Source organism: Paraflavitalea pollutisoli (assembly GCF_029360705.1).
Taxonomy (GTDB): Bacteria; Bacteroidota; Bacteroidia; order Chitinophagales; family Chitinophagaceae; genus Paraflavitalea; species Paraflavitalea pollutisoli.
In genome coordinates this window covers 288,357-403,699 of record NZ_JARKMX010000004.1, presented here as the reverse complement: position 1 = coordinate 403,699, position 115,343 = coordinate 288,357, and the positions used below count along the sequence as shown (strand labels likewise).

Genomic DNA, 115,343 nt, shown 5'->3' with positions numbered 1-115,343 from the left:
GTGAAGACGGATACGGTGGCGCGGATCTGGCGCAACCGGGTGCCTGCGGTTATTCGTCCGGAAGACTCGACACTCACGGAGACTTACGCGCAGGAAGCGATCAAATACATCAATAGTCAGTCGAAACAACAACCCTTCTTTTTGTACCTGGCGGAGAACATGCCGCATTTGCCGTTGGCGGTGCCCGCGAAATGGAGGGGCCGATCGGCCGGTGGCTTGTATGGCGATGTGGTAGAGCAGCTGGATGAGAGTCTGCGCCGCGTGTGGGCTGCCGTGGAGGCGAAGGGAATGGCCAACAATACCATCTTTATCTTCACGAGTGACAATGGTCCGTGGATCGGTTTTCCCGATCGCATGCTGGGCGATGGTTATACCAAACCCTGGGATGTGGGCACCACGGGCATCTTCAAGGGGCAGAAAGCAAACACCTATGAAGGTGGTCACCGCGTACCGTTTATCTTTTACTGGCAGGGTCAGGTAACGGGTGGACGTACGATTACGTCACCTGTATCGTCACTGGATGTATTCCCCAGTATTGCCGAATGGATGAAGTTGCCGCTGCGGACGGACCGTGAGTATGATGGTCAGTCGGTGGTGGACTTGTTGACGGGCAAGAAAGCGGCGATCGAACACCGGCCGATCTATTATGTGCACAACCAGGCACAGGCGGTACGGGTGGGCAAATGGAAATTGCGGGTGACGGGTGCGGGCAACAACAGTGTGACGGAGTTGTTTGATATGGAGAATGACCCGGGCGAGCACCACAACCTGGCGTTGACGCAGCCCGATGAGCTGGAACGATTGCAAAAGATACTGGATGCTTTTCCCGGTATGAAGCCGGGGATCCAATCGACGGAGCAGCCGGGTAAGGGAAGACTACAATAATGATACCCTCCCTCTACGAATACGGTACGGGTCGGGTACGGCGGGTATAGTAACGACCCATTGGCAGACACCGGACAATCCTATAACCATCCATCAGCGGACGGCTCTATATGTGCTCTATATGTCTTCTGTATCTGCTCTATATGTGCTCTATATGTTTTTTACGGCCCTAGCTGTATAGTAAAAACGGGAAGCATGATGAATCGTGCTTCCCGTTTTTGTTTCTGATTTAAAAATGCTGCGGGCATTCCAGTCGGCCATCGTCTTCTTATAGCCTCGATGCCTGGTTGCCTCGTTGCTTTTTCTACATGATAAACTCTTCCCGGATCACCTTGCCGTCCTGCACGGTGTACACGCACAGTTCTTTCATGGGCATGCGACCACGGCCTTTCATGGTAGCATCCATATCGAGTACACAGGCAAAGGAGTTGCCGGCAACAATGGGATCAGACACCTTGATACTGTGCATGGTGTCTACCATGTCGTCAAATTTCTTTCCTTTTGCCAGGATGGCGGGTAACCCATTGGTTTCTTTTTCGAAGGCGGGACTGGCTTCTGGCTCTACGCTGACGGCATTGTCGGCGTACAATTCCTTTTGGGCATTTTCCCAATCGCCTTTGCGGCAATAAGCGACGAGCTTGTCTGCAATCTGTTGAGTTGTCATGGCAATAATTTGTGCACTTTGCCGCAAAAAGCGCGCCTGCCTCCGGGCGTTTTGTTGGTGGGTGCCCATAACTATTGATCACCAGTCTATTTATAGATCGATGATGTATTCGACGGTTCGGGTTTGTGTGTGAAGTTGCCCATTATGGCACGATCGCATATTCGATCATTTTTGTCAGACTATCCCTGACACCATCCGGCCTTTCGAAACTGATAACGACTGGCAGGATATACTTTCCAGGTTTGCCAGTGGCGACAAATGAATACTGCGCTACGCCCTCTTGATCAGCATTGCGCGCCACGCCGTTTATTGCGATGACCGGTTTACGTGACAAGCCAAACTCCCCGATGCCTGCTGTTATTTCGAGGGACTGGCCCGCTTTTACCGCGCTGCTGCTTGCATGAGCGAGAACACTAACCTGAGAAAAATTATTACACCCAATCGCAGTTTGTGCGATGCAATATTCTGTGATATCATAAGCTGTGCGATTTACTGCTGCCTCCAATATTACAAATACCTCTGCGGGTTTAGTAACCTCCTCAAAAGACAATAAGTAATGCGACATAGATATTGGCACAGTATCTCCAGGCAGCAATTTGAACCGTTGCGCAAATTGGCGGCTACGACTTGCCCCGTCTTTCTTTACTTGCCGGCAAAACCCTGAATAGCCTGAAAGGCTACTGGTATCAAAAGTATTCAACACTGTATCACGAAACTGTACCAATTGTTGGTAAATGCTATCACTAACCTTTTCCAACCATTGCGCTTTCGTATCTTCTACGTTTTGCGCCTGGCGTTCCAACTTACGCAACCATACTGATAACCGGTCAGCCTCCTTCTGCACGGCGAGCGCCTTAGGCAGCCATATGTCAAATTTGGCACTAACATAGTACCTGTTGGCCTCGACCTTCATATTCAGGCAAGCATTTTCATTGGCCATAGCCAGCAATTGCGATGACTCCCGCAGGCCTTCGATCAGTGGATTGGTGGAAGCATGGCGCTGACGGCAGCCCACCAGCATTAGCAACAACGCACAGCCTATCCATTTGGCTAGCCTTAGCCACCATCTTTTAACGAGCAACGGCATATTGTATGTTTTTTGTCCAGGTAAGTAAGGTGCTATCGGGGCGCAGCCAGGTGATCGAAACCGGTACGGTATAACGTCCCGGCTTGCTCTTGGCTCTTATTGACAGGATAACCTCGCCTTCGTGGTTGCTGGCCGCCACCGTTGTATCGATCTGTACCCTGACCGATCTCGCTGTCACCGTTTCACCAACCCCTGCCATCACCCTGGCGGAGTCTCCCACCCCCACGTGTTGACATAGGAATAACACCATCGGAATATCCCTGCCGAACCCACACAACCCGTGCGAGGCAGACACCTCTCCAAAGGCTTCATAGATCCTGCTTTCTATCATTTGAATATCCAACAACAACAGATCGAGCAGTCGCTGTATGGCCGCAATATTTTTACTCCCCGCTAACACATCTATCCGGTTTAGCGTACGTTTCCATTGACCGGCCTCAGCAGGCTCACTCCACCAGGTCCTCATCAACGTATCGATGTCAGCCACTTGCCTTACATAAGCCTCCCGATACCTCCAATAAGGTGCCTGGGCGGTATCCAGCAACAAGCCGATGGTCACCTCCCTGTAGTGACTGAATTGGCGCGCCAGGTCCTCTGTATACTGTGTTACAAAAGGCGCCGGCTTCATTCCCCCGACCTGCTCACGCATCCACTGCACGGTAGTGACGAGACTATCCGTTACTAGCTGATACCGCCTGATTTTAGGTCCCCAATACAACTCCCGGCTATTAAAACGTGCCTCATTGTATTGTTTACGCTGATATACCTGCACCTGGTTATTGATGTTTTGTATCACCTGTCTGCTTTCTTCCAATGATCGTGCGGTATGTACGATTGCGTCCTCTACCTCGTCATTGCCGCAGCCGACCTGCGAAGCCAGTAAGGCGACGACAAGCATCTTCATACCCACAGGCAAAAATTTAGCGCTCCACATAGTAGGTCAGCTTTTTATAAAGTTTATTGGTATCCCCACCAGGATTGACATATTTTACATCTACAGTTACCTCCCGTTTGCCGGGTGACGCTGCCAGGAAGGCGTGTGAGTAAACCCCCTCACTATCTTTCTCCAACAGGGTATCTCCCACTTTCAGTATCATATTTTTCAATGTCCGATAGCCATTAACACCAACTGTTACCCGGATGCGCTCCCCTGGTTGCACACGACTGCGGTCCATTATAATTAGTGGGGCGTAGTGAACCTCAGGCTTTTCAGGTGGCGACACTACGGCCCACCAGTCATTCAACAGCGCATATTCTGCCTGCAGTAAGTCATTTTTCAATGTTTTTAGTTGGAGGGCTGCTATCGGGGTCGACACACCATCGACGTACCTGCCGGCCCATTGAGCTTTGCTGATCAATTCGAGGGCACTGCTGTCTTCCAGCAATCCCATAGTCGTTAGCAGTTTTGTCCGGAATGTGTTGCCGACAACTCGCAAAGGTCCGTGGAATATTCCCAGTTGTCCTGTATCGGGAACCTGTAAGATCGAAACCACCCGGTCGGCATAAGCCAGAATACTGTCGTATAAAGACGCTCCTTCGCTTCCATATAATCGATCGCGCCGGGCCAGGTCCTCCAGCAAGTCGATTTGCTGCAACGGGGTTTTCGACAAGGCGTCGACCTGATTTACCCGAGGGGCCAATGCGGTAAAAGCTGCTACTGAATGTGGATCATTGGCAGTCGCCTGAAGTGAGGCAAGGACATACTTATTTTGTTCACTGAAGTAGTCAATCGTTTCGCTGAGCCGGTGATCGGCCAGCCCTAGTTGAGGTGACACCCCTCCCTCCCGGCATCCAGCCAGCAACACATGAAGAATAATTACGGCAGGACAAAGCAGACGATTGGTTAACGCCATGGAACCATAACGGCCTATACCGGCGTTTAGTACAGGCCATGCCGTTGGAAGTAGCTATAAAAATGTTAAATGACCTTTTCAGCCTGCTTGCGCCGGGCCATACCCTGTGCAATAATACTCACGGCAATTAATTGTAATGCGTGGTACAGCATGATTGGCAACAGTAATATACCCGTCAGGGGGCTATTCATGAAGATGACCTTGGCCATGACGGTACCATGAATGATCGATTTTTTGGAGCCGCAGAAGGTGGCCGTAATCCGGTCCTCCCGGTTGAAGCCCAGCAAATGGGCCATGTACCCGATCAGGTAATAGACGACCAGGAACAAGGCCAGCATACAAACGCCCAGCAGCAACAATTCCAACATCCCCAGGTTGCTGAACATATCCTTCTCGAACGACTCGCTGAAGGCCGTATAGACAATGGCCAGGATCGTGAGCTGATCGAAATACTTGAGTTGCTTGTTGTATTTGCCCGCGACCTGGCCCAGCTTGGTAGGGTTGAGCAGCAGTCCCAATACGACCGGCAACAAGATCTGCAACAACAGCTTGACGATGATATCGCTCATATCCACACTGTTCTGTTGCCCTTCCGTAGCAATGCTCATCCACACCGGGGTAATGAAGATGCCCATCAGGCTCGATATACTGGCATTGAAGATGGCCGCCGGAATATTGCCTTCCGCAATCGACACCATCACTACCGAGGATGAGACTGTAGAAGGCAGGGCTGCCAGAAAAAAAGTACCCAGCCACAATATATGCAGATCACCCTGATCGAGCCAGGGACGGAGTGCCAGGATCAACAAAGGAAACAGGATGAACGTTCCTGCCTGTACCAGGATATGCAGCTTCCAGTTGCTGAGGCCAGCCACCAGTTTGCTGCGGTTCAACTTCAATCCATAAAAGAAGAAGATAAAGGAGATGCCGATATTGGCGATCGACGAAATGGAGAAAGGGCCGTCGGCCACACCGGGTCCCGGCCATTGTGAAGCCAGTACAATCATGCCGATCAACGACAAAATAAACCAGTCTAACCCTGCCTTACCCATAAACTGCCTGATCTTCTGTACCATCATGGCTGCAAGATAGTACGCCCTGGCCAAATCCGCCCCGCAACAGCCCGGTCTGGCTTTCCACTACCACATCGACCGCCCGCCCGGGCCCGTGGCGTCCCTACTTTTCCGGCGCTATTAGAAACGTATTAGAAATCCATCACAAGCATCGATTCAACCAGCCACAATGCTGGAGCCTGTTGAGCAGCCTTGCCCGGAAACCATATACCTTCAGCGAATACCGCTAGGGCCTAAAAACCTCAGGAAACCCTACCCGTAACATTGGATGTACATAGTCGACTCAATACAAACGCCGCAGCGTGTTGCGCTGCGGCGTTGCCGTTTAGCTTTCCTTAAAAATGCACCTTTTACAGATCGATGTTGAATGTTTGCTGTATCCATCCTGTTGCAAAACCCGCCACCACGAGGGCAATCAGCAGTAATAATACGATGAAACCGGCGCCTACCCCTCTTCGGCGTGGAGGCGCTGCTGTATACGTGGGTACGGTCTGCAGCTCGCTGGTATTGGGCTTGCGCGCTTTTATCAGTAAACCCGAATGTCGGGCAGTAAATACATCTGCTTCGGCCTGGTTATAAACAACCTGCTCGGCCACAAAGAGATCGTCGCTACCTGATGGCTGGTACGCCTGTACCACCACGGGGAACTCACCTGGCTGGATTGTCATAGTTAACGTTTACCCATCACCACGCAAATCGACTGCCATCCTTATTTCTGTTGAATTGTTTGCACACAAGGGCTGTCATCGCGTAAAACTAATTGGGATAGCGTGTACTATGTATTCGTGGAAGCCTGTCTACAGGCCCCATCAGCGGGGGAAAACGCCACTACCCTATGCCCCCACTGAATGATACAAGTGTATTGTTGAAATGATGTCGCTTGATGTCGGAGAAATTCCTGCCGGCTGTTTTTTTGAAGTACCGGCTAAAATGGGCATTGTCGTGAAATCCTAGGCTATACGCTACTTCTTTCAAACTAGCCCCCTTGAGTTTGGCCTGGCGAACTGCCTCCAAGACGATGCGTTGGCGTATATGCAATCCCACCGACTGACCGGTGGCCTGCTTGATCGTACCGTTGAGGTAGTTGGCCGTTACCGATAGCAAGGCTGCATATTCCGACACCTTTCTTTTAGTCATGAACTTCTCTTCCAGCAATGCATTGAATTTCCTGACCAGCATATGCTGGCTGACATTGCCCGACACCGGCACAAAGCAATCGGTTGCCCGCATCAGGTGCAACACAAATATATTGAGGAACCCGCCCAGTATATGTAAACTGAATCCCGGATGGTAACAATATTCTGCATACATCATATCGCACAACTTCTCCCCTTCCCGTAAGAAAGAAGCACCTGGCTGTATGGCTTCTCCCCGGAAAACCAATGCCTGAAATGCCGAGAAATGGGAACAGTAGCTTTCCTGTTCGCCGCTATACAGCATACTCTTACTAAAGCGGATAACATACCCTTTGACATCGGGATGCAGACTGACCTCGCCCTGCTTGTGCCGTAACCGGCTGTACAAATGGTTGGCATCCAGCGACACGTCTGATCCGCCGCCATGCACCATTATCTTCCCCTTCAATACCAGGTAGATCTCGATAACACCAGGCGGCGTTGCACCAGGTTCTGCGTAGTATAATTCGTTCAACGGTTGTATACTGAAAAAGGTCTGTTTTTCGAAAATAAATGCAGTCATAAAAATATAGTTTGAGGTGACATCAACCGATTATCCGGCCCAGGTTCTGGTGAGCAATTGCTCCAATTGTCGGATCTCTTTTGCATGGATGGTTTTCTTTCGTTTGCCGAAATGCAAGGTATTCTCGACATGCGGATCACCTTCCCATACCAGCTTGACGGTTCCCTGCGCCACTTCTTTGCGGCAGAGAAAATCGGGCATTACCGCAAACCCTTTTCCATTGCGCAGGCAACGTAAAATGGAGCAGCAATAAGGCACTACATAATTGGGCTTCACATCGGGCAGGCTATCGAAATTCGACAGCCAAAAACTTCTCAGGTGTTCCATATCTGCGGTGGTGGTATACCACACCTGTTCTTTCAGCCATTGCCGGATGGCGGTGCGGTCGTTACCAAGTACATGCTGTTCAAAAGTGCCGGTATCTGTTTCACTGCCGCAGACCAACACCAGTCGTTCGGTGGTGAAGGCCGTGTATTCAAGATTGGGTTGCCAACCTTTTTGCGGCGTCAATATAAGGTCCAGCTTGCCACTGTCCAGGTCGTGCACCATCTGCGGGTATTCACCGAAACGGAGGATCAGGTTGAAAGGTAATTGAGCCAGGTGTTCTTCCAGCGTAAACTCGAAGGTTTCAAATCCCATCCCGACCCTGATGGTTGGCTTCTCCACGATTGAATTGCGGTGAAAGGTCTGCTCGGCCTCCATCAGCCTGTTGACCGGTTCGATGATCCAGTTGTACAGTATGGTACCCCGCTCGGTAGGCACCATCTTTCTGGTTTCGCGGTCAAACAGGCGGTATCCTGTATAGGTCTCGAGTGAGCTTAAATGTAAGCTCACGCCAGGCTGGGAGATAAACAGCACCTGCGCTGCAGCCGACAGGTTGCCGGTCTCATAGATCGCTTTGAAGGTTCTAAACCATTCCAGATTCAGCATATAAGTATCAGTTTTTTCAAAAACAAAAAGCTTCCATGCAGGCGGCTTCCGCCGCCTGTCAGCATCGTTGAACAGTAAATCAAGGTTTATTACAACCAGTAACGGGTTGTAGCAGTATTGGACCTATGCATTTCATTGGTGGATCGTAAAGCAGACAGCAGTATCCCTATTCTTCTTTAAAAATGATAACGGTTCCGCTGCTTACGCTGAAATCAAGTCCCTGTCCCTGCAAACAGATCTTCAGTACTTCTTCGACCGGCATTTGATGTACCTCCAGTGTAACCGGCCGGGCGGTTTCGAGTAATGCACTTGGGTAGAAGAATTCGATGCCCGTTTGTTTCCGGATCTCCGCCAATACTGTTTCCAACGGCATGTTCTCACCAGCGATACTGACACGCTGGGAAATGATCGACGAACATACCTGCACCAAGGCAACTGTCAATAAAAAAAGTACCCCTTTCATCAACAAGCTTATGTTGCGCAGTATTGGGCGCGCAGGCCTGCTGGCTCCTGGATCATTGGACATATTTCGCACCGGTTTCGGTTAACAATGTAAAGGCCTCGTTGTGGGCATAGCCATACACCGAACCCGCTACCAGCATGATCTGCTCCTCCAGCTGGATAAAGTTTTTGAACCCATATATATAATAAACGTCGCCCGGGAAGGATCGACCCCCTCCGGTTGTCACTTTCTTTGAAGAAATAAAAAATGACTCATTACCGGGCCGGGTAGCCGGGATTTTGAACCAGGAATGGATTGAGCTGCAACTCGCGTTGTGGCACGGGATACCATAGACTGGCGGGTTGCCAATCAGGCTTCAGTACACCGAGTATTTCGTCTGCCCTGGTGCGGGAAGGATTTACAAGGCCGGGCCACCGCCTGAGATCGAACCAACGATGCCCCCACTCGGTACATAACTCTACCCGTCGTTCCTGCTCCACCGCCAGCATACATTGTTGCTGATCCAGGGAAGCGGATAATGCCAGCAGGCCCGCACGTTCGCGGATGATATTGAGGTCTGCAATGGCTAAGGCCGTGTTGCCCAGTCGGCTATTGGCTTCGGCACGTATGAGGTACTGTTCGGCCAGCCTCAATACGATGTAATATTCGTTCGATACCGGATCGTTGTTGTCAGCAAGATTTTTGTATTTACACGCTGTGGTAAATGATTGCCCCAGCAGGGGCTGGTCTGTCACCCAGGCCTTACGCCGCAAATCACCCGGCTCAAAGGCGGCGGCCAGTTCACGCGTTAACATCGTAGGTGTACCCAGGTATATCAGGGCGTCGCCCACAGGCTCCATCAGCTTGTCTTTTCCTGGCATCAGTTGCCAGATGGTTTCTTTGCCAGTCCGCAGGAATAAAGCGGCTGGCTTGGGCAAGGGCGTATACAAATTGCTGTTGATGACTGTACTGCTTAGCGTGACTGCTTCCCCGAACCGGCCCTGGTACAGGTATACCCGTGCCAGCAATGCGTGGACGGCCATGAGGTTGGGGCGAACCCTGTCCGTGCCCGCGTAGACCACTGTCAGTAATGACTGAGCCTGTACCAGGTCGGCGATCATTTGGTCGTATACCTGTTGGCGGGGAACGCTTTTGGCCACCTGGTTTGCTTGTGCATCGGGGGTTGTGATGAGGGGGATAGCATCTCCCCAGGTATTGACGAGGTTAAAATAGGTGAATGCCCGGCAAAACATCGCCTCGCCCAACAACCTGCTTTGCTGAGGTTGAGAAAGTTTGGTGGCTGCCTGCAGTCCTGCGATACAGGTATTGATGGTAAACAGGCTACTATATCCCTGGCTCCACATGGTTCTGACATCGTTATCCGTATACGTCAGGGTATTCGCTGCAAAGTAATCCGGAAAAAATGATTTCCATATTGCTTCGTCTGCCGAACGGGCAGTATTATAGGAAAGACCACTCCATTCAAAGTGTCCCTGCCTGTTCATATTGTTGTAGATCCCTGCTACGGCAGCCTCCGCCAATGCGCTGTCACCAAACATGTCATCGATGGTTGTTTCGTCGGACGGGGACACATCCAGTAGTTTATTACACGCCGTCAGGCCTGACGTCAGCAGCAGCCATATTGTTGTCACATACACCAGTTTGCTCGTACGCATAACAAGGGGTTATAAGTTGATGGTTAAGCCACTCACCAATAACATCCGGAGCGGAAGTTGTGTGGTAAGGCCAGGCTGCTCAGGGTTAATACCCCGGTACCCGGATAGTGGAATAAAGGCCAGGTTTTCTGCCCGTGCATATATACTAAATGCCTGAATACCTGTTTTGCGTAGCCAGGCCGATGGCATGCCCACCGTCAGCGTTGCATTTTTTATGGCGACATACGAGGCATCGTTCCAGTAGATATCCAATGACTGAAAGTAGCTCACACCTGCCGCATGAAAGGCGCCTCCTATCGTTGAGTCCGCCACGCTATGCCAGCGCGGGTCATTGATCACGGCCACGGGTTGGTTACTCAACGATCCTGCCGGCAGCAGGCCCGGATAGGCGGTGCCCTGCATATTGGTGAATCCCTTTTGTTTGGCAACAGCCAACGATGCCGACAAGGAAATATTCTTCCAGGAAATGCCTGTTTGCACACCGCCGGTAAATGCCGGATAATCGCTCACTTTTACCGGCACCGCCCGCGCATTGCGGTCGTTGGGATCGACCACCGAATAAACACCTGTCTCTTTTTGCAGAAAGGCGGGATACAGGGATTGATAAACCAACGGTTGCCCAATGTCGTAGAAGCTTTGGAGCGGTGAATTTTCAAGCCCAGGATAAGACAGCAGTTGATTGCGGTTGGCGGCTCCATTCACCTGCACATACCACTGCCAGCCTGCCCGATTGGGCTTTGACGCATAATCAATGATGGCTTCTATGCCCTGGTTCCTTACCTTAACAGGCGCATTCGCGTAATAGGTCTCAGCGCCGGTCACCGTACTGACCGGTTTGGAAATGATTTGATTGCCGGTTGTTTTTTGATACCATTGCAGGGATACTTTCAATCGCTGGTCTTTGAACAGGTACAGATCGATGCCCAGGTCAAGGCCAACAGACTGTACCCAACCCAGGTAGGGATTGGTGACACGGGTCACCGAATAGGTATTGATGCCCTGGTAATTGCCATAGGTGGTATAATAAGCATAAGGCGGAAGGGTTCCCCAATAAAAATCGTTGGCCGGCCTGTAGGTAGACAGGTATGCATTGGGAATGGCACTTTGTGTACCGGTAATCCCGTAACTGCCCCGGATCTTTCCAAAGCTGATGGCCGGTAGCTGCCTGATCCAGGACGCTTTCGTGAATATCCACCCCAATCCCACGGAGCCGAAATTACCAAACCGGCGGCCGGGGCCAAAGCTACTCGAACCATCGCGCCGCCCCGAAAGGTCCACCAGTATTTCATCGGCATAGCGATAAGACAACCGCCCCAACGCTGCAATGGATTTACGTTCTACGGCCTCGCCTGTTTTTATAACAAGGGCAGCACCAGCTGTTGAGTTCATCTGGTCATCTGCCGTATACCCGCTGGCATCTTCAATGGTGCCTTCCTGGTCATCCGATTGAAATCCGCCGCCTGCCAGTAACTCCAGGTGGTGCCGCCCCCACCGCACTTTATAGCGCAACTCTGGCTCTATGCTGAGACCGGTATGCTTGTTGTGTCCAAAACTCGCCTGCCGTATCAATGCATAACGCGGGTCATTGGCCGACGAAGGCTTCGTGATGGTTTGTGTACCCTTGCTATCGGCGTAACCAGCATTTACCGCAAAGACCAATGACCGGATCAGTTCGTAAGATACTTTCGTACGTACAAACAAGGTGGTTCGCTGGTCCTGAAAATGCTCCGCCAGCATGTTAAACGGATTGTTGTCACCTACGACCTCTCCCGCGCGCGCTTGCCACCAGCCCTTGTAGTTGACATCGCCTGCTGAGTCGAATATAGACGGCGCATCAGGTGCCAGGAATATATAGGGATCGGGACTGCGGGAAGGTTGCCGGGAGGCAATGGTTGAAAAGGTTGCTGATGTCGTCAGCTTCAGCCGGTTGTTGGCAGAGCGGGTCGACACACTGCCTGAAAAAGTAGCCCTGCTGTCCCGGAAGGCCGGTGTAGCACGGGCATGCGGATAGGAGGATGTAAAATGGTTGTAGTTGGCAGACAGCCGGTACACAGTAGTCTTGCGACCGCCCGACAACGACATGCCTGCATTGTAAACCGGGGCGCTGCTTAGCAATTCGTGTTGCCAATCCGTAGTGCGTGTGGTATCCCATACCAGCATATCATAGGCATTGAGTGCATCCGGCTTATTGCTTCCGTTCACGGGCAGCCCTGCGGCTATTGAATTGTTCCAGCCCTCCCGGCGCATGGCCAGGTATTGTGGGGTACTCAATAGGTTGAGCCGGCGCGCGGGCGCATTGATGCCTGTATTAACGGTCACCTGGAAGGATGTTTTACCGGGCTTCCCTTTTTTAGTGGTGATCATGATCACCCCATTGGAGGCACGGGACCCATAGAGGGCTGTGGCTTCCGCATCTTTCAGTACGGTGATGCTTTCTACGTCGGAAGGATTGAGCCAATACAAGGGGTCGCGGTCGCCTCCTGCTCCTATGAGTCCGGAGAGTGGATTGGTCAGCAGGTTTTTGTCAATATCGGTTACCAGGTCGGGCGCGGTGGGCAGACCATCGACAACGACCAATGGTTTGCTAAGCGTATGTACCACATCGGTACCTGCAGACAGAATGGCGCCAAAAGTGGGAAGTACATTGACGCCCCGCAAATTCATCTTATAGCTGCTTCCCGGGTTACTGCCGTTTTGCCGGACATACAAACCAGGCACCCTGGCCGCCAGCGCCTCCACGACATTCAGCGAGGGCGTTTTCTCTATTTCCGCCGCCCGGATGGTGGTAATATCACCGGTACGAAACCGCTCGGAAGTAGCACCATAGGCCATCACGACGGATTCGTCGAGTGCATGGTCGGCTGGTTGCAATGTCAACTGACCGACATTCGTTTTACCGGCCAGTGCCACCTGCAGTTCTTTCAGTCCTACAAAACTGATGGTCAATACATCGGTCAGTTGGGGCGCTTTCATTTTCAGGATAAAGGATCCGGAGGGATCTGTCAATGTTCCCGTCCGGGTGCGTCCCAATACCACCGAAGCCATCTCCACCGGTGCTCCATGACTGTCTACTATCCGCCCCCTGATCTCCACGAATGGATCCTCTTCTACCGGCTGCTTTTCGGCCGGTACATTGTTTTGTGTTCTATAAATAATGATCGTGCCATTGCTGATGCTGAAACCCAGTCCCTGCCCTTGCAGGCACAAGGTCAGGATGCCTTCTACCTGCATTGGTTGATCGGGTAGCGATACCGGGTGTGCCTGCTTGAGCAAGACGCTTGGATAGAAGAATTCAAGCCCGGTCTGTTTGCTGATCTCCGCAAATACCTGTTCGAGACGAAGGTCTTTACCGGCAATACGTACCTGCTGGGAAAATGCCGGTACCGATGACATCAATACGAGGCCCAGCAACAACAGGTGAATACGCCTGGTGCCGGAAAGTTTGCAACGCATAAAAGGAACAGGAAGGGTCATTGCCGCGCGATTTACAGGTATCATCTGGTTGGGTAAAATAGGTTTATTGAGGTCCGGGTATCACTACGATGGTCTTGTTGTCTTTGATCTCGAAATGAACCTCGCGGGTGGCAGACAGGATCATCAGCAGGTCGGCCAATTGTTTCTGCCTCGATATCTGCCCGCTGAATCCTATATCGGATGCCTTACCGCGGAATTCGACCTGCACATCGTACCACCGGGCTACCTGGCGCATGATCGCCGCCATATTGGTATCTTCAAACCAGAACTTACCGGTACGCCAGGCTACCGCTTCGTCGATACCCGATCGGGTGGTTTGCAAATTGTCAGACTGGCGTGACAGTACCGCTTGCTCACCGGGCTGGAGGGTCAGCTCCTGCCTGCCATTGGAAGCTTTTACGACACCCGACACCAGTGTTGTCCGGATGGCCGCTTCATCGGGATAAGCCATTATGTTGAACTCGGTGCCCACAACCTGTACCTGCATAGCGCCGGTTTTTACAAAAAATGGTTTGGAGGGATCTTTGGCAACACTGAAAAATGCTTCACCGGTTACTGTCACTTCCCGTTTATTACCCCCAAAGGTGGTTGGGTAGGTAATGGATGAAGCTGCATTCAACCATACCTGCGTACCATCTGCCAGGGAGACCTGGTACTGACCACCCCGTGGTGTAATGACGGAGTTGTAGACTACAGGTCCAGCACCCGTTGTGGTATACACCAGCCGGCCATGATCCTGTAGCAGGCGGGCGGTTCCCTGCATGCCCAAGGAAAGGTTTTGCAGACTGTCCAGTGCCAGCTCCCGGCCATCGACGAGTTTTACCACTGCTTTTGTATAGCCGGGTACAATGCCGGCTGTCGTGGCATCACCGGGCTGCGGTCCGCGCTGTCGCTCATACAACCACCAGCCGGCGCCGGCCAGCAATAGCAAAGAGGCCGCCGCAGCGAGGGGTTTTATCCAGCGCTTCCAGGATTTGACGACCGGGGCAGGCGGTGAGTCGATCGCGGTAAAAATGGCGGCCACGGCTTTGTCGGCGTCAAACTTTGTCATCGACTTCAAAGCTGCTAGGACCTGTGTGCGATCAACCAGTTCTGCCAGCAATTGCTCGCGGCCGGGATCGGCGTTCAGCCAGGCAGTCAATTGTTGCTGCTCTTCGTCCGTCAATGGTTCCTGCTCGCGCACCTTGTGTACCAGTATACCCAGCTGGATCGCCTGGATATAGGGTAATTCGCTTTCGTTGGATTCCGTCATAACTGCATGATGGTATTTATATAACGCCGCACGCCCCGGTTCGACCCCGGGGTGGTAGTAATTTTTTTAAGCGTGCCGTTCCCCCAGCAGGGCAAGGGCCTGCAATAAAAGCAATAGTGGTTTTTCTTGTTTGGCAAAACGGCTACGCAACGCCACCAGGGCCTTGTACTTTTGCTTTTTGACGGCTTTCAGGTTCATCCCCAGGTGGGCAGCAATCTGGCTTACAGACATTCCTTCCTCATAGCTCAGGAAGAATACCTGCTGCATCTTTTCCGGCATATCGTTGACCACCTGGTAGATCGCAGCCAGCGACTCGGCCCGGATGATGGCAGACAGCACCGACTCCATCACTGGCTCCTGACTGGCCGTTGATTGCTGGTGCCTGTTGTGTAAACGGTTTCTGCTTCTGATCAGGTCGAGGCAACCATTGCGGGTGATGGTATATAAATAGGCTTTAAGCGCTTCGGTCGATGTGAAGGACTTGTCTGACTTCCATAACTTAATAAAGGTTTCCTGTACTACATCTTCAGCCAGGGAAGCATCGGGTAGAAAGTTTTCCGCAAAACGGCACAGGACAGCGTAATAAGATCGGATCAATATGTCCAATGCGGCAGGATCGCCTACAGAAAGAGAAGGTATGAAGTCGTCTGGGAGGGTGGTCAAGTCGGCCACAGTAGCATGGTTGTTACCGCAAACTTATACCATTTACAGCAAAAATGATAAAAGAAAATCATGTAACATTTATTGCGCTACCATGGCCGGACTTCATCACCAAAACACTGGCAAATTGAAATTTGCGATGGCTTATTGCTTTTTGGCAGCCTCCAGTATCACTTCAACTATTTTATCGGGCTTGGCCAACATGGCGACATGACTGGCGGGTACGTGGTAAGTAGTGGCGCCTATGTGCTTGGCCATATTGCTTTCCAGCTGCGGGGGAATCATATGGTCATTATCTGCTACCACATAAAAGCTTGGCTTCGCCTTCCATGCCGGATTGGATACTTTTGCCCCGATCGTGCTTACATGAAAACGTCCCTGGCCGGCGGCAATGTTCTTCCTGTCCTGCAAAGGCAGGTCCTGAGCGAAGTGCTGGATGATCGCGTCTTCCTTCAACCGGATAAAGCCATCCGTCACCACGGGATCTGCCAGGCCGGGTACTTCAGGGATCTTTTGGGCAGCTGCTTCTTTATGCAGGCTTTCGATGCTTTGCCCCTCATCCGGTGCATAAGCCGCGACATATACCAATGCGCCTACCTTCTCCTGGTTGCCTGCCTGGGTAATAACGACACCACCCCAGGAGTGTCCTACCAATATTACTTTACCCGGCGCCTCGGCAATGGCGCGCTCTACAAATGCTACATCCTCTCCCAGCGATGTCAGCGGGTTTTGAACGGCGATGGTTTGGTAACCTTGCTTTTGCAGCAGCGGGATGACCTTATTCCAGGACGATCCATCGGCAAAGGCGCCATGTACCAATACGATGGTTGGTTTATCGGCTGGTTGTCCGTTCGCAGCGGAACGCGTGGCTGAGGTGCTGACGACAAACGACAGGCTTAACATGGCCAGTCCTGCGCCCACAAAAAACAATCTCTTTTTCATGCTCAAAAAATTAAAATGGTGAATAGTTAAATCCGTTACAACAACACTTCTCCTTTCGGTGTAATCGGGGCAGGCACCCCCGTATCGCCCATCATTTGCAACAGGTCGATCTCGATTGACCGGCAGATAGAAAGCATGGGCACATCGTTACGCAACCCTTCAAAGGGATTTTCAGAATAGTCGCCAACCATTTCCATCGCTGCATAGATGTAACCGATGACGATGCCAATGGGTATACTGAGCCAGGTGCCAGCCGCGCCCAATGCACTGAAAGCGCCGATCACCCCAAAGGGAAGTAAGAAGAGAAAAATACAAACGAAGGCAAAGCTGAAGCTGGCATACTTCCGGGGAAAAGGCGTTTGCTTGATCCGCTCCGCCTCGCCCTGTGCATCATAAAAACGTCCGATGGCGCCCTGCAACTCTGCCTGCTGCAGCATATTGATCGCCTTGCGCCGATACAACTCCTGGACCGTTTTAGATTGCTGATCCAGCAATTGAGCGGCCTTGTTGGCGTACCCTTCCAAGGCGGCACACTCCGCGGCCGACAAATAAGGGCGTCCGTCGACCTCTGCCAACTCCTGCCGGAAAAGCGCGTTCAGTTGTTCATGCCTGCGCCGGTTATTGTACCGCATCCCCCAGGCATGTCCCAGGCTGACGTGCTCCCAGGGAGCAGGCTCCAGCAACTGCGCGCGCAATTGATAGAGATAGGCAATGTGCCGGTAGATCAGTTCCTTTCGCAGGGTAAGGCTGTCGTCCGCAGCAGGATCGTCGGACCGGTAATGCTTGATCATCGTGCTCATCTTGCGACTATTGTTCTCGATACCCGTCCAAATGCGGGTGGCGCCCCACAGCCTGTCATAGGCATGGCTGTTTTTGAAGCCTACATAAAAAGCCACCGCAACGCCCACCAGGGAGAGTGGCAACCAGGGTATTGCCATAAATGGCCAACCGGTATAGTGATAGACTACTGCGACCAGTGTTACCCATCCGGCAAGCCACCACAGTACCCGTCCGGTAAAGGCATACATCGAAGACAAGGAAAGAAATTTATGAATGATCATAGTGGGTGCTTGTGTGACACAAAATTGTATTGCTGACAACCAACTGGCAAATCACCTGACTAATACTGCTACGCATTTTTCTGATAGCAACGGATACAAAGCGCAATGCGCGACTGATAGCCGGCTATTATTTTTTTAACAGCCGCTATGATTCCAGTGATTTTACGATACCGGCTACCGGGCGCACCTTTGACGCTCTTTCATCAATGCACATGAAATACACTATTCAACTGTTGGTTTTGGCCGCCCTGATCGGTTGCGGCCGTCGCCAGGAACAATACGCCACTTCAAACGTCCACGCTACAGACAGCATACTGACGGGCGGCAATCGATTAATCACCGTAGACGGTAAATACAAAGTGTGGACCCAACGGATCGGAAAGGGCAACATCAAAGTATTGTTGCTGCATGGTGGCCCGGGCTTTTCGCATGACTATATGGAATGCTTCCAGGACTTCCTCCCGCCGGCAGGTATGGAGATCTATTATTACGACCAGCTGGGAAGCGGCTATTCAGATGTACCCACCGACACGTCGCTTTGGAATATCGCACGGTACGTGGAAGAGGTGGAACAGGTCAGGAAAGGGCTGGGCCTCGATCAATATTATCTCGTAGGGCACTCGTGGGGAGCGTTGCTGGCGATGGAGTACCTGACCAAATATCCTTCGGCCGTGAAAGGCGCGGTATTCTCGAATATGACAGCCGGCATGAATGACTTTACCAGTTACCTCGACACACTTAAGCACAACCTCTTTTCCGAAAGAGACAGAATGGTATTCGATTCCCTGGACAGGCTCGGGCAGTATACCTCGCCCCTGTATTCGGAACTGCTGATGAACAAACTGTATGCACAGGTGGTTTGCCGCCTGCCGCTGGACCAATGGCCGGAGCCGCTGCTGCGGGCATTCAAAAAAGTAAATCCCACCATCTACACGCAGATGCAGGGCGTAGATGAATTTCATGTTACCGGTAATTTCAGAAACTGGGAATTCTGGGATAGACTACCTCTTATCAAGACGCCCGTGCTGGTGTTGGGCGGTGAAAAAGATGAAATGAACCCGGAAAGTATGCGCCGGGAAGGCCGGTTGCTTCCGAACTCCAGGACTTACCTGTGTCCTGCAGGAAGTCATATGGCGATGTACGACGACCAGTCACGTTATTTCCAGGCACTCACCACCTTCTTACTGGATGTGGATGCGGGCAGGTTTAAGGCCGATGCCAGGTAGTACCTTTTTTGACACACTAAAAACGGATTCAATATGAAACAACAGGTTTTGTACAAAACGATCGACATCGATGGCGTTTCCCTCTTTTACCGCCAGGCAGGCTTACCCGGGCAACCCACCCTGCTGTTGTTGCATGGCTTTCCTTCCTCCTCGCATATGTACCGCGATTTGATAGCAGCACTCGCGGAGAAATATTATGTTGTTGCTCCTGACTATCCGGGCTTTGGTCAAAGCAGCTCGCCCGACATATCAACTTTCGCTTATACCTTCGATAACCTGTCGACCGTCATTGAACGGTTCATCGATCAGCTGCAATTGGAAGCGATCCACTTATACATGCAGGACTATGGTGGTCCGATCGGTATGCGGATCGCCACCCGCCGTCCCGGGCTGATCCGCTCGCTCATTATACAAAATGCCAATGCCTACCTGGAAGGGCTGGGTGATTTGCTGGAACCATTGACAGCCTATATTCAGGATGCGGGACCAGCCAACGAAGCAAGGGCCCGCTACTTCCTGAGCATCGACGCTACCCGGTTTCAATACCTGCATGGGGCTGGTGATGCCAGTAAGGTAAGTCCGGATAGTTACAGCCTCGACCAGTACTACCTCAACCGGCCTGGCAACGATCTTATACAGTTGGCTTTATTCCGGGACTATGGCAGCAATATTGCGCTGTATGAAACATGGCACCAATATTTCCGGCAACACCAGCCGCGGGCATTGGTGATCTGGGGTATCTACGATGCCATGTTCATTGCCCCCGGCGCCAACGCCTATACGAAAGACTTGCCCGGTGCGGAAGTCATACTGGTTGAAGGCGGCCATTTCCTGCTTGAAGAACACCACCACTTCGTTGCAGAACAGATCGACCGGTTTGTCGCCGCAGGCGTATAACCGTCAACGGACGCGGTCAACAACCGTCAAAAAGACATTCAATTTTTGGCATCAGCTATGAATTGCCTAACTTGGGAAGCACGCCGTGAATGGATAACCCATTTCACGGCACTTCCAATTGCAGTACCTTAATAACAACTGCCTATTGGTACCAGTACCCGCTACAAACTCCTATTAACCAGACTGCCCAAAAAGGGAAAACATGCACAAAGCGATTCTCCTGAGCGCGCTATCCTTTTTATTATCACTATCCCTCCGATCACAACCGGCGGCCACCTACACGTTTTATCCGCCCTCCAACGATAAACCTTCCTGGCAACGATTGAACCTGTGGCTTAGCTCCACCTATCTTTTTGTTGGCAAAGAAGCCCTGGCCGACCAGGATAGCTGTTTGATACTGGCGGCCCGTTCATTGGGCCTGAGCCGGTTTTCGGTTTTGGCAGAAGGGTTCGGCGATGAACAGCTCGCCAGGCAGGCAGGCTGGATCGACCGGGCCGATGCCGCCACCGGCGTTCGTTTGCTTTCCGGCACTACCGGCCACCAACGTCTGCAACAGTTGCTGTTGCTGGGTGCCTATTATGCTTTTCAGCCGGCCAGCTATGACCGTTACAAAGACAGCACGGCGCATTACCTGCACCAGGCAATAGCCACCAGCCGCACACAAAAAGAAGACAAGCTACGGCGCATCGCCTTGTGCCTGCTGGCCAAAGTCTATTTGCAGGGGAATGACAAGCGGGGCGATTCGATCTGTACAGTGCTGCTCAAAGAGTGCGGGCAGTCGGGAGATCAGGAAACAGCAGCAAGGGTCATCGCCTTCCGTGGTATGTATACGGTGCCTACCCCTACCAGCTTTGAAAGAAAGATCAACGACCTGCAGGACGCAGCCACACGGTACCTGCAATTGGGCAATACGGAAGGCGCGATCAATATGCTGACAGACCGGGGCTACCTGCTTATTGTAATGGGTGCCCTGGAAGAAGCGTACGATATTTTCCGGAAAGCGCTTTCGCTCTGCGAAGCCATCCATTATCCCTATATCCATTACAACTCGGAAACGATGGTCATGGTCACCTTCTTTCAGGGAAAATTTGGGGAGCCGCTGCGCTATCTACGGCAAACAATCCGGGTGGCAGAAGCCTGTCGCGACAGCCTGGCCTGGGGTTATTTTTATGGTCGTATGTCGCTGCTGATGACGGCAGAAGGCCGGTCGTCGGCCAGTACGACCATGGCGCGCAAAGCCATTGACCGCTTTATAATCGACCGTAATCCATCCGCCTACCTGATGTTGAATAACCTGGTCCTCGAGCTGGGTGAAAGCGGCCGTGTGCAGGAAGCCCTGGCGCTGGTTAAAACGGTTACCGAGCGGGTAGGCCTACCGACCGCCGTTGCGGACCAGTTCTTTTACAAGCTGATCCTCGCCAATTGTGAGCTATACCTGCATCGGCCGGATGCTGCCGAGCGGTATCTACCGGCGTTGGATTCACTGGAAACCGTCATGGAAGCCGTGAGGGGGCCCTTCCGGAGAAATTCGATCCATGAGTTGCAGGCACAGATCTATTTTGCACGCGGTCAATACCAGAAAGCCCGGGAATATGCGGCCTTACATTTTACGGCACCCACTACGGCCGACCGGGGCCTCATGAATGATGTAGCCAACTATCGATTTATGATCCAGATCGATTCTGCCCTGGACGACAAACCGGCGATGGTAGCCCACTACCGGCAATATGCCAGGTTGCTGGATTCCAATTTCCAGGTAACCAAGATCCGGCAGGCGGAAGAACTGCAGGTGGTATACGAGACGCAGGAAAAAGAGAACCAGATCACCGCACTCAACAAGCAGGCGAAACAATCCAGGTTGATCAGGAACCTAACCCTGGCCGGCATTGCGGCGGTGCTGATCATTGCTGTACTGTTGTATCGCCAGAGCCGGTTGAGAAAAAAGAGCAACCAGCTCATCACCGACAAGAACGGCCAGTTGCAGGATTTGCTGGCCGACAAGGACTGGCTGCTGAAAGAGATCCATCACCGCGTGAAGAACAACCTGGAGATCATCATGAGCCTGCTCAATTCACAATCCAAATACATCGATAACGATGCGGCACTCAACGCCATCAATGACAGCCAGCGCCGGGTGCATGCCATTTCCCTCATTCATCAAAAGCTCTATCAAACGGCCAATTCTGCTTCTATCGACATGCGCCAGTACATCGACGAACTGATCAGTTACCTGCAGGAAAGCTTCGATACCGGTTCGCGCGCTGTGATCGAACAGGACATCGACCCGGTGTGGCTGGATGTTGCCCAGGCAATCCCCCTGAGCCTGATCCTCAACGAAGGCATTGTCAATGCCGTGAAATATGCTTTTCCCGGAACCCGGCAAGGTATTATCCGTGTGAGCCTGAAGCAAACCGATGACCACCATCTATTGCTGGAGATTGCCGATAATGGCACCGGCTTGCCGGAGGCAATCAATATCAACAAAAGCGATTCATTGGGTTTTAGCCTGATGCATGGCCTTACCCGCCAGTTGGAAGGATCGCTGCGGATGGAAAACCGCCAGGGATTACATATAACGATCCGGTTCAACCCACAAACCAATCACGGCAATGAACAGGAGTAAGCAAATACTGATCGTAGAAGATGAGTTCATTGTCGCCAACAACCTGCGGCTGATCCTGGAAGGCGCCGGGTATGCCATACAGGGGATCGCTGCATCAGCACGCGAAGCCAAAGAATCGATGCAACTAGTCCGCCCCGATCTTGTATTACTCGACATCCGGCTAAAAGGTAAATTATCCGGCATCGATATCGCCCGGGAACTGAAAGCAGATCATATCCCATTTATCTACCTATCGGCGAATGCCAACCAATCCATCCTGGAAGAGGCCAAGAAAACAGAGCCTTATGGATTCCTGGTGAAGCCGATCAGGGAGCAAGACCTGCTGGTAGCGCTGGAAATTGCCTGGTACCTGCACCAGCATAGCCTGGAATCGAAATTGAGGCGGGAAGAAAAACTGCAGCAACAGCTTACGCAGATCGCCGGCACCACCTGGGATAGCCGGCAATCGCTGCTGAAAATGGCTACAATCCTGCAATCCCATATTCCTTTTGATTGCATCAGTGGCGGCATCAGGCCGCTTGACACCACTCAGCTTACGGATACCACCTATGTTCGTACGGGCTTTGATGAATACCAACTGATCGAAGAAAAGGAATGGATAAACATGACCGGGTCCGATAAGGAAGGCCTTTCCGCCCTCCTCCGTAAAACCGACAGCGAAAACATTGCGCGGATCTATCAACTGGATGACGCAGTTGCGCACCAGCATTGGTTGCAAAGCAAATGGATGGATATGCTGCACCTGGAATCGTACCTGGTTTTTCCGGTCGCGCTGGGCTATGGCTTGTCTGTGCATTATTTCTTTTACAGCCGTCAACCCGATACCTACCTCACGGATCATATTGTGCTGCTGAACCGGTTAAAGCCCGTGTTGGAAGCCATCGCCAACAATACCGTGTATACCGAAACTGCTGCGGTTATGGTCAATCGCCGCGCTGGTCAAGGGAAAGACAACCCGGAAGAAGACAGCAGCAAAAATCCTTTCAAGGACATCATCGGCAATCACCATTCCCTGCTGTCTGCCCTGGATCTCGCGGCGCAGGTGGCGCCTTACAATACTTCCGTACTGCTTTTGGGAGAAAGCGGCACCGGCAAAGAGCGGGTCGCTCAATCCATTCACGTGTTATCGCCCCGGAAGAAAGGCCCATTCATTAAAGTGAATTGCGCAGCCATCCCGGCTACCCTGATAGAATCGGAACTGTTTGGTCATGAAAAAGGGGCATTTACCGGTGCGATCGACAAACGCAAAGGGAAATTTGAACTGGCTGAAGGTGGCACCATCTTTTTGGATGAGATCGGAGAATTGCCCTTGAGCATGCAGGTGAAATTGTTGCGGGTATTGCAGGAGCGGGAGATCGAGTATGTGGGCGGCAATGCGCCCATCAAAGTAAACGTGCGCATCGTGGCGGCCACTAACCGTAACCTCGAGCAGGAAGTAGCAGCCCGCAATTTCCGGCTCGATCTGTACTACCGGCTCAATGTATTTCCGCTTACCCTGCCCCCGCTGCGCGAGCGAAAAAACGACATCGAGGCTTTAGCCACCTTTTTCGCCCACAAATTCTGCCAAGCCCTCCACAAACCCTTTCATGGTATCGCCGATATCATGCTGGAAAAGATGTATGGCTATCACTGGCCCGGCAATATCCGTGAACTGGAGAACATCATCGAGCAATCGGTCGTTCTCAACGATGGCCGGTCAAAGCTACAATTGATGCGGCAAATTACCCCGACAGACACTGAGCCTGCCGGTAAAACCACCGTCAATACCTTCGAAGAAGTAAAACATATTCAGCAACAAACCGAAAGGGAATACCTTTCTGCCATCCTCCAAAAAACCAAAGGACGTATCCGTGGTGTTGGCGGCGCCGCTGCCCTGCTGAATATCAAACCCAGTACCCTCGAATCGAAAATGGCCAGGCTGAACATCAAACGGCAAGACTTCATCGATTACCCCGACGATAAATAAGGGCACCCGATAATTTCGGGGCTGCAGTACATTCCCCCGTCTATTTCGGGGATCACTGGGTTTGCCATTGCTGTACACAACACGGCAATGCAACTCATTATCAACCCCTTATACCTCCACCTGACTTTTCCCGGGTGAATGGCATGCATATGGACAGTTGGTGTAAAACCAATCATATGACGCATTCCACCAACTGGGACAACGACACGCCCATCAATCCCGCGAAAGGGTTTCGCATCCACCTGATCGTGTTCGTACTGACAACACCCGCCATCTGGCTCGTGTGGTACCTGACCGACAGCAGTTATCCCTGGCCTTTATGGTCGACCCCAGCCTGGGCAGTTGGCCTGCTGTTTCATTACCTCGGTGTATTTGTATTCAAGAAATCCAGTAACCAATAAATCCCTTTAACATGCCACAGACATCCAACACCTTCAGGCGGATCGTGACCGGTCACGATGAAACCGGCAAAGCCATGGTAGTTTCCGACGCCCCTCCTGTACATACGCAATTGATTGGTGGCCCCGGGGGTCCCACCTTCTTCGAAATATGGCGTACACAGCATACGCCCGCTATCATCCATGCACAACCTGGCGCACTGGATGAAGAAGGCCTGGTATTACCGCCACCCAAACAGGGAACCCGGCTGCGCGTGATCGAGTTTCCCCCGGAAGGTGAAGAGATCCGCAAACTATCCGGTGCCGATGCGGCCGATAAGTTCAGGTCGATGGGTGACGAAAAAGCCTCCACTTCTGCAGCGGGCGCACCACACCCCCTGATGCACCGCACGCAAACCATCGATTACGGTATCGTGCTCGAAGGGGAGATCACCCTGGTACTCGACCACGATGAAGTATCCCTGCAAGCGGGCGACATCGTGGTACAGCGGGGCACCAACCATGCCTGGGCCAATCGCTCGGCTCATATTTGCCGCATGGCGTTCATCCTGATCGATGGACAGTTTGCCGACGGTCTTTCTTAATCTTTAATCAACCTACATGCGTATCAAACCCATACCTCCGGGAGACTTACCTCCCGAAACCCGTTATGTGCATGACGAGATCGCACACCTGATAGGCCATAGCCAGGGGCAGGTACTCATGATGAATGCAGCCGGAGCACTGTTGGGGCCTTTTCCTCCCATGCTGCAGTACCCACAGTTTGGCATACCCGCGCTGAGTTTTATTCGTACACTCGACCAATACGCCACCCTGCCCAAATCGGTTCGTGAAGTAGCGATCCTCACCGTAGGGAGCGCCTTGGGTGCGCGGTTCGAATTGTATGCACACGAGATCATGGCGGCTGCTTTCGGCCTTTCGCCCCGCCATATTGCGGCCCTTTCAGCCGGAAGTCATCCTTATGGCCTGACGGCAGCTGAAGACATCGCCCATATCATTGCCGCCACGCTGGCCAGGGGGCGTGGGGTACCGGAGGCCACGTACCGGCACGCTGTAACGGTGCTGGGGAAGGACCCGGTGGCGGAGCTTTTTTTTCTGATTGGTGGCTATAGCCTGATTGCAATGATCCTGAATGGATTTGATATGCCGGCACCCGAACAGACCGATTGACCCGGGCATTCCAGAGAGCCCCTTGAAAAACAGCCAGTTTGTGATAATTTGGCAGGGAAGAAAAAGCGCGCACATGGAACCAGGTATACATACACTGCTGCAATCGGTACGGGTCGTTTGCCCCGACCTAACCCAGGAGGAAGTGGACTTGTTTGCTGCCAGGCTCACCAGCCAGGAACTGAAAAAGAAAGACTATTTCATTCAGGCAGACAAAGTGCAGAAAGCCATCGGCTATATTGCCCATGGACTGGTACGTTCCTTTTTCATTGACCAGGAAGGTCATGAGATCACTGTTGGATTTTATGCCGAAGGCGACTATGCCACGCATTATCCGGCCTTCGTGACACAACAGCCCAGTCGGTATGCCATTCAGTGCCTGGAACCTACTACGATGATCTGTCTTAGCTGGCAGAACCTGCAATGGATCTATCAGCATGTTCCGGCATTTGAACGTTACGGCAGGCTGATCTCCGAAGAGATCCTGAACCGGCAGCAGGCGCGCATTGAAAGTTTCATCTTTCAAACAGTGGAAGAACGTTACCTGGATTTCATCGACAAACAACCAACGCTATTCAACCGCATCTCTATATCACAACTCTGCAGTTTTCTCGGTACCGAGCGGCAAACATTGACCCGCATCCGGCAGAAACTGGCCCATCAATAGTTTTTGACACATTTGTGTCAGGTGCCCCCTTCATATCCTTAGGAGCTTTGCAGTATCAAACAAACACGAACTGCAATGGCAAAGAAAATCTTACTCATACTCGGGCATCCTTCAGAAGCCTCCTTTTGTAATGCTTTGCTCGATGCTTACCGGCAAGGCGCCCTGGCAGCAGGCGCCACCTGTAAAACCCTGTATATATCCCGGCTCGACTTCGATGTCAACCTGGCCGACGGTTATAAAAAGGGCGATACCATGACTATGGAACAAGACCTGGTGGACGCCCAGGAACTGATCCGTTGGGCCGACCATGTGGTGATCGCGTATCCCAACTGGTGGGGCTTTATGCCCGCGCTGTTGAAGGGGTTTATCGATCGGATCTTGTTGCCTGGTTTCGCCTTCAAACACCAGTCGGGCAAGCTGTTTCCGGACAAGCTGCTCAAAGGTAAAAGCCTCCGGCTGCTGGTCACGATGGATACGCCCAAATGGTGGTTCTACCTGATCTACCGGGCATCGCAATACCAGATCCTCAAAGACATCGTCTTCGGGTATGTGGGTTTCGATCCCATTCGCTTCAGCACGTTTGGATTCATCCGTAAATCGACCCCTCCCCTGCGGGCCCAGTGGCTACAAAAAGTAACCCGGCTGGGACAGCAACTGAAATAGTATACCATCACATCATTTATAAATTAACAGCAATGAAACAGTTATTTTCTTCCCTGCTATTAGCGGCATCGGCCATTTCATCTTCTCCGTCCCAGACCAGTATCTATGTACTGGTACATGGCTCCTGGCAGGCTCCCTACGTATGGGATGCCGTCAAGGCGGACCTCGTCAGCAAAGGCCACCAGGTACTGGTGGTAGAACTACCCGGACATGGCAGCGACAACACGCCAACACACACTTTAAGTATCGGCAGTTATCGTGACAAAGTCATCGAAACGATGGCGAATGCAACTGGTAAAGTAATCCTGGTGGGCCACAGCATGGCCGGCATGGTCATCAGCCAGGTGGCCGAGCAAGTGCCCGAAAAGATCAGCCGGCTCGTGTATATCGGCGCCTTTTTGCCGGCCTCCGGACAGGCCCTGACCGACCTGGCCTTTTCGGATCCCGGTTCCCAGCTGGGGCCCGTGCTGGTACCTTCTGCCGATAAACTGACCCTGGACGTGCGGCGCGACAGCCTGCTCCAGCTCTTTATTCCCGATGGCCCGAAGGCTGTTCAGGAGCTCGTAGAGCGTCATTACCGTGCAGAACCAGCTATTCCCTTCACCAGCCAGGCAATGCTGACAGCCGAGCATTTTGGGGCCGTAGAGAAGGTATACATCAAAACCCTGCAGGACATCGTCATCTCCCCTGCCCTGCAGGACCGCATGATCGCTGCCGCAGCTATCAAAACGGTGTACACCGTCAACACCAGCCACTCACCCTTTCTGTCGCAACCGCAGGAGGTCGCCAGATTGCTGCTGAAGATCGGCCAATAACCATGCTTACACACTTAAACATCAAACCATGAAACATTCCAGGTTAATGAAAAGATGGAGAAGCGTACTGGCCACGCGCACCATGGCCATGACGAGTCTGCTGCTGACCGGCAGCTGGGCAATGGCTCAACCACCCGCTGCCCGGCTGATCCGGTACGAAGTAAAACCAGCCTCACTGGTCTCCTTCAGACAGGCAGTCCGTCACTACATCGGTGAATCGACCAAGGCACCGGGCAATATCTTATCAGAGGCTTTTCAGGAAGAAGCCGACAGTACGAAACTGTGGATCATTGAACGATGGACCAATCAATCAGCACTCGATAAAGCCAGTCATGGCAACGCGTACAAAACCATCACCGCGTTATCACAACAATCCCTGCAGCAACCGGCCAGGCTCATCCTGGTCAAAGACCTGGAGCCCCTATCGCCCCAACAATGGCGCCGGGCGGCGGCTCCGGAAGACCGGCCTTTGACGATCATGTTGTTTGTAGATGCCAAACCTGGCACCGCCAGTCATTTCAAAGCCGTCTATCACCAAGCCATGCCACAGTTCCGCAGTGAACCGGGTGTGATCAACTACCAGCTATCGCAGCTGGAAAATGACAGCACCCAGTTTGTCACCTATGAAAAATTCAGGAATGAAGCGGCCTTCCAGTATCACCTGACCTTTCCGCCCATACAACCGGTGATCGATTACCTGCATACCAGTATCAAACAGCAGCCTTTCGAAAAGGGCCTGCACAGGCTCATTGGGATCGCACCCTGATCTTCTCATTAAACAGTATTTAATCAACACAAAAAATAAGCAAATGAAACAAATGAATCGGATGATGCTGACGGGTTTGCTCAGCACATCAGCGGCCATTACCGCCCAGGCACAGTCGACGTCACACGAACTGGAAGTGATCAACCAATTGGGCACCTCGGCGGCCGTCGTCAACATGCCGGTCACCCAACTATTGAACGCCCCTGGCAACGAAGCCCTGAAAGCTTTTTTCTTTACCCCCGTCACCAAAAAGACCTTGCAGGGTAAGAAAATTGCCGTGATCGCGGCAGATGGTTTTGAAGAAATTGAACTGACGGGACCAGTCTGGTATTTTAAACAACTGGGAGCCACCGTCGACATTGTAGCGCCCAAATTCAACCCGGCACCCGCCCGGTATGGGCTGAGCTATCCGGAAATGTCGAAGACACATATCATGGCCATTCAGTACCTGCAGCCGGTGGGCTGGATCAAGTTTGACCGAACCGCCGACCAGATCAAGGTCACTGATTACGATGCGGTATTTATTCCCGGTGGTGCCTGGAACCCGGATAATCTCCGGTACGATAAGGACGTGATCAAATTCGTACAGGACTTCAACAAGTCGGGCAAGCTGATCGCGGCGATCTGTCATGCACCGGTAGTGCTGGCCTCTGCGGATATTCTGAAGGGTAAAAAACTGACCGGCTACTGGAATATCCAGGTAGACCTGAAGAATGCAGGCGGCACCGTGTTGGAGCAACCGGTAGTCACCGATGGCAACCTCGTGACTAGCCGGCATCCAATCGATGTGGCCGATTTTTCACGGGCTGTAGAAAGTTGGTTGCTTAAAAAATAAGCTAGCTTTGAGCAGGACCAGGATTACCTGGTCCTGTGTTTTATCACTACAAACACGCATCATCGTATGAAAGCACTGATCATCGGCGCCACCGGGGCTACCGGAAAAGACCTTGTCAACTTACTGCTGCAGGATCCGGCCTATACCAGCGTGGTGGCGTTCGTACGCCGTGCTCGAAACATCCATCACCCCAAACTGGTAGAGATCGTTACAGACTTTGACCACCTGGAGACCGTCGCTCATCATATCCAGGGCGATGTATGGTTTTCCTGCCTGGGCACCACGCTCAAGACCGCCGGCTCGCAAGCCAACCAATGGCATATCGACTATGAGATCCCTGTTCAATTTGCCACCATTGCAAAAGCCAACCAGGTTCCTTCGATGGTCTTGCTGTCGGCCTACGGCGCTTCATCCGCCAGCAGGGTATTTTACTCCCGCATGAAAGGTAAGCTCGAAGAGGCGATGGCTGCCCTTCATTTTGATCAATACATTGTTTTCAGACCCGGCTTGTTGTTACGAAAAGACACGGACCGCCTGGGAGAACGTATCTCAGCCGGCCTCCTCCGATTCCTCAATGGTATCGGATTGGTCAGGAAGTTTCGTCCGCTGCCTACGGCCTTGCTGGCCGAAAAAATGGCGAAGGCACCTACGCAACTTTCGACCGGCAAACACCTCATCGAGCTGGACCAGGTATTTCGTTTTTAACCAGCCTGCCCAATACCTTTAATTTTTGCCGCACTTCCGGCGTGATAACCAGGCCCAGCGACAGCCGCATACAGTGATTAAACTGATCTTGCAAGGTGAAGATGCGGCCTGGCGAGATACTGATCTTTTGTTTCAGCGCCGCGTCAAACAGCCCGCCCGTATCTACCTGGCGATTGAACTCGACCCACATCGCCAAACCACCTTGGGGCCTGCTCACTTTGGTATCGGCTGGAAAGTAGTCACCGATCGCCTGTACATACTGCAGATAGTTTTGCTGCAGCGTGGTGCGCATCTTGCGCAAGTGCAGGTCGTACCGGCCGGATTGTAAAAAGCTGGCTACCGCTGCCTGCGTGATGGTAGAGGATGAGATCGCGTGCGCATATTTCAAGGTCAGCAACCGGTCTTTATACCTGCCTGGCGCTACCCAGCCGACCCTGTAACCCGGCGCGAGTGTTTTTGAAAAGGAACTGCACAACAATACATTATCGGCCGCATCATAGGTCTTGCAGCACTTCGGTCGCTGTGCGCCAAAATACAAGTCGCCATAAATATCATCTTCGATGAGTGGTATATCCTGTTGCGCCAGCAGGTTGACCACTTCCTGCTTATGCGCATCCGGCATGCAGCTGCCCAATGGCGTATTGAAATTGGGTACCAACAGGCAGCAATCGATCTTCCGGATTACCTTTTTCAACGCCTCTATCTCTACGCCGGTGGAAGGATGCGTAGGCAACTCCAGCACTTTCAATCCCAGGCTGATAGCCAGCTGCAAACTGCCGGGGTAACAGGGGCTCTCTATCGCTAGGGTATCGCCCGGCTTTGTTACCGCCATCAGGCTAAACGCCAGGGCATTCATGCCGCCCGCTGTCGTGATCACATCGCTTTCCCGCAGCTTGCCGCCCCAGTTGATTGCCCGCAAAGCGATCATGCGGCGCAATGATTCGTTGCCCTGGGTGGGCTCATATTCCGTTCCGCCGCCTGGCAAGTCGCGGGTAGCCTGCACGATAGCCTTATTCAGCATCGCCAGGGGTAAAAGTGATGATGATGGTACACCCATGGAAAATAATGTGAGGTTTTTGCGCCCACGAGTGGCATACACCCTACTGAACAGTTCTACTGGTGCTGCCAGGCTGCCGACGGCAGACGGACTGCTGGTTGCCGGCAAGGGTAAGCGCTGGTAAGGCAACTGGCTGACAAAATACCCCGCCTGTGGTTTGGACTCGATGAGTGACTGCGCTTCCAGCTCCAGGAACACGCGCTTGGCCGTATTCATACCAATACCGTGCTCCTGGCACAGCATCCGTACGGAAGGCAAACGGTCGCCGGGCTGCAATACCTTATCCCGGATCAGCGCTGCCAGCTTATTCGAGATATCGATGTAGAGAAAATCACGCTTCATGGCACAAAGCTAACTGTGTCCATCAAATAACACAAAACTGGGACTGTGTTTATCCTTGCCCCGCTGATAACTTTGCCGTATAAATGAACGCACATGCAATCAATCACCATCAGAACGGGAAAGGACAATATGGATATTAAAACCGTACATGCCTTCCTGAGTGAGCATTCCTATTGGGCGAAGGGCATCTCCTATGCTTTCGTGGAGCGGTCCATGACACATTCGTATTGTGTGGGGGCTTTTCTGGATGACAAGCAGGTGGGATTTGGCCGCGTTGTCACCGATTACTACACCTTTGCCTGGTTTGCCGATTTTATGGTACTACCCGAGCACCAGGGTCAGGGCGTAGCGAAGCAAATACTAGCACATATACTGAAACAGGACTGGGCAAAACGTTTGCGCAGGATCATGCTCAATACCCGTGATGCCCATAGCCTGTACCGCCAGTTTGACTTTAAAGACCTGGCCAATCCAGCTTTCGCCCTGGAAATATCCCGGCCTGGTATTCATCTGCAATACGCAGACGACTTACCCGAAAGCTATACGCACTAGCGCGGCAATTCCCAATCTGTATCCAATGGGCCATTGACCTTGTAGGAAGTATATTGTATGGTAACGTTGTTCTTGCCATCGCTGGCTTTTGCTTTGAAAGGGATGAGCAAACCATCGATGTTCCGAAAGTCGCTGTAGCGGGCGGTATGTTTGGCGGAGCCAATGGTGATGATATCGCCCACCACCTGGTTTTTGCTGTCGATCTGGTATACGATGGGATGGCCATCGACGGCAAAGGCCACTTCGTAGCCACCACCATCCGCCTTGACCGTTCCGGCAGCAAAGGCGGCGTTTCTGCTTTTGTTCAGGCCTGTGATACCAGTATACAAGCTATAGGCTGACTCCTGCAGTCGTTGTTTGGTCAGGGCCGTCGTCTTTCCTCTGACCCATTGCCAACTGCTATCGGGGGTGATCTGCTCTACGACCAGCAATTGGCCTTTTTGGTAAGATTCATGCCGGACCCGTTTGCGGGTGAGGTCGATAAACGATTTTACAGTAATACCACTGAATCCCGCTTCTGCGCCGATCGTTTGGACGCCATCGATCTTATCACCACCGTGCTGGTTGCGTACCGCCGTCAGCAACTCAGCAGCAACCGGCAGTTTGTTATCGGTACTGGCTCCTTTTTTCTTGTTAGCGTCCGCCTCGTCTTTCATGAAATAAAACCGGCCATCTACTACAGCCATCGGCCCATCTTTGCCACCACCGGGGCTCGAGAAGAAACTATGCTTCGTAACCTTGCCATCATCATGCGTAAGTGTCAGTAACCCGTCTTTCAGGGTGTAGGCTCCCTTGCCTTCCTTACTGCTACCGGAGCCACCGCTGATGTTATCACCAATCACGGAGGTATAAGTCGTAGATTCATTGGAGAATCGCCCTTTTCCATCGAAATGCAGGTAGGCATTGGAGCTCGACCCCACATAGGCTGTAGGGGTACCGATACCGCCCGTTCCCCGCATATGGGAAAAACGGTAACCGCCGGGCTGTATCTTGTTGGCCTCTTCCATCTCAAACAGTACGTAGGTGCCTCTCGACAACGTGCCGCTCTTGTTGATCGTATAATCTACGACCCGGGTCTCCCCGTTCCGCTTTTTTTTGTGGTAGGTCAGCAACAGTTCATTGCCCTTTTTGACAAAGATTCCTTTTACGGCCGTTTGCCAGTCGGCTTCTTCCAACTCATCGGTGAAGGTGCCATCATTGCGAAAGAGAATGACATGATCTGTGCGGTTCATGCCCCCCATCATGGTACTCAGGCTCAATTCTACGCCGGCATAGACCCCTTGGACCGGTGCCTGCTGGCAGGCGCTGGTGAGACCCAATAAACAACAACCGAGTATCATCGCGACAAAAGGAGGGCAGGTTTTGTGTAACATGTGTGGGTGGTTGGTACAGCAATAGGTTTGCTGCACAACTACCAAAATGATGCCATAGGGAGGAGCGTCGATACAGGTGGTCAATGGTTTCGACACCAGACGGATGGATGGAGGTAGGCAACCTCTGTAACACTGCCAGCAAAAACACTGTACAGCCTGGTCCCCGTCCGAGGACATGACCTGGCTGTACAGTTGAAATCTACGCGCGCATCGCAGCCCGCTCGATGCTGGCCGCAAACAACGGCGTTTCCATCTGGTTGTGATAGGTGGAAGCTGGCTGCCGTTGCGCCTTGAACACCGAATAGGGAATGCCCGACTTTTCCAGGCTCACGATCATGTCTTCGGTTGCATGTGTAGTGACCCGGTTTGTAAATTCGGTTTGCGTATCACTGATCTTTTTCACACTGAGTTCCCAACGCACATGGATCACGATACGGCCCGTGGGCGAAAACACATCTGAAAAAGAGGTCAGCACCAAATGATGCGGTTCCGACACTTCCTCCTGGTAATGCTGCACCATCGGACTGCCACCGATCACTTCCACATTGATAGACATACGGCGTCCATCGGCACCAACGGTTGTAGCAGCCGACACATGCGCCGGTGAACAGGCCTGGTATTCTTTTTCCGGCAAACTGAATACCCAATCAGGTATATTGATCTTTTCGATCGGTGCATTGATGACTGCGCTGTAACTGGAATCTACCAGTTGATCTGCTAATTGCATAAACGTCTGTTTTATTGTTATAAACTATGCTCGTCTTTCCCGATATGATTCAGGTAGGCGCCCATATTCAATTCGAAATCGCTGTATTGCTGAATCCCCCAGTCCTGCATGCGTTGCGCCACCCGCTTACGCTCGGGCCGCAGATTGGCCTGGATAAAGGCAGTGCGCGAAAACACCATATCATCCAGCGACGGCTTGGGCGACCGTTTGTTGATCATGGTTTTTGCCTGTCCGGTGATGACCGGGTCAAACTGACTGATCCGCATGGCCAGGTTGTATACAAATTCATTCAACTGCGCATCGGGCACCAGCCGGTTAATCAGACCATATTTCTCGGCCGTGGCTGCATCGATATCCTCCGACCCGACGATGAGCTCCAAGGCCCGTGCCCGGCCGATCAGCAAGGGCAGGAACTCCATACTGCCGCCTCCTGGAATGGTGCTAAGTCCCACTTCGATCTGGCCAAAGACTGCCAGCTCGCTCGCAAACCGCAGATCACAGGCTGCCGAAAACTCGACACCCACACCGCGCGTTCGCCCGCGGATACAGGCAATGCTGATCACGGGCGATTCGTGCAGCAGCATCGCGATATTCAACCAGGGCGGTACGCCGGAGGCCGTTTTGCGTTGCAGCACCTCGCCGCCCCGGTTGACGTCGAAGTGTGCGATAAAAAATTCTTCCACTGCGCTGTCAAATACGATCACCCGCAACTCCGGTGTACGTTGCATTTGATTGGCCAGTTGTTCCAGTCCGTCGAGCATATCCGGGCCAAATAGGTTGAGGGGCGGTGCATCGATGGTTACCTGCCAGAAACCCGGATTGTGTTTACGTAGCCGTAACGGGCTGCCCGGGATCATTTCTTCTGTATAGCTCATAATATTGGATTTAGGCTTGTTGTACAACTGTATTACCGAGCAGGATGGACACTAATTCGTCGGTCTCCAACAAGGCATGGGCAAACGTGGGGCCGTTCAGTTCATGCGCCGCATGCATATGCTCCCACGAATAAGTGGCAGTGGCATTGCGTACCAGGGTAACGTGGTAACCCAGTTCCATGGCCATGCGGCCTGTGGCTTCAATACAGGTATTCGCGAGCATGCCGATCAGGATCACGCGGTCTATATTGTGTTGCTTCAACTGCTGATCGAGGTCGGTGTTCGCAAAACCATTCTGCGCCCAATGCTCTTTGATGATCACGTCGTTGGTCTGCGGCTGAAAGTCTTCGTGAAAAGTGCCACCCCAGGAATCTTTCGCAAAAACCTGTCGCTCTTTGGTCGACAACTGACCACTGGTGGGGTATTTCCAGTTGTTGAAATCATTGGGTTCGGAGCGGTGATGCGGCACATAAAATACCTGGATGCCGAGGTCGCGGGCGGTCCGGATCACCTTGCGCATATTGTCGAGCAGGTGCACCCCCTCGATCACTTCCCGCGACTTGAAATAAGACTTCCCATTGGGGTGCAGAAAGTCATTGTAGGGGTCCACCAGCAGGATACCCGTACGTTTGGATTCATAGGTGCCATAGCGGCCAAATCCATTCTCTGTATGCTTGTCCATTTGAATTCGTTTGCATGAAGTTACCAATGGTTCAGGGTGCGGGTCAAGTACCACGCCGGTGAGGCGGCCCATTCCATTCATGAGGCAGCCCATATCGGAGGTAAAAAAAAGCGCCCTGTAATTCTCCGGGAATCAGTAACTTGACGCCTCGTAAGGGATTGCTGCTCAAACAACTGCCGACATGAGGGAGAAAATTTTAATCGTAGAAGATCAGTTCATCGAAGCTGACTATCTGCGTATCCTGCTGAAGCGAGCGGGATACGACGTTACGGGTATTGCCCACTCCGTTGCGGAAGCCAAAGAGCTGATCGCACAAGAGCGGCCTGATATCGTTTTGCTCGATATATTCGTAAAAGGCAAACAAACAGGTATCGACCTGGCCAGGGAACTCAACAATGAACACATTGCTTTTGTGTATCTCTCCGCCAATTCCAATGAAGAGGTACTCAATGCAGCCAAAGCCACCCAACCCTACGGCTTTCTCATCAAACCCTATCGCGAAAGGGACCTGCTCGTGATGCTCGACATTGCGCGCTACCGCCACGAATACAGCCGCGAAGCCACTTTACGCAAACTGGAGAAAGTACAACAACAACTGAAGAACATCGGCAACAGCAACGATAGCTGGCCTGTTAAACTGCAGGCTATTGCGCGTGCCTTGCAGACCTGTATACCTTTCGACTATCTCACGGCCGGCTTCAATCGCATTGCCGATGACCCACAGTACAGCTACAGCTGTTTGCGTATCGGATTTGATGAATACCAACAGATCGGGCTGTCCGAATTGCTGACCATCGCCGGATTGACCATGCAGGAATTACTTCCTTTGGTCAATACGACCTCTCTCTACGATATGCTGAATGATACTTTCAGCCTGCGGTCCTGCACGTCACTCTACCTCGACATCGCCCCAGACTTCCGCTTCCACCTTTCGGTCTATTCCCGTCAACAGGGCACCTATACCGACGAAGTCGTCAACCTGTACAAACAACTGCAGTCCACACTCACTGCCGTCGTGGCAAATTCCATGACTAAGCCACCGGCCAGCGTGCAGCTCAACCAGCCGCTCAGGCCCAAAACAGACGTCCTGACTACCAGTAATCAATTTGAAGGCATCGTTGGCCAGAGCCCGCTGATCCTGAATGTATTTGACCTGATCACCCGCGTGGCCAGTTCCGATACGTCGGTGCTGATACTTGGCGAAAGTGGTACGGGTAAGGAAAGGATCGCCGACTGCATTCACAACGGGTCGCCCCGCAAAGGCAAACCATTCATCAAAGTGAATTGCGCGGCCCTGCCACCAACCCTCATCGAGTCTGAACTGTTTGGCCATGAAAAAGGCGCCTTTACAGGCGCCACCGATAAACGTATTGGTAAATTTGAAAAAGCCGATCAGGGCACCATCTTCCTCGACGAGATCGGCGAAATGCCCCTGGAGCTACAAGTCAAACTGCTGCGCGTACTGCAGGAAAAATACATAGAGCGTATTGGCGCGAAAGAACCCACCAAAGTGAATGTGCGTGTCATCGCCGCCACCAACCGCAACCTGGAAAAAGAAGTCGCGGAAGGTCGCTTCCGGCTCGACTTATATTATCGGCTGAATGTATTCCCAATTGAACTGCCACCATTGCGGCAACGGGTGGAAGACATCCCCTTGCTGACCCGCCATTTCATCAAGCTGTTTGGCGAAAAGACAGGACGCTCGATCGTTGGAGTGTCGGACCGCGTGGCCAACTCCATGGCTGCCTATCACTGGCCTGGCAATATCCGCGAGTTGGAAAACTTCATCGAGCGGGGCGTGCTGATGGCCCGTAACAATATGATCGAAGACAGTACCCTACCCGATGCCCCTGCCCGTAAATTACAGCCAGAACAGGAAGATCTTCGGCTCAAGACTATTCACGAAAATGAGCGCGATCACATCATCCACATCCTCCAGAAATGCAAAGGAAGGGTGTGGGGCGTCGGTGGAGCTGCGGAAATACTCAACCTGCCACCTACTACCCTGGCCTCCCGCATGAAAAAATTAGGCATCAGGAAGTCTGATATCCAGTAATCACAACACAGCGGCCTGGTACCGTTGCAGTACATCGGCATCGTCGATAGAGCCATGGTGGTGTACCTGCACCCATTGGTGTGGATGGTGATCACGGTAGGTAAACAAGCGGGTCGTTCTGATCTTTAAGGGGATGGTAATACCCTCACGTGTAAATGCACCGTGTTCCGTACCGGCAAAGACCACCATCTCCTCCGACGCATAGTAAAAGATATCCGACAGCTCCACCCATACCCGGGCATGGCCATAAAAGATCCTCGTATATAAAGCCATCACTTCCTCGCGGCCCCTGATAATACCGCCCACCGGGTTGTTGAGTTGAATCTGATCGACTTCGTCCCACACATCATGCATGGCATCGATATCCCGGTTATTGAAGGCATAATAGAATGTTTCCAAAGCCGCAACGGCGCCCGCGAATCCGCGATGCGCCGCCTCGGCCTTTCTGGACCTTGCACCCTGTCCGAATGCCTGCTCCAGTTTTTTTGTGTCCAGCATACTTTTCGTTTTAAGCCACATAACCAGCCACTTCGATCACGGCGGCTGCAAAAGCGGCCGGTGACTCCTGTGGTGGATTATGACCTGTGTTTTTGAAAACCTTATGGCTATACTTTCCCGTAAACTTCGCAGCGTAGGCAGTGGCATCCGGATGTGGTGCACCATTGTTGTCACCTTCGATCGTGATCGTCGGTATCGTGATCGCAGGTGCGGCAGCCAGCTGTTGTTCCAGGTCATTGTACTTGGTGTCTCCGTCTGCTATGCCCATCCGCCACCGGTAATTGTGCACCACGATATCGACATGTGCCGGGTTGTTCAGTGCGGCCGCTGTGATACCAAAGGTGGCATCATCAAACTTCCAGGTAGGCGATGCCTGCTGCCAGATCAGTTTGGCGAAGGCCGCGGTGTTCTTCGTATACCCCACCTTGCCACGTTCCGTGGCAAAGTAGAACTGATACCACCACTGCAATTCGGCGGCAGGTGGCAAGGGCTGCTTGCCGACAATCTGATTACCTACCAGGTAACCGCTCACGGACACCAGCGCTTTGAAACGTTTGGGCCACAAGGCTGCCAGGATGCAGGCAGTTCGGGCACCCCAGTCGAAACCTGCGACAATCGCCTGATCGATCTGCAAGGCGTCCAGCAATGCTATGGCATCTACTGCAAAGACAGACTGCTGTCCATTGTGGAAAGTTTGCTCGGACAGAAACTCCGTAGTTCCATATCCACGCAGGTAAGGCACAACGGTGCGATAACCTTTCTTGTTAAGGATGGGCACTACTTCAGCAAAACTATTGATGTCGTAAGGCCAGCCATGCAACAACAATACCGTCTGCCCATCACGTGGCCCTTCGTCGACATACCCTACATTCAATTCTCCTGCTTTGATCTGTTTGATCTTACCGGCAAAAGCATTACCGGAAGTCGCAGGAGCGCTTGCAGCGGGCGTAACAATGGAGGATACCAGGTGGGGCGTCGCTGCTGCCAGCGGACCTAATGCGATCACTTTGGCAGCTGATTGAATAAAGGAACGACGATTGTGCATACTAATGAATTTCATACAATGCGTTTATTGGTAATAGATGATTAACGTACAGTTTTGAAAGCGGCGCGGAGTTCTTCGGCAAACAACTGAGGCTGCTCCCAGGCGGCAAAATGACCGCCTTTATCCACCTGGTGGTAATACGACAGCTTGGGATATGCCTTCTCCGCCCAACTTTTGGGTGCCTGGTAGATCTCACCGGGAAATACCGTGATGGCTACCGGTACTTTGATCTCCTGCGTCTTCTGTTGCACGACGTTGAAATTGTTATTGTTGTTCTCCCAATACAGGTTGGCGGAACTGCCACCGGTATTGGTCATCCAATAAAGCGTGATATCGTCCAGCATATCATCTTTCGACAACACTTTTTCGGCATCACCGCCGCTGAAGGTCCAGTCGTCGAACTTGTCGTAGTAGAAAGCAGCCTGGCCCGAAGGGGAATCAGCCAGGCTATAGGCCAAAGTCTGTGGCCTGGTGACCATGATACCGGCATAACCACCACCCCGGGTATACAACTCATTCATCGATTCGTACGCTTTCCTTTCTTCTGGACTGAGACCTGCCGGTGCCGGTTCACCACATTGCAAAGCTTTAGCTATATCTGCCGGAACCGTCGCAGGCATGTTGACGTGAATACCGGCAAGCCCTTCGGGCGCCAGTCTGCCCATCGCATCAGCCACTACAGCCCCCCAGTCGCCACCTTGCGACACGTACTTACTATACCCTAGCCTTTTCATCAGTACATCCCAGGCTTTGGCGATCCGCTCGGGTCCCCAGCCGGGCGTGGTGGGTTTGCCCGAATAGCCATACCCCGGCATAGAAGGGATCACCACATCAAAAGCATCCTGTGCCTGACCGCCAAAAGCAGTTGGATCGGTCAGGGGTGCAATGATCTTGATCTGCTCAAAAACAGAGCCAGGCCAGCCATGCGTAACGATAACAGGCAACGCATTGGCGTGTTTCGACTTCACATGAATAAAGTGGATATCAAGTCCATCGATATTGGTAATGAACTGCGGGAAGGCGTTCAGCTTCGCTTCTGCCTTACGCCAGTCATAACTGTCACCCCAGTACCCCATCAGTGCTTTGAATTTCTCCAGGCGTACCCCTTGCGACCGGTCCGACACAGTTTCTTTGTCAGGAAAACGCGTGTCTTTGATACGACGCTTCAGGTCCGTGATCGCTTCATCAGCGACTTTGGCAGTAAAAGGACGGATAGCGGTAGCTTCTCCGCCAATCGGCGCTTGTGAGCGCTCTTTACAGCTGCCGGCTACGAGTAGTATGCCGAGCATTGCTACCAGCAGGTTTCTTGAAAAAAATGTATTGTTGTTCATGGCTATACTTTTTAGAAGGATGAATAATCAAAAATAAGGTTGGCAATGCCTGGTGTACAAGCACCAGTCCCGCCAGGTGGACAAGATGAGGGTTGAGTCAGACAACAGCAGGCGGCAAATGATTACCGGTTATCGAGCCAATGCAGAAAGGTGGCGGCTTTACGCTTGGAGACGAGTAGCTTTTCTTTGGTGGGTACGGTCAGGTTGACCAGCAGTTTGCGGGCAAAATAATGCTCCACTTCCCGGATGGAAGAGAAATGCACCAGGTATTGCCGGTTCAGGCGGAAGAACTGGTCTTTTTGCAGCAACTGCTCGATTTCTTCCAGCGAATGATCGACAAAATATTCCTGCTTGCCAAAGGTGACGATGATCGTGGTATCGTATTTCACATAGAAATAGGCGATGCTCTCTGTCGTTACATTGATGTACTTGTTGTTCTTGTGCACCAGGAAATTGGTCTTGCCGGTGGGCTGGCCTATCCTGCTCAGCAGATCCGCCAGCTCGCGCAGGTAGGGTGATTGGACCAGTTCCTGCAAAGCAGGCGCCTGTATCGTTTCCTGGAATGTTTCATGGAGCGATAGATCCGGCAAAGCAGTATCATCATCCGCTGCCGGATATGCAAGGGTTGGCCGTAACATGATTGGTGGATTGAAAGTTGAAGAAAAGAAATCTGCCTATTTACCGTGTGCGGCCTCTGACACCGCACGCCAGGCATTCCAATCGGCCCAGCGTTGATCATATACCCCTTTCACCCAGGCGTATGCCTTTTTGCCCAGCAAAAAATGCAGGGGCGGCTGTGAAGCATCGACCAGCTGCAGCACTGCCGTGGGGGTGGCAGCAGGATCACCGAAGAAATCTTCCGTCAGCGCTGCCCGGAAACTCGCCTTTACGGCATCGTATTGCGGCATCGCCGTGGTATGGATCGCCGAAGCGCCGCTCCAGTCGGTGGCGTAGGCATTGGGCTCTACTAACGTTACATTGATCCCAAAAGCTTTCACTTCTTTGGCCAACGCTTCCGAAATGCCTTCAACGGCATATTTGGAAGCATTGTAGAGTCCAAGGGTAGGCACGCCCACCAGTCCCAGCACGCTCGATACGTTGATGATATGCCCGCTGCCTTGAGCACGCATCACCGGCAAGATGGCCTGTATCATCCATACCAGACCCAATACATTTACTTCGAGTTGCTCGCGCACTTCCTGTTCGGTAGCTTCTTCGATGGGGCCAAACAAACCATAGCCCGCATTATTGATCAGCACATCGATGCGACCAAAATGTTGCTGTGCTACCTGAATAGCAGCGATGCCCGCATCCCGAATCGTGACATCCAGCTGCAACGGCAATACGCGATCGCCGTATAACTGTACCAACTCATCGAGCTGCGCCAGATTCCGGGCGGTGGCTACCACCCGGTCGCCCCGCCGCAAAAATGCCTCGGCCCACAACTTCCCGAAGCCTCGGGAAGCGCCGGTTATAAAAATGACTTTTGACATGATCGTTTGTATTAACCTTTGAAAGAATAGATCAGGGAATCATGACCGGGTATCGGTCAGCATCTTGTTCACGATCTTCCAGTGTCCGTCCAGCTCGTGGAAGGACAGAAACTCGTGGTAATCGAAGTCATACATCTTCACGGTCACTTCGGCCACGGCGATCGAGTTGATCACCGATACCGAAAGGATTTCCCCCTGGAAAGGGGAACCTGTTTCGCGCGGGCTTTTGCGGTTACCTACCCCATCGAGGTATTGCTCCAGGGTTTTAAAATAGGGAACCCCTTTTACGTCTCCCACGACCAGGGAGCCTGGTACATACACCTGCTCCAGCAGGTGCAGATCGCCTTCGAAGATGCCTTTGAAGTACAGGTTTTCCAGCGCCAGCCGGATTGCTGCTTCAGCTGTTAGGTTGCTCATAACATTACGCTTTTTTGATGTCAGAAGAAATACCTTGTTCGCGCATCACGGATACCTGCTCGTTGTTGTAGCCCCAGTTGTCGGTATCGATCTCCTGAATGACGACGTGTGTCAGCAGGGGATCTTTGTTCAGCACCTCCATGATCAGGTTGGTGACGCCTTTGATGAGTTGTTGTTTCTTTTCGCGGGTCACGTCTTCGCGTGTGAGCTCAATTTTAATGTATGGCATAACGTTTTTTTTATGGCCGCCAGGCTGCTTAAGCAGCCTGCGCGGTCAGGTTAATGGTGAGTGAAAAATCATTGTAGATCAGGTTGTCTCCCAGGTTCTGGAAGAAATTGCCCGAACGGAATTTGATGCCGTATTTGGTGCGGTCGATCACGATGGTACCGGTAGCCTTCAGCGTATCGCCAGCCACGTTCAGGTCAGCCGCGAACTCTACCGAATGGGTGATGCCTTTGATCGTCAGATCGCCTTTGATGAAATTGCCGCTTACCGCCGTGATCAACAGCACTGCTTCTGGATACTGCGCAGTAGAAAAGAAATCATCGGAAGCCAGGTGACCGGCAAACTGCGCATTGAGTGCCGGATCGGTCACATCATCGATCTTGATGGAGGCAGTATCTACCACTACTTCGCCACCTACCAGTTTTTCTGCTTCTGCATACAGGATGCCCGATTTGATCGCGATGGTGCCAAAGTGTGTACCGGTTACTTTTCTGCCTACCCAATCGATCTTGCTTTGTGCGGGAACGATGTTGAATGTTTGATTGCTCATTGTTGTAAGATTTATTTGAATACAAATTTGCGACGAATTCATAGCGTGATTGCGTGACATGGATCACATTCAGTCAAATGTGATCTACATCACATCCGAGGCTCTAGCGATTATCCAGCCATTCCAGGAAGGCACTCACCTTTTCGCGGGGAACCACCAAAGGCTGTGGCACCGGGATGACCGGGTTCACCAGCAGTTTCCTGCCGAAATAGGTATCAACATCTTTCACCAGCTTGAAATTGATCAGGCATTGCCGGTTGATCCGGAAAAACTGCCGGGCGGGCAAACGGTGCTGCACTATATCAAGCGATTGCTGTAGTGAAAACACGGCGGCATTGAAACATTGGAGTGACGGCGCACTTTCAGTGATAAAGAACAACGCAATATCTTGCGTCGGAACACTACGGTACTTATTGTCTTTCATTACCAGAAAACTCTTTTTGCTGTCACCAGCCAGTAGATGAGACATCAATTGATGACAGGCCGGGAATTTCATCAGCTGGAGCAACTGTTGCAGGTTGCTGGCAGAAAAGGCCTGCAGGATCGAGGCCGTTGTTGTTGCGTTGGCCAGGATAGGCATAGGCTGATTGGCCCCCGGCTGACTGGAGATGGTACACGGTTTCATGTAACTATTTTTATAATGAATGGTTAATCGGACAGGACGACGGATGCTGTAAGACTCATCGCTGCCATAAGAGAACGAAGACTGTGCCAGATCAGCAATGCACTGCTTTTCAACCAGATAGCATAAAACACACGCTCAACCACAACGAAATATCGTGGTGTAGCCATGGTAGTCACTGAGATTTCGTTGTGGGCGAAAATTGTGTACACGCCATCCTATCTTCAAGGCTTCAAAAATATCTCACATGACTATGCGATTTATGGTTGTATTGATGACCGCCACCTTATTAACATCTTCTGTACAGGCACAGATTGATGCCATCTCCCGCCATGAAGCAGACTCGATGCTCGCCCTCCTGCCCAACACAAAAGCTGCCACTCAAATAGAAACGCTATTAAACCTGGCACAATTCCACATCTTTAAGGCAGGCGAGAACAAGATCGACCTCGATAGTGGCCAGACCTACATCGACCAGGCCATTGCACTTAATAAAAAAAACAAATCAGCCGACGCTGCTGCCTATATCCTGGTCAACCAATCGTACTTAGAGCGCGAAAGAGGCGCTCGTGAAACCGGTTTTAATAAAGCAGGAGAAGCTGTGAGACTACTCCGAAACAGCCAACTGAAAGGGCTGCTGGGGCGTGCCTTGTATGAGTTATCCATGTATTACTCATATCAGGATTCAATACAGCGGGCAGTAAAGATGAACCTGGTTAGTCAAGCCGTCGAAGCATTTCAATTGGCTGGCGATACACTCAGGATGGCACGTTCACTGGAAATGCTGGGGGATCTGACATTCGTAAACCGTAACCGTCATCAAAGCCTCCAATTGCTGCTGCAGTCGCTCGCTCTATATGATTCGATAGGTTACCCCAAAGTGCAGGATGTTGGGTTATTGATTGGGGAATTGTATTTTCAGTTAGACGAATACGTACTCTCCATACACTATTACTTCAGGTCACTCAGAGCTGCAACCTTGACCGGTGATAGCTCTATTCAAATGTATAAGATCCACCACGGCTTAGCCATGATCTACCATAAAATAGGCCGCAACGAATTGGCAGCCAGCTATTATAAACAAGCACTGACATACGCAAAAAAGGTTGATGAAAGTTTTTCGATAGCTTTAACGGTCTGTAATGCAGCCTACATTTATTGCGAAAACCAACCGGTGATGGCCTTGCAGATACTTCGGGACTACCCCCTGCACCTACTAAAGGAAAAAGATAGTTATACAATTAAATACGCGTATTACAGGATTGTACTCGTCAGTAACTTGCGCCTGCAACAGCGCGAAAAGGCCCAGCAGGCTTGCAACCAGTTGTTGGCACTGGATAAAGAGGCAGCATTTCCAGCCATCAACCGAGGCTCTCTAAACCGCTATATTGCGACCTTCTACTTGTACACCGGTCAAAACGCGAAAGCCCAACACTACCTCGACATAAGTGACGAATGGGAACGGCGTGTTTGCACGAAATGTGAGATGTCGCGTAATCTTCAGTTGCATTACAAATTAGATTCGGCACGCCGCGATTACCAGGCGGCCTTCCATAGCCTGTCCCGCTATAAGGAGGTAACAGATTCCATATTTTCTGAAAACAATTTGCGGCAACTACAAGTGGCAGGTATCGAGTACGAAGTCGCGCAAAAAGAAGACTCGATCAAACTCAAAGACAAGAATATCATCAATCTTCAGCTTGCCAACGACCTGCAGAAAGCTGATCTTCGTCAGGCTAACCTGCTCACTTATCTTACCATTGCAGGCATCCTGGCAGCCTTGCTGATCATCGCGCTGCTTTACCGGCAATACCGCAACAAACAGCGCAGCAATGCCATCATCTCGCAAAAGAATGAGCAACTGGAGGGGCTGGTGATCGAAAAAGAATGGCTGCTCAAGGAGATCCACCATCGTGTCAAGAACAACTTTCAAACGGTCATGAGCCTGCTCGGTACCCAATCGGCCTACCTGAAGAACGATGTCGCGATCAGCGCCATCAACGATAGTCAGCAGCGCATCCAAGCGATGCTCCTCATTCACCAACGGTTGTACAAATCCAACAACCTCTCGTCCGTCAGGATACAGGATTATTTGCATGAGCTGGTCGAATCGCTGAGCGAAAGCTATGCCGACAGCGATGTGCGTTTTCAATTACAGATCGCGCCCGTAGAGTTCGACCTGGCACATTGTATTCCCCTCGGACTTATTCTCAACGAGGCCATCACCAATGCCTATAAATATGCCTTTCCGGACAAACGGGCAGGATTGATCTCGATCACACTGGCAAATACCACGGGCAACCACTACCAACTCACCATCCAGGACAATGGTATTGGCCTGCCACCCGGCTTCGATATCCAGCGATTGGAATCCATGGGTATTAACCTCATGCGTGGCCTGGTACGGGAGATCAGTGGTAGTTTTACCCTGTCTGGCAGCAACGGTACAACAATCACCATCAGCTTTCCTTACGAGCCGGTACCTACCATGGCCGACCACGCGGCCTATGCCTAAACAAAACAAAAAACCGGGACTGGTTGTACCAACCAGCCCGGTTTAACAGCTAAAACCAACTCAAAATGCAAACCGTCTATACCAGATTGTACTCAACTACAATATTGCCTTTCACCGCTTTCGAATAGGGACAAATGCTTTCCGCCGCTTCAACGATCTCCTTTGCCAGGTCCCGGCTCAGTTCGGGGATGGTGATGTTCATGCGTGCTTCCAGGGAGAATTGTCCGTTATCGAAACGCAGGTCAACCTCAGCGTCGATGGAAGCAGTGTCCGGCAGCGTCACTTTTCGCTGCTGCGCCGCCAACTGCATAGCGCCTTCAAAACAGGCCGACCAACCGGCAGCAAACAATTGTTCCGGATTCGTGCCCTGGTTGGTGCTGGCCGGCGAAGCGAGGTGCACTTCGAGGCGACCGTCTGAACTCTTCGACAACCCGTGTTCGCGGCCACCTGTGGTATGCGTCTTCGCGGTATACAGCACCCTGGCAGGTCTTGTTATCGTTCCCATGATTGAATGATTGAACATGTTAGGTAATGAATGATCCAATTTATTACACAGTAACCAGTAACCTTATCGCAACGACCTGAACGCCGCCCGTAATTCATTGGTGAACGCTGCCGGCTGTTCCCAGGCCGCAAAGTGTCCACCCTTATTCAACTTGTTATAATAGATGAGCTTGGGATAGGCTGCCTTTGCCCAGTTTTCCGGCGCCGTATAGATCTCATCCGGAAAAGCACTCACGGCGACCGGTATCTGCACCTGACGCGGATCGAAGAAACCACCCTTGGCTACCTGGAAGGCCTCCCAGTACAACCGCGCTGAAGACACCGCCGTATTCGTCAACCAGTACAAGGTAATATTCTCCAGGATATCTTCCCGCGACAAACCTTCTTCCACCCCATCAAATACCCGCGTGATGAGCTCATAACTTTTCGCGTCGTGGTCCAGCATCCACGCTGCCAATCCGATGGGTGAATCTTCGAGACCATACAAGGTCTGTGGCCGCAGCCCCATCTCCTGGGCATAGCCCAAGCCTTTTTTGTTGAAGAAGTCCAACTGCTGGTAGGCTTTCTTTTCATCGGCGCTCAGTCCGTCCGGTTCCTTACCAGCTGCCAGCGCCGCCGAAATCGATGCCGGCACGGTGGCGGCCATATTGGTATGAATACCCAGCAATTCGGGCGGCGCAATCAGCGCCATGGTTTCCGATACGGCATTGCCCCAGTCGCCACCTTGTGCTACAAATTGCTTGTATCCCAACCTGCGCATCAGCGTGATCCAGGCGTTGGCAATCTTTTCAGGGTTCCAACCCAGCACGGCAGGCTGCGCAGAAAAACCATGGCCAGGCAAAGAAGGGATCACGACATCGAATGCATCCTCCGCAGTACCGCCATGGGCAGTAGGGTCTGTCAGCGGCCCGATCACCTTCATCTGCTCGATGATCGATCCTGGCCAGCCATGCGTAATGATCACCGGCAACGCATTCTTATGCTTCGACCGCACATGAATGAAGTTGATATCGAGGCCATCGATATTGGTAACGAACTGGGGTAACGCATTTAATCGCTTCTCCACCTTACGCCAATCATAGTGCTTAGCCCAATAGTCGGCCAGCTTTTCCATCGTTCCCTGTTGTACACCCTGAGTGGCATCCCCAACCAGCTCTTTCTTTGGCCATTTGGTGGCGAGGATACGTTTCTTCAGATTGGCCAGTTCCGCATCGGACACCTGTACTTTGAAGGGGCGAATGCTTTCATCGGGCTTGGCCGCCTGCGCATGAGCCACCGTACCTTGCAGTGCCATCGCACCACTCAGCATTGTAGAGGCTATGATTTGCTTTGCTTTTTTCATCGCTATACTTTTTGCTGTTAAATAATTACCCGTAAAAATAGCGGTGAAAAGCCTCCGGGGTCAAGCACCCAACCCGCCAACGGGACAAAGACCCGGGTGAACCGGACATTCCTTTATGCGGACTAACACCACCACCTTGATCGCATAGATAACTATTGTCAATCTGAACGAAAATGCCAATTCCTTTGACCGAAAATGCAATCAATCACAATCCGCGACGAATGAGTTTTGCATTTTATTCACCAATAGCATTATTATGAAACATGTATTCAGATCTACCCTATTGCTCGGTTTATTGACGACAGCATTTATGAACAGTGAGGCACAGGACAAACAATCTCCCTCTTCCAGGATCAGGTTCAGTGTTGGTCCCGATGCGGCGCTTCCGGTGGGCAACTTTTCCGATGGCTACAACTGGGGCATCGGTGGCTCCATACAGGCTGAATTTCCGGTTGTACCCCAGGTGCTGCACCTGGTAGCGAATGCCGGCTTCCTGAACTTCTTCAATGATGACGACAAGAATAAACAGGGAGAGAACCTCAGCTTTTTGCCGGTAAAAGTGGGCGTTAAGTATTATCCCATTAAACTGCTGTATGTGCAGGCAGATGCGGGTGCCGCTTTTATTACCAACAAAACAAAAGTAAAAGCTGACAAAACTGCTGCTTTTGTGTACGCTCCGCAGGTAGGTGTTACTGTACCCCTCGGTGGCAGCAGCAGCATCGATGCAGGTTTCCGTTATGAGCGTGTGTCCAGGATCGTGGACGGGCAACACAATCCCTCTTATTTTGGTCTGCGGGTGGCCTATGGCTTTTCGCTGTAAGCGTCATCACTACCATCGCAAAGGGGCTGCACCGGTGTACGGGCGGCCCCTTTGCGGTGTATTCCGTAATTCTGTATCCGTATTGTGCTGTTTTGTATCAGTGCCAGGGCGGGGGGATGTCTAGCTTTGTGTTATTAAAATAGACAAACATGGCAAAGACAATATTTATTACAGGAGCTTCCCGCGGATTGGGGAAAATATGGGCCGAGGCATTCCTGCAACGGGGTGATAACGTCGTGGTTACTTCCCGCAAACTATCGGGTACCCAAGATCTGGTCGACAAATATGGCAGCGCAGTACTGGCCCTCGAACTGGATGTCACCAACCGGGCTGCTTCCTTCCAGGCCATCGAAAAGGCCAAAGCTCATTTTGGCACCATCGATGTCGTGATCAACAATGCCGGTTCCGGTGTGGTGGGAGCTGTGGAAGAACTCAGTGAGCAGGATGCCAAAAACCTGATGGACACTAATTTCTTCGGGACACTCTGGATGACACAAGCTGCCCTACCCATCCTGCGGGCACAGGGGCATGGCCATATCCTGCAACTGTCCAGCGCGCTGGGTATCTACACCTTCCCCACCCTCGGCATCTATAGCGCCAGCAAGTTTGCCGTAGAAGGACTCAGTGAGGCATTGGCGCTGGAAGTAAAAGATCTTGGTATACACGTGACCATCGTTCAGCCCAATGGCTTTGCCACCAGTTTCGGCAGTACCACGATCAATAGTCAACCTAACACCGCTTATGATGCGGTGCGGGCTAAACTTTATGCCGATCCGAATGTCGCCGGGCCCGACGCCTATGGCGACCCGCAGGCGACCGCAGCGGCCATCCTGCAACTGGTAGATAGCCCAACGCCTCCCCTGCGGTTCATCCTCGGCAAAAATGCCCTGCCACTGGCAAAGCTGGCTTATGCAGAACGACTGGCCGAGTGGGAAACCTGGCAAGATGTATCGAGCAAAGCCCATGGCCTGCAGGCCCTGGAGAATGCGTAACTTTATACCGTGGCCAGTCTGTGACAACATAGGCTGGCCACCCTAATACATCGCCTTATGCATTTCAAAAGACTGAGTGATGTACACCGCTGCAATCATTACCCGGACCCGGAGCATCCGCTGCTGACGCTATTCCGGTGCAATCCCCTCCGCAATGTGGCCAGCTATGAAGTCACGGCCGATTTCTACATCATCTCGTTGAAAAAAATACAGACCGGGGAGATCCGCTATGGCAAAACAAAGTATGACCACGAAAGCGGCTCTATGTATTTCATGAAACCTCAACAGGTGATTCAAATGAAAGACATTGCCCTGGAAGGTGATGGCTTCGAGATCTGGTTCCACGAAGATTACCTGCATGGGCATCCCCTGCATACACAGATCAAAAAATACAGTTTCTTTAATTACGAATTAAATGAAGCGCTGCATACTTCGCCCAGGGAAGAACAGACCATGTGGGAACTGTTTGACAAGATCGACCTGGAATACAAGAACAACCAGGACGAGTTTACCCGTGAGATCATCATCGGCCATATCGAATCGATCCTGAAATACGCGCAACGTTACTACAAGCGGCAGTTCATGAACCGCAGCATGCTATCGGGCGGTACTGTCACAAAATTCCAGGATGCTTTGTCGGCTTATTTCGAACAGGGACTACTACAAGAAAAAGGCCTGCCTACCGTAGCGATGTTTGCCAGTGAATTGCATGTATCACCCCGTTACCTCAGCGACCTGCTCAAGCAGGAAACCGGCAAAACCGCCATGGACCTGATACAGCATTTCCTGGTATCGGAAGCCAAGAACCTGCTCAATAGTGGCCGCTACACTATTGCAGAAGTGGCTTACCGGTTGGGCTTTGAAAATCCGCCTTACTTCTCGCGCCTGTTCCGTAAAGAAACCGGCTTTACACCTACCCAATTCCTGAAGCAGCAGGAGAATTGATGCTTTTCGCCCGGCAACCGGCAGCAGCCCGACTCTTTGAAAGTCGTTTTCCGCCCTATCCTTGTCGCTTACACACCACCTTGGTTTCCCCCGGTGCAACGACATTTGTATTCTAACAAAACGTATAGTACATGAAAGCGACCTTACCATGGCTGCTGATAATGGCAGTTATCGCCTCCTGCCAAACGAGTCCAACAACAACACCCACCACCACACCCGCAGTGAAAGACACTGCTTTAAAAGCCACCGATAGTGGCTATGCAGACGTTAACGGCCTTAAGATGTATTATGAGGTGTATGGTTCCGGTAAACCACTGGTCCTGCTGCATGGCTCCTTCATGAACATTAACACAAACTGGGCTTCCATCATCCCTCAATTCGCCGAAGGCCGCCAGGTGATCGTCGCAGAAATGCAAGCGCATGGACGCACCAAAGACATTCCCCGCGCCTTCCGTTACGAAAACATGGCTGATGATGTATCGGGACTATTAACACACCTGAAGATCGACAGCGCCGATGTACTGGGTTATAGTATGGGTGGTGGTATAGCCTATCAGTTTGCCATCCGGCATCCGCAACAACTGCGCAGACTCGTGATATTGTCCAGCACTTATGCACACGACGGCTGGTGGCCAGAAGTGGAAGCCAGTTTCGCCACCTTTACCCCGGACATGTTCAAAGGCACTCCCATCGAAGACCAATTTAAGTTGTACAATAATAATGACACCACCCATTTCGGCGACTTTATCAAAAAGGTTATGAGTGCCGACATAGGCACCTATGACTGGACAGCTGCCGCTAAGCAAATCAAAGCACCCATATTCCAGCTTATCGGTGATGCGGATGGTGTTCGGTACGAACATGCGATCGAACTGTTCAAAGCCAAGGGCGGCGGTAAAATGGGTGATATGGGTGGCCTGCCCGAGTCACGCCTGGCCATCCTGCCCGGCACTACCCATATCGGTATGATGGTAAATACAAAAGTATGGATGCCGATGGTCATCGACTTCCTGGATGGAGATCTGAAAGCACCCCCACCATCATTTTAAGCGATACCTAAAAAGGAACAGCCGGTCTCCACCTGTGAGCCGGCTGTTTTTCTTATGAATACACAAAGTGATCTACGCTACGGTCGCCACAGGTTGTTGATACGGCTGCCAATCGAGATACCCTTCCATCGTGAGTCCATAATGCAAAGCAGGATTCGATTTGGTCAATGGCCAGTTGTGCTGCAACCTGTCGACCAGGTCGGGATTACCAATAAAGGGCTCACCGAATGCCGCCAGGTCAATGGTTCCTGCATTGATCAATTCTTCCGCCTTCGCTCGGGTCATGCCGCCGGCCAGGAGGAGCGTGCCGCTGTACCAACTCCTGAATTGTTGTAAGAACACAGCAGGTATAGCATAACTTCCCCGGGATTGTTGATCCATCAAATGGATATAAGCGATACCGCGTTTACCCAGTTCAGTAGCGAGGTATTGGTAAGTAGCATCGATCTCCGCATAATGGGGCATTTCATGCAGTCCACCATAAGGCGTCAGACGAATGGCTGTTTTATCAGCGCCAATAGCAGCCACCACCGCGTCGATCGCCTCCAACAGGAAACGGCTTCTGTTCTCTATATTTCCGCCATAATCATCAGTCCGGTTGTTGACAGCCGGGTTCAGGAACTGTTCGATCAGGTAGCCATTGGCGCCGTGCAACTCTACACCGTCAAAACCAGCAGCGATGGCGTTGATCGCAGCGTTCTTAAAATCCTTTACGACTCCTTTGATCTCCTCGACAGGCAATGCCCGGGGCACGGAACAGGGTACAAATCCCTCTTTACCATCTTCATCATATCCCCAGGCAAAAGAGTTCGTGGCGCCGATGGCAGACGGGCCTACCGGTGCCCCCCCATTGGGTTGAATGGAGGTATGCGATACACGGCCCACATGCCATAACTGCGTAAAGATCTTACCGCCCTTGGCGTGTACGGCCTCCGTCACGGCCTTCCAGCCAGCTACCTGCTCCTGGGTGTACAACCCAGGAATGTGTAGTACCCCTTTAGCGGTGGGCGATATCGCCGTTCCCTCCGTGACGATCAAGCCGGCACCGGCACGCTGTTCATAATAATTGACATTGTATGCCTTGGGTACGCCATCTTTGTTGCGCGCACGCGTCAGCGGCGCCATGGCGATACGGTTCTGAACGTTCAATTGGCCGACCGCGGCCGGCTTAAAAATGTTGATAGCCATACTTCATAATATTTACGAAGGCAAAGTTCACGGCTATTTACCTATAAATAAAATAACATGACTAATAGTCTTCTATCAGAAATATTATAGAGCTTCAGGTCAGATCCATCCGGCCGATGACCCGCTTATGCGCTTCAACAGGAGGACTATTTATATACCCTGAATGATGGCAGCGTAGTTGACCGTACAATCCTTTTCGGCTGTGCCTTCTACCCGGTAGGTATATACATCCGTAATGCCCAGGTAGGTGCTGAATACGGCTTTAATATAGGATTCAATAAATTCGTACCCATCGGGCATATAGGCTGCTCTTCCGCCCGATGCGATAGCCAGGTACACTGTTTTATCGGCCAGCAAACCCGTTCTGGTTCCGTCTGCATTGAACCGGTAAGTAAGCCCCACACGCACCAGCTGATCGATCCAGGCTTTCAGCAATGCAGAAACACCCAGGTTGTACATGGGGGTGCTCAATACAATAATATCAGCCTGTTTCAGTTCTCCCAACGCCGCATTGGCATAAGTCAGCACTTGATCATCGGCCTGTATATCAGTAACATATTTATAAAACTCCCCGATCAACGACTCATCTAAATAGGGCGGAGGGGTTTTAACAAGATCCCGTTCTACCACGGTATCGATATCCTGCCGCTCCATTAATTTCTGCACAATGGCCTGACTCAGTCTTCTGCTGTACGACTGAGCGCCCCTGGCGCTCGAGGTAACATGCAATAGCTTTTTCATGATGCTGGTATTATTTCCAGTACGACGAATGACGAAAGGCCGGGAGGACAAATCATTATTATTTATTTGGCGTGGCGCATTACGCGTCACCCGCTCGTTGATTCCTGCAATCCACTCAACAAACACAAAAACCTACAGCCCTTCCGGGCCATAGGTTTGCGACTCGAATACTCCTATTGGTCCCCACTGCATAAGGGCCAACAGCATGACTTTATTGTTTTACAATGAAGATCGTCTCTTTCAATTGGTTGATGGTGACCTTGTAATTGCCCGGAGCCGTGATTTTCCATTTGTTATCGGGATTGCCGCCCGGAATAAATACTACCTCCGTTTTACTGATGTCCGGAAAATTGGTGGGTGGCATATAGTAATCGCCTCCCCAGTTGCCCAGCCCCACCGGGATCTTGAACTCGCCCGCTTTCAACTCACCCGTATAAGAAAACTCATAAGGATTACCCGGCGTTTGCACCATAGGGGTTGGATTATTGATATTCCATCCCGCTGGCGTTGCATCCCCCACGATCCACAATTTGGCATAAGGTGTAAATGGCTTGATGGTGATATAAGCAGGATCGCTGACATCCATCGTAATTTTATAAGCGCCGGGCGTGCTGATCAACCAACGGTTGGTATTCGCTGGTGTGCTGCCGCCGGAAACGTACACGGATTTACCATCCACTATATCCGGATGATGGGTCAATGGTCGGTAGAAATCACCATCGGGCTTGCCCTTCGCCACGGGTATCTCAAACTCTCCCGCCTGCAGCACTTCATAATACAGGAACTGGTTGGGATTTTTCGCATTCAGCGTCATCGCCACCGGGTTGTCGTAGTTCCATCCACCAGCTATGGCATCACCCGTAATAAACAGGGCCGTTACCGGCGGTATAAAAGGTACCACTTTCAAATACACCACATTGCTCGAATCCAGCTTCACCGGTTTGGCATGGATCGTGTCTACGATCCGCACCTGGATCTCGCTGAGGGTATTCACGGTCAGGTGAAGACTGTCGAGCAACAGCGCATTCAGTTGCAACACACTGAAAGATTTGGAATAACTCTGCCCCATCGGCACACTGACCGCATTGGCAAAGTCACTCCCCCGCTTACCGATCTTCAGCGTATACGTGATGGAGGCACTCGTGCCATAATTGGACCCATTCGTCCAGGTAAAGGTCGCCGCATTGTTGGCACTATTGCCTTTGAGCAAGGTGATAGAGTCGGTAGAAGCCGTCAGCACGGGCGACTTCATAATGATATCATACTCGAAAGAAGGTTTTTGACAGGCAAAGACAGCCATACAGGCTATCATGGCCAGAAATATATTTTTCACTGTATCGTGTTTAGAAGTGAACGCATGTTATTACCAGCCGAAGTTTTGCACGAGGTTCTTGTCTTTGTCGATCTCCGTGGGGGGAATGGGCATCAGGTAATGTTTGCTTTGGAAACTCCGGGATTGGATGACCACCTGTTTGTAAAACACAGCCACACCGGCGGCTTCGCTGTTCACGTCCAAACCAGTGGCCGCCAGTTCGGCCGTTGTAGGCCTCGCGTTCATGCCGTGTACATCCGTATTGTCGACCTGCGTGCCGATCAGCCAGCGACGCACATCCCAGAACCGGTGGCCTTCAAAAGCCAACTCAACCCTACGCTCGTTGCGGATACGCTGGCGCATACCTTCTTTGGTATTGTCAGACGGGATGATGGGCAATGCTGGCATGCCAACCCGCGCCCGCACAGCATTCACTGCCGCATACACGTTGGCATCCGGTGCCGATAAATATTCATTCATCGCCTCGGCATAGTTGAGGTAGATCTCCGCCAGGCGGAAGATGGGCGCATTGCGCTGCCCCTGTCCCTGGCCATTCACGCGGTCTACATTGGGCGAACTATACTTCCGCAGGTTATAACCGCTCACGCAATTGGTACCGGTCTTTGGCCAGCCATCGCCATCGCTTTTGTTATTACCCCACCAGGCCAGCTTCACCGGGCGGCCCACCGATTGCAGGCGCCAGGCTGAATACTGGAAGAATACGGTAGCATAAAAGCGCGGATCACGGTCTTTGTACATATTGGAGATGTTCGACACATTGCTCTGGCGCAGACCATCCCACATCTGACCGCTCCAGAAACCCTGGGTGGTATAGCCGGAACCTGGTTCGTTGATAGGGAACCCATTTTTCATTTCGTAGGCATCCACAAACTCCTGCAGCAGGCTCAGTTTGCCATTGCCTTTAAAGGCTGCGCCATTGGGCAGAAAGGTCTGTTCCAGATCGGTGGTATTGGGCATAGAATACGCCAGGATATTCTCATTGTACTCGCGCGTATAGAACAACTGCGCGTAGGTATTGACCGGGTTGGTGGGCGTTGGATTATACAATGTATACAAGTTCATATCCAGCACCGCTTTGGCGGCATCGGCCGCCCGCTTCCATTTGTCGGCACTGTACGTCGTATTGAAGAGTGCTTTGCCGTCACGGTTCTTGATCTCCGTATACAGGCTGTTGCCGTTGAACAGTGGACTGGCGGCGTACAACAAAGTCCTTGATTTCAGTGCCAGTGCAGCACCACGCGTTATACGACCCACATCGGCCGTTGAATAATCCGTCGGCAGCAAAGGCGCAATGGCATCCAGCTCTGTTACAATAAAGTGCACGATCGAATCCGACGGTGTCCTGGCCAACTCTGCATTCTTAGGGTCGTTGAGGTCCAGCGCTTCCGTGATCAGCGGCATGGCGCCATATCGTTTGAACAACTCAAAATAGTAAAAGGCACGCAGGAAGCGGGCTTCCGACTTCAACCGCGGAATGATAGGCCCGTAAAACTGGACCTGGTTGGCGGTCAACGGCACTTTTTCCACATGCTCGATATAAAAATTAGCAGCCCGGATATTACCAAACCGGCTACGCCATTCATCCAGCGGGTTATTGCCCGGCCCCCAGGCACCGTAATTGAACAAGAGCTCGGCAGGCGATTCCCAATGGTTCATCGACTCATCGCTGCTGGCCCATAGCATCGTACCGTAAAATCCGTTATTGGGCATGGCATTGTACAGGGCAGCCAGCGCTTTGTCGGCATTTTCAATATTGGACCATACATCTTTCGAGGTAGTGATCTCCGTAGGCACTACATCGAGAAACTTTTTACACGAGACCGTGAGCAGCGTACTGCACAGGAAAAGAGCAGCTATATAGGTAGACTTCATGATTGTTCGGGTTTAAAAGCTGAAGGTTAATCCGGCATTGATCACTTTCTGTTGGGGATAGTTGCCCGTACCATCGGGTATTTCCGGGTCAAAAGCTTTGATCTCCGACCAGGTCAGCAGATTGATACCATTGATGAATACCCGGGCAGACTCGATGCCAATTCGTTTTAGCGCCAGCCGCGGAATGGTGTAGCCCAGTTCTACGTTCTTCAACCGCACATAGTCCGACGACCGGATCCAGAAACTGGAAGCGCGGAAATTGTTCACGTTCTGGTTCGAACTCATACGCGGATACAAGAAGGACTGCCCTTCTTTACCGGCTACCCAATGATTGTCTTTGATCTCAGACAACACCGTACCGCTGCGGTTGCCAAAAGCCCATACCGCGTCACCGGTGAAGTATACGTTGCCCCCCCAGGCGCCCTGAAATAATACGCTCAGGTCAAACCCTTTATAATTGATGCCAAACGAAGCGCCGCCAAATGCTTCCGGCACACTCGATTTATTAAGGAAACCTTCATCGAGCTGATCGATCACGCCATCACTGTTGAGGTCTGCATACTTTACATCACCAGGCTGCACAGCACCAAATGTTTGCCGCGCGCTGTTGGCGATGTCTTCCCAATCCTTAAAGAGGCCCAGCGAGGTAAGGCCTCCCATTTCACCAATGCGGCGGGTAACGGCCTGCTTCCATTGACGGTTCACCAGTACCGGTTCTCGCTGATCCAATATTTTATTGCGGGCAAAGGAGAAATTACCCTTGACAAAATACCCGAAATTCTTTGTTTGCTGTTTGTATTCGGCCACGAGCTCGAAACCACGGTTGCGTACCAGGCCGGCATTGATATAAGGCAGGCTGCTGATGCCCAGGTATTCGGGGGCAAACAGTGGCTGTTGCAGGATATCGCTGCGCTGGTTGAAGAACACATCGGCTGTCAGGGTGAAAGCATTGTTGAACAGGCCCAGATCGAGACCAATGTTCAGCTTCTTCGCTTTTTCCCAGGTAACGAACTCGTTGCCCGTCGCCTGTTCGCCGGCTCCGCTATAGCCGTTGCCATCGCGGTTCACCCCAAACTGGTATCCGGTGGTACTGGTAGACCAGGTACTTTGGTACAGGAAGCGACCACCACCTACATTGTCGTTACCCACGATGCCATAAGAAGCGCGGAATTTCAAGAGATTGATGGTTGCGCTGATGGGATCGAAGAAATCTTCCTGCGAGATCACATAGCTGCCCGATACGGCGGGAAAAAATCCGAAACGATTGCCAGCGGGGAAATTTTCCGAACCATTATAGCCAAAGTTAAACTCTGCAAACAACTTGTTCTGGTAGCCATATTCCACACGGCCAACCCAACCCTGGTATTTAAAGGGCAGTGACCCCATCACATTGCCGCTACTGACGTCTGCCGAGTAAGATTGTTGGTTATAGAGGAACAAACCTTTCACCGTATGGTCGCCGAAAGTCCGGTCGTAGTTCAGGTACAATTCACCCAGGGTACGCCGGTTGCCATTGGCGGTTACGTTATAGTCCAATACACTGTTGCCGGTAGTGATGCGGTAATAAGTACCCTTGGTAAGGTCCGCTACCGTATCACTGATGGAATACACGTAGCTGTCGTAGGCCCTTCTGCGTGCCACATTGCGGTAGTTGTTGACATCGAAGGAAAGGCGGGCACGGCCACTGAGCCCCTTGGTGATGAAGTGCATATTCAGGTTAAACCCGGCTGTGGCAGTCAGGTTATTGCTGAACAATTTCTGGTAACCGCTTTGTGTCAGCTGACCGTATGGATTATCGATCAACCGGCTTTGCAGCGCCGAGATCGAGCCATTGGGATTGGTGACGGGATACCAATGTGGGCCGATCTGCTTCATGCCGCTGAAGATCGTACTGGCATTGGCACCGGGGTAGTTGCGGTCGGTGATGATATCGCCGAGGTTTAGTTGCAGCACCAGGTCTTTGGTGATATTGAGGTCGATATTGGACCGGAAATTGTATTTGCGGGTTCTTGCCTGCGTACTGTACAGATTCACATCATCGAAGCGATACAGCCCATCCTGTTGCAGGTACGAGAGCGATACAAAATAACGCGCTTTGTCGGTACCGCCGGATACATTGAGGTTGGCCTGGCTCATCATGGATTGGTCCTTCAGCAAGGTTTCGAGCCAGTTCACATCGGGGTACAGGTATTGGTAGGCCGGATAGTTGCGGTCACGATATTTGGCCAGGTATTCATCGGTGTATACGGAAGCGTTGAGCCCATCGTTGAGCAGGCCTTCGCGGTAAAGCGTTAGTGTTTCAAAGCTGTTGAGGTATTCGGGCAACCGGGTAGGTTGCTGGATACCGGTTTGGGCGGTGACACTTACACGTGGTTTGGAGTTGGTACCGCGGCGGGTAGTAACCAGTACTACGCCATTAGCGCCCCGCACACCATATACGGCAGTAGACGAGGCATCTTTCAGGATGGTGATATTATCGACCTCATTGGCATCGATGCCATCGAAAGAACGTTCTACGCCATCCACGAGGATTAACGGCCCCTGCGAACCGGAATAGGTTTCGAGACCACGTATATAAATGGCGCTGGCGTCGGCACCCGGCTCACCGCTTCTTTGCAGTGAGATGAGGCCTGGCAGGCGGCCGGCCAGTGCATTGGACAGGTTGGCCACCGGGCTTTGCTTCAGTTCGGTAGAGTTGACGGTAGCAATGGCGCCCGATACACTGATACGCTTTTGCGTGCCATACCCGATTACCACGATCTCTTCCATGTCTTTGGGCGTGGGCGACAACCGCACGGTGATCGATGGATTGTTGGCCACTACTTCCCGGCTGGTATAGCCGGTAAAAGAAATGACAAGCACGGTATTGGGCTCGAGGCCGTTCAGTACCGCATAACCGATCGAATTGGTAGTTTTGCCCTGCTGCGTGCCTTTCACACGCACGGAGGCACCTTCGAGGGGCAGGCCGGAACTGTCCTGTACCAATACGGTAACGTCCATAGCAAGGGGTACCACCAGGTCAGCTTTTGGTTTGTTAGTCGCCGGTGTTCGGGGAGTGAGGTAGATCGTGGTACCCTGGATATTGTACGACACCGACTGATCGCGAAACACCTCATCGAGGGCGGTTAGCAGGGGCGTTTGTTTCCAGGATACGCTCACGGGTTTCAGTTGTTCTACCTCATTGACCTTGTAGAAGAACACATAACCGGTTTGTTTACGGATCTCTTTCAAAACTTGTTTTACGGACTGTTGCTGTGCCCGTAGGGTCACCTGTTGGGCGATCCCGTTGGCACTCGCGGTGAGCAGACCGGCAAGGAGAAATACAGCAGTTAATTTCATAGCCAGCCAGATTTGGTGGGGGCTTTGGTGAAATTGAACAGGTGGATGCACAGCGCGTGTGCAAGACCTGCAATCGTTAATTTTCATACTTTTGCAGCGCTTGGGTTAATGACAATAATTAAATCCTTAGTCAGATTGGTCATTGCGTAACTCCGGCATTATATATCGCTCCGGCTCCACCCGGGGCGATATTTTTCTACGGCATTACAACAATGCGTTTATGTTCGATACGAAACTTGATCTTCATGGACTCCAGGCCTTTCAGTACCTGGGATAGGGTTTGGTTCATCGCGATCTCACCGGCAAACAGCATTTTACCCGGCTGTCCTTCATACACGACGTCCACATCATACCAGCGGGCGAGTTGACGCATCACTCCTTGCAGCGTTTCCCCGTTGAAGGAGAATATGCCCTTGGACCAGGCCATGGCCTGGTCTATATCCGCATCATTGACCACCTTCACCACCTGAGCATCTATCTGCGCCTGCTGACCGGCTTTTACCGTATTGTCTGTTTTCGCAGCGGCAGTGCGTACCGCTACACTGCCTTCCGATACACTGGTCAAGATGAGCTGCTCATCGTTATAGGCGTTGATGTTGAATTCGGTGCCCAGGTCTTCCACCATACCGGCTTCAGTGCCGGCTTTATGGATATATACGCGGAAGGGCATGCTTGCCTCATGTTTTACCTGGAAGATCGCTTCGCCGGTCAGTGTTACCGCTCTTTCTTTGCCGGTAAACTGCAGGGGGTACCGGAGGGAAGACATAGCATTGAGGCGTACCGTCGATCCATCGGGTAATACAGCGGCATACTGGCGGCCCTTGTCGGTCACCATTTCATTATAGATCACGGCATCATTGGCCCCTTTGTACAGGATATTGCCGTTCTCTTTATATATGGCTACCTGTCCATCCATGGCGATGAGACCGTCTTTAACGGAATCGACGAGTATGATGCGGTTGTCTGAAAGCTTGAGGCGAGCGCCCTCGTGACCAGGATCGATGTCCTGCACAGCCATATCACCAGGGGCAGCGGAATCCCGTTTGCCGGGCAGTAATAACCAAAACGTGCCGGCAGCCACTAAAAGTAAGATAGCGGCGGCAGCCCAGCGCCAACGGCGCAGTATAGACAGGTGATGCACAGGGGCCTTGGTCGGGGTTGGCGCACCGGCCATTGCAGCGGCGAGGTTGTCGAGAATACGTTGGCGGGTAAGCGGCAGGTCTACCTCCTGGTCGTAGGTTTTATCGGCCAGTTGCTGGTCGATGAGGGCGTCGAGCTGGTTGGCGTTGGACTGCTCGTCAAGCAGGCTCAACAGTTCGGCGGCCTGTATTTTATCGAGGCGGCCGAGGATATATTCCTCCAGCAGGTAGTTAAGGCGTTGATGGTCCATATGGCAGGGGCAATAGGGTGGCCCGGAAACAAAGACGCAGAAAATGTGACGCGGATAAGTAGCGTAACCAGAAAATGTTACAATAAAGTTAGTGAAACAAATAGCTGCCCAGGAAAAGCAGGCAAAACAGGAGACTTACTTCCTGTTCCTGGAGATAGGACTTGAGGAAGGCAAGCGATTTGGCGAGGTATTGGGATACCGTGACGGGATGTATATTGAGTTGCGCTGCGATTTCCTGGTTGGATTTGCCTTCCAGCCGGCTCAGCTTGAACACTTCCCGGCGTTTCTCGGGCATGAGCTCGATACCCTTCAGCAATATCTGGTACGATTCGCGGTATTCGGCCTGGAGGTCGGGAACGAGTTGGGGCTCGATGGAAGTGGCTTCCCCTACACTATCGAGGCCGGCAATCGCTTGCAGTTTGCCGCGAAGGGCAGAAATGATCTTGTTGCGGGCGACAACCTTGAACCAGCTTTCGAAGTCAGCCACCTCCTGCAGTTTGGCCCGGTGCTTCCAGACCTGGAGGAAGATGTCCTGCGTGATCTCTTCGGCGCGTTGGGGACTGTGGGTGTAGGTCAGGGCATGGAAGTAGCAGTTGCGCCACAAGCGGTTTACAAGCAACGTAAATGCCATTTCATCGCCGGCTGCCACCAGCCTCACCAGTTCCCCCAAAGAATAAGTAGAATAAGATTCCATCGCTGGCGACGAAAATAAGGAAACCCCGGAAATCCGGGGGCGCAAATTGAAACGGGCGGGGATTGGCAAAAAATAAGTCATTACCCACTGTAAACGGCAGAATCCCGATTACATTATTAGCTAATTGTATATTTAGAATGGGAGGGCGCGCCATGATCTATTACACCATTGAAAAACTATCCGCATTGCCGTGTCAGTCGGACCTATCTGAACTTAAAAAAATGATTAAGTGGGCACTATCTGTAGTTACCACCGATCTAAGAGGATTTAGCCCTCAACAGCGGCGGGTCGTTGACACAACTGCACAACTGCAAGAAATACTACGAACTATGCCCGTAGGTGGGAGTACCGACTTGTTTTTGCATTTCAGGGGGCGTGCCATTGATGCACTGGAACTGTTCTTTTACCAAAAGTGCCGCCAATCATTTACCACACCGGGGATGCGAAAATACCCCCTCGATTCTTTCAAGATAAAAAAGGACGAGCTATTGGATAAGATGGAATTGATGTTACTGGAGATTGAACAGGATCACAAAGATTTTTTCAGCCAAAAGCCCTCTTATTTTAATAAACAGATACCAGACAGGATCTTTAACCACGTGTGGCTTCTGGAAACAAAAAAAAGGCTTGATTTGCGTATTCATGCCAACAGCACATTACCTCAGGCCATCCGTAACCAGATCATCAACGCATTTACAGCCCTCCAACACCAGGTGACAGACTAGAAAGCCAAACTTTACAATTCTATTGCCTTATAATCATACCATAGCAAAAAGCTTATCAAGTTATCGATAAATTCCGACTGTAACATTACAGTATGCCAATACGTTTCAAAGGAAACTACGTTGATGGGCATCACGCACAACAGAACCTTATGGCTGGATTATCTCCGCACTACCTTAACAGTGTTGGTCGTAGCTCACCACGCTTCATTGGCCTATACCACCTTCGCAGCATTTCGTCCGGAAGCGTATATTTTAAGCACAGCACCCGTAGTAGACACACACCGCTGGATCGGACTCGACATCTTCGAGAATTTCAATGATGTTTTCTTCATGTCGCTTATGTTTTTTATAAGTGGCATATTCGTGCTTCCCTCATTGCAAAAGAAAGGTGTATGGCTATTCATTCGTGACAGGTTTTACCGCCTTTTGATACCTTTTGCCATCGCTGTATCGTTGTTGATGCTCATTGCTTATTACCCAGCCTACCTGCAGGCCTATCACCGGCATGACCTTCGCCACTATATCATCGATTTTTTCACGACGGAACAATGGCCTGTAGGACCGCCCTGGTTTATCTGGCTCCTGTTTACCTTCAACCTGGTCATGGCACTATTATATCCGTTGGTCATGGTACCCTTACACAAGTTTGGTGGCTGGGTGGCCAGGCTACAAAACCGACCAATCGGCCTGTGGCTGCTGTGGTTCGCACTAACCTGGATACTACTGGTCCCCCTGGCGCTCTGGCTGGGCCCCTACCGATGGACTGGCTGGGGCCCCTTCGATTTTCAATTGAGCCGTATACTCCTGTATTTCGGTTACTTTACGCTGGGTGTGGCCAGTAATAGTGCGCAGGAAGCCAGCGGACTATTGGCCAATAACACAAGCGTTAATCGACGGTGGCCCTATATGGTGGGCCTCTGCCTGCTTTCATATGCAATACTCACTATTATTCCACCACAATTAGAGCATTGGGTAAAGCAGGAAGTTATGGCTTCCACAACGGGTTGGATGATCTATTATGTACTGTATGTTGCTTCCTGCACAGCCAGTTGCCTTGCCTTCCTATTTGCCTACAAAGCGCTGGTGCGTACGCCACGTCCGTTCTTACAATCGCTCTCTGCCAATGCATACGGCATTTACCTGGTCCATTATGTATTCATCACCTGGACACAATATCTGTTGCTACCCCTGGACCTGCCAGCGATTATAAAATGCCTCGTATCTTTCGTCCTGTCTTTGGCACTGAGTTGGGGCCTGGTAGCTTTGATGCGTAAAATTCAATGGATACAGCGATACTTGTAACCGGCAGCGGAAGGGTCAGGGAATCGACGTACAGGCAATTACGGCCACTACAAAGGCGGTTCATGCCTGTCCCTTCCATCGCATGACATCACCCCGCCTGTCCGCTCCGTATCATTCTCGCCAGGGAGCAGCTGGTACAGGACAGTCTCCAGCCCATTTTGCCTATATTTATAGGGATTGTAAAACCATATTCCCCAACGGCCTGGCATCGATAGCATGGATGACCGGCGCTACTGCAAAAAAGACCAGATGAGACCACTGATAACGACTGCTTTGTTCGCTGTCACTACCCTATTTTCAATAGGAAGCTCCGCACAAACCAACTACCCCTTTCAAAATACAGGGCTCACTTTTGAGCAACGGGTTGACGATCTCGTGAGCCGAATGTCACTCGAGGAAAAGGTGGGCCAAATGCTCAATGCAGCGCCTGCCATACCACGACTTGGCATTCCGGCTTATGATTGGTGGAATGAAGTATTACACGGCGTGGCGCGAACGCCCTTCCGGGTGACGGTGTATCCACAGGCCATTGCGATGGCAGCTACATTTGATAGCAGTTCCCTGAAACAGATGGCCAGTTATTCAGCAGATGAAGGCAGGGCCGTGTTCAACCTGGCCAATGAAAAAGGACAAACCGGGCAACGGTATGTGGGCCTCACCTACTGGACGCCCAATATCAATATCTTCCGCGATCCACGTTGGGGCCGCGGCCAGGAAACCTATGGCGAAGACCCTTTCCTGACGGCCATGATGGGCACCGCCTTTGTACACGGACTGCAGGGCAATGACCCAAAGTACCTAAAAGCAGCGGCCTGCGCCAAGCACTATGCGGTTCATAGCGGACCGGAGCCGTCCCGCCATGTCGATAATTTCTCTCCCAACGACTATGATCTTTGGAATACCTATCTGCCGGCCTTCAAGCAATTGATCACGAAGACCGGCGTGGCCGGCGTAATGTGTGCGTACAATGCCTTCAAGTCGCAACCCTGTTGCGGCAGCGATCAGTTGATGATCGACATCTTGCGCAACCAATGGAAGTTTACCGGGTATGTGACATCTGATTGCTGGGCAATCGATGATTTCTTCAAGAACCACAAGACGCATAAAAACGCCGTGGATGCTTCCGCAGACGCGGTTTTCCACGGTACCGATGTGGAGTGCGGTACGGATGTATACAAATCGCTGGTACTGGCGGTGAAGGAAGGTAAGCTCGGGGAAGAGCAGATAAATCAGTCGGTCAAAAGACTGTTTATGATCCGTTTTCGGCTGGGCATGTTTGACCCGGCTTCGATGGTTAAATACGCGCAGACACCTTCTTCGGTGCTGGAGAGCACGCCGCACAAGGCGCATGCGCTGAAGATGGCACAGCAATCCATTGTTCTTTTGAAGAACGAGCGCAACCTGCTACCGCTTTCCAAAAAGTTGAAGAAGATCGCTGTGGTAGGCCCGAATGCAGACAATGCCATAGCCATTCTGGGCAATTATAACGGTATCCCCTCCGAATCGGTCACCTTGCTGCAGGGTATCCGGAATAAGCTGGGCAGTGGAACGGAAGTCGTATATGAGAAAGCCATCAATTTTACGAATGACACCTTATTGCAGTATCGGAATATGGATGGCCAGTATAAGTACCAGGGACAAAACGGCTTTTATGCAGAATACTATAACAATAAGGAGCTGAAGGGAACACCGCTTGTACAGCGTATGGAATCCCGCCTGGACAACAGTTGGCAGGAAGGGCAGATCGTCGTAGACACCTTGAAGGCGTACAATTTTTCGGCCCGGTATTCCACTGAGTTTACGGCCACGGAAAATGGCGATATTACTTTTGAATTGTCGGCCGATGATGGTTACCGTTTCCTGATCGATGGAAAGCCGGTGATCGATGCGTGGACCCGCAATCGGTGGGGCGCGCGCACCTATAAGCTGTTTACCAAAGCCAACACCACGTATAAGTTGGTTGTCGAATACGTACAGGCAGAAGGCAAAGCGAATGTGCAATTGAGGGCAGGTCGATTGGCAAAGACCGATTTCGATGCACTGGCTGCGCGGCTCGGAGATATCGACGTCATCATATTTGCGGGCGGCATTTCCCCGCAGTTGGAAGGCGAAGAGATGCGGGTGGACTATCCGGGTTTTAATGGGGGTGACCGTACAACGATTCAATTGCCGGCAGTGCAAACGGCGTTATTGAAAACACTGAAATCAACGGGCAAACCGGTTGTGTTTGCGATGATGACGGGCAGTGCGATCGCGACGCCCTGGGAGGCAGCCAATATTCCAGCGATACTCAACACCTGGTATGGTGGACAGTCTGCCGGTACGGCGATCGCGGATGTATTGTTTGGCGACTACAATCCGGCGGGGCGCTTACCGGTTACCTTCTATGCCAGCGATAGTGACCTGCCGGCCTTCGGCGATTACGACATGAAGAATCGCACCTACCGGTATTTCAAAGGAAAGCCCTTGTATGAATTTGGCTATGGCTTAAGCTATACAACGTTCCGTTACCAGAATATCAAGATCAGTGGTCAGTCTAAGATCAACGTGACGGCTACGGTGACCAATACGGGCTCTCGCGATGGCGAAGAAGTGGTGCAGCTCTATGTATCCACGACCGGCCAGAATGCCCCTATCCGGTCCCTCAAAGGCTTTCAGCGTATCTTCCTGAAGAAAGGCGAAAGCAGGACCGTTCAATTCAACCTGACCCGGGAAGACCTGGCCGTCATCGATAACCAGGGCAAGCCCATCCCTGTTAAAGGGCCTGTTAACATGGCTGTTGGTGGCAGGCAGCCGGGGGCAGAGGCGGTGAAGGTGGGGGCGGTCACAGTTGCCACAATACACTAATCGATCCAGCGCTTCTTCATACAGCGTAACCATGGCCTGCACATGCTCTACACATTGCCTGAACGCTCTCTGGTAGGGCGGCAATTTCTCTAAGGGGTGTAGGCCATGTGTAGACAGTATCCAGGCAAGCAGTGGGCAGATGCCTGTCAGCAGCTGCATGATCGCGCTAAAGTTGGAAGTTGTCATGTTGGTAGCTGTTATCATATTTATCAATTTTGATAACACAAATCTGGGTTAAACGGTAAGGGAATTCTACCGAGGTTTGCCGAGTCGGGTAAAATTTAGTTGTTATTGATTCATGTTGCGGAAAGCCACTGGCGTCTGCCGCAGAGGCATTATTTTTATACTTTTGAAGATCCACGGGCATTAAATCAACAGCACCATGAAAATCGTGATCACCGGCACCACCGGCTTTGTAGGTGAAGGCGTTTTACTCGAATGTTTGCAGCATCCTGCCATCAGCCAGGTAATAAGCGTGAGCCGCAAACCAACTGGTATATCCCACGCCAAACTGGAAGAATACCTGGTGCCCGACTTCCTGGCCCTGTCACTGGACGACCCCAAACTAAAAGGCTACGATGCCTGCTTCTTCTGCGCCGGCATCAGCAGCGTGGGTATCAAAGAAGCGGAGTACAAACGTATCACGTACGATACGACCCTTCATTTTGCCAAATGCCTTTCTCCCAACCCACAACTTTCATTTATCTACGTTAGCGGCAGCGGTACGGACAGCTCTGAAAAGGGACGCCTGGCCTGGGCCCGCATCAAAGGCAAAACGGAAAACGACCTGATGCGCCTTCCCTTCAAACAAGCTTTCGGCTACCGCGTAGGTTTTATGAAGGCAACCAACGGACAAAAGCGAATGAACACCCTCTTCAAGGCAGTGACATTTCTCTACCCCGTACTCAAGACCTTATTCCCACGCATGTCCAATACCATCCACCAGGTGGCCCTATCAATGATTTACGTATCAAAACACGGTTACCCCAACAACATCATCCACGTTAAAGACATCGACGCACTGGCGGCAAAGGATACCCCAAACGCTTAGATCAACGGCAGCCTGCCATATGGTGCTTCGCCTTCTCCATTTATTGACATACATCAACGGCCAGGAGCAATGCCATGTGTAGCTTTGATGCATCAAAAATACGCTACATGAATAGCAAAGCCCAACAGCTCGAAGACAGTTTACTCGTGATCTGGAACGACCGCAACGCCGACAACCGGTTAGCAGCCATGGAAAAAATCTACGCCCCTGATATTCACTTTTATGAATCACAGGAAGGACCGGCTATCATCGGTTACCAGGCCATCAACGAAGTGATCGCCGGCCTGCAGTCGAAATGGCCACTGGAATTCACCTTCCAACTGAATAGACCCGCCAAAGCCAACCACCAGGTACAACAGATCGCCTGGCACCTCGGCATACCCGGTCAACTGCCCGCAGCCTCTGGCATGGACATAGCCCTCATCGAAGACGGAAAGATCAAATCGCTGCATTTGTTTTTGGAGGCGTAATAGGACCGGGGGGATTGGGGATGCAGAATCTGGCAAGTATATTTGGGGTAATGAACATCCCCCTACACTACCATGACCTCTCCATTGAAGTTTTCGACGATCACCTGTTTGCCGACAAGGGCGATCAGGCTTTGCAGTATGATCATGTCTACCAACCGGACCAGCACAAGAAATTCATGCCGGTTTCTCAACAAGCCGTTGTGGTTTATCGGAACGATGTAAAGATCGCCAGTACGATCCTGCTGGCTGCTGCCGGAGCCACATCGGCAACAAGGGACTCCATCGTCATCGACGAGGGCAACCTCGTCACGCGGTGCTGCAACATTGTTTTCTCGCTGGCCTTGCCGTGGCTTACCTTAAACTGGATGACGGAAGCGGACTGCGCTACCTGCTTTTCTATTCATCCTTTTCAAGATGGCTATATCACACATGGCGAACTATCCATCGCCAGGATTGACAGGAACGGTAATGTTTGCTGGAGCTTTAGCGGAGCAGATATATTCGTCCGCCTGGAAGGTGAAAATCCTTTTCAGTTATACGATGACCATATTGCCCTCACCGATTTCAATGGTCGACAATACAAGATCGACTATAACGGCGAAACCATACAATAACAGCCCCAGGCATCTTATTTGCCGGTACCCGACTAAAACCGATCCATGAACACAGACAACAAGTCAATTCTGCAGACCGCCAACGCCGCCATCACCCGGGGCGATCATGAGACCTTCCTCTCCTATTGCACCAACGACACCGAATGGACTTTCGTAGGCGAGCAAACCCTGCGGGGCAAACAAGCCGTACGGCAATACATGGCAAAGGCTTATGTAGAACCGCCACAATTCATGGTAGAGTACCTGGTGGCAGAAGGTGAACTGCTAACAGCCATTGGCAAGATCAGTATGAAGAATGGAGAAGGAAAAATGATCACGTACGACTACTGCGATGTCTGGCAGTTCCGGGATGGCAAGATGGCCAGCCTGAAAGCATTCGTAATCGAATCAACAGTTGAAAAATAAGAAAATTAAGAGATGCCCTCACCTGGGGTAAACAACTTCCAATGCCCCTTCGACACGACTTCCACAACACCATCCACGACCTGGATGGCCGTTTGATCGTCGATCGCATATGAAGGCATGGGTAACCTCTGCGCGAGTGCTGACAAATTGGCCAGGGAGTTATCCGGAAAAGCCGGGTAATCCAAATGAGGATGCAGCGCAAAGTCCAGGAAACCCAGCGACCGGGGCGTATCAGCTGGCAGATCATGGTGACCATAGGTTGTGCCGTAGCTGGTCATGATCATACTGCCTGCACTCAGGCCTACGTATACCGTCTTTTGCAACAAGGCAGGCAGCATGTCAGCCAATCCACTCTGTTGCATCCAATAGGTGAGGAACTGGCAATCGCCTCCCCCCACCAATAGCGCATCCGTTTCCTCCAATAGTGGAACCCATAGATCGTGTTTGAGGCCTGGCAAAGCAGTCAACTCCAATAGGCCCCAGGTTTTCCAGCCCAGCTGGCAAAAGGGATCGCCCAGGGTACCATTGATCACCCGTTGCACGATATTACCGCCGTTTGGAATGGCATAGATAGCAGTAGGGACAAACAAGGCACTGGCCTCGCTGACCGGTTTCCCAAGGAGATCAACCAATGCCTGGTGAATACGCTCATTGCTAATGCCTGCCGAAGTAAGCAGTAATTTCATAACCTATGCTTTTTTAGGGAGAGCGGCGATGGGTTCGCCGGATGTACACCGCCGTTTACTGTAGAATAACGCCGGGAGTTATGCACTACCCCTGCTACACAAGGTGCTCATCAATGTACCTTTTAGCCTGGTCCAGGGCATCGAGCATGCTGTCCTCATCGCCCCGGGTATAGGCGCAATCCATTGTTTGAACCAGCACGACTGTTTCGTCAATGGGCGCATTTTTATCTTTGATGCGGATATAACAAGCCTCGTTGTCATCCGATTCGATCGCCCACAAATGAAATTGCTTGTATTCGGCTATTTTCTGTGCTGCCGGCATATCACGAGGTTTTGGTTATATCACATCAAATATTATTCCATCACTATCGGGCATACATACGACGTTCAAACACCTGATAATCATTTAATAACAAGCATTTTAGAGCGTCCCCCCCAGCCGCTTCCCAGTACCTGGAAAGGGATCAGGCCCCACCCCCCGTTACCCCGTTTATCGCATAATGAAAGGATAATCATGAAACCGCTTCAATGCCAGACCTGTACCGCGCACTACGCTTTTCAGCGGATCATCGGCAATGTGCACCGGCAACTTGATTTTCTGACTCAATCGTTTGTCCAACCCACGTAGCAACGCGCCCCCCCCCGTCAGGTACAGGCCGCGGCGGTAAATATCGCTGGCCAGTTCCGGAGGTGTTTGTTCCAGCGCCTTCAAAATAGCCTCCTCGACCTTAAATACGCTTTTATCCAAAGCCTCAGCCACTTCCTGGTAGCTGACATAGATCTGCTTGGGAATACCCGTCACCAGGTCGCGACCATTGACCGGAATATCGGCCGGAGGATCGTCCAGGTCCTTGGTAGCAGCGCCGATCTGTATTTTGATCTGCTCCGCAGTACGCTCACCGATCAGCAAACTGTGGTAGCGGCGCAAAGCCTCCATAATATCGGCCGTAAATTCGTCACCCGCAATCCGGATGGATTGGTCGCACACGATGCCTGCGAGAGCTATCACCGTAATACCAGTGGTTCCGCCGCCAATATCGATGATCATATTACCAACCGGCTCTTCCACGTCGATCCCTATACCCAGGGCAGCTGCCATGGGTTCATGTACCAGGTATACCTCCTTGGCGCCGGCCTGCTCGGCACTGTCGCGCACAGCCCTTTTTTCTACCTCGGTAATGCTCGAAGGTATACAGATCATCATCCGCCACGATGGGGCAAATAAAGACCTGCCAGGGCGCACCATTTTGATAAGCCCCCGTATCATCAATTCCGCGGCATTGAAATCTGCGATCACACCGTCTCTCAGCGGCCGGATGGTCCTGATATCTTCATGCGTCTTCTCATGCATCATCAACGCCTTTTTGCCGACGGCCAGCACTTCCTTGGGGTTGTTGCGCCGCAGCGCCACGATCGAAGGCTCGTTGACAACTATCTCATCGTTGTGTATGATCAATGTATTGGCCGTTCCCAGATCCATCGCTATCTCTTGCGTAAGCCAGTTAAATAGACCCATAGTTGTTCAATCATTAATAGTTTTCGTACAAATGGCCAGCGGCGACTGCCGCCCGTAACCAGCCATTTAACCTACAAAAAGCTGAAAGGTGATCGAATGTAAGTAATAAAAACTATAATGTCTTATTTCGCTAGCCGCTGCACCGCACCGGCCTCCAGCGCCCGCGTAAACACCTGCAGCTGCCGGATCGATGCACGCGCCGCATGACGTACATCCCCGATGGTTTGTAAAGGGAAGAAAAGTGTTTGCACCCTGGCCGTTTCCTTACCGTTATTAAAAGTCCGCCTGGCACCTTCGAGTTTTTCGACCAATTGACCATTCACATACAGACTGGTACCCTTGTTATCGCCCACCATTACAATATGTGTCCACACCTCAGCAGGCGCCGAGTAATTGAAGTGCTCATGGTACCCCTCGCGTGAAAAACCCAGAAAACCACTGCCCTGCTGATTGAGGGTCACTGTAGCATCGGAACTGCCAAACAATACCGCATCCGGTGCATTGCCTGCGGCCGCCTTCAGGTAAAAACTAACCGTATAGTCATAACCAATTCCCGGAATGCCGGTTGCCAGGTGGCTATTCCCACCAGAAAGCGTCAGGGTTTCGCCAGCCGGGTCTATTAACGCCCGATGCCGTTTGCCCTGGCGGAAATCCAATGTCATCGAATCAATACCCGGCAGCCGGCCCAGCATATTCAACCCGGGCCCCTCACCCAATCCACGCGCCAATTGCCCGAAAGTTGCGTAGTCTGTGCGCGTTGCCCTGCCGCCCCACATCTTTTGCGCCAGCACCTGCATGGCCGGAAACACCCGGTGGTGCACATCTTTTTCGGTGATGCCATTGCCCACATGGTCATTCCACACGGCAAAGGAGCCACCCCGTAACGGGCCATAGGGTTCGGGAAACGAATCTTTACCGATGCGGCTGGGCGTCCACTCGTTGTACAGGCGCTTTACGTTGAGGTAATCATAGTAATAACCCGCCGCCGGCACAATGTACAGCCAGCCATCAGGGGTGCTGATGCCCTGGAAGCCCTGGGCAAACATGTCCCTGGGCTCTGCATATCCATTGTACCACAAATTCATGGTCACGCCAGCCGATTTCACCGGCGTGTTTCCCTTGGCATGGGTCAGCGCGCCCCACAGGCGCACCCGCTTGCCATAACTTTCCACCAGGCGGATATAATGATCCGTAAACCGGCGGAACGGTTCCGCTTCTTTTTTGTCGTATTCGTCCGTACCGATATGTACCTCTTTCCCCCTGAACACCGGCCGGGCGCCCGACAAGTATTCTTTAAACACGTTATCGACCACTGTATAGGTCATGGGATTGTTAAGATCAAGATGATCCTGACCATACCGCTCACTGCCAATACCTGGCACCGCGCGGCTAAAAGCCAGCGCATGCGCCGGCACATCGATCTCCGGTATGATGTTGACGCCATATTGCTGCGCCAGCTCCTGCAAGGCAATGAACTCTTTTTTGGTATAATGCCCGTCCCGGGCGGTCAGCTGCGGATAGGTTTCGCTTTCCAGGCGGAAGGCAGCATAGGTGCTGTCCCAGTTGTCGTTGAAGAAATATTTGAAGCCGTTATCATTGAGGTGAATGTGAAAATCATTCATCTTGTAATAAGACATGAACTTTACATAGTTGCGCAGGAAGTCGATGGTAAAGAATTTCCGCCCTACATCGAGCACGAAACCACGTACGGCATATTGGGGATAGTCGAGGGCCTTTCCCCGGGGGATATGCCGATGCCCGGTATCCTGCGCCAGCAGCTGCAGCAAACTTCGGGTGGCCCAGATAGCACCTGGTACATCTTTGGCCCTAACAGTAACGAGATCGCCAATCTCCAGCCGGTAGCCTTCGGCGGGCAACAGGCTATCGGATGTGAGTGGAGTAAAATAAATGTCACCAGCCCGGGGCTGGCCTACCAGTACCGTACATTTGGTAACATATCCGGCTACCCGCATGTCCTCCGCCATTAGTTTCGCTACAGGCAACAGCTCGGTTCGGGAGGAGGGGGCTACGACCAACCGGGCCTGGCCTGGCAATTGGTAGTAACCATTGCTCCCCACCCACTCCCGCAAAGCGGGTATCACGAAGGGTGCGGGGTTAACAAACCCTACCTGCCCCCTGCCGATACTTGGATAAGCGCCCAATAAGAACACGAGTCCTGACCGCCAAATGCTTCGATAGATCCTGGTCATAAAAGCTGCTTTAATCCAGTAATCTACCGCCTTTTCAGCGGGCGACAACAGGCAACCGGTTGCGCAATAGGTCCGGCGGGCCATTGTACGGTACACTATTACAAATCAACCAAACTGCTTCGTTTGTTACACTTATTCATCAACTGCACCTGCCAGCGGTAGTTGGGATAACTGGCCTCCAGACTTTCGCGCGGACCTTTGCCGGATAGGCATCCCGCGATATAAATTCCCACGACTCCTTCATTCACGGTACCGGAGATCAGGTACACCGAATACCCATTGGCAGCGATCTCAAACTGCGGCGCACCCGGGTTCATAAAATACAGCCGCACCGGATAACAAGTCTGTGCCATGTCACACCCCCCACTGCCACCCGAAGCCAGGATACCTGATCCTTTGGCAGTAAAGGCCACTTTGATCACAATTCCTTTGGGATCACAACCCAGGGTAACTCCGGTGATCACGGGGGCGTCCGGACAAGGCGGCGTAACACCCGTCGATACCGTCTGCACCTTTTTTCCCTTGTACACAAACTCCAGGCTGGTATATTGATCGGTTGGCTCATCGTGCTTGAGCGTCAGGTCAAAATCACTCCCGCCTTTCAACAGCGTATACTGTACTTTGGTGTTGCTGTTATTGAGCGTATAGTCACCGGCACTCACGGAAATATCCCGGCCATCTTCATTCACCCATTTGAAAGAACGCTTCTCGCCAGACTCCCAACTGGTGGAATTAGGTACTGCCGCCCCGGTCTTCATCACCAGTTTAGGTTTGATGTATTGGAAACTAAGGCTACGCGTCTCACTCTTGCTCCAGTTGTCCTGGGTAAAGGCATAGCGGGCCGTCAGGTTCTTATACAGCTCATGATCGGGAATGGTCGTGGGATCCACCTTGAAGGTCACGAGGCCGTTTACGGTAGACGTAAACTTTGTTTCCATATACACGGCCTCGTTGGTGCCTGGTACCATGAAGGCCATATCGATGCCAATGGGCTTTTTGGTGTAAGGCAGCCTGGTTTCCTGATCGATCAGGGTGAAGGTCAGTTTCACCTCCTCATCAGTCACCTCATCATAGTCCAGATCGGACGCCTCTGCAAAAGGCACCAGCAACACATCCGGCCGCAATTGAGCCTTCAGTTCATTGATCTCTGCAGCCAAATCGCGGAGATAACCGGCGAGGATCGACTTCTCAAATTTATATCCGGAGATCTTGCCACTGATACTTTTGAAGAGTTCATTGAGCGCGCTGTAGTTGCGCTCCATGCTTTTTACTTCCTCCTGTTTGCTTTGGTATTTAGCGGCATTCTTAACAGCTTCAATCGATTTCATAATAGCCGCCTTGATAGCCGCCAGGGCGGGATATGTATCATAAGCATGCCCACCACATTGAAAATAATCGAGGGTATTGTCGACAGACTTATTGACATCGTCCGAGGGTTGCGGTTCGGCGCAATTATATACCCGGTCGCCACCCTCTCCTGTTTCGCGAAGCGCTGTAAAACCAGCCATCTCCTTTCCATCTGTATAGTAGGATTGGTTGATCACGGTCGATTGACCCGTTGTCCAATCCAGGTCGATCGTCGACATACTCACCCGGTTGGCAGCGAGGTGGTTCATCTCTACCACGATGCTGCTCTTTTTGCCGTTCAGGATGGTGTACATCCGGCTCTTAGAGACTTCGGGAAACATTTCCGTGACCAGCACCTCGGTATTGCCTTTTTTGGCCAGTGCCGTTGCAGTCAGGTATTGCAATTTACCGGCAGCATTGATCTTACCATATCCTGCCAAGGTATCGCCATTATAGGAAATCTTAAATACGAGTTGGTGTTGGGCATTCGGAACCAGGTTCGACTCGAACAGCACATTGCCCACACCAGGAGTGATATTGCTGTTGAAGGCAGCATCCGCCAGTCGTTGTTGAGACAGTTGTTCTTCTGCACTCAGGGGCTTTTCATTTTTACCGCAGGCGGCGGGCATAAAAAGGGAAAGGAAAAGGACCAGTCGGACCGGGTACAGCATCTTCATGTTGATCAATCATTTAGGGGTTGAGGCAAGCTACTTCGGCAGTAGCAGTAATCCCTGCCAAGATGCTAAAACCTGCCGTTGCCCGCAATACTCATTAATGGGTATTTTTCTCCTATTGCGCACCCTACCATGAATTGTACGAATGATCCGATGATCGATCAATGAGAACACCATGGACCAACTACTCCGCAGCAGTAATTTTGGAGAACACAAACCGAGATGCACTGCCCGATATTCATATTGCTGGTGACCACCCTCTTGTTGGCCTCCCGGGCGAAGGCACAACCCAACCAGGCACCCATTCCCCAACGCTACATCGTTTACTTGCATGACTCGGTCGCCACAGCCTCTTCCGACAGTCTCCGCGCCTATTACTGGGCAGAGATCGCGCGATGGTATTATTTCTACCGCCACATTACACCACACTGGCACGACAGTGCTATGAAGTACAACAAACTCAGTGCAGCCCTGAGCGAAAGAAAAAAACTCTCTACTTTTCAGTACCGGGCACGGCGACTTGAGCTCAATATGTCGTTTGCACTGGGACAACACGACAAAGCTATTGCCGGCTGGGACCGGATTCGCGACACCAACACGGTGCAGATCCTCAGTTCCTGGGGACGCTTCTACGCGGGCTCCAGCTTTGACTATACCAGGAACCTCGACTCGGCCCTCTACCTGTTTCAAAAAGCCCTGGCCATCAGCGAAGCCTTACATCAAAAACAACTCATTGCCCGAGCGCAAATGAATATAGCCAATGTGTATTGCCGCAAAAAAGACACGGTGGCGGCCAAAAAGATTGCCGCCCATGTAATGACCTTTCTGGGAAAAGAGGATGACCTGATCGCCGCGATGTGGTATGAAATAGGCATCAACGCCCCTTTAATAGAACCGTTCTTTGCCTTTAAAAAAGCAGCCTACCTGCGATCGATGGAACTGGTCACGCTACGGAAAGAAAGCAATTCCCTGCCGTCGCAGTCACTGACAGGACTAAACCTGATCTCTCTTAGTGACATTTATGAATACACCGGCCAGGATTCCATGTCCATGGTGTGCATGATGAAGGCGCTGGAGCTGTTAGCCCCGATCAAACACATCAACACATTTACTGTGCAAATGCGCCTGCACGACAAATACTATTACCGGGGCAATTTCGACAAAGCACTCTCCTATGCCCTGGAGGCTTTGAAAGGCGCACATGCGGCGGGCTATCGCAACCTGCACCAGGTCTATCTCTACATCGGCAACAACTGTTTCGAATTGGGACAGGTAGCCAAGAGCATCGAATATTATGAAAAAGGCATCGCCACCGCCATGGAAACTGATAAAAAAGTAAGTGGTGTATTGATCAAACGCCTGGCGAAATCCATGGTGGCGATGGGTCGGCCGGCAGCCGCCCTGAAAATGGTGCAGGAGGCACAGCAAACCTTTTTATCATTTACCTCCGCCGATTCCATGCTGCTCGAGGAGGCCTATGGCATCAGCTACCATGGCTTGCGGAACTACGACCTGGCAGAAAAACACTACCGCCAGATGGGCAATTACATTCCCCGGGTACCCAAAATACAGGCAGCCATCTGTCCCATCGTATGGGGGAAGTTCTATTATGAACGTGGTCAGTATGACCGGGCTATTCCCTATATGAAACAATGCCTGCAAATGCCCCCCACCTTTGTACCCAGCTTTGTGATTGGCGATATCTACCTGATGTTATACCGCATCGACTCTACCCGCCAGCAATACCAATCGGCGCTCCACTATTACCTCCAATACCGAACCATCAACGATTCTATCTACAGATCAAAACAAGAACAGGCCCTTGAAACCCTCCGCAGCCGGTTTGATCTCGATGAAAAGGACCGCGAACTGCAACTCCGCGGTATCGACATCCGTTTGCTGATGAAAGAAAAGTTGTTGCAACAATCCCTGGCAGAGCAAACCCGGAAAGACGCCCTGCTCAAACAACAGAGCATCGACCTGCTCACCCAGGAAGCGTCCCTGCAGGAACTGATGGCCGACAAGCAACAGCTGGTGGTGCAACAACAGCAAAAAGACCTGCGACAGAAACAGGAGAACATCGACCTGCTGCAAAGTCGCGAACAAATGCAGGAAGCCCGTATACGGCAATCCGATTTTATCAAGCAACTGACCATCGGCGGTATCATCTTGTTGTTCATCATCGTCGTATTGCTGTACAGCCGTTACCATACCCGTAAAAAGACCAGCAAGGCGATCAGTAAAAAGAACGACGAACTGCAACAACTGGTAGAAGATAAAGAGTGGCTGCTGAAAGAGGTGCACCACCGTGTAAAAAATAACCTGCAGGTAGTACTCAGCCTGCTGCAATCACAATCGGCCTATTTGCAGGATGAAGCTCTCGAAGCTGTACACAATAGCCAGCACCGGGTACAGGCCATGTCCCTGATTCACCAGAAGCTGTACCAATCGGACAATATCGCCTCCATCAATATGGATACCTATATTCCGGAGTTGGTCAATTACCTGCAGGAGAGCTTCGCCGCTACCGCACATATCCGGTTTATACTGAATATCTCTCCTACCACCCTCGATGTAAAACAGGCCATTCCCCTTGGACTGATCATCAATGAAGCAGTCACCAATGCCTTCAAACATGCTTTTCCGCAGCAACAGAACGGCCATGTGTCCATCGCCTTGCAGCCACTGAATGAACAGGAGATGATCCTTGACATACAGGATGACGGCGTCGGCCTGGGTACCGACTCATCTGTCAAGCGAAAAGGTTCACTGGGCATGAGCCTCATGAAGGGCCTCTGCTCCGATTTCAACGCCCGCAACGAGATCTCCGGCACACAGGGAACGAAGATCCGCGTCATCTTCCCCCGGTCTACGGCCATTGCCTGACACGCTGCGACCATTTTCACTGCAACCATAAAATACCACACCCGCAACGATTTTGATAGTCATTGGCCTAAGTAGTATAGTGTCCATTATAGGCTTCTCACGCACCTTTGTAGGGTCGGTTACACCTGCGCAGTTGTATCGTCCGCCACTTCAGCACCCATGCTGATTAGTCATCAAAAACAAAATATCCGCAAATGCAAAAGATCCATTGTGGCCTGGCAGCTATTGTACTGCTATGCCTGGCAGTCACGACCTCGTGCAGGAAGACGCCCTCTCTAGACAAACTTTCCAGTGATTTCGTGGTAGAAACCAAATACGACAACACCGTCAATTTTAAGGAGTTCAAGACCTTCGCTATCCGCGACACCATTGCCCTGTCGACCGACAATCCGAAGGATTCTGTGTGGTACGACAAAGACGCGCAATCCATCATCAGTGAAGTGATAAAGCAGCTCACAGCTTACGGTTACACCCGGGTGGCGCCGGGCGCTGCGGGCAAAGCCGATCTCGGTGTTCAATTGGTTGCCATCCGCAACAAAACGATGTACAATGTAACACCTGGTTACTGGTGGGGCTACCCTGGCTATGGCGATCCCTGGTATTGGGGCGATTATTATGACTGGTACTACTACACACCGTATTACTACAGTTACAGCATCAAGACCGGTACCCTCGCTGTTGAAATAGTGGATTTGAAAGATGCGAAGACCAACCAGAAGCTCAACATTGTTTGGACAGGCATCGGCAGCGGCCAGATCGGCAACGCACAGGCCTTCCTGGTAGATCAGTGTATTAAAAGCGTAGACCAGGCATTCGCCCAGTCTCCTTATCTCAAACAGTAAAGAACATTTCAACACATTATTATGAAAAAGATCGTTTTACTCATACTAGTGCTGGCATCGGTGCTGGCAGGCTATAGCCAAAAACGGGCTGCGTCCAATTTCGTGATCAATTACAACCTGGCAGTACCCATATCCAGTGATTTTGTACAGGGTTTATCCCCCTATGGCGCCACGGTGGGCTATAACCAGGGCATTGCCAAAGGGCTTACTGTAGGCCTTGAACTGGGCTGGAATACGCGAAATAAGTACTACGACCGCATGACGGATTATACCAAGGATGGCGCCGTGACCACAGACAAATATAAGTCGCTGTTTACCCTGCCGATCACGGCCACCGTCACCAAAGACATCTTTCCAGGCCGTACCCTCATCCCTTATGGCAAACTGGGTGTTGGTACCTTGTACAGCGAGCAGCGGGTGTACTACAATATCTACGAAGAAGACAATCACAACTGGGGATTCACGGTGATACCCGAAATAGGCGTTCGCATCAAAACCCGAAAAACGAGCCCCTGGGCTTTCAATGCCGGCGTGCAGTATCGCTATGCCACGAACTCGGTAGACGACTACCACATCAACAACATTCAGTCTGTCAACTTTAATGCCGGCATCAGCTGGCTCCTGCGATAAACCTGCCAATATCCTATAAAGCGGCACTGCCCCGGTCGTCCGGGGCAGTTATTATTATGGCGGTTTAATTCAGCGGCAATGCCTTGGGTGCTTCATCACCAAACTGCACCTTGACGGTCACGTTGAAAGGCGCGTAATATTTGGCGAGGAGCTTGCGGATCTTGTCCTTACTTTGCTCGCGGTAAACGTTGTTCTGTTCTACCTGCTGGCGGGTGGCGGTGTACAGTTTCTTTTGTACACCAATATAGGTTTCATCGTCCGAAGACATGAACATGCCTTTTCGGCTGGAGGTTTCCATTTGATCGAGGCGTAGTTCGTAGCTCAGTAGTTGGGTCGCAGGCAGTGATACCAGCACTTCTTTATCGTGTACGAGTACATGGAAATTCTTATCATCTACATTCACGCCAAACTTAGCGGTATAGGGTACAGTTACCCAGATAGTGTTTTCATTGAAGATCTTGCGCAGGTTGTCGGTCCAGCTGCCATCGTTGGCCAGGTTAGTGCGCTTCAAAGAAGCGTTCCCCTGCACTTCGAGACTGGCGAGTTCTGCGATCTCGCGCACGATCAGGCTATAAGAGAGGGTTTGATCATGCACTTTCCGGGAACCCGACCATTGTCCCAGCCAGAATACCAATACGATGGTCAATACTACTACGATCCAGGTGATCAGTTTCTTCATTGCGTACGTTTTTCAGCAGTTTCCAAGCTTTTAGCTGCTTATGGCGCACAGTCTATTTGTCCGCGCACCGCAAATTTCGGCAATTTTTGATCAAATCAGGAGCTTTATACAGCTATTGACATTTCTTTATAGAACGACGTTCTCTTTACCGCCGATTACCGGAAAAAAACCTATCAGCCCTATAGCACAGCATTTTATGCATAGCCTTTTTCATCCTATAAAAAAGCATAATCGGTGTATCCCTTCACGCCACCTCCAAACATTGTCGCCCGGTCGGGCTGATTCAATGCAGCACGCAACGCAAACCGTTTGGGCAGGTCGGGATTAGCCAGAAATAAACTACCGTAAGAAATGATAGTGGCGATGCCTCTTGTCAACTCAGCCTCTCCGGAATCACCATCATAACCTCCGTTGGCTATGATCGTATGATGGGTCAGTTTGCCAAATGTCTCAAACACGTCTTGAGGGTAGAACATTAAATGGACAACACAGGCTGGTGCAGTAAAAACCCGACATGCCTTAACTTTACAGGACTATTTATATTCATCGATCAAGTATACTTACAATCTATCATCATGACGGAAAACAAAGGGTAAGATTTGTTTCAAGGCGTTGGCTGTTTAAAGCGATTGCAATCATTCGATTCGAATTGATCGGCCACCGCCCCACCCCAGGTGTTGTACAGGTCTTTTTTAAACTGGGCTTTAATATCTGTGACACCATCAGGTATTGGCCAGAAATATATTTCGAAGCCGGGCTTTTCCAAACCCATACCAGAAACTTCATACAAGTACATAGGACTCGTTATCACATCGCCCTTATCGATCGATCTCCTGAAAGCGGAAAAGGGCGATGCCTTTGTGTCCATATTCTCTTTGAACCGGATGCGTGCCACGTAGACAAACGACTTGCTCTCGCATTTTATCTCATAGGAACCGTCTCCACCAAAATCGATAATATCCACCACTTTCATAGTTACGGTGTCGAACTTCTTGTTGCAGGCCACCCTCCTCGCCTGCCATAAAATACTATCATGGCGTGGCTTGTATTTATCATACTCCGTTTGTGTAGCGCGGTAGTTGGTGTAACCCTGCTCCAGCTCCAATAACTGTAGTTGAAATGTCGACTCTTTCTTACTTTGACAGCTGGCTGCAACACATACAATCGCGGGCAGAAGGATTTTTTTCACGTAGGATATTTTTTTTTGGATATCAATATAATCGCTACAAAATAAACAGCCCTTTTTATAATTCAAAACAATTGTCCGACAAGTTATTTCGGTATTACTGCTATTAAAACTGTACCTTCTATTACTCCAACGGGCACAGGTATCCTTATACACAAATAAACAAGTAGCTAAAAAGTACGCTTATGATTTTCATACATCCGCAGTGGCAAGGCTCAGGCCTTACCGAGGACCTGAAATGGGGCGCAGGGACCTTCCTATCTTATTTCAAGGATAGCGAAACGACCGTTATCCCACTTTCAACAAAACCGTTGACAACGATTGCCAATATTCAATGCTTTGAACCAATTCTTGAGCAAACAATTCTTTTCAAAGAGATCATTGCTAACAGCAACCTTGACAAAATAGTGACCCTTGGTGGCGACTGTGGCATTGAGATCATACCCATTTCCTATCTCAACAAGCTGTACCAGGAAGATCTGGGTGTTGTTTATATAGATGCCCACGCCGATCTGAATACACCAGAAAGCTCCCCCAGCAAGGCATTTCACGGCATGCCCCTGCGAATGCTCCTGGGTGAGGGCAACGAAGCATTCATCGACCTGCTCTTTTCGAGACTGAAACCGGAACAAATATGTTATGTGGGATTACGGGACCTGGACGAACCTGAAAGTCAATATATCCGGCAGCACAATATGTCAACCGTTACTGATTGCGAGTTCGAATCAGTCAAGGATAAGATTAAGCATTTCAAAAATGTATACATTCACCTCGACCTGGACGTTTTAGATAAATCCGAATACGCATTTTCCATGTTTCCAGCCAACACTGGCACCTACGTGTCTAGCGTTGCCGATCTGATCAGAAAAATAAAAGCTACTCATCATGTCGTTGGGTTTTGTATCACCGAATCAACAGCCACAACGGTAGAACAATTGAATACGATAAAACCCATCCTGGACCAAATTGGGCTTTAATCAACCGGGCACCAGAAAAATTGTTTTCTGAGGATGGTACAGCAATTAATGTTATCCATCGGAGAGGCCTCATCCTTTGTCAATTTTACTCACTCCCAATAGCCACGTACTGCCAACTCCAGAAGTGGACAGAAAGGTAGTACCCTTTCCCGGTTTTTCCCTGGGTGTAGTACCGCAGCTCATCGCGACGGCATGCTGCAAACGTACACCAGGACTGGCTGCCATAGGTTACAGGTTAAGGTTAAAGGCTAAGCCCGTATTGACAAAATAGTTGCCCAGGGTGAAAAGATGCTGCTCCCCGCAGCTACATGCAGCTGTATATGTCTCGAAAGGGCATATAATATTCCAGCGTCTACATTATGAAGAGGATGTTCGTGTACCTGAAATTGTGCAAAGTATTCGCCAAAGACCGTAATGGATCTGGACACATCATATTTGAGATCGGCGGTCGATAAAGATGATTCTACCTGCAGGCACCGCTTATCAACCGCCCCCGCGCCGATCGACTGATCGGGCTGGTCTGTTTCGATCTTTCCATCCTGGGCATACCCCTGCAGCGATAACAAGCATTGTGCAATAACGTACAACTTATGGTTCATCATGTTTCCGTAGTTTTTTCAACTACACACCCCAAGCTTCCGGCGGCTAGCTGGTGATAGTTGACAAGCAATCCCTTTACGAAAAGCATACCAGCAGCATAATACACATACCACAACCGGCATTCCCCCTGCCAACAGCTGCGCCACAATTACACAATAATGTTCCACCACTATCGCCACAATTGGTAAAGAATGCCTTGTCAATAAGGGTAAACACGCGCTGGCATAAGCTTTGAAAATGAAACGCCGGCCAGCCCGGCGTTTCTACGTATCAACTTAGGGGGAAAAAATGACAGCCTCTTCCTGTCGCCGGTTGTCACTTTTTCATTACGCTTCGCATTGGCACGCCGCTTGATCGGCACCTGAAAAACACGATTACCGATGCACGGCTTGCTGTTTCCCTTGATCGCTTTGTGTTTTACGATCCTGTTGTTGGTGCCCCTGCTCAAAAGGTTTCATCAACCCTACCTGGTAGCCTACATCATGGCAGGCATCATCATTGGCCCTCATGTGCTTGGGGTATTTGCGGAACCGGGTCCGGTAGAAAGCGTCGGCGAGCTGGGCGTCATGCTCCTGATGTTCTTTTTAGGGATGGAGATCGATGTGCCGGACAAACGGAGCGAATTACTTACGCCCATAGCGGCACAGGTGGTGCGCACACTGCTGGGCGCCGTGGTGGCCGCGATAGCTGGCCACCTGCTCGGATGGACGCTGCCCGCGATCGTGCTCCTTATTGTATTACTTTCCTTCAACAGTACTGCGGTGGTAAGTGAGTTCCTGAAAAAGCAAGGAGAATTACAGACAGACCACGGTAAAATGGTGCTCAATATCCTGCTCCTGCAAGACATCTTGCTGGCACCTGCGCTAACTGTATTTCAATTGCTCGGGGGGCAACCTGTTGATGTCGTGAGAGTGCTTAGCGCGGCCGGTGGTTCGGTGCTCATCTTTCTCCTGCTGCGGGCTATCCGCAACCGCAACCTGCTGCAACTGCCGCTAGTTAAGGAACTGGAGCAGGACCATGACTGGCAGGTATTCGCAGCAGCCTGTATCTGCCTGGGTTTTGGAGGCTTGGCGTCGCTGATGGGCCTTACCAGTGCCATTGGCAGCTTTGCCGCTGGTATCTTCATTGGCCGTACTAAAGCTTTCCACTGGTTGGGTGAAGTGCTGCAGCCATTCAAAGTATTCTTTACAGCGCTGTTTTTCGTTTCCATAGGCATCATCCTCGACCTGCATTACCTGTTACAGCATGGCTGGTTACTGATCAGTATCACGTTGTTGATCATGCTCATCAATACCTTGCTATCGGTAGCTGTATTCAGAACTTTCAAATTACCGTGGCGAAAAAGCCTGTACGCAGGCGCCCTGCTTTCACAGACGGGTGAGTTCGGGTTGCTCGCGTGTTCGCTGGCTGGCAGCATGCAGATCATTAGCCCGGAGGTATTAAAGGCCAGCCTGGCCATCACTGGCCTTTCCCTGCTGCTCTCGACCCTTTGGATGGGTATCGTAAGACGCTACACGCATCAAACAGCGAGATGACCGCACTTACGGATCATCTTATTTTCAGATTGGCCTGGTTGAATATCTCCTTACTGATGATGCGGCAATTATTGGCCAGTTCATCGAGGGTACAGCTGAGCAGTTGCAGGTTTACCGGAAGACCGGCGATCGTCTCCATTAACTCGACCGACAAAATCGTATTTTCATGTACATCGTGGCGCCCCTTCAACTGCCGGAATATCTTTTCCGCCACAGTACGTTCATTCCCAATATCGAAGCGGCCATAACAGTGCAGCCCCTCTGCGGTCTTAACATTGAACCGGATGTAAAAAATGCTTTCCATATCAATAGTCGTTATTGGCAAAAAACTGCCGTTCAACTTCAATGCCAGACGACCGCCCTGAAAAAATGACAGCTATACCGTTGCCACAACCGGTATTGTTCCGCGCTTACATGTTCCATCCCCCTACCACCTTACCGTTCAGGTTCATGCCGCGCAAATCGGGCTTTGAATGCCTTGTGGAAATACGAAAATATGACAGCCTGAAGGAAGTGCCAGTGGTAATATTTTCATCCTCGTTAGAAAGGGAAGACATTGACCGCGCATTCGACCAGGGAGCCGACTGCTACCTCTGCAAACCCAGTAGCTTTCCTGCACTCAAAGAAGCTATCGCTAAAATCCTTTCCATCAATTGGAACGAACAGGTGGCCCCGCCGGCCAGGAAAAGCTTTGTTATAGCTGGCTGATCCTTCCTCAGTGCCGTATGGCACACTTATCCAATGGTGTACCTTTAATCGCTTGACACCAATTTACCCATCATCCGTCTGCCAGCCATCCATCAGTTAGCTGCAATGCCTGAGCAACCGTCATTTTAAGTCTCTACAACTTCGTTATATTTAAAGAACGATATTCAAGATTCACTACTGCATGCACAAAGGCTCTCTGTATCCAACATCTACCTGTGTCTGCAATAACCTTTATATTATCAAACTGACCACAATGCTACATAAACTAGTAATGATCCTTAGCGCTGTTGCTGTCTTTTCTGGTAACGTAATGGCTCAAAAAGCAGTTATCTGCCTCACCTACGACGACGGCCTGCCCTCCCATCTTGTCACCGTCATTCCGCAACTGGACAGTTTCCAGTTAAAAGGCACTTTTTTCCTGAACGCCATCCGCGGTTCGTCCGACAAAATCGGACAAGCACCGGAAGCATTGATAAGCTGGAGGCAAGCGGCAGCGCATGGACATGAACTGGGTAACCATACGATGTTCCACCCTTGCCCGGAAGCACTTGGCTGGGATAAAACAGTATCCATTGAAACCTACACGATTGAGCAAATAATTACCGAGATCACCACCATCAATGCGATGCTGGGCATGATCGACCCAAAAAGGAAACACCGATCATTCGCATTTCCTTGTAACAATACGATCGTTCAAGGCAAGGACTATTCGGCCACCATCAGAGAAAAAGGGTTGGTGCAATATGGTCGCGGTGGTGGCGATAGCAATGCGTTCGTTAAAGATATTCGGGAAATGAATTCTATGCAGGTACCCAGTTGGCTGGTGGAGAAAGGCACCACCATTAAGCAACTGATCGCCTTTGCTGAAAAAGTACGATCACAGGGAACGATGGGCGTTTACCAGTTCCATGGAGTTGGAGCAGAGTTCTTCACCATTTCTCCCGAAACCCATCGGGCTTTTCTGAAATACCTGAGCGATAACCATTCCCTGTACCAGGTGATGACTTTTTCAGAAGCCATGGAAATACGCTCGAAGAGATAACTCCTCATGTCCGATACGGTATTTACCCCAACGATCACTGGAGGGGCATTTGATGCATGCCGATTTCGTTTTGATCGGCGGTGCAGTATACGTAGGTAAAATGCAACTTCAAAACTGGCAGTAAACCTCCGTCCACTTTTACAAAACCTGAAATTATGGAATATAAAAAATACAGCAACAACTGCACGTTCATTACTGAGTTATTCCTGATCGCCCGGATCACCATACCACGGCTACCCTCCCTCGCCAATGAACGCATGGCTGAATAGGGACACAAAGTATGCACAGCAGGCAGATGGAGGGCCATTAATTAATAGGCTGTCGAACCCCTGTTTGCCTGGGTCATGCTCTTAAACTATTTCCCATACCCATCTTTCGATTTATCCCTAACTTTTCATATTATTAGTGTATTAAACCAATGCTATCACCACCCAATGTATATACTTCCCCGCCTGCTATCGATCTTATTCTTAGCCACGCTGCTAACCAATGCTGTTGCACAACCTATCCGGCGTATTGACGGTAGCAGCATCGATGCGGCCCAACTGGATGAACAGGTACAGAAAATAATGACACAGGCAAAGGTCACCGGCCTTTGTGTAACTGTGTACAATAAGAACAAAGCCGTATTTGCAAAAGCCTACGGATATGCCAAAGCGGCCACGCAACAACCCATGACGCCGTCAACCGCCTTGTACGGGCTTTCGCTCAGCAAAGCCGTTTTTGCGCACCTGGTAATGCAACTGGTGGACGAGAAAAAGATCGACCTGGATAAACCATTGGTCACCTACCTGCCACGACCACTCCTGTCATATACCTTTCCAGGCCGACTTTCCAATTACAAAGACCTGGAAGGGGATGACCGCTATAAGAAGATCACGGGCCGCATGTGCCTCGATCACACGACTGGTTTTCCCAATTTCAGGTGGTTCGAGCCCGACAAAAAGCTGCGTATAAAGTTTGAACCCGGCAGTCGGGTAAGCTATTCGGGTGAAGGCCTCTACCTGCTGCAGGTGATCATACAGGAAATTACCGGCAAGCCCCTCGAAGAGCTGGCCAGGCAGTACATTTTTGAACCCTGTGGCATGACGTTGTCCAGCTATGTGTACCAACCGGTTTATGAGCGCGATTACGCAGTTGGGCATGATGTCAATAACGACAGCACAATGTTTCCCCGCCGACCGGTTTCCAATGCAGCCGGCTCGCTCACGACTACCATGGAAGAATTCAATAAATTCTATACCATGCTGATCAATGGTAAGCGCTTGTCAAAAAAGTCATTTAATGACATGACCCATTCGCAGATTCGGATCAGGTCGATTAAGCAGTTTGGCCCCTTATCCTGGAAAGATTCTACCCTCAATGACAATATACAACTCGGATACGGCCTGGGATATGTAGTGTTGCAGTCACCCTATGGCCGTGCCTTTTTTAAAGAAGGCAACGATCAGGGTTGGGGCCATTATACCATTTGTTATCCCGATCAACAGATTGCCGTCGTGATACTGACCAATTCAGACAACGGCGAAAGCAGCTTCAAAGACTTACTCCAGTTAACGATTGGTGATGTGTACACTCCATGGTATTGGGAAAACTATATTCCCTGGAACCAGCGTTAAAACACAGATAAAGACACCTTGCCTACTGAGGGCGCAGCACTCATTCCTATCTTAGACCTATGGTTGAAATGCTTCGAAAGCATATAGATCAGGTTGTATCCTTTAGCGTGCCTACCTAGCACGCATTTTGTCCTTTATATCCACCCCGCATGCAGCTCTCCTATTTCTGACGGCAGTTACCCCCTACTATAGCTGCTTTTCACCTGTCAGTTGGCGGAAAAGGAATAGGAGAAGTGTCTTTAACCAGCAACTCATCTGAAAACATTCCCACCTAGATCGTTTTGAATTTTTCACTTATCAATTTGTTGCAAATGAATATGTTTCATTTCAAAAACTGTATACACACGCCAAAATGGATGAGCTGCTGCAGTGGTAGCCTATTCATCGTTGCATATGTATCCTGTCAACTGTTTTCCGCTTGTTCGCAGCCACAGACGGGCAAACCCGACGTAAATGACTCCACAGCAGGTTCAAAAAGCCGGTTCGAATTTCGGGGTGGCTATCCCACTGCGGCAACCGTTCAGCAGGCTTATGATGAAGCCGACCTGAATCGCGCGGTCATGGCATACCGCTTTTTTTATCCCTCGGTTTCCATCATGGCGACCTGGAAAGGAAATTTAACGGGAGGCGTTGTGCCCAACAAAGTGTTTGCCATGCTCGATGGAACGCCCCAACAATTGGTATTTACGCCTAATTCTGATACCCGTTACGCCGGATTGGCAATTGATCTCCAGGAGTCAGGTCCCATGGTCGTTGAACTGCCTCCGGGGCCCATTATGTCAGTGGCCAATGACATGAACCAGTTGTATGTGATGGATCTGGGATTGCCAGGGCCCGATAAAGGCAAAGGCGGTAAACACCTTTTATTGCCTCCCGGCTACAAGGGCAAGGTCCCTGCGGGATATTACAGCGGCATGCCCACCACCAATCGCGTGCTGGTGCTGGTGAGAGCGATCCCTCTGCAGGGCGGGGCGGAAGCAGCCACGGCCATGATCAAATCGGTCAAGGTCTATCCTTTAACAAAACCAGCCGGCTGGACCGAACCTACCTGGGTCGACCTGAACAAACCCGGTCTGGATTTTACGCCCGTAAGCTGGGAAGACAATCTTAAGTACTGGGAAGAGCTGCACGAGCTGATCGATCAAGAACCACCTTACGAAGCCTACCGGCCAATGTATGGTGAACTGGCTGAACTAGGCATTGAAAAGGGTAAAGCTTTTAACCCCGATGCAAGAATGAAAACCATTCTGGTAAAAGCCGCTCAAACCGGTAACGCCATTTTGCGCGTGCAGTCATTCGCAGATCGCAGAGCAGATCGCATAGCCTGGCCCGACCGACAATGGGAGTGGGCAGCTCTAAGATCCGACAACGGAACATTCGACACGCAGCATTATACCGACCTGTATGCACGGGAAAAATGGTTTTACCAGGCACAGATAGAGTCACCCGCCATGTTTAACCGCTCCACCCACGCAGGGTCACTATATTGGCTGGGAACAAAAGACAACCAGGGCAATTACCTCGATGGCAGCAAAACCTATAAACTGACAGTTCCCCTACCCGTTCCAGCGAAATTATTCTGGTCAGTAACGATATATGATGTGCTAACAAGAAGTGAAATATTAACCGATCAAAACAAGTCGGCCTTGCGATCGATGTTCGAATTAAAGGGCAAAACAGGATCATCTATCGATCTGTATTTCGGACCAGCTGCTCCGGCAGGCAAAGAAGCGGTATGGATAAAAACCAATCCCCATGTGGGGTGGTTTACCTATTTCAGGATTTACGGTCCAGAAGGACCTGCGTTTGACGGAACGTGGAAACCAGGAGATTTTGAAGTGGTGAAGTGAGCACTTCTTTACGCAGCACTTCTTGCCGTTGAATAGGTTGCCTTCAAGGAAATCATGCTGGTTCAAATTCCCAAACTGTAAAATGTAGTCCACAAACACTTTCATACGTTAAATGTCCAACTTATTGGGGGCAGTTCATTTACCAAATGGTAAAAAAATATGTCGGCATATTGTCTCTGCACCACCGACGCCCTGGCCGTATGGAGCTGCAAAGCCTTATTTATTATCTTTTGTCAACATAATTCACCGCCCCATCGTATAGCTTTGCAGCAAACTGATCTTTCTTATGCTTGACATCGTCATCTCTTCCCGGGAAGCGCAGATCATGCCCGGGTTTTCGGTTAAACGCATATTGCCCTTCCAACTCCGGAGAATGGTGGGTCCTTTCATTTTTATGGATCATGGCGGACCGATCAGTGTACCGGCCTCCACCCACAGTCAGTTCGACGTGCTGCCACATCCACATATTGGCCTATCGACGGTAAGTTATTTGTTTAGCGGAGAGATCACCCACCGCGACTCGCTGGGGGTAGAACAGGTCATCAAGCCCGGGGAGGTCAACTGGATGACGGCCGGAAGTGGCATTGCCCACAGTGAACGGTTCGAAGACCCGAACATCCGGGCCGGCGGCCAACTGGAAATGATACAAACCTGGGTAGCCCTCCCGGAAAAAGACGAAGAAGCCAATCCTTCTTTTGCCAATTTCAAGCCGGAGCAATTGCCTGTATTCACCGATAAAGGTGTTTGGATGCGCCTGATCGCCGGCGAAGCCTTTGGTGAAAAGAGTGCCGTCACCACCACCTCCCCCTTATTTTACGTGCATGTGGAGCTTGACAAAGATGCCCGTTTCGGCATCCCGCAAGGCTACGCAGAAAGAGGGGTGTATATCGCCAAAGGCCGCCTCCAGGTAGAAGGGACCGCTTACCAGGCAGGACAACTGTTGGTGTTTAAACAGGATACCGATCCCCTGCTGATCGCGACGGAACCCTCCACCCTGATGATGCTGGGCGGAGAGCACCTGGGTGAACGATACATCTGGTGGAATTTTGTATCCAGTCGCAAAGAACGGATCGAACAGGCCAAGGAAGACTGGAAGCAGGGACGGATCATATTACCACCGACAGATAACGAGGAATTCATCCCCCTGCCTGCCGGCAATTCGAAGCCTGCCGGAGGTCCGCCCCCTAACGCGCTGTCCTGATCAACACGCATTTTTCAACTTATTCAATCGCAGATATGGAAATAGGCATAGATAGTTTTGCATCGGCCATGTATGGCAGCCACACCCTTAGCAGCGAGGCAGCCATGGATCAGTTATTGGAAAGGATCGTGGCGGCCGACATAGCCGGACTCGACGTATACGGCATCGGTGAACACCATAAAAAAGAATTCCTGGATGCAGCACCTGCCGTGATACTGGCGGCAGCAGCTGCCCGCACCCAAAAGATCCGGCTTACCAGCGCCGTAACGGTGCTCAGCACTTCAGATCCGGTGCGCGTGTTTCAAAGTTTTGCCACCGTCGATATTATTTCGAAAGGAAGGGCAGAAATGGTGGTGGGACGTGGTTCGGCCATCGAAGCGTATCCCTTGTTTGGGTACAACCTGGATGATTATGATGCGCTGTTCAAAGAGAAACTCGAGTTGCTGTTGCGCATCCGGGAGCATGAGTTTGTAACCTGGTCGGGCAAGTTCAGGCCATCGCTCAACAACCAGCCGGTGTACCCGAGGCCCTTGCAGCAAAAAATACCTGTATGGATCGGCGTAGGCGGTACACCTGCATCCTTTGTTCGCGCCGGTCAGCTGGGCCTGCCATTGATGGTGGCGATCATTGGCGGAGAGCCTGAGCGTTTCAGGCCATTGGTGGACCTGTACCGGAAAGCGGGCCAGGAGGCAGGATTTAGCCCCGATCAGCTTTCCGTAGGTCTACACTCACCTGGCTATGTGGGCATCGACGATGAAGCCGCTATTGCCGATTACTATCCGGGCTATGCGGAGTTATGGACGAAATTGGGAAGAGAACGCGGATGGCCACCGGTGACCAGGCAGCAGTTCAACGGACTGATTGCGCCAAGAGGTGTACTCGTCGTGGGCGGACCAGAAACCGTGGCAGCTAAGATCCTGCGGCACAGCGAAGCATTGGGTGGCGTTGACCGGTTTACGTTTCAAATGGACAATGCAGGTTTGACACACGCACAGCTGATGCAATCGATAGAGCTGATCGGTACCAAAGTGATCCCGCTGATCAGGCAACAGGCGTAAGCAGCCAGGGCAGCGCCCGGCTTGTCATGGGTGCTGCCTTCTCACCCTGCTGAGGGTTTCTTTGGTGATGCCCAAAAAGGAAGCAATCTGGTGTTGCGGAAATCGCTGGGCGAAATGCGGGTAGTTGGTCATAAATTCCTGGTAACGCATTTTTGCGCTGCCCACGATCAGGGAGCCCAGGCGTTTGTGGGTGGCGATGGCATGTCGTTCATCCATCACCTGGGTCATGGTGGCCAGTGCTGGCACCTGCTTGATCAGTGCCTGGATCTGCTCGCGGGTAATGAGGAGCAGGTCGGTGTCTTCCCAGGCCTCGATGGTATAGAGTGAAGGCTTCCCCGAAGCGAAGCTCTCCCGGTCGGTGGCCCAGTGGTTTTCAATATAAAAGTGAACGATCTTTTCGTCGCCTTTGTCGTCTACACAATACTGCCGCATGGCGCCTTTGGTGATAAAGCCGGCGTACTTCGAAACGGCTCCTGCCTGTAAGAAATATGCCCGTTTTTTCAGCGACATTGGTTTGAAGTTGCTTTTGATCAGTGCTACTTCCGCTGGCGTTAACCTCGCCTGTGCATATTCCTCGATATAACGAATGAGCTGCTCATACATAGTAATCTCGTCTATCGGCGCAATCTACGATAAAAGTCTACACCTTCACTTCCCACCCCTTTTCGTAAGTCCGGCCCCATAGTTCCATGGCAGCTTTATTGTTGACGATATGCCCATTCTTAGGGTCGCACTGCAGCACACTATTGGTGCGGTAGGCGATATTGCCCAACTGTGGCAGCAGCGTCGATTTATGTCCTTCGGCAATGGGCGCGTTGAGTTTTTCCTGACCGCGTATGGCCTGTACAAAATTCTGCAGGTGCAGGGCATCCAGTAATTCGGTCGGACTAACCGGGTTGGAAGGATTATACGGTGTATTGTCTTTTATATCCTGCACGAGTTTGTTGGCAGCATCGAATAGTTGGTAACTGTTGCTGCCGGGATACACGATGGTACCTTTGTCGCCATAGAATACCACCCCTCTTCCCGACCCTTCGGAGGCGTAGCTATTGCAGCTTCTTCCTTCCCAGGTAGCGGCCGTGTTGTTGGGAAACTTATAGGTGATCGTTTGCGTATCGGGTGTTTCCCAATCGTCCTGCCAATGAAAACGTCCGCCTGCGGAGACAACCTCTACCGGATAATCGACGCCCAATCCCCAGCGAATCACATCGAGTTCGTGGGTGCCGTTGTTGAGCGCTTCGCCGGTACCCCAATGCCAGAACCAATGCCAGTTGTAATGCACCAGGTTGCTTTTAAAAGCCTGACGGGGTGCGGGGCCTTGCCACAGGTCAAAATTAAGATTGCCCGGTACCGGTATATTGGTGCCGTGGCCAATGGATTTACGGTTGTTGGTATACCATCCCCGGGCAAAATAGACCCTACCAATGACGCCTGTGTGCAATTGGTTGATCATTTTGTTGACGTTGTCAAAAGTGCGGCGCTGGCTGCCCATTTGAACCATTTTGTTGTATTTGGCGGTGGCCTGCACGAGCAGTTCGCCTTCCCGCGGGTTGTGGCTGCAGGGTTTTTCTACGTACACGTGTTTGCCTGCCTGCAGTGCCATGATAGCCGCGGGTGCATGCCAATGGTCGGGCGCTGCGATAGCCAGTCCGTCAAAGTCTTTTTGGGCCAACAGTTGGCGGATATCGGCAAAACCACGCGGCCGCTTGCCGGTTAGTTTTTCCAGGTCACCAATCGTCTTTTCCAATACGGTAGCATCCGGATCGCAGATATAGGCTATTTCTACATTGGGCAGTCCGGCAAACGTTTTTGCCAGGAAACTGCCCCGGCTATTGGTACCCATGATGCCCAGCACTACTTTATCATTGGGTGACCCCGTAAAAAAGCTGTTGGCAGAGGAGAGTGAGGAAGACAGCAGCACAGAGCTGCCGGCTAGTGACACATTACGGATAAAGTCGCGACGACTGTTGTTGTCATTCATGTTTTTAATATTAGGCATCTATCAATGGGTGTAGTTACTGGCCTTACAATTTAATTCATTTCACAAGCTCCGCAAACTATCCTTCGCGGCCTGTCCCCCCACCAGTGCCACAAAAATAGCCTGTCAGCGACCAGTCCCCCGGACAAATGGGGTGGGCTTCTGCCGAACCTGTGACGACCTTCGACAACTCGTGTGACGAACGGGCAGTTTTACCCGGAATTTCTCTTTTTTTAGGGACGGAAGGACTAAATGTTTGTGATGGTCGTACGTAGGTGGCATGATGAACGGGCGTTGATTCATGGTTCCTTCTCGATTCCTCCTCGATTCCACCTCTGTAGCACTACGGGCCTCGAGGACCCAATGAGGAGGAATAGAGGTGCAACAGTACAGACACTGAAATCAGCCAGGAATAGCAAACGCTTAACAGATGTTACGATTGCTGCAGCGCAAGATGTTTTTAAGAATTCAGCAGGAATGTCTGAAGCGTAACAGCAGTGCTACCTTGATTAATAAAGAAGGGCTACCGGCAGCGACATTTATTTCAGAGAAGTGAGTTGATGGACAGACTTTTCCCGCCGGATGCCAGCAGGTTTTACTGTCGTTTTCCCGGCTTCCTTTTTATAATTCGCGACGGCTATGGGATCGCCGAAGATGAAAAAGAGTTTTCTCCGCATGCCTTTCGCGGCTTTTACATCCTGCCACATTTCGACGTACTCATGAAAGTTGAGGTGAATGGGATTGGCCTTATGCTCAATATTGGTGCTGATGCCATATTTCGCCTGTTCTTCTTCAGGCTGATAAGTGCCAAACAGCCTGTCCCAAAAGATGAAGGTGGCACCGTAGTTCTTATTGATGTATTTTTCCTGAGACCCATGGTGTACCCGGTGGTTGGAAGGCGTGGCAAAAATATACTCGATGAATCGAGGAAGCCTGCGAATGTATTCGGTATGTACCCAAAATTGAAAGAGCACCGCCACCTGGCTGGTGATAAAGAAAATGACCGGGTGAAAGCCGAGGGCCATGACCGGCAGAAAGAATACAAGCTTCAGGTTCTGTACCCAGCTTAAACGGAAGGATACGCTCAGGTTATAATTTTCGCTGCTGTGGTGAACGACATGGGTTGCCCACCAAAAACGCTGCTGGTGCGATATACGGTGCGACCAATAGCTGGAAAGGTCAAAGATCAGGTAACAGGGGATCAGTGACCACCAGCTAAAATACATCCGCCACGGCACCAGGTTATAGATCCAGATCACCAGGTAGAAGAGGCTTACCTTCAGGAACGTATTGATGATCACATTGCCTATACCCACCAGTACCGACCCGATGGTTTCCTTTTTGTCGTACAGGTGATGGTCCTGCTTTTTGGCGATATACCATTCCAACAACACAAAGAAAAACATCACGGGTGCTGCCCAGATGATGATATCCGGGGTACGCTTCTCCAAATCACTGATATGATTGAACTCAATCTTTGGCGCCTGGAAAAAAGAGGTGAAAAAAAAGAAGTTTGCAAGCATCGGTACAAATTAAAAAAGAAATCAAAAAAGGTAACGGCCAATTCAAAAACCCTGGAACGCCAATCAATGTGTCAATAAACAAAACTTTATCAAAAGGAATTATTAATAAAGGGAGATTATGACTAAAGACCGTCAGCTATACGAAGGTGTAAAAAAGGCCAACGAGATCGGTTGGCATTGATCTGAAGGTAGGTTATTTTATTTAATAATTGACAACTTATCATCGCAGATTTATTGATACCCCCTGGACTATGGGTATCGTGCGATGATCGGCAGTACCCTACCCCTGATCGGTTCGCCACTTGTCACAACAATTCGTTAAAGTGTATGGGTAGGTTGTAGAAACGTTTCCCCGTGGCGTGGTACACGGCGTTGGCAATCGCAGCTGGCATCGCCACCAGGCCAATCTCTCCTACCCCTTTTACACCGAGCTCGTTGATTATTTCGTCGGGTTCATCGGCAAAGATCACATCGAGCTCGTGAATATCTGCATGCACCGGAATATGGTATTCGGCCAGGTTGGGATTCATGAACTTGCCCAGCTTTTCATCCAGGATGGTGGCTTCGTGTAATGCCTTGCTGATGCCCCACACCATCGACCCTTCAATCTGGCTACGGGCCGTTTTTGGGTTGATGATCTTCCCCGCGGCCACTGCGGTTACAGCACGGGTAACCGTGATCGTCTTTAGTTCCGCATCCACCTCCACCTCCACAAAGGCAGCGCTATGCGTTGCTTTGGCATATTTACGGAGCTTGAGCAAATGGGGCTTGCCCATATTGGTAGTCTTGATAGGACGGCCTTTATTGGCAGCCACGATCGCTGCCAGGGAAATGGCTACAGAGGGGTCATGCCTGAGATAAATTTGACCGCTATCGAAAGCGACGTCTGCTTCCCCGGCTTTGGCCAGGGGAGAGCCGTCCATACCCTTCGCGATCTTCCACAACTTCTTCTTCAACGCCTGGGCGGCTATCACAATGGCCGAGCCCGTAGAGGCTGTGGTAGCCGATCCACCCTGGAACATTGAAAAAGGCTTTTTACTGTCGCCGTAGTGGACATTGACCTGCTCAATAGGAAGGCCAAATTCATCTGCAGCGATCTGTGTCATGATCGTAAGCGTACCAGTCCCGATATCAGTTGTGGCGTTGCTGATCACCAGTTTCCCTTCCTGGTCGATCATCGCTTCTACCCGGGCCGGAAACTGAAACGCGTCCCAGATGCCGGTAGCCATACCATACCCTACAAGCTTATTACCACGCTTCATGCTTGCCGGTTGAGGATTGCGCTGGTGCCAGCCAAATTGTTCCGCCGCCAGCTGGTAACAAGCCCGTAAAGCTTTGCTGGTAAATGGCTTTCCCGTCGAAGGATCTTCGTCGGCATAATTGCGCAGTCGAAATTCCAGCGGGTCGATGCCGAGTTTGTAGGCCAATTCATCCATCGTACACTCGATGGCATGCAGGGCGCTGTTGCCGCCCGGGGCGCGCATGTCCACGGGCGTGTGCAGGTCCAGGGAAACCAGTTGGTAGTCGAAGGAGGTATGGGGCGCCGGGTACAGTTTGTGACTCCATTCGGAAACCGTCTCGGCATAATCTTCAAACTGAGAGGTAGCTGAAAAAGCCGTATGGCTCAGCCCTGTCAGCTGACCTTTATCATCCGCCGAAAAGTGCAGGCGTTGCACGTTCTGCGGCCGGTGGCCAAAGGAGAACATTTGTTTGCGATCGAGCACCAGGCGCACAGACCGCTTTAATTGCAGGGCAGCCATCACACAAAGAAAAAGCTGGTATTGCGGTCGCAAGCCCGATCCAAACCCACCACCCACAAAAGGCGCCAGCACGCGTACGTACTTATACTTCAAGCCAAAGACGTTGGCCACGTATAGCTGGTTGTTGATGGTGCTTTGCGTCTTGTCGTAAATGGTGAGTTGGCCGTCGCCTTCATAGACCGTGGTGGTGGCAAACAGCTCCATTGGATTGTGGTGCTCCGTGCTATGCCTGAATTCCGCAGCGACCTGCGCGGCAGACTGCTGAAACGCTTTCTTCACGTCACCGGTTGGCTTGGGCGGCGGCGATTTCATCACGGAGGCCAATCCCTTCTTCGGTTTTCTGGCTTTGTGCAGGTTATCGTTTAGACAGGTATCGAACGATGTCTCTTCGTATTCGATGGTCAACAAGCTGGCCGCATATCGGGCTGTCTCGACATCTTGGGCAATGACCAGCGCAATGGGCTGCCCGTTGTAATGTATGGTGGCATCATGGAGTGGTTTAAAGACTGTGCCGGGCGGCGCATCCATATCCGCATACTGCAGGTCGAACCACGCGAGCCGCGGCCGGTTTTCGTGGGTAAAAATGTGTACCACACCTTCTACCGCCATCGCTTGCGTGGTGTCGATCCGCGTGATGGAGCCTTTGGTGATGGTGCTGTTCACCACATACCCATGCAAGAGGTCCGGAACCTCATATTCCGCGGCATAGCGGGCAGCGCCAGTCACCTTTAAGATGCCCTCCAACCGGCTGATCGGTTTTCCTACTGTTGGTGTTGATTGCATAAAAGTGGGTGATTATGCCGATGGCTGGGCACCGGGCAATTGACTGGCCGGATCCAACGCCATCAGGCTGTTACGGATGATTGCTTTTTTAGCGAGCGGTATTTTAAACCCATTGTGTTGATATCCTTGCGCACCTTGTAGCAGGATATCGGCCGCTGCGGCAAAGTTGGCCTCAATCGCTGCTTTTCCTTGCAGAAATTGTTCGGCCAACTCATTACGCCATGGTTTGTGCGCTACGCCGCCCAGGGCGATGCGCGCCTCGCGGATGGTATCGCCGTCGAGATCCAGTGCTGTAGCGACTGATACCAGGGCAAACGCATACGAATGACGATCCCGGAGTTTGAGGTACGAATAGTTAGTGGCGAAACGGTTGGGCGGCAGATCGATGGCCGTGATGAGTTCTCCCGGCAGCAGGGTATTGTCCAGCGCTGGCTGGTCGCCAGGCAGCCGGTGAAAATCGGCAAAGGGAATGCTGCGATCACCTTGCTGTCCGGTAACCAGTACCACAGCGTTCAATGCTGCCAGGGCCACACACATATCGGAAGGAAATACGGCAATGCATTGATCGCTCGCCCCCAGGATGGCATGCATCCGGTTGTAGCCGCCGATTGCCGGGCAACCAGAGCCGGGGTTGCGCTTATTGCAGGGCACCGCCGGATCATAAAAATAATAGCAACGGGTACGTTGCAGCAGGTTACCGCCATTGGTAGCCATATTTCGGATCTGTGCCGAGGCACCCGCGAGTATGGCTTTCGACAGCAACGGATAACGTTCTTCTACGAGCGGGTGATAAGCGGTGGCGGCGTTGGTGCACAAAGCACCCAGGCGCAGTCCGCCCTCCGCAGTTTCCGTGATGCTGTTGAGTGCGGGTAATTGATTGATATCGATCAGTGCAGCAGGATGCAGCAGATCGTATTTCCAGAGATCGAGCAGATTGGTACCACCGGCGATGAACCTGTTGCTATCATTAGTGCCTGCCTGATCAACCGCCTCGCTGACGGACTGCGGCTGTAGATAGTCGAAATTATTCATAGCTTTCTTTTACCTCCATGATGGCATCGATGATTGTTTTGTTGGCGCCGCAGCGGCAAAGGTTGCCACTCATCAACTCTTTTACTTCTGTGCGGGTGCGCGCTTTACCTTCCCGGAGCATACCGATCGCGCTGCAGATCTGCCCCGGTGTGCAATAGCCACACTGGAAGGCATCGTGGTCGATGAAAGCCTGCTGTAAAGGATGCAGTGTGTCGCCGGTGGCAATTCCCTCAATGGTCGTAATGGCCGCACCTTGCTTCATGACGGCGAGGGTCATGCAGCTTAGGATGCGTTGATCATTACACAGAACGGTACAGGCGCCACATTGGCCGTGATCGCAGCCTTTCTTGGTACCGGTGAGGCGAAGCCGTTCACGTAAGGCATCCAGCAGGGTTACCCAGGGAGCCAATGACAGTGTATGCGATACACCATTTACGGAGAAGGTGACGGGTCTGGCGGCAGGGTATGACATGCGTTTTTCCATATATCATCAAATCCTGTACCCCGGTGGCAGCAAAATTGTTGCGCTTTTGATAAACACTGCATTATGGCAACAACTACCGCCAAAAAAAACACTTCGCGGGCAGCGGCCACCCCAAAGGTAAAAGCAGCTTCTGCACCTGGTAAAGCCAACCCGGCGAAAGCTACCGTTGACCCTTTTTTGTGGGCGTCGATCGGTATTACCGGTTTTTCGCTCGTACTTAAAATGCTGGGTAAAAAGGACCATGCGGCATTCGCCGGACGGCTTGCTGCGCAAACCCTCTTGTTGGGTATGTATCGGAAGATGAAGAAATAGGCCAATGCTATCGCATTGGGGGCTGAATGCCGGCGGGCTAACCAGACTTACCTACGCGAAAGATTCATTTTCAATCACAGCGCACTTGATCATGGTGATGTGCCCGCGGTTTTTGCCATTCACGAAGATTGTATCTACCTGGCCGGCAGCAAAGGGGGTTATGTGATTGACAAAAAGGTGCAGAAAAAAAGTAGCATTCATAACCTGTTCTGGTATGGATTGCATCCCACGTGGGTGGTCGTATTGGATAATCGAAATGTACTGGTAACTATCCGTGGTGGCTATGTGCGCATAGACCCGGAGGTGGGGAGTATACAATTATACAAGGCTAAGTAACAACTCTTATCTTCATTGGTCACTTGAACTAAAAAGCCATCTCAAAAAATGAAACGGCTTTTTAGCTGGTATCGTTTTACGTGAATTATTTAGCTTGAACGTCCGAAGCTTGTTGAATAACTTTGGCAACAGCTTCTGGTTGCGACATAAAGATCACGTGGCTACCCTTCACATCCGTTGTTTTTGTATTGGAGCGTTTGTACATGGTACGCTGAATCGTCGGATCGATACTCTTGTCTTCGGTGGCGATAGCGGCAAAGGAGGGTTTGTTTCTCCAGGCAGCTTCGGTAATGGGGGTCGCAAAACATTGACCATAGAATGATCCCTGTGAGGCATACATGAAGGCAGCTTCTTCTGTGGAGATATCTGCGCAGAAACCTGCATGATACCGATCCTTGTCGTAATACACAATGCCCTTTTCATCGAGGGGAAGGACACCGTTTTCAGGGGCGGGTGGCGCTGTCTGGAACCATTGCAGCGCTGTTTCGCCGTTGTCGGGTTGAAAGGCGGCTACATACACCAGTGACGCGACTTTAGGGTGATTACCCGCTTCGGTGATCACGGCACCACCCCAGGAATGACCAACCAGTACGGTGGGGCCGTCTTGTTTGTCCAGCAACAGGTGAGTGGCTTTAACATCGTCTTCCAGGGAGGTCAGCGGGTTTTGTACGATCGTTACGTTATATCCTTTCGTGCTGAGCACTTCGTAAAGGGCCTTCCAGCCTGAGCCGTCTGCAAAAGCGCCATGAACCAGTACTACGTTTTTGATGGAATTTGTCATTTTATTGATTGTTGATGGTTTTAAAAGATCAACAAGACAAAGGTGGCCCTTAAAGGTGCCTGTAAGAATGGCGATACTTCCCGAATATTTGTGATTTTTTCCCGGCCAGGTCTTGCCCCCTGCCGGATGGCATAAATTAGTCAGGTAGCTGATTTCCATTCGTGGCCAGGCACCAAGCAACGAAAAAAAGTTATACCTTATCGTACTAACAGATCAGCGAGGTATTATTACTAGCATAAAAATAAATACTTGATAGCCCCCAACGAAATAGAAGCGATCCTCATCACGCTTAAAATAGACAAAAACCAGGTGTTGTTCATATTGCTTACTTCGGATGGCACCATCAACCGAATGGGTAATGGCAGTGCAGACTGTAAAGACAATAACCTCTACATAGGTAAGACAGGCACATTGCCAATGATTTCACAACTCCGTTCCATGATCACTCCCGAGATGCAGGAATTTCTGCACAAGACCTTTGACGTGCCGGATAAAAAGGGACGTACCTGCGAACTCAAGATTCTACTCAGCAACGACAAGGTGGAAACGGGTGTGCAGTTTATCTATGGCGAGCACTCCCAGGGACCTCCCCGCGAATTTGCCAATGTGGTTCGTAAAGCAGTAGAACTCACCGAGGGTTAGCATATGGACCAGAAGCGGGCCACTCAGCAAGCTCAACAAAAGGCCGGCAAACCCTGGTGGAAATTCTGGTAGCGGGGTTCCGTTTTTAAAGTGGCTGCGCCTGGCAAATACTTATCTTAGCAGCTATGGAACCCATGCTGCGTCGGCATATAGAACACGTGGTACCCCTCAGCGATGAGGAATACGCCTTTGTAGAAAAGCACTTCATTACTAGAAAGGCCACCAAAGGCGCTATGCTGATCACCAAAGGCGAACCGGTCAGGTATGTGTACCTGGTCATTGCTGGATTACTGAAACTAACCTACGAGGATAAAAAAGAACGTGAACACATTGTTTCATTTGCGATGGAAGATTGGTGGGAGACCGACTATCCTGCCTGGTTTTCCGGCGACCCTGCGTCGCTGAGCCTAAAGTGCATCGAGGATACACAGGTGTACTGTCTTACGTTGGATGGCTACCAGACCATCTGCCAGCAGCTACAAAAAATGGAGCATTTCTTTCTGCATAAGGCCAACCGGGGACATATGGCTTCGCAGGACCGCATTCTTTCCTTCCTGACGGATACCCCGCGTGAAAGGTATGAACTCGTGTTGCGCAAACAGCCAGTGTTGTTGCAACGCGTACCGAAGGCCCTGCTGGCTGCTTACCTGGGTTTATCCCGCGAAACGCTTAGCCGGCTATACCGTAGTCATCGAAGTGCCGGCGGCGGCAAGATGTGATCCTGATCACACCAGCACATAAAAACACTGTCTAATTTTGTCATCTATCAAACAATATAAATGATGAAAAAGACAGTGATCAATCCCTGGGCCTGGCAGGACGACCGGAGTTATGTACAGGCAGTAGAAGTAACGGAAGTAACAGGCACCTTGTATGTGGCCGGACAGGCAGCGGTACTACCCGACGGGAGCTCCAGCAATGCCGATATGCGTACGCAGCTTGGAATAGCGATCCAGAACCTCGAAACGGTGATCAACCAGGCGGGTTACGACGCCGGCAACATCGTACGCCTGACCATCTACACCACTTCCTGGGAGGAATTTATCAACAACTGTTTTGACCTCTTTAAGGAATTCGTTGCCCGGCATGGCATGAAACAAGCAGTGACGCTCATGCAGGTCGTGGGCCTCTACGAAACCCTGAATGTGGAGCTGGAAGCGACGGTGGTCAAATAAGATATCTCATACCAAATAGGAGTTCGCCGATGATGGTCTCCTGGCGCCAATGAGTAAGGCTCAAAAAATAAAACTGAACAGCATACAAAAAGGGTGTATCATACTTTTTGATACACCCTTCTGCAATGCAAATAATTGCAACATTCCTTCAATCAATCCTAATTTAAAAGGATATGCTACGCATACGGTTTGCTTAAGTAGACCCAATATCACGGACAGCCAGAGGCAGTACCCCTTTGATTGGTTTGATAATCGTAGGCCGTTTGCAGGATATTTCTGGTTATGCCGGTGGCATTTTGGACATCATATATTTTGATGGCATGGAACTGGTAAGTCCTGGTAAGGCCTAGCCATCCCAAGGCACTGGCATCATCAATTGGCATACAAGGGAATAACTCGGTAAGTACAATTTTTATCCTGGTTTGATAGGATTCTGCCATGGTCTCATGTGGCCAATCAATAGGAACACCTTTTGCTTCCAGCAGACCGTGAATGGCTTCGTGATAGATTACCGTTGCAATCGCCTCTTTAGACATGCCTGGAAGAGATGTTACATTCAGGTCGATTACAATGGTACCATATTGCTTTGGATCAGAGGGAGGACCACCAAAATGGCTATCCTGAAGATTAAATTGCCCCATCACACTGGAATCGCTAAAAAAACTAACTGGTTTTCCCGGAAAACAAGGTCAAAGTCGCCTTTGATGTGGGCAACCGTATCCAAGGTCCTGGCTATCCAGCTTTTTAGCCGCTTATTTAAAGCCGTCGACAGCACCTCTTTCAAACAAGGATTGTTCAGCGAATCCTGGATGTCATAGATGGCAACATCTCCAGAGATGGCCGGCAATGTACTACCACCGCCACCACCCGCGCCTGCGTCACCATAGTCTACACCTCCACCGCCACCATAAGCATTCCAATTGACAAAAACTATACAGTAAGTAAAATATATAATTGCAACAGCTTTTCAGAAACAGGTAAGTATAAGACAATATCCACCCGTGGTTTGCTAGTAATTAGTCAGGGATGTAAAACGGTCCAAAAAAGAATGCTGTCGCCACAAAACATGTCGTTTGCACAATAAACAACTACTATAACGGCGCAAAATATCCGAATCAGGTCAATTCAAATACACATCACTTTAAGAACCAATTAAATTCAGAATAAATTGTGTGCATAAGACTTCATATCCGTAAACGAACAGTATCTTTGAACCTGCAACTCTCCATAATTTCCCATTATACTCCTTGGCTATTTTTGATCGTAGAAAGCTAATTAGCCATAGAGCTAGTTGCAGTTATTTGTGTAGGGCCGACGTGCTAACCGTGCGTCGGCCCTTTTTTACCACGTTCTTCTGAAGACTTTTTGGCTTCTACCTGTTGCACAGACTTGCTCCCTTCTTCTATCTCCACCTCGCGCGTCGTCACAGCATAGTGATTGGGCCTGATCTCCGACCCCAACTTCATCGCATAGGCCTTCGTAAACTCTGCCCCAAAGAAAAGAATGATGGAAGAATAATACACCCATAACAACAATACCACCAATGAACCCGCAGCGCCGTAAGTGCTACCTACATCACTTTTGCTGATGTAAAACGAAATCGCAAACTTACCCAGCAAAAACAACAAAGCTGTAGCGAAGGCACCCGCCATCACATCTTTCCATTTCACATTCGCATCGGGCAGCACTTTGAAGATCACTGCAAACAAGACGGTCACTACAGCGATCGTCAACACCAGGTTAATGATATAAAAGATGACGACCGTCGTATCCGGGTACCGGGCCTGTAAGCGGCTGCTGAGTGCATCTATGATACCGGAAACGCCCAGCGACACCAGCAACAGAAAGCCAAGACTGATCACTACCGAAAAAGACAGCAACCGGTTTTGTAACATCTTCAACCAACCACGCTTGGGTTTTGGCTTCAATCCCCAGATGGTATTGATGGAATCCTGTATCTCCGCAAAAACGGTGGTACAGCCAATCAGCAAGGTTACGATACCTATGACCAGGGCTAGACTCCCTTTTCCCTCGAGCGAGGCGTTTTTGATGATCTGCTGGATCTGCAGCGCGGTATCTGATCCCACAAAGCCGCTAATCTGCCCATACACCCCATTCTCGATTGCTTCCCGGCCAAAGAAAAACCCACACAAGGAAATGATCACGATCAGCAGCGGCGCCATGGAAAACACCGTATAATAAGCCAGCGACCCACTTAGTTTCATCACCTTATGATCGGAAAAGCCCGTAAAGGAATCCTTGAGTATCTGCCACAATACCTTCAAACTGAATTTCTTCATGCCCATGCTTTGGGCTACCACTGCAAAAAGGCTACCAGGGGCGAGCCCCTTCATCTCGCCAATCGTCAAAAAGAAAAAGGCAGCCATTACGCTGCCTTTGGTAGTCTTTAGAAGGCTATTCGCTACTCCAGCTCTTCGCAGTAAAACTGGTGAAGTTGCAGCAGGTCAATGATGCTCAACACAATGTTTTGGTCGCTGTCGATACGCAAGATCCTGTCGCAGTCCTGGAGATCGAAATTCCATTGTTCGCCGGAAAGTATATTATCGATGTGAGGCTTCAGACACTTCACCTCCTTCTTTGTTTTGACAGATGTCTTGAAGACGTAGATCATTTGTTGGACAATGATAGTAACAGCGCCTGCAGGTTCTGCATCGAAGCAGCATAACCCTCTTTGAAGCCCATTTCAATCATCCGCTCCAGACGAGCCATCGATTCGTTATAGATAGAGATAATTACTTTAGTTGTCTCCCCCTGGTCGGTGAATTGATAGTCCCAATCAGACCCCTCTGCTTCCGGATTACCGGCTGCATCCGCAAACGCATTAAACATCTTGAAATGAGTCTTCGGCGTGATCGCGGTATATTTCTGCAGAGCCCAGCGCTCCATCCCCTCCGGACTCACCATCGCATACAACCTGCTGCCCCCCACTTCAAAATTCATGTGTTTCGTTCTGGCGCTCCAGGGCTTGGGCGCTACCCACTGGTCCAGCAGCTCAGCCGTGGTAAAAGCATCCCATACCAGTGAAAGTTCAGCATCGAATTCCCTCGTGATGACTACGGTCTTGGCCGCTTTGTCAACCGTAAAATCAAATTGCAGATCCTTTGTCATTTTTTTTGTTTTTTAATGGTTGCTAATACATTGTCCAGTTGATTGAATTGGGTCACCCAAAGCTTTCTGAATTGGTCCAACCATTTATCAACCTCTTTCATTTTTTGAATTTGGAGTGAATAATAGATCTCCCTGCCTTGCTGCTCCTGCTTTACCAGCTCGCACTCTGTCAATATCTTAATATGCTTCGACACTGCCTGCCTGCTCGTATTGAAATGATCGGCAAGCGCATTGGGCGTCATCGCCTGCAAGGCAATCAACGCCATGATCGCCCGCCTCGTGGGGTCGGCGATCGCCTGAAAAATATCTCTTCTTGTTTCCATGATGGGCGTATTTGCAACTATGTGGTTGCAAACATACGTGCAATTATCTGGTTGCGCAATTTTATTTTCAAGGTAGGGGAAACAAGACGGGTTTCGCCGGGCACGACGCTCATTATCAGGCTGAAATCATGAATAGCCTTCTTACGTCATGGCCGCGCAGCCTATCGTACATGCCAGCAGCTTTCGCCATGGGGGGTAGTACTTTCGCTGGGATGGAATGATAAAACACCATAAGCATTACTGGGACAATCGCAGCGCTTCCTGGTATACGCCACCAGAGGCCAGGTCGCGGATACCCACACTATCGATATACCCGATGCCGGCGAAGGAAATACGTAAGCCGTACAGCCGCTGCAGTGGAAACGTGTACCCACCGGTATAAACAGATTGACTGTCGAGCCAAAGCTGCGCTTTCTTTTTTTCAATGCGCAACCTGATCACTCCACCCGTCGACAGATCGGCCCCCAGGAAACTGAGATCATCCCGGCTACCATCCATCTCCACGTCCGACAAGCGCAGGTTGCTCCAGCTGATACAGCCCGGTTTCAGGAACAACACTCGATGTTTGGACCGGTCGCCATACAGTTCCATCTTCACCTGCGAACAACGCACGCCCGGCCGGTCAACCGAAGTACGTACCCGGGCCGTCAGTTCAAAATTATCGCCATCGATATCGAATGGCTGCATGCGTGAGAAATGCACATAAAAAGTATGATTGGTATCGATGCCCGATTGCTGCAAAGCCTGGGTAGTAACCCCCAATCCTTCGGGCGAAGGCGTGTGCAGTGCCGCCACCGGATACACGCGCATCGTATCGCGCTCCATCTCTGTCACCACTTCCCAATTATTGGTAGCCAGGTACACCACCGCCGTATCCACAGGCTTGCCATCGTATTGCAGCACCGCATAGTAGCGGCCAGGTATCTCATAATAATGCAGCAACTTGCCCCCGGTAAATGGCAGCTTCCGCTTGCCATCGTCAAACACCATCGTAAACTGGTCCAGCGGTCCTTTGAATTCCCGCGGCACCTGCAAACTGAAAATAGCTGAGTGTGGCGCTTTGCCGGTGGGATTACTGCACAACAATTGTACGCCCCGCAAGTCGGGCAGCTGTTCCGCTTTTTTTGTCGGTAACAGGAACCACCCCGACACAAGTGCCACCAACGCCAGTCCCACCAACACCAACCACCTCCGTGCGCTGCGCGAACTTGCGGGTTGCGCTGTTGCTTCGGAAACGGGATGCACTTCGATTAAATTAGAAGAGGGTTCAGGCGAATGGGCCGTTCTGGGTTGCTCATCTTGGTAGCGTACAAATGCCTCCCAATCGGCAAAGCCGGTAAAACGGGCGAGCGCATCACGCGTGGCCTGCTGGGGATAATAGCGTTCGCCGGTCCTGAATTTGCCAAACACCCGCTTCAGGGTACTGGCACTGATCTGTACATTGGTTTGGCGGTAGATCACCCCGCTCAGCTTCATGTAGTCGAGGTTGGACCAACTGGCAACCGGCTTGTGATCATAGCGGCCTGCCACCAGCCAACAACAAGCTTCGAGGTAATGGAATACATCCTTATTCGTATGGGGGCCGCCTGAGGTTTTCATATAGTCCTACAACATGTCCAACAAACACCCGCTTTCGTCCCGCAGGTAGTCGATGCGCAATTTAACATTAATTACAAAACCGCAAAATCAAAGCCGCCCGCCATCAGCCTCCCCTGCTTTTCCTGACAAAAGCCAGGTGCAGACCTGTTCATATTAAAACAATTTCGCTAAGTAAGCCACTGACCACTAGCGCGCTGGCTTGCTCATAATTTTGTACCGGGCTTTGAACAGCCCACGTTTTGGAACCGCCTGCCGCCTGCCGATATTTTTATGCTTTCTCCAAACAAACACTGCTTATTGTATGCGATTGAGATTGCCATTACTAACGATTGTCCTGCTTATGCTGGCCAGTATATCCAGGGCCCAGACCCGCACGGTCAGCGGTACGGTGACCGATGCCGCCACCCATCAACCGTTGGCTGGGGTCAGCATTACCGTTGCCCAATCAAACCTGGGCACCACTACCAACGACTCCGGGAAATTTGTGCTGAACGTGCCTGCCAACACCAGGCTACTCAACCTATCCCTGGTCAACTACCTGACCTATTCCCTGGCCGTGACGGGCGAAGGGCCCTTTACCGTGTCACTCGCCCGGGCAGAGAAAAACCTCGACGATGTCGTGGTCGTTGGTTATGGTACCCAGAAAAAACGTGACCTCACCGGCGCCGTAGCCACGATCGGCGCCAAAGACGTCGGCGGCCGCCAAACCACCCAGGTATCGGAAGCCCTGCAAGGCAGCGTGGCAGGTGTCACCGTCACCCGCGGCAGCTCCACTCCCGGCGGTGGTGCTACCATCCGCATCCGGGGCATCACGTCACTCAACAGCACCGCTCCCCTCATCATCATCGATGGGGTGCCGGCCAACAGCATCGATCTCGTCAACCCCAATGATGTGGAATCACTCACGGTATTGAAAGATGCCGCCTCCGCCGCCATCTACGGCTCGCAGGGCGCTTCGGGCGTCATCGTGATTACCACCAAAAGAGGCAAAGCAGGCGTCAGCAACCTCGATTACAACTATGAATACGGGGTGCAGCAGGCCACGGCCCAGCCGGAATATGTGGGCATCCAGGATTATTTCCGCTATTTCAATGAACAACGCATCAACGATGGCGGCACCAATTTTTATTCCGATGATTTCATCAACAGTTACCTCGACAGCAACCGCGCAAACCCCGATAAGTTTCCCAATACCAACTGGCAAAAAACGATCTTCACGCACCGGAAGGCACCCCGCCAACGGCACGACCTCGTATTCACCGGTGGGTCCGAAAAACTAAAGACGAAGGCTTCGCTGGGATACAATAAGACTGGTGCTTTCTATGACAACTACCAATACGAACGCTTTCAGTTCCGGGTCAACAACGACCTGCAGATCAGCCGCCTCCTCTCCGCCAATATCGATCTCGCCTATCGCCTTACCAACAGCGATGTACCCGCTTACGGCCCCATCTATGATGCCCGCATCTTTCCGGCCTGGTACGATGACTACTATGATGATGGCCGCTACGCCCCTGGCAAAGACGGCCTCAATCCCATCGCCCAGCTGCGCGAAGGCGGAACGAGCCTGAACAAATACAACCAGCTCCTGGGTCGCATTGGGCTGCAACTGAAACCCATCGCCGGCCTCACCATTACGGCACAGGTATCGCCCACCTTCGACTGGGACAAAACCAAACACTTCGTAAAACCCATCCGCTACTACGATAAGGCAGACCCCGCCCGCGTCGTCTATGCCAACAGTACCCCACAAGCCATCCTCACGGAAACGCGCATCGAAAACCTATGGATGGATGGACAACTGCTGGCCAACTACAACAAAACGTTTGGCGACCATGCCGTGGATATAATGGTGGGGTATGAAGAGATCTACCGTAAGTCGGAATCGATGACAGGTATGCGCACCGGCTTTCCCCTGCTCGACTTTCCCTACCTGAGTGCCGGCACCCGCGAGATCATGGAAAGTTATGGAGGGGCGAGCGACCTGGGACTGCACTCCACCTTTGGCCGGCTGCAATACAATTACCAGGGCAAATATTATATACAGGGTAACCTGCGGCTTGATCAGTCTTCCCGCTTTGCCCCGCAATACCGCAATGCCTGGTTTCCGTCGGTATCTGCCGGCTGGACGGTATCGGAAGAAAAATTCCTGCAGCGCGCCCAGTGGCTCTCTTTCCTGAAGCTGCGCGGCAGCTGGGGGCAGGCCGGTAATGAACGCATCGACAACTATGCTTACCAGGCCCTACTCAATTTCAGCAGCGCCCTGTTTTACCAGAATGGTGTTGTGGTACCACAACCTGGCCTCGGCCAGCAGGTATTGAATGTCGAGAACATCACCTGGGAAACCACGACCACCAGCAATATCGGTGTCGATGCCGCCTTCCTCGATAACCGGTTAACACTGACCGGCGAGTACTACCGGAAAGCCACCACCGATATCCTGCTGCAACTGGATATCCCCCTGTACATCGGCTACGACCGGCCTTTCCAGAACGCGGGCAATATGACCGTGAAAGGCTGGGAAGCAGAACTTGGTTGGAGAGACCGGATCGGCAAGCTCAGGTATTCTGTAGCCGCCAACCTCTCTGACGCGCGCTCGGTAGTAGGCGACCTGCGTGGCACACAAACCCTCGGCGACCAACTTATTCAAAAAGGGGCCGAATATGCTGCCTGGTATGGCTACCGCTTCGAAGGCTTTTATCAGACAGCTGCCGAGATCGCTGCCGGTCCTACCCCGCTCAACGGCAACAACACCAAAGTGGGCGACAGCAAATACCGCGATATCAGTGGTCCCGATGGCAAACCCGATGGCAAGATCACGCCCGACGATCGGGAGATTCTCGGCGGCTCCCTACCCCGCTGGATATATGGTGGCAACCTGCGTGCTGAATATGGGGGCTTCGATGTGGCACTCACTTTTCAAGGGGTGGGCAAGGTACTCACCCGGCTCAACAGCGAAGCGATCATGCCATTCCTCTCTGCTTTCGGAAATGTGCCAACCGGCATCGTCGGCAAATTCTACAGCCGTAATAATTCGGAAGCGCAGAACCTCGCCGCCGTGTATCCCCGCCTGTCGACCAACCTCACCACGAACAACAACAATTATACCTTGTCGGATCACTGGCTCATCAACGGGGGGTATTTCCGGGTCAAGAACCTCACCATCGGGTATACGCTACCAGTAGCACTCACCGCCAAAGCAAAGATCCAGGCGATCCGTTTGTATGTAGCGGGCAATGACCTGTTCAGCCTGAGCAAATTCCCGAAATTCCTCGATCCCGAATCCAACAACTTCACTTACCCCATTGTAAGAACCCTGATGGCAGGCGCCAGCATCCGGTTCTGATCTCCATCAACACAAACATGACAACCATGCGCAACCTATTATACGGACTTTGTGTGGCAGCCCTGGTGCCTGCCTGCAAAAAGCTCGACCTCTCCGATCCTTCCAATCCCACCTCAGCGGGATTCTATGCCAACCAGGCCCAGCTGGAGCTGGCGGTCAATGACCTGTACCGCGGTGATTTCTGGAGCAACGACAACGAGTTCTTCGGCGACAACAATATCTACCGGCAGAACGGCAACTCCGTGATCAGTGGCAACATGAATTCGGAAGACGCTGCCGTGCGCACCTACTGGCTCAACAGCTACAAGGCCATTGCGCGCGTGAACAGTTTCCTGGTCAACAAAGACAAAGCAGCTGCCAACACGCCTGCCAGCGTTATCGCCCGGCTGGAAGCTGAAATGCGCCTCATCCGTGCGTATCAGTACTATCGGCTCGTCACGCATTTTGGTGATGTACCGTTCCTGACCGGACCTAAGCCATTGGAAGAATCGTACGAGATTGCCCGCACACCCAAGGCGGAGATCATTCCCTTTATATTTTCCGAGCTGGACTATGCCGCCGCCAACCTGCCTGCGTCTTATACTTCAGCCTCCATCCGGCGCGTCACGAAGGGCTTGGCTTTTGCCATCAAAGCGCGCACTGCCCTGTATACAGAAAACTGGGCCATGGCCAAAGCAGCCGCCGATTCGGTGATCCAGCTGGCAGGGAGCGGAGTCTATGCCCTGCACGCCAACTATCAGCAACTGTTCGTTAAAGAAGGTGAATTATCCAAAGAGATCATCTGGTCTACCCCGCGGGATGAAAAGCAAAAAGTATTCAGTGCGGCCGAAGGCTGGGTAAAAGAATTCATGAGTCGTACCGCCGGTGGATACGGAGCCTATTTCCCTTCATTCGATATCGTCAACGCCTACGAATGCATCGACGGCAAACCCATCGATGAATCGCCCCTGTACAACCGCAACAAACCCTTCCAGCAACGGGACCCGCGGATGGCGATGTCGATCGTAGAATTTGGTACGCCCTGGCTGGGCTTTTCGTATCAGCCACACCCCGACTCCACGACAGTATGGAGCTACAAGAACAGCCGGATGGTGAGCAATGTCGATACCCGCTCGGTGGCGGCTTTTGCCAGCTTTACAGGATTCCTTTGGAAGAAAGGCATCGATCAATCCTGGGCCGACCGCCTGGTAGAAGACAACGACGCCATTCTCTACCGCCTCGCGGAAATGTACCTGACTTTTGCAGAAGCCAGTATCGAGCTGGGAGAAACGAATGCGCGCGTACTGGAAGCCATCAACCGGGTACGGGCACGCGCTTACGGCGTTGCCCATACGGCTACCGCCAGCTATCCCGCTGCTACGGCAGCGATGACTGCTGCCGAACTGAAAAAACTCGTGCGCCGCGAAAGAAGGGTGGAATTTGTGTTGGAAGGGCTACGTTATATGGACCTCATTCGCTGGCAATTGGCAGAAAAGGCATTGACCCGGCCCGTCATGGGACTACCCGATCCACGGGCCGCCGCACCGCGTGTAGATGCCGCCAAATGGCCTTTTGCCGCTACACCGGAGATCGATGAAGATGGCGTGGCCGACTACACCAATTTTGGCAGCGATATCAAATTGATCCTCGAGCGTCGCTTCGACAAGACTAAACAATACCTGTGGCCCATACCCGCCAGCGAACGGCGTGTTAATACGAATATGACCCAAAATCCCAATTATTAATCCAACGAATACCGTCCGTACCCTATATCTTAACAATTGAACCTACACGCATGAGCAAAAAGACCCTGCAGCGCAGTTTATGGATAAGCATCACCCTGACCAGCCTGGCGTGGCCAGCTACCGCCCAGCAACAACCGGCCAGCACACCAGCATCCGATACTACCCGCCGCCCTTTACAGATCAGCGGCGTGTACCCACACCTCGCCCTCTTCAACGATAAGAACACCGCTGGCTGTGGCGATATCAATGGTCAGTTTAACAAAAAGAGTGATGGATTTGAAGGTGGCATCGGCGCCGTGGTGGGCTGGGCCAACCAGTTGTGGATGGTGACCTACTCGCCCCACTGCCCCATGGGCAGCTCGGACAAATTATACAGCATCACCAAAGACCTGCGGCTGACTGTGCACCCGGAGAGTATCGGCGGCACCCCCGCCAACCGGATGGTCCACCGCGAATCGAACCAGCTGATCACCAGCAGCTATTTTATCGACAGTATTGGCAACGTAAGGGTCATTCCCTTTACACAAATGCCGGGTCGTATGACGGCCACCGCCAGGCACCTGACCGATCCAGCCAACAAAGTATATTTCTACGATATGGAGGGCATGGTGTATGAAGTAGATGTGCATACCCTGCAGTCCACCAAACTCTTCAACAAACCCGTACCGGGCTGGCATGGCAAAGGGGCATATACCTCACAAGATCAGTTTGTAGTGGCCAATAACGGAGAAGTAGCGGCCCACAAAGTAATGCCCGGCGAC

108 protein-coding genes (2 of these 108 cut by a window edge) are annotated in these 115,343 nt (G+C 51.3%); 47 read left to right on the top strand and 61 right to left on the bottom strand.

Going from position 1 to position 115,343, the window contains the following annotated elements; all coding sequences use genetic code 11:
* Nucleotides 1-885: the 3' portion of a sulfatase family protein gene (locus P2W70_RS11500; RefSeq protein WP_276481605.1), read on the top strand. Its footprint begins 468 nt before the window's first position; the window shows 885 of its 1,353 coding nt (coding positions 469-1,353); its start codon lies beyond the left edge, outside the window; it ends in the stop codon at nt 883-885.
* Between the two features lie 304 nt (nt 886-1,189).
* Here P2W70_RS11500 and P2W70_RS11495 read toward each other — a convergent pair whose 3' ends face one another.
* The 15 genes from P2W70_RS11495 to P2W70_RS11425 form a co-directional block, all read right to left on the bottom strand.
* Nucleotides 1,190-1,549, bottom strand: coding sequence for a SnoaL-like domain-containing protein (locus tag P2W70_RS11495; RefSeq protein ID WP_276481604.1), 360 nt, complete (start codon nt 1,547-1,549; stop codon nt 1,190-1,192).
* Between the two features lie 142 nt (nt 1,550-1,691).
* The gene (locus tag P2W70_RS11490; protein ID WP_276481603.1) at nt 1,692-2,636 is read right to left on the bottom strand and encodes a hypothetical protein; all 945 of its coding nucleotides are present in this window, start codon (nt 2,634-2,636) and stop codon (nt 1,692-1,694) included.
* Complete coding sequence (locus P2W70_RS11485) at nt 2,620-3,540, bottom strand: hypothetical protein (RefSeq protein WP_276481602.1); 921 nt, start codon at nt 3,538-3,540, stop codon at nt 2,620-2,622. Before P2W70_RS11485 ends, P2W70_RS11490 begins: the two co-directional genes overlap by 17 nt.
* Before the next feature lie 16 nt (nt 3,541-3,556).
* A complete protein-coding gene (locus P2W70_RS11480; protein WP_276481601.1) occupies nt 3,557-4,489 on the bottom strand; it encodes a hypothetical protein in 933 nt (310 codons plus the stop codon).
* A gap of 65 nt (nt 4,490-4,554) precedes the next feature.
* Nucleotides 4,555-5,568, bottom strand: a complete 1,014-nt coding sequence (locus P2W70_RS11475) for a bile acid:sodium symporter family protein (RefSeq protein ID WP_276481600.1) — start codon at nt 5,566-5,568, stop codon at nt 4,555-4,557.
* 344 nt (nt 5,569-5,912) lie between these two features.
* Nucleotides 5,913-6,230 carry a hypothetical protein gene (locus tag P2W70_RS11470; RefSeq protein WP_276481599.1) on the bottom strand — a complete coding sequence of 106 codons (318 nt, stop codon included), beginning with the start codon at nt 6,228-6,230 and terminating at the stop codon, nt 5,913-5,915.
* A 160-nt stretch (nt 6,231-6,390) separates the two neighbouring features.
* Nucleotides 6,391-7,260 (bottom strand): helix-turn-helix domain-containing protein, encoded by an 870-nt coding sequence (locus P2W70_RS11465; protein ID WP_276481598.1) that lies wholly within the window; start codon nt 7,258-7,260, stop codon nt 6,391-6,393.
* Nucleotides 7,261-7,290: 30 nt separating this feature from the next.
* Nucleotides 7,291-8,190, bottom strand: coding sequence for a LysR family transcriptional regulator (locus P2W70_RS11460; RefSeq protein WP_276481597.1), 900 nt, complete (start codon nt 8,188-8,190; stop codon nt 7,291-7,293).
* 166 nt (nt 8,191-8,356) lie between these two features.
* On the bottom strand, nt 8,357-8,716 hold the full coding sequence (locus P2W70_RS11455; RefSeq protein WP_276481596.1) for an STN domain-containing protein: 360 nt from the start codon (nt 8,714-8,716) through the stop codon (nt 8,357-8,359).
* Nucleotides 8,717-8,907: 191 nt separating this feature from the next.
* Nucleotides 8,908-10,308: a RagB/SusD family nutrient uptake outer membrane protein gene (locus tag P2W70_RS11450; RefSeq protein WP_276481595.1), complete on the bottom strand. Its 1,401-nt coding sequence runs from the start codon at nt 10,306-10,308 to the stop codon at nt 8,908-8,910.
* 9 nt (nt 10,309-10,317) lie between these two features.
* The gene (locus tag P2W70_RS11445) at nt 10,318-13,782 is read right to left on the bottom strand and encodes a SusC/RagA family TonB-linked outer membrane protein (RefSeq protein WP_276481594.1); all 3,465 of its coding nucleotides are present in this window, start codon (nt 13,780-13,782) and stop codon (nt 10,318-10,320) included.
* 43 nt (nt 13,783-13,825) lie between these two features.
* On the bottom strand, nt 13,826-15,034 hold the full coding sequence (locus P2W70_RS11440; RefSeq protein ID WP_276481593.1) for a FecR family protein: 1,209 nt from the start codon (nt 15,032-15,034) through the stop codon (nt 13,826-13,828).
* A gap of 66 nt (nt 15,035-15,100) precedes the next feature.
* Complete coding sequence (locus P2W70_RS11435) at nt 15,101-15,706, bottom strand: RNA polymerase sigma factor (RefSeq protein ID WP_276481592.1); 606 nt, start codon at nt 15,704-15,706, stop codon at nt 15,101-15,103.
* A gap of 132 nt (nt 15,707-15,838) precedes the next feature.
* Nucleotides 15,839-16,636 carry an alpha/beta fold hydrolase gene (locus tag P2W70_RS11430; protein WP_276481591.1) on the bottom strand — a complete coding sequence of 266 codons (798 nt, stop codon included), beginning with the start codon at nt 16,634-16,636 and terminating at the stop codon, nt 15,839-15,841.
* Nucleotides 16,637-16,671: 35 nt separating this feature from the next.
* Complete coding sequence (locus tag P2W70_RS11425; protein WP_276481590.1) at nt 16,672-17,697, bottom strand: bestrophin family protein; 1,026 nt, start codon at nt 17,695-17,697, stop codon at nt 16,672-16,674.
* Nucleotides 17,698-17,909: 212 nt separating this feature from the next.
* Between P2W70_RS11425 and P2W70_RS11420 the strand changes: the two genes are divergently transcribed.
* The 13 genes from P2W70_RS11420 (at nt 17,910) to P2W70_RS11360 (ending at nt 30,425) form a co-directional block, all read left to right on the top strand.
* The gene (locus tag P2W70_RS11420) at nt 17,910-18,923 is read left to right on the top strand and encodes a proline iminopeptidase-family hydrolase (protein WP_276481589.1); all 1,014 of its coding nucleotides are present in this window, start codon (nt 17,910-17,912) and stop codon (nt 18,921-18,923) included.
* Between the two features lie 33 nt (nt 18,924-18,956).
* Nucleotides 18,957-19,820 carry an alpha/beta fold hydrolase gene (locus tag P2W70_RS11415; RefSeq protein WP_276481588.1) on the top strand — a complete coding sequence of 288 codons (864 nt, stop codon included), beginning with the start codon at nt 18,957-18,959 and terminating at the stop codon, nt 19,818-19,820.
* A gap of 202 nt (nt 19,821-20,022) precedes the next feature.
* Nucleotides 20,023-22,443, top strand: a complete 2,421-nt coding sequence (locus tag P2W70_RS11410; protein WP_276481587.1) for a sensor histidine kinase — start codon at nt 20,023-20,025, stop codon at nt 22,441-22,443.
* Entirely contained in the window at nt 22,430-24,409 is a 1,980-nt protein-coding gene (locus P2W70_RS11405) for a sigma 54-interacting transcriptional regulator (protein WP_276481586.1), read from the top strand. The genes P2W70_RS11410 and P2W70_RS11405 overlap by 14 nt, the downstream gene beginning before the upstream one ends.
* Nucleotides 24,410-24,585: 176 nt before the next feature.
* On the top strand, nt 24,586-24,810 hold the full coding sequence (locus tag P2W70_RS11400) for a 2TM domain-containing protein (RefSeq protein WP_276481585.1): 225 nt from the start codon (nt 24,586-24,588) through the stop codon (nt 24,808-24,810).
* An 11-nt stretch (nt 24,811-24,821) separates the two neighbouring features.
* The gene (locus tag P2W70_RS11395) at nt 24,822-25,391 is read left to right on the top strand and encodes a cupin domain-containing protein (RefSeq protein ID WP_276481584.1); all 570 of its coding nucleotides are present in this window, start codon (nt 24,822-24,824) and stop codon (nt 25,389-25,391) included.
* Nucleotides 25,392-25,407: 16 nt separating this feature from the next.
* On the top strand, nt 25,408-25,977 hold the full coding sequence (locus P2W70_RS11390) for a carboxymuconolactone decarboxylase family protein (RefSeq protein WP_276481583.1): 570 nt from the start codon (nt 25,408-25,410) through the stop codon (nt 25,975-25,977).
* A 73-nt stretch (nt 25,978-26,050) separates the two neighbouring features.
* The gene (locus P2W70_RS11385; RefSeq protein WP_276481582.1) at nt 26,051-26,641 is read left to right on the top strand and encodes a Crp/Fnr family transcriptional regulator; all 591 of its coding nucleotides are present in this window, start codon (nt 26,051-26,053) and stop codon (nt 26,639-26,641) included.
* Nucleotides 26,642-26,716: 75 nt separating this feature from the next.
* On the top strand, nt 26,717-27,304 hold the full coding sequence (locus P2W70_RS11380; protein WP_276481581.1) for an NAD(P)H-dependent oxidoreductase: 588 nt from the start codon (nt 26,717-26,719) through the stop codon (nt 27,302-27,304).
* Between the two features lie 32 nt (nt 27,305-27,336).
* On the top strand, nt 27,337-28,119 hold the full coding sequence (locus tag P2W70_RS11375; RefSeq protein ID WP_276481580.1) for an alpha/beta fold hydrolase: 783 nt from the start codon (nt 27,337-27,339) through the stop codon (nt 28,117-28,119).
* Between the two features lie 46 nt (nt 28,120-28,165).
* Nucleotides 28,166-28,885: an antibiotic biosynthesis monooxygenase gene (locus P2W70_RS11370; RefSeq protein ID WP_276481579.1), complete on the top strand. Its 720-nt coding sequence runs from the start codon at nt 28,166-28,168 to the stop codon at nt 28,883-28,885.
* Between the two features lie 43 nt (nt 28,886-28,928).
* The gene (locus P2W70_RS11365) at nt 28,929-29,720 is read left to right on the top strand and encodes a DJ-1/PfpI/YhbO family deglycase/protease (RefSeq protein WP_276481578.1); all 792 of its coding nucleotides are present in this window, start codon (nt 28,929-28,931) and stop codon (nt 29,718-29,720) included.
* 66 nt (nt 29,721-29,786) lie between these two features.
* Nucleotides 29,787-30,425 carry an NAD(P)H-binding protein gene (locus P2W70_RS11360; RefSeq protein WP_276481577.1) on the top strand — a complete coding sequence of 213 codons (639 nt, stop codon included), beginning with the start codon at nt 29,787-29,789 and terminating at the stop codon, nt 30,423-30,425.
* Here P2W70_RS11360 and P2W70_RS11355 read toward each other — a convergent pair.
* Nucleotides 30,394-31,824 (bottom strand): aminotransferase-like domain-containing protein, encoded by a 1,431-nt coding sequence (locus P2W70_RS11355; RefSeq protein WP_276481576.1) that lies wholly within the window; start codon nt 31,822-31,824, stop codon nt 30,394-30,396. The genes P2W70_RS11360 and P2W70_RS11355 overlap by 32 nt on opposite strands.
* Nucleotides 31,825-31,917: 93 nt before the next feature.
* Here P2W70_RS11355 and P2W70_RS11350 point away from each other — a divergent pair, with 93 nt between their 5' ends.
* Complete coding sequence (locus tag P2W70_RS11350) at nt 31,918-32,376, top strand: GNAT family N-acetyltransferase (protein WP_276481575.1); 459 nt, start codon at nt 31,918-31,920, stop codon at nt 32,374-32,376.
* Here the strand turns inward: P2W70_RS11350 and P2W70_RS11345 are convergent.
* The 4 genes from P2W70_RS11345 to P2W70_RS11330 form a co-directional block, all read right to left on the bottom strand.
* Nucleotides 32,373-33,749, bottom strand: coding sequence for a hypothetical protein (locus P2W70_RS11345; protein WP_276481574.1), 1,377 nt, complete (start codon nt 33,747-33,749; stop codon nt 32,373-32,375). The two genes, P2W70_RS11350 and P2W70_RS11345, sit on opposite strands and share 4 nt — an antisense overlap.
* A 199-nt stretch (nt 33,750-33,948) precedes the next feature.
* The gene (locus P2W70_RS11340; RefSeq protein ID WP_276481573.1) at nt 33,949-34,476 is read right to left on the bottom strand and encodes a hypothetical protein; all 528 of its coding nucleotides are present in this window, start codon (nt 34,474-34,476) and stop codon (nt 33,949-33,951) included.
* 17 nt (nt 34,477-34,493) lie between these two features.
* The gene (locus P2W70_RS11335) at nt 34,494-35,351 is read right to left on the bottom strand and encodes an enoyl-CoA hydratase/isomerase family protein (RefSeq protein WP_276481572.1); all 858 of its coding nucleotides are present in this window, start codon (nt 35,349-35,351) and stop codon (nt 34,494-34,496) included.
* A 10-nt stretch (nt 35,352-35,361) separates the two neighbouring features.
* Nucleotides 35,362-36,033, bottom strand: coding sequence for a cysteine hydrolase family protein (locus tag P2W70_RS11330; RefSeq protein WP_276481571.1), 672 nt, complete (start codon nt 36,031-36,033; stop codon nt 35,362-35,364).
* A 181-nt stretch (nt 36,034-36,214) separates the two neighbouring features.
* On the opposite strand from P2W70_RS11330, the gene P2W70_RS11325 reads away from it, so the two are divergent.
* The gene (locus P2W70_RS11325; protein WP_276481570.1) at nt 36,215-38,089 is read left to right on the top strand and encodes a sigma 54-interacting response regulator; all 1,875 of its coding nucleotides are present in this window, start codon (nt 36,215-36,217) and stop codon (nt 38,087-38,089) included.
* Here P2W70_RS11325 and P2W70_RS11320 read toward each other — a convergent pair whose 3' ends face one another.
* The 9 genes from P2W70_RS11320 to P2W70_RS11280 form a co-directional block, all read right to left on the bottom strand.
* Nucleotides 38,090-38,587 (bottom strand): YybH family protein, encoded by a 498-nt coding sequence (locus tag P2W70_RS11320; RefSeq protein ID WP_276481569.1) that lies wholly within the window; start codon nt 38,585-38,587, stop codon nt 38,090-38,092.
* A 10-nt stretch (nt 38,588-38,597) separates the two neighbouring features.
* Nucleotides 38,598-39,647 (bottom strand): alpha/beta fold hydrolase, encoded by a 1,050-nt coding sequence (locus tag P2W70_RS11315; RefSeq protein ID WP_276481568.1) that lies wholly within the window; start codon nt 39,645-39,647, stop codon nt 38,598-38,600.
* A 26-nt stretch (nt 39,648-39,673) separates the two neighbouring features.
* Nucleotides 39,674-40,963 (bottom strand): epoxide hydrolase family protein, encoded by a 1,290-nt coding sequence (locus P2W70_RS11310; protein WP_276481567.1) that lies wholly within the window; start codon nt 40,961-40,963, stop codon nt 39,674-39,676.
* Between the two features lie 122 nt (nt 40,964-41,085).
* Nucleotides 41,086-41,601 carry a LytR/AlgR family response regulator transcription factor gene (locus P2W70_RS11305; protein WP_276481566.1) on the bottom strand — a complete coding sequence of 172 codons (516 nt, stop codon included), beginning with the start codon at nt 41,599-41,601 and terminating at the stop codon, nt 41,086-41,088.
* Between the two features lie 36 nt (nt 41,602-41,637).
* A complete protein-coding gene (locus P2W70_RS11300) occupies nt 41,638-42,456 on the bottom strand; it encodes an oxidoreductase (protein ID WP_276481565.1) in 819 nt (272 codons plus the stop codon).
* 39 nt (nt 42,457-42,495) lie between these two features.
* Nucleotides 42,496-42,873, bottom strand: a complete 378-nt coding sequence (locus tag P2W70_RS11295) for a nuclear transport factor 2 family protein (protein ID WP_276481564.1) — start codon at nt 42,871-42,873, stop codon at nt 42,496-42,498.
* 4 nt (nt 42,874-42,877) lie between these two features.
* Nucleotides 42,878-43,102, bottom strand: coding sequence for a tautomerase family protein (locus P2W70_RS11290; protein ID WP_276481563.1), 225 nt, complete (start codon nt 43,100-43,102; stop codon nt 42,878-42,880).
* 28 nt (nt 43,103-43,130) lie between these two features.
* Complete coding sequence (locus P2W70_RS11285) at nt 43,131-43,649, bottom strand: YceI family protein (RefSeq protein WP_276481562.1); 519 nt, start codon at nt 43,647-43,649, stop codon at nt 43,131-43,133.
* Nucleotides 43,650-43,752: 103 nt separating this feature from the next.
* Nucleotides 43,753-44,274, bottom strand: a complete 522-nt coding sequence (locus tag P2W70_RS11280) for a LytTR family DNA-binding domain-containing protein (RefSeq protein ID WP_276481561.1) — start codon at nt 44,272-44,274, stop codon at nt 43,753-43,755.
* 244 nt (nt 44,275-44,518) lie between these two features.
* Here P2W70_RS11280 and P2W70_RS11275 point away from each other — a divergent pair, with 244 nt between their 5' ends.
* A complete protein-coding gene (locus P2W70_RS11275; RefSeq protein WP_276481560.1) occupies nt 44,519-46,786 on the top strand; it encodes a histidine kinase dimerization/phosphoacceptor domain -containing protein in 2,268 nt (755 codons plus the stop codon).
* Nucleotides 46,787-46,862: 76 nt separating this feature from the next.
* On the opposite strand, the gene P2W70_RS11270 is transcribed toward P2W70_RS11275, so the two are convergent.
* Both P2W70_RS11270 and P2W70_RS11265 read right to left on the bottom strand, forming a co-directional pair.
* Nucleotides 46,863-47,291 carry an organic hydroperoxide resistance protein gene (locus tag P2W70_RS11270; protein ID WP_276481559.1) on the bottom strand — a complete coding sequence of 143 codons (429 nt, stop codon included), beginning with the start codon at nt 47,289-47,291 and terminating at the stop codon, nt 46,863-46,865.
* A gap of 63 nt (nt 47,292-47,354) precedes the next feature.
* Entirely contained in the window at nt 47,355-48,632 is a 1,278-nt protein-coding gene (locus P2W70_RS11265) for an epoxide hydrolase family protein (protein WP_276481558.1), read from the bottom strand.
* A 256-nt stretch (nt 48,633-48,888) separates the two neighbouring features.
* Between P2W70_RS11265 and P2W70_RS11260 the strand changes: the two genes are divergently transcribed.
* From P2W70_RS11260 to P2W70_RS11245, 4 genes are all read left to right on the top strand, one after another.
* Nucleotides 48,889-49,452: a hypothetical protein gene (locus P2W70_RS11260; protein WP_276481557.1), complete on the top strand. Its 564-nt coding sequence runs from the start codon at nt 48,889-48,891 to the stop codon at nt 49,450-49,452.
* Nucleotides 49,453-49,601: 149 nt separating this feature from the next.
* The gene (locus tag P2W70_RS11255; protein ID WP_276481556.1) at nt 49,602-50,444 is read left to right on the top strand and encodes an SDR family NAD(P)-dependent oxidoreductase; all 843 of its coding nucleotides are present in this window, start codon (nt 49,602-49,604) and stop codon (nt 50,442-50,444) included.
* 57 nt (nt 50,445-50,501) lie between these two features.
* Nucleotides 50,502-51,389 carry a helix-turn-helix domain-containing protein gene (locus P2W70_RS11250; protein WP_276481555.1) on the top strand — a complete coding sequence of 296 codons (888 nt, stop codon included), beginning with the start codon at nt 50,502-50,504 and terminating at the stop codon, nt 51,387-51,389.
* A 131-nt stretch (nt 51,390-51,520) separates the two neighbouring features.
* On the top strand, nt 51,521-52,438 hold the full coding sequence (locus P2W70_RS11245; RefSeq protein ID WP_276481554.1) for an alpha/beta fold hydrolase: 918 nt from the start codon (nt 51,521-51,523) through the stop codon (nt 52,436-52,438).
* A gap of 72 nt (nt 52,439-52,510) precedes the next feature.
* Here the strand turns inward: P2W70_RS11245 and P2W70_RS11240 are convergent, their stop codons facing one another.
* From P2W70_RS11240 to P2W70_RS11210, 7 genes are all read right to left on the bottom strand, one after another.
* Nucleotides 52,511-53,626: an alkene reductase gene (locus P2W70_RS11240; RefSeq protein WP_276481553.1), complete on the bottom strand. Its 1,116-nt coding sequence runs from the start codon at nt 53,624-53,626 to the stop codon at nt 52,511-52,513.
* A gap of 150 nt (nt 53,627-53,776) precedes the next feature.
* Nucleotides 53,777-54,367, bottom strand: a complete 591-nt coding sequence (locus P2W70_RS11235; protein ID WP_276481552.1) for an FMN-dependent NADH-azoreductase — start codon at nt 54,365-54,367, stop codon at nt 53,777-53,779.
* 211 nt (nt 54,368-54,578) lie between these two features.
* Nucleotides 54,579-55,700: a SusE domain-containing protein gene (locus tag P2W70_RS11230; protein WP_276481551.1), complete on the bottom strand. Its 1,122-nt coding sequence runs from the start codon at nt 55,698-55,700 to the stop codon at nt 54,579-54,581.
* 30 nt (nt 55,701-55,730) lie between these two features.
* Entirely contained in the window at nt 55,731-57,572 is a 1,842-nt protein-coding gene (locus tag P2W70_RS11225; protein ID WP_276481550.1) for a RagB/SusD family nutrient uptake outer membrane protein, read from the bottom strand.
* Nucleotides 57,573-57,584: 12 nt separating this feature from the next.
* On the bottom strand, nt 57,585-60,911 hold the full coding sequence (locus tag P2W70_RS11220) for a TonB-dependent receptor (protein WP_276481549.1): 3,327 nt from the start codon (nt 60,909-60,911) through the stop codon (nt 57,585-57,587).
* 196 nt (nt 60,912-61,107) lie between these two features.
* Entirely contained in the window at nt 61,108-62,301 is a 1,194-nt protein-coding gene (locus P2W70_RS11215) for a FecR family protein (RefSeq protein WP_276481548.1), read from the bottom strand.
* 88 nt (nt 62,302-62,389) lie between these two features.
* On the bottom strand, nt 62,390-62,995 hold the full coding sequence (locus tag P2W70_RS11210; protein WP_276481547.1) for an RNA polymerase sigma factor: 606 nt from the start codon (nt 62,993-62,995) through the stop codon (nt 62,390-62,392).
* A 62-nt stretch (nt 62,996-63,057) separates the two neighbouring features.
* On the opposite strand from P2W70_RS11210, the gene P2W70_RS11205 reads away from it, so the two are divergent.
* The 7 genes from P2W70_RS11205 (at nt 63,058) to P2W70_RS11175 (ending at nt 70,409) form a co-directional block, all read left to right on the top strand.
* The gene (locus tag P2W70_RS11205) at nt 63,058-63,720 is read left to right on the top strand and encodes a hypothetical protein (protein ID WP_276481546.1); all 663 of its coding nucleotides are present in this window, start codon (nt 63,058-63,060) and stop codon (nt 63,718-63,720) included.
* A gap of 123 nt (nt 63,721-63,843) precedes the next feature.
* Nucleotides 63,844-65,022 (top strand): acyltransferase family protein, encoded by a 1,179-nt coding sequence (locus tag P2W70_RS11200; RefSeq protein WP_276481545.1) that lies wholly within the window; start codon nt 63,844-63,846, stop codon nt 65,020-65,022.
* Between the two features lie 249 nt (nt 65,023-65,271).
* Nucleotides 65,272-67,869, top strand: coding sequence for a glycoside hydrolase family 3 C-terminal domain-containing protein (locus P2W70_RS11195; RefSeq protein WP_276481544.1), 2,598 nt, complete (start codon nt 65,272-65,274; stop codon nt 67,867-67,869).
* 382 nt (nt 67,870-68,251) lie between these two features.
* Complete coding sequence (locus P2W70_RS11190; protein ID WP_276481543.1) at nt 68,252-68,920, top strand: Rossmann-fold NAD(P)-binding domain-containing protein; 669 nt, start codon at nt 68,252-68,254, stop codon at nt 68,918-68,920.
* A gap of 107 nt (nt 68,921-69,027) precedes the next feature.
* Entirely contained in the window at nt 69,028-69,390 is a 363-nt protein-coding gene (locus P2W70_RS11185) for a nuclear transport factor 2 family protein (RefSeq protein WP_276481542.1), read from the top strand.
* Between the two features lie 50 nt (nt 69,391-69,440).
* Nucleotides 69,441-70,004 (top strand): hypothetical protein, encoded by a 564-nt coding sequence (locus tag P2W70_RS11180; RefSeq protein ID WP_276481541.1) that lies wholly within the window; start codon nt 69,441-69,443, stop codon nt 70,002-70,004.
* Between the two features lie 45 nt (nt 70,005-70,049).
* Nucleotides 70,050-70,409 carry a nuclear transport factor 2 family protein gene (locus tag P2W70_RS11175; protein WP_276481540.1) on the top strand — a complete coding sequence of 120 codons (360 nt, stop codon included), beginning with the start codon at nt 70,050-70,052 and terminating at the stop codon, nt 70,407-70,409.
* Between the two features lie 5 nt (nt 70,410-70,414).
* Here the strand turns inward: P2W70_RS11175 and P2W70_RS11170 are convergent, their stop codons facing one another.
* The 5 genes from P2W70_RS11170 to P2W70_RS11150 form a co-directional block, all read right to left on the bottom strand.
* A complete protein-coding gene (locus tag P2W70_RS11170) occupies nt 70,415-71,095 on the bottom strand; it encodes a Type 1 glutamine amidotransferase-like domain-containing protein (protein ID WP_276481539.1) in 681 nt (226 codons plus the stop codon).
* A 94-nt stretch (nt 71,096-71,189) separates the two neighbouring features.
* Nucleotides 71,190-71,417 carry a hypothetical protein gene (locus P2W70_RS11165; protein ID WP_276481538.1) on the bottom strand — a complete coding sequence of 76 codons (228 nt, stop codon included), beginning with the start codon at nt 71,415-71,417 and terminating at the stop codon, nt 71,190-71,192.
* Nucleotides 71,418-71,585: 168 nt separating this feature from the next.
* Nucleotides 71,586-72,611 (bottom strand): rod shape-determining protein, encoded by a 1,026-nt coding sequence (locus tag P2W70_RS11160; RefSeq protein WP_276481537.1) that lies wholly within the window; start codon nt 72,609-72,611, stop codon nt 71,586-71,588.
* 122 nt (nt 72,612-72,733) lie between these two features.
* The gene (locus tag P2W70_RS11155; RefSeq protein WP_276481536.1) at nt 72,734-74,905 is read right to left on the bottom strand and encodes a family 20 glycosylhydrolase; all 2,172 of its coding nucleotides are present in this window, start codon (nt 74,903-74,905) and stop codon (nt 72,734-72,736) included.
* A 14-nt stretch (nt 74,906-74,919) separates the two neighbouring features.
* Nucleotides 74,920-76,845 carry a hypothetical protein gene (locus P2W70_RS11150; RefSeq protein ID WP_276481535.1) on the bottom strand — a complete coding sequence of 642 codons (1,926 nt, stop codon included), beginning with the start codon at nt 76,843-76,845 and terminating at the stop codon, nt 74,920-74,922.
* Nucleotides 76,846-77,064: 219 nt separating this feature from the next.
* Between P2W70_RS11150 and P2W70_RS11145 the strand changes: the two genes are divergently transcribed.
* The 3 genes from P2W70_RS11145 (at nt 77,065) to P2W70_RS11135 (ending at nt 81,200) form a co-directional block, all read left to right on the top strand.
* Nucleotides 77,065-79,728, top strand: a complete 2,664-nt coding sequence (locus P2W70_RS11145; protein ID WP_276481534.1) for a histidine kinase dimerization/phosphoacceptor domain -containing protein — start codon at nt 77,065-77,067, stop codon at nt 79,726-79,728.
* 194 nt (nt 79,729-79,922) lie between these two features.
* Complete coding sequence (locus P2W70_RS11140; protein ID WP_276481533.1) at nt 79,923-80,570, top strand: DUF4136 domain-containing protein; 648 nt, start codon at nt 79,923-79,925, stop codon at nt 80,568-80,570.
* 21 nt (nt 80,571-80,591) lie between these two features.
* Nucleotides 80,592-81,200, top strand: coding sequence for an outer membrane beta-barrel protein (locus P2W70_RS11135; RefSeq protein ID WP_276481532.1), 609 nt, complete (start codon nt 80,592-80,594; stop codon nt 81,198-81,200).
* A 64-nt stretch (nt 81,201-81,264) separates the two neighbouring features.
* Here P2W70_RS11135 and P2W70_RS11130 read toward each other — a convergent pair whose 3' ends face one another.
* The 3 genes from P2W70_RS11130 to P2W70_RS11120 form a co-directional block, all read right to left on the bottom strand.
* Nucleotides 81,265-81,879, bottom strand: a complete 615-nt coding sequence (locus tag P2W70_RS11130) for a DUF4230 domain-containing protein (RefSeq protein WP_276481531.1) — start codon at nt 81,877-81,879, stop codon at nt 81,265-81,267.
* 215 nt (nt 81,880-82,094) lie between these two features.
* Nucleotides 82,095-82,337 carry a hypothetical protein gene (locus tag P2W70_RS11125; protein WP_276481530.1) on the bottom strand — a complete coding sequence of 81 codons (243 nt, stop codon included), beginning with the start codon at nt 82,335-82,337 and terminating at the stop codon, nt 82,095-82,097.
* Nucleotides 82,338-82,483: 146 nt separating this feature from the next.
* Nucleotides 82,484-83,068, bottom strand: a complete 585-nt coding sequence (locus P2W70_RS11120; RefSeq protein ID WP_276481529.1) for a hypothetical protein — start codon at nt 83,066-83,068, stop codon at nt 82,484-82,486.
* Between the two features lie 182 nt (nt 83,069-83,250).
* Between P2W70_RS11120 and P2W70_RS11115 the strand changes: the two genes are divergently transcribed.
* Nucleotides 83,251-84,042, top strand: coding sequence for an arginase family protein (locus P2W70_RS11115; protein ID WP_276481528.1), 792 nt, complete (start codon nt 83,251-83,253; stop codon nt 84,040-84,042).
* A gap of 248 nt (nt 84,043-84,290) precedes the next feature.
* Here P2W70_RS11115 and P2W70_RS11110 read toward each other — a convergent pair whose 3' ends face one another.
* Complete coding sequence (locus P2W70_RS11110; RefSeq protein ID WP_276481527.1) at nt 84,291-84,644, bottom strand: hypothetical protein; 354 nt, start codon at nt 84,642-84,644, stop codon at nt 84,291-84,293.
* A 378-nt stretch (nt 84,645-85,022) separates the two neighbouring features.
* Between P2W70_RS11110 and P2W70_RS11105 the strand changes: the two genes are divergently transcribed.
* A complete protein-coding gene (locus P2W70_RS11105) occupies nt 85,023-86,177 on the top strand; it encodes a cation:proton antiporter (protein WP_276481526.1) in 1,155 nt (384 codons plus the stop codon).
* Nucleotides 86,178-86,190: 13 nt separating this feature from the next.
* Here the strand turns inward: P2W70_RS11105 and P2W70_RS11100 are convergent, their stop codons facing one another.
* On the bottom strand, nt 86,191-86,481 hold the full coding sequence (locus tag P2W70_RS11100) for a hypothetical protein (protein ID WP_276481525.1): 291 nt from the start codon (nt 86,479-86,481) through the stop codon (nt 86,191-86,193).
* A gap of 41 nt (nt 86,482-86,522) precedes the next feature.
* On the opposite strand from P2W70_RS11100, the gene P2W70_RS34445 reads away from it, so the two are divergent.
* The 6 genes from P2W70_RS34445 (at nt 86,523) to P2W70_RS11075 (ending at nt 93,655) form a co-directional block, all read left to right on the top strand.
* Nucleotides 86,523-86,885, top strand: coding sequence for a response regulator (locus tag P2W70_RS34445; protein WP_420832394.1), 363 nt, complete (start codon nt 86,523-86,525; stop codon nt 86,883-86,885).
* 253 nt (nt 86,886-87,138) lie between these two features.
* Complete coding sequence (locus P2W70_RS11095; protein ID WP_276481524.1) at nt 87,139-87,927, top strand: polysaccharide deacetylase family protein; 789 nt, start codon at nt 87,139-87,141, stop codon at nt 87,925-87,927.
* Nucleotides 87,928-88,361: 434 nt separating this feature from the next.
* The gene (locus tag P2W70_RS11090; RefSeq protein WP_276481523.1) at nt 88,362-89,546 is read left to right on the top strand and encodes a serine hydrolase domain-containing protein; all 1,185 of its coding nucleotides are present in this window, start codon (nt 88,362-88,364) and stop codon (nt 89,544-89,546) included.
* A 560-nt stretch (nt 89,547-90,106) separates the two neighbouring features.
* A complete protein-coding gene (locus P2W70_RS11085; protein WP_276481522.1) occupies nt 90,107-91,396 on the top strand; it encodes a DUF1254 domain-containing protein in 1,290 nt (429 codons plus the stop codon).
* Nucleotides 91,397-91,682: 286 nt separating this feature from the next.
* On the top strand, nt 91,683-92,597 hold the full coding sequence (locus tag P2W70_RS11080; protein WP_276481521.1) for a pirin family protein: 915 nt from the start codon (nt 91,683-91,685) through the stop codon (nt 92,595-92,597).
* Nucleotides 92,598-92,632: 35 nt separating this feature from the next.
* Nucleotides 92,633-93,655 (top strand): Atu2307/SP_0267 family LLM class monooxygenase, encoded by a 1,023-nt coding sequence (locus P2W70_RS11075; RefSeq protein ID WP_276481520.1) that lies wholly within the window; start codon nt 92,633-92,635, stop codon nt 93,653-93,655.
* A 24-nt stretch (nt 93,656-93,679) separates the two neighbouring features.
* Here P2W70_RS11075 and P2W70_RS11070 read toward each other — a convergent pair whose 3' ends face one another.
* The 6 genes from P2W70_RS11070 to P2W70_RS11045 form a co-directional block, all read right to left on the bottom strand.
* Nucleotides 93,680-94,258, bottom strand: coding sequence for a Crp/Fnr family transcriptional regulator (locus tag P2W70_RS11070; RefSeq protein WP_276481519.1), 579 nt, complete (start codon nt 94,256-94,258; stop codon nt 93,680-93,682).
* 37 nt (nt 94,259-94,295) lie between these two features.
* Nucleotides 94,296-95,636 (bottom strand): Gfo/Idh/MocA family protein, encoded by a 1,341-nt coding sequence (locus tag P2W70_RS11065; protein ID WP_276481518.1) that lies wholly within the window; start codon nt 95,634-95,636, stop codon nt 94,296-94,298.
* 536 nt (nt 95,637-96,172) lie between these two features.
* Nucleotides 96,173-97,084 (bottom strand): sterol desaturase family protein, encoded by a 912-nt coding sequence (locus tag P2W70_RS11060; RefSeq protein ID WP_276481517.1) that lies wholly within the window; start codon nt 97,082-97,084, stop codon nt 96,173-96,175.
* A gap of 377 nt (nt 97,085-97,461) precedes the next feature.
* Nucleotides 97,462-99,699, bottom strand: a complete 2,238-nt coding sequence (locus P2W70_RS11055; RefSeq protein WP_276481516.1) for a xanthine dehydrogenase family protein molybdopterin-binding subunit — start codon at nt 99,697-99,699, stop codon at nt 97,462-97,464.
* A gap of 12 nt (nt 99,700-99,711) precedes the next feature.
* A complete protein-coding gene (locus P2W70_RS11050) occupies nt 99,712-100,731 on the bottom strand; it encodes an FAD binding domain-containing protein (protein WP_276481515.1) in 1,020 nt (339 codons plus the stop codon).
* Entirely contained in the window at nt 100,724-101,203 is a 480-nt protein-coding gene (locus P2W70_RS11045) for a (2Fe-2S)-binding protein (protein ID WP_276481514.1), read from the bottom strand. The genes P2W70_RS11050 and P2W70_RS11045 overlap by 8 nt, the downstream gene beginning before the upstream one ends.
* A 75-nt stretch (nt 101,204-101,278) precedes the next feature.
* On the opposite strand from P2W70_RS11045, the gene P2W70_RS11040 reads away from it, so the two are divergent.
* Entirely contained in the window at nt 101,279-101,527 is a 249-nt protein-coding gene (locus P2W70_RS11040) for a hypothetical protein (protein ID WP_276481513.1), read from the top strand.
* A 99-nt stretch (nt 101,528-101,626) separates the two neighbouring features.
* Complete coding sequence (locus P2W70_RS11035) at nt 101,627-101,863, top strand: hypothetical protein (protein ID WP_276481512.1); 237 nt, start codon at nt 101,627-101,629, stop codon at nt 101,861-101,863.
* Nucleotides 101,864-101,948: 85 nt separating this feature from the next.
* Here P2W70_RS11035 and P2W70_RS11030 read toward each other — a convergent pair whose 3' ends face one another.
* Nucleotides 101,949-102,644: an alpha/beta hydrolase gene (locus P2W70_RS11030; protein WP_276481511.1), complete on the bottom strand. Its 696-nt coding sequence runs from the start codon at nt 102,642-102,644 to the stop codon at nt 101,949-101,951.
* A 249-nt stretch (nt 102,645-102,893) separates the two neighbouring features.
* Between P2W70_RS11030 and P2W70_RS11025 the strand changes: the two genes are divergently transcribed.
* From P2W70_RS11025 to P2W70_RS11015, 3 genes are all read left to right on the top strand, one after another.
* A complete protein-coding gene (locus tag P2W70_RS11025) occupies nt 102,894-103,286 on the top strand; it encodes a hypothetical protein (protein ID WP_276481510.1) in 393 nt (130 codons plus the stop codon).
* 125 nt (nt 103,287-103,411) lie between these two features.
* Nucleotides 103,412-104,005 (top strand): Crp/Fnr family transcriptional regulator, encoded by a 594-nt coding sequence (locus tag P2W70_RS11020; RefSeq protein ID WP_276481509.1) that lies wholly within the window; start codon nt 103,412-103,414, stop codon nt 104,003-104,005.
* A gap of 60 nt (nt 104,006-104,065) precedes the next feature.
* Nucleotides 104,066-104,461, top strand: a complete 396-nt coding sequence (locus P2W70_RS11015) for a RidA family protein (protein ID WP_276481508.1) — start codon at nt 104,066-104,068, stop codon at nt 104,459-104,461.
* A 209-nt stretch (nt 104,462-104,670) separates the two neighbouring features.
* On the opposite strand, the gene P2W70_RS11010 is transcribed toward P2W70_RS11015, so the two are convergent.
* The 6 genes from P2W70_RS11010 to P2W70_RS10985 form a co-directional block, all read right to left on the bottom strand.
* A complete protein-coding gene (locus tag P2W70_RS11010) occupies nt 104,671-104,997 on the bottom strand; it encodes a hypothetical protein (protein ID WP_276481507.1) in 327 nt (108 codons plus the stop codon).
* A gap of 783 nt (nt 104,998-105,780) precedes the next feature.
* A complete protein-coding gene (locus P2W70_RS11005; protein ID WP_276481506.1) occupies nt 105,781-106,848 on the bottom strand; it encodes a YihY/virulence factor BrkB family protein in 1,068 nt (355 codons plus the stop codon).
* Nucleotides 106,849-106,883: 35 nt separating this feature from the next.
* Nucleotides 106,884-107,093, bottom strand: a complete 210-nt coding sequence (locus P2W70_RS11000) for a hypothetical protein (protein WP_276481505.1) — start codon at nt 107,091-107,093, stop codon at nt 106,884-106,886.
* On the bottom strand, nt 107,090-107,590 hold the full coding sequence (locus tag P2W70_RS10995) for an SRPBCC family protein (protein WP_276481504.1): 501 nt from the start codon (nt 107,588-107,590) through the stop codon (nt 107,090-107,092). The genes P2W70_RS11000 and P2W70_RS10995 overlap by 4 nt, the downstream gene beginning before the upstream one ends.
* Nucleotides 107,587-107,913 (bottom strand): ArsR/SmtB family transcription factor, encoded by a 327-nt coding sequence (locus P2W70_RS10990; protein ID WP_276481503.1) that lies wholly within the window; start codon nt 107,911-107,913, stop codon nt 107,587-107,589. Before P2W70_RS10990 ends, P2W70_RS10995 begins: the two co-directional genes overlap by 4 nt.
* A gap of 237 nt (nt 107,914-108,150) precedes the next feature.
* On the bottom strand, nt 108,151-109,512 hold the full coding sequence (locus P2W70_RS10985; RefSeq protein WP_276481502.1) for a hypothetical protein: 1,362 nt from the start codon (nt 109,510-109,512) through the stop codon (nt 108,151-108,153).
* Nucleotides 109,513-109,813: 301 nt separating this feature from the next.
* Here P2W70_RS10985 and P2W70_RS10980 point away from each other — a divergent pair, with 301 nt between their 5' ends.
* The 3 genes in view from P2W70_RS10980 to P2W70_RS10970 are tightly spaced (at most 50 nt apart) and all read left to right on the top strand, a layout consistent with a single transcriptional unit that may run on beyond the window.
* On the top strand, nt 109,814-112,858 hold the full coding sequence (locus P2W70_RS10980) for a SusC/RagA family TonB-linked outer membrane protein (RefSeq protein ID WP_276481501.1): 3,045 nt from the start codon (nt 109,814-109,816) through the stop codon (nt 112,856-112,858).
* 26 nt (nt 112,859-112,884) lie between these two features.
* A complete protein-coding gene (locus P2W70_RS10975) occupies nt 112,885-114,582 on the top strand; it encodes a RagB/SusD family nutrient uptake outer membrane protein (protein ID WP_276481500.1) in 1,698 nt (565 codons plus the stop codon).
* A 50-nt stretch (nt 114,583-114,632) separates the two neighbouring features.
* A protein-coding gene (locus tag P2W70_RS10970; protein WP_276481499.1) for a hypothetical protein crosses the window boundary here: on the top strand, nt 114,633-115,343 show its start. Its footprint extends 1,746 nt past the window's final position; the window shows 711 of its 2,457 coding nt (coding positions 1-711); it begins with the start codon at nt 114,633-114,635; its stop codon lies beyond the right edge, outside the window.

Bases quoted from the DNA above. Each gene is read 5' to 3' on its own strand.
- P2W70_RS11495 (WP_276481604.1), bottom strand. From the start codon at position 1,549: ATGACAACTCAACAGATTGCAGACAAGCTCGTCGCTTATTGCCGCAAA.
- P2W70_RS11490 (WP_276481603.1), bottom strand. From the start codon at position 2,636: ATGCCGTTGCTCGTTAAAAGATGGTGGCTAAGGCTAGCCAAATGGATA.
- P2W70_RS11485 (WP_276481602.1), bottom strand. From the start codon at position 3,540: ATGAAGATGCTTGTCGTCGCCTTACTGGCTTCGCAGGTCGGCTGCGGC.
- P2W70_RS11480 (WP_276481601.1), bottom strand. From the start codon at position 4,489: ATGGCGTTAACCAATCGTCTGCTTTGTCCTGCCGTAATTATTCTTCAT.
- P2W70_RS11475 (WP_276481600.1), bottom strand. From the start codon at position 5,568: ATGATGGTACAGAAGATCAGGCAGTTTATGGGTAAGGCAGGGTTAGAC.
- P2W70_RS11470 (WP_276481599.1), bottom strand. From the start codon at position 6,230: ATGACAATCCAGCCAGGTGAGTTCCCCGTGGTGGTACAGGCGTACCAG.
- P2W70_RS11465 (WP_276481598.1), bottom strand. From the start codon at position 7,260: ATGACTGCATTTATTTTCGAAAAACAGACCTTTTTCAGTATACAACCG.
- P2W70_RS11460 (WP_276481597.1), bottom strand. From the start codon at position 8,190: ATGCTGAATCTGGAATGGTTTAGAACCTTCAAAGCGATCTATGAGACC.
- P2W70_RS11455 (WP_276481596.1), bottom strand. From the start codon at position 8,716: ATGTCCAATGATCCAGGAGCCAGCAGGCCTGCGCGCCCAATACTGCGC.
- P2W70_RS11450 (WP_276481595.1), bottom strand. From the start codon at position 10,308: ATGCGTACGAGCAAACTGGTGTATGTGACAACAATATGGCTGCTGCTG.
- P2W70_RS11445 (WP_276481594.1), bottom strand. From the start codon at position 13,782: ATGACCCTTCCTGTTCCTTTTATGCGTTGCAAACTTTCCGGCACCAGG.
- P2W70_RS11440 (WP_276481593.1), bottom strand. From the start codon at position 15,034: ATGACGGAATCCAACGAAAGCGAATTACCCTATATCCAGGCGATCCAG.
- P2W70_RS11430 (WP_276481591.1), bottom strand. From the start codon at position 16,636: ATGAAAAAGAGATTGTTTTTTGTGGGCGCAGGACTGGCCATGTTAAGC.
- P2W70_RS11425 (WP_276481590.1), bottom strand. From the start codon at position 17,697: ATGATCATTCATAAATTTCTTTCCTTGTCTTCGATGTATGCCTTTACC.
- P2W70_RS11420 (WP_276481589.1), top strand. From the start codon at position 17,910: ATGAAATACACTATTCAACTGTTGGTTTTGGCCGCCCTGATCGGTTGC.
- P2W70_RS11415 (WP_276481588.1), top strand. From the start codon at position 18,957: ATGAAACAACAGGTTTTGTACAAAACGATCGACATCGATGGCGTTTCC.
- P2W70_RS11410 (WP_276481587.1), top strand. From the start codon at position 20,023: ATGCACAAAGCGATTCTCCTGAGCGCGCTATCCTTTTTATTATCACTA.
- P2W70_RS11405 (WP_276481586.1), top strand. From the start codon at position 22,430: ATGAACAGGAGTAAGCAAATACTGATCGTAGAAGATGAGTTCATTGTC.
- P2W70_RS11400 (WP_276481585.1), top strand. From the start codon at position 24,586: ATGACGCATTCCACCAACTGGGACAACGACACGCCCATCAATCCCGCG.
- P2W70_RS11395 (WP_276481584.1), top strand. From the start codon at position 24,822: ATGCCACAGACATCCAACACCTTCAGGCGGATCGTGACCGGTCACGAT.
- P2W70_RS11390 (WP_276481583.1), top strand. From the start codon at position 25,408: ATGCGTATCAAACCCATACCTCCGGGAGACTTACCTCCCGAAACCCGT.
- P2W70_RS11385 (WP_276481582.1), top strand. From the start codon at position 26,051: ATGGAACCAGGTATACATACACTGCTGCAATCGGTACGGGTCGTTTGC.
- P2W70_RS11380 (WP_276481581.1), top strand. From the start codon at position 26,717: ATGGCAAAGAAAATCTTACTCATACTCGGGCATCCTTCAGAAGCCTCC.
- P2W70_RS11375 (WP_276481580.1), top strand. From the start codon at position 27,337: ATGAAACAGTTATTTTCTTCCCTGCTATTAGCGGCATCGGCCATTTCA.
- P2W70_RS11370 (WP_276481579.1), top strand. From the start codon at position 28,166: ATGAAAAGATGGAGAAGCGTACTGGCCACGCGCACCATGGCCATGACG.
- P2W70_RS11365 (WP_276481578.1), top strand. From the start codon at position 28,929: ATGAAACAAATGAATCGGATGATGCTGACGGGTTTGCTCAGCACATCA.
- P2W70_RS11360 (WP_276481577.1), top strand. From the start codon at position 29,787: ATGAAAGCACTGATCATCGGCGCCACCGGGGCTACCGGAAAAGACCTT.
- P2W70_RS11355 (WP_276481576.1), bottom strand. From the start codon at position 31,824: ATGAAGCGTGATTTTCTCTACATCGATATCTCGAATAAGCTGGCAGCG.
- P2W70_RS11350 (WP_276481575.1), top strand. From the start codon at position 31,918: ATGCAATCAATCACCATCAGAACGGGAAAGGACAATATGGATATTAAA.
- P2W70_RS11345 (WP_276481574.1), bottom strand. From the start codon at position 33,749: ATGTTACACAAAACCTGCCCTCCTTTTGTCGCGATGATACTCGGTTGT.
- P2W70_RS11340 (WP_276481573.1), bottom strand. From the start codon at position 34,476: ATGCAATTAGCAGATCAACTGGTAGATTCCAGTTACAGCGCAGTCATC.
- P2W70_RS11335 (WP_276481572.1), bottom strand. From the start codon at position 35,351: ATGAGCTATACAGAAGAAATGATCCCGGGCAGCCCGTTACGGCTACGT.
- P2W70_RS11330 (WP_276481571.1), bottom strand. From the start codon at position 36,033: ATGGACAAGCATACAGAGAATGGATTTGGCCGCTATGGCACCTATGAA.
- P2W70_RS11325 (WP_276481570.1), top strand. From the start codon at position 36,215: ATGAGGGAGAAAATTTTAATCGTAGAAGATCAGTTCATCGAAGCTGAC.
- P2W70_RS11320 (WP_276481569.1), bottom strand. From the start codon at position 38,587: ATGCTGGACACAAAAAAACTGGAGCAGGCATTCGGACAGGGTGCAAGG.
- P2W70_RS11315 (WP_276481568.1), bottom strand. From the start codon at position 39,647: ATGAAATTCATTAGTATGCACAATCGTCGTTCCTTTATTCAATCAGCT.
- P2W70_RS11310 (WP_276481567.1), bottom strand. From the start codon at position 40,963: ATGAACAACAATACATTTTTTTCAAGAAACCTGCTGGTAGCAATGCTC.
- P2W70_RS11305 (WP_276481566.1), bottom strand. From the start codon at position 41,601: ATGTTACGGCCAACCCTTGCATATCCGGCAGCGGATGATGATACTGCT.
- P2W70_RS11300 (WP_276481565.1), bottom strand. From the start codon at position 42,456: ATGTCAAAAGTCATTTTTATAACCGGCGCTTCCCGAGGCTTCGGGAAG.
- P2W70_RS11295 (WP_276481564.1), bottom strand. From the start codon at position 42,873: ATGAGCAACCTAACAGCTGAAGCAGCAATCCGGCTGGCGCTGGAAAAC.
- P2W70_RS11290 (WP_276481563.1), bottom strand. From the start codon at position 43,102: ATGCCATACATTAAAATTGAGCTCACACGCGAAGACGTGACCCGCGAA.
- P2W70_RS11285 (WP_276481562.1), bottom strand. From the start codon at position 43,649: ATGAGCAATCAAACATTCAACATCGTTCCCGCACAAAGCAAGATCGAT.
- P2W70_RS11280 (WP_276481561.1), bottom strand. From the start codon at position 44,274: ATGAAACCGTGTACCATCTCCAGTCAGCCGGGGGCCAATCAGCCTATG.
- P2W70_RS11275 (WP_276481560.1), top strand. From the start codon at position 44,519: ATGACTATGCGATTTATGGTTGTATTGATGACCGCCACCTTATTAACA.
- P2W70_RS11270 (WP_276481559.1), bottom strand. From the start codon at position 47,291: ATGGGAACGATAACAAGACCTGCCAGGGTGCTGTATACCGCGAAGACG.
- P2W70_RS11265 (WP_276481558.1), bottom strand. From the start codon at position 48,632: ATGAAAAAAGCAAAGCAAATCATAGCCTCTACAATGCTGAGTGGTGCG.
- P2W70_RS11260 (WP_276481557.1), top strand. From the start codon at position 48,889: ATGAAACATGTATTCAGATCTACCCTATTGCTCGGTTTATTGACGACA.
- P2W70_RS11255 (WP_276481556.1), top strand. From the start codon at position 49,602: ATGGCAAAGACAATATTTATTACAGGAGCTTCCCGCGGATTGGGGAAA.
- P2W70_RS11250 (WP_276481555.1), top strand. From the start codon at position 50,502: ATGCATTTCAAAAGACTGAGTGATGTACACCGCTGCAATCATTACCCG.
- P2W70_RS11245 (WP_276481554.1), top strand. From the start codon at position 51,521: ATGAAAGCGACCTTACCATGGCTGCTGATAATGGCAGTTATCGCCTCC.
- P2W70_RS11240 (WP_276481553.1), bottom strand. From the start codon at position 53,626: ATGGCTATCAACATTTTTAAGCCGGCCGCGGTCGGCCAATTGAACGTT.
- P2W70_RS11235 (WP_276481552.1), bottom strand. From the start codon at position 54,367: ATGAAAAAGCTATTGCATGTTACCTCGAGCGCCAGGGGCGCTCAGTCG.
- P2W70_RS11225 (WP_276481550.1), bottom strand. From the start codon at position 57,572: ATGAAGTCTACCTATATAGCTGCTCTTTTCCTGTGCAGTACGCTGCTC.
- P2W70_RS11220 (WP_276481549.1), bottom strand. From the start codon at position 60,911: ATGAAATTAACTGCTGTATTTCTCCTTGCCGGTCTGCTCACCGCGAGT.
- P2W70_RS11215 (WP_276481548.1), bottom strand. From the start codon at position 62,301: ATGGACCATCAACGCCTTAACTACCTGCTGGAGGAATATATCCTCGGC.
- P2W70_RS11210 (WP_276481547.1), bottom strand. From the start codon at position 62,995: ATGGAATCTTATTCTACTTATTCTTTGGGGGAACTGGTGAGGCTGGTG.
- P2W70_RS11200 (WP_276481545.1), top strand. From the start codon at position 63,844: ATGGGCATCACGCACAACAGAACCTTATGGCTGGATTATCTCCGCACT.
- P2W70_RS11195 (WP_276481544.1), top strand. From the start codon at position 65,272: ATGAGACCACTGATAACGACTGCTTTGTTCGCTGTCACTACCCTATTT.
- P2W70_RS11190 (WP_276481543.1), top strand. From the start codon at position 68,252: ATGAAAATCGTGATCACCGGCACCACCGGCTTTGTAGGTGAAGGCGTT.
- P2W70_RS11185 (WP_276481542.1), top strand. From the start codon at position 69,028: ATGAATAGCAAAGCCCAACAGCTCGAAGACAGTTTACTCGTGATCTGG.
- P2W70_RS11180 (WP_276481541.1), top strand. From the start codon at position 69,441: ATGAACATCCCCCTACACTACCATGACCTCTCCATTGAAGTTTTCGAC.
- P2W70_RS11175 (WP_276481540.1), top strand. From the start codon at position 70,050: ATGAACACAGACAACAAGTCAATTCTGCAGACCGCCAACGCCGCCATC.
- P2W70_RS11170 (WP_276481539.1), bottom strand. From the start codon at position 71,095: ATGAAATTACTGCTTACTTCGGCAGGCATTAGCAATGAGCGTATTCAC.
- P2W70_RS11165 (WP_276481538.1), bottom strand. From the start codon at position 71,417: ATGCCGGCAGCACAGAAAATAGCCGAATACAAGCAATTTCATTTGTGG.
- P2W70_RS11160 (WP_276481537.1), bottom strand. From the start codon at position 72,611: ATGGGTCTATTTAACTGGCTTACGCAAGAGATAGCGATGGATCTGGGA.
- P2W70_RS11155 (WP_276481536.1), bottom strand. From the start codon at position 74,905: ATGGCCCGCCGGACCTATTGCGCAACCGGTTGCCTGTTGTCGCCCGCT.
- P2W70_RS11150 (WP_276481535.1), bottom strand. From the start codon at position 76,845: ATGAAGATGCTGTACCCGGTCCGACTGGTCCTTTTCCTTTCCCTTTTT.
- P2W70_RS11145 (WP_276481534.1), top strand. From the start codon at position 77,065: ATGCACTGCCCGATATTCATATTGCTGGTGACCACCCTCTTGTTGGCC.
- P2W70_RS11140 (WP_276481533.1), top strand. From the start codon at position 79,923: ATGCAAAAGATCCATTGTGGCCTGGCAGCTATTGTACTGCTATGCCTG.
- P2W70_RS11135 (WP_276481532.1), top strand. From the start codon at position 80,592: ATGAAAAAGATCGTTTTACTCATACTAGTGCTGGCATCGGTGCTGGCA.
- P2W70_RS11130 (WP_276481531.1), bottom strand. From the start codon at position 81,879: ATGAAGAAACTGATCACCTGGATCGTAGTAGTATTGACCATCGTATTG.
- P2W70_RS11115 (WP_276481528.1), top strand. From the start codon at position 83,251: ATGATTTTCATACATCCGCAGTGGCAAGGCTCAGGCCTTACCGAGGAC.
- P2W70_RS11110 (WP_276481527.1), bottom strand. From the start codon at position 84,644: ATGATGAACCATAAGTTGTACGTTATTGCACAATGCTTGTTATCGCTG.
- P2W70_RS11105 (WP_276481526.1), top strand. From the start codon at position 85,023: ATGCACGGCTTGCTGTTTCCCTTGATCGCTTTGTGTTTTACGATCCTG.
- P2W70_RS11100 (WP_276481525.1), bottom strand. From the start codon at position 86,481: ATGGAAAGCATTTTTTACATCCGGTTCAATGTTAAGACCGCAGAGGGG.
- P2W70_RS34445 (WP_420832394.1), top strand. From the start codon at position 86,523: ATGCCAGACGACCGCCCTGAAAAAATGACAGCTATACCGTTGCCACAA.
- P2W70_RS11095 (WP_276481524.1), top strand. From the start codon at position 87,139: ATGCTACATAAACTAGTAATGATCCTTAGCGCTGTTGCTGTCTTTTCT.
- P2W70_RS11090 (WP_276481523.1), top strand. From the start codon at position 88,362: ATGTATATACTTCCCCGCCTGCTATCGATCTTATTCTTAGCCACGCTG.
- P2W70_RS11085 (WP_276481522.1), top strand. From the start codon at position 90,107: ATGGCATACCGCTTTTTTTATCCCTCGGTTTCCATCATGGCGACCTGG.
- P2W70_RS11080 (WP_276481521.1), top strand. From the start codon at position 91,683: ATGCTTGACATCGTCATCTCTTCCCGGGAAGCGCAGATCATGCCCGGG.
- P2W70_RS11075 (WP_276481520.1), top strand. From the start codon at position 92,633: ATGGAAATAGGCATAGATAGTTTTGCATCGGCCATGTATGGCAGCCAC.
- P2W70_RS11070 (WP_276481519.1), bottom strand. From the start codon at position 94,258: ATGTATGAGCAGCTCATTCGTTATATCGAGGAATATGCACAGGCGAGG.
- P2W70_RS11065 (WP_276481518.1), bottom strand. From the start codon at position 95,636: ATGAATGACAACAACAGTCGTCGCGACTTTATCCGTAATGTGTCACTA.
- P2W70_RS11055 (WP_276481516.1), bottom strand. From the start codon at position 99,699: ATGCAATCAACACCAACAGTAGGAAAACCGATCAGCCGGTTGGAGGGC.
- P2W70_RS11050 (WP_276481515.1), bottom strand. From the start codon at position 100,731: ATGAATAATTTCGACTATCTACAGCCGCAGTCCGTCAGCGAGGCGGTT.
- P2W70_RS11045 (WP_276481514.1), bottom strand. From the start codon at position 101,203: ATGTCATACCCTGCCGCCAGACCCGTCACCTTCTCCGTAAATGGTGTA.
- P2W70_RS11040 (WP_276481513.1), top strand. From the start codon at position 101,279: ATGGCAACAACTACCGCCAAAAAAAACACTTCGCGGGCAGCGGCCACC.
- P2W70_RS11030 (WP_276481511.1), bottom strand. From the start codon at position 102,644: ATGACAAATTCCATCAAAAACGTAGTACTGGTTCATGGCGCTTTTGCA.
- P2W70_RS11020 (WP_276481509.1), top strand. From the start codon at position 103,412: ATGGAACCCATGCTGCGTCGGCATATAGAACACGTGGTACCCCTCAGC.
- P2W70_RS11015 (WP_276481508.1), top strand. From the start codon at position 104,066: ATGATGAAAAAGACAGTGATCAATCCCTGGGCCTGGCAGGACGACCGG.
- P2W70_RS11010 (WP_276481507.1), bottom strand. From the start codon at position 104,997: ATGTCTAAAGAGGCGATTGCAACGGTAATCTATCACGAAGCCATTCAC.
- P2W70_RS11005 (WP_276481506.1), bottom strand. From the start codon at position 106,848: ATGGCTGCCTTTTTCTTTTTGACGATTGGCGAGATGAAGGGGCTCGCC.
- P2W70_RS11000 (WP_276481505.1), bottom strand. From the start codon at position 107,093: ATGATCTACGTCTTCAAGACATCTGTCAAAACAAAGAAGGAGGTGAAG.
- P2W70_RS10995 (WP_276481504.1), bottom strand. From the start codon at position 107,590: ATGACAAAGGATCTGCAATTTGATTTTACGGTTGACAAAGCGGCCAAG.
- P2W70_RS10990 (WP_276481503.1), bottom strand. From the start codon at position 107,913: ATGGAAACAAGAAGAGATATTTTTCAGGCGATCGCCGACCCCACGAGG.
- P2W70_RS10985 (WP_276481502.1), bottom strand. From the start codon at position 109,512: ATGAAAACCTCAGGCGGCCCCCATACGAATAAGGATGTATTCCATTAC.
- P2W70_RS10980 (WP_276481501.1), top strand. From the start codon at position 109,814: ATGCGATTGAGATTGCCATTACTAACGATTGTCCTGCTTATGCTGGCC.
- P2W70_RS10975 (WP_276481500.1), top strand. From the start codon at position 112,885: ATGCGCAACCTATTATACGGACTTTGTGTGGCAGCCCTGGTGCCTGCC.